The sequence below is a fragment of the Pseudomonas sessilinigenes genome (assembly GCF_003850565.1).
GTDB classification, from domain to species: Bacteria; Pseudomonadota; Gammaproteobacteria; order Pseudomonadales; family Pseudomonadaceae; genus Aquipseudomonas; species Aquipseudomonas sessilinigenes.
In genome coordinates this window covers 6,265,722-6,378,223 of sequence record NZ_CP027706.1, presented here as the reverse complement: position 1 = coordinate 6,378,223, position 112,502 = coordinate 6,265,722, and the positions used below count along the sequence as shown (strand labels likewise).

Annotated in this window: 103 protein-coding genes and 2 pseudogenes (2 of these 105 cut by a window edge); 46 read left to right on the top strand and 59 right to left on the bottom strand. The window is 62.6% G+C overall.

What is annotated here, in order from left to right:
- On the top strand, nt 1–2,025 hold the 3' portion of the coding sequence (locus tag C4K39_RS29150; protein WP_124348090.1) for a fimbria/pilus outer membrane usher protein. It extends 333 nt beyond the left edge of the window; only the last 2,025 of its 2,358 coding nucleotides appear in the window; its start codon lies off the left edge, out of view; it ends in the stop codon at nt 2,023–2,025.
- Between the two features lie 65 nt (nt 2,026–2,090).
- A complete protein-coding gene (locus C4K39_RS29145) occupies nt 2,091–3,059 on the top strand; it encodes a Csu type fimbrial protein (RefSeq protein WP_225926596.1) in 969 nt (322 codons plus the stop codon).
- Here C4K39_RS29145 and C4K39_RS29140 read toward each other — a convergent pair.
- Nucleotides 3,023–4,270 (bottom strand): MFS transporter, encoded by a 1,248-nt coding sequence (locus tag C4K39_RS29140; RefSeq protein WP_124348088.1) that lies wholly within the window; start codon nt 4,268–4,270, stop codon nt 3,023–3,025. The genes C4K39_RS29145 and C4K39_RS29140 overlap by 37 nt on opposite strands.
- Nucleotides 4,271–4,369: 99 nt before the next feature.
- On the opposite strand from C4K39_RS29140, the gene C4K39_RS29135 reads away from it, so the two are divergent.
- The gene (locus tag C4K39_RS29135) at nt 4,370–4,816 is read left to right on the top strand and encodes a winged helix-turn-helix transcriptional regulator (protein ID WP_068582566.1); all 447 of its coding nucleotides are present in this window, start codon (nt 4,370–4,372) and stop codon (nt 4,814–4,816) included.
- A gap of 45 nt (nt 4,817–4,861) precedes the next feature.
- Here C4K39_RS29135 and C4K39_RS29130 read toward each other — a convergent pair whose 3' ends face one another.
- Entirely contained in the window at nt 4,862–6,016 is a 1,155-nt protein-coding gene (locus tag C4K39_RS29130) for a M14 family metallopeptidase (protein WP_124348087.1), read from the bottom strand.
- Between the two features lie 492 nt (nt 6,017–6,508).
- On the bottom strand, nt 6,509–6,847 hold the full coding sequence (locus C4K39_RS29125; protein ID WP_068582572.1) for a DUF6124 family protein: 339 nt from the start codon (nt 6,845–6,847) through the stop codon (nt 6,509–6,511).
- 133 nt (nt 6,848–6,980) lie between these two features.
- On the opposite strand from C4K39_RS29125, the gene C4K39_RS29120 reads away from it, so the two are divergent.
- Nucleotides 6,981–7,646, top strand: coding sequence for a LexA family protein (locus C4K39_RS29120; protein WP_068582575.1), 666 nt, complete (start codon nt 6,981–6,983; stop codon nt 7,644–7,646).
- Nucleotides 7,647–7,733: 87 nt separating this feature from the next.
- On the opposite strand, the gene C4K39_RS29115 is transcribed toward C4K39_RS29120, so the two are convergent.
- Nucleotides 7,734–8,918 (bottom strand): MFS transporter, encoded by a 1,185-nt coding sequence (locus tag C4K39_RS29115; RefSeq protein WP_217884151.1) that lies wholly within the window; start codon nt 8,916–8,918, stop codon nt 7,734–7,736.
- A gap of 148 nt (nt 8,919–9,066) precedes the next feature.
- Here C4K39_RS29115 and C4K39_RS29110 point away from each other — a divergent pair, with 148 nt between their 5' ends.
- Nucleotides 9,067–9,954: a LysR family transcriptional regulator gene (locus C4K39_RS29110; RefSeq protein ID WP_068582580.1), complete on the top strand. Its 888-nt coding sequence runs from the start codon at nt 9,067–9,069 to the stop codon at nt 9,952–9,954.
- 102 nt (nt 9,955–10,056) lie between these two features.
- Here C4K39_RS29110 and C4K39_RS29105 read toward each other — a convergent pair whose 3' ends face one another.
- The 4 genes from C4K39_RS29105 to C4K39_RS29090 form a co-directional block, all read right to left on the bottom strand.
- Nucleotides 10,057–12,012, bottom strand: a complete 1,956-nt coding sequence (locus tag C4K39_RS29105) for an acetyl/propionyl/methylcrotonyl-CoA carboxylase subunit alpha (protein ID WP_124348086.1) — start codon at nt 12,010–12,012, stop codon at nt 10,057–10,059.
- Nucleotides 12,012–12,827, bottom strand: coding sequence for a gamma-carboxygeranoyl-CoA hydratase (locus C4K39_RS29100; protein ID WP_068582585.1), 816 nt, complete (start codon nt 12,825–12,827; stop codon nt 12,012–12,014). The genes C4K39_RS29105 and C4K39_RS29100 overlap by 1 nt, the downstream gene beginning before the upstream one ends.
- A gap of 17 nt (nt 12,828–12,844) precedes the next feature.
- Nucleotides 12,845–14,452: a carboxyl transferase domain-containing protein gene (locus C4K39_RS29095; protein WP_068582589.1), complete on the bottom strand. Its 1,608-nt coding sequence runs from the start codon at nt 14,450–14,452 to the stop codon at nt 12,845–12,847.
- Between the two features lie 116 nt (nt 14,453–14,568).
- A complete protein-coding gene (locus C4K39_RS29090) occupies nt 14,569–15,732 on the bottom strand; it encodes an isovaleryl-CoA dehydrogenase (RefSeq protein WP_124348085.1) in 1,164 nt (387 codons plus the stop codon).
- Nucleotides 15,733–15,960: 228 nt separating this feature from the next.
- Here C4K39_RS29090 and C4K39_RS29085 point away from each other — a divergent pair, with 228 nt between their 5' ends.
- The gene (locus C4K39_RS29085) at nt 15,961–17,664 is read left to right on the top strand and encodes an AMP-binding protein (protein ID WP_124348084.1); all 1,704 of its coding nucleotides are present in this window, start codon (nt 15,961–15,963) and stop codon (nt 17,662–17,664) included.
- 623 nt (nt 17,665–18,287) lie between these two features.
- Here C4K39_RS29085 and C4K39_RS29080 read toward each other — a convergent pair.
- From C4K39_RS29080 to C4K39_RS29070, 3 genes are all read right to left on the bottom strand, one after another.
- On the bottom strand, nt 18,288–19,187 hold the full coding sequence (locus C4K39_RS29080) for a hydroxymethylglutaryl-CoA lyase (RefSeq protein WP_124348083.1): 900 nt from the start codon (nt 19,185–19,187) through the stop codon (nt 18,288–18,290).
- 58 nt (nt 19,188–19,245) lie between these two features.
- Nucleotides 19,246–19,650, bottom strand: coding sequence for a MerR family transcriptional regulator (locus C4K39_RS29075; RefSeq protein ID WP_068582526.1), 405 nt, complete (start codon nt 19,648–19,650; stop codon nt 19,246–19,248).
- A 139-nt stretch (nt 19,651–19,789) separates the two neighbouring features.
- A complete protein-coding gene (locus C4K39_RS29070) occupies nt 19,790–20,725 on the bottom strand; it encodes a LysR family transcriptional regulator (protein WP_068582529.1) in 936 nt (311 codons plus the stop codon).
- 202 nt (nt 20,726–20,927) lie between these two features.
- Here C4K39_RS29070 and C4K39_RS29065 point away from each other — a divergent pair, with 202 nt between their 5' ends.
- The gene (locus C4K39_RS29065; RefSeq protein WP_124348082.1) at nt 20,928–22,160 is read left to right on the top strand and encodes an acyl-CoA dehydrogenase; all 1,233 of its coding nucleotides are present in this window, start codon (nt 20,928–20,930) and stop codon (nt 22,158–22,160) included.
- Nucleotides 22,161–22,215: 55 nt separating this feature from the next.
- On the opposite strand, the gene C4K39_RS29060 is transcribed toward C4K39_RS29065, so the two are convergent.
- Nucleotides 22,216–23,598, bottom strand: a complete 1,383-nt coding sequence (locus C4K39_RS29060) for a substrate-binding domain-containing protein (RefSeq protein WP_124348081.1) — start codon at nt 23,596–23,598, stop codon at nt 22,216–22,218.
- 372 nt (nt 23,599–23,970) lie between these two features.
- On the opposite strand from C4K39_RS29060, the gene C4K39_RS29055 reads away from it, so the two are divergent.
- A complete protein-coding gene (locus C4K39_RS29055; RefSeq protein WP_225926507.1) occupies nt 23,971–24,225 on the top strand; it encodes a YegP family protein in 255 nt (84 codons plus the stop codon).
- Nucleotides 24,226–24,274: 49 nt separating this feature from the next.
- Here C4K39_RS29055 and xthA read toward each other — a convergent pair whose 3' ends face one another.
- Nucleotides 24,275–25,087, bottom strand: coding sequence for an exodeoxyribonuclease III (gene xthA / locus C4K39_RS29050; RefSeq protein WP_068582538.1), 813 nt, complete (start codon nt 25,085–25,087; stop codon nt 24,275–24,277).
- Between the two features lie 172 nt (nt 25,088–25,259).
- Here xthA and C4K39_RS29045 point away from each other — a divergent pair, with 172 nt between their 5' ends.
- The 7 genes from C4K39_RS29045 to C4K39_RS29015 all read left to right on the top strand — a co-directional run bounded on the left by C4K39_RS29045 (nt 25,260) and on the right by C4K39_RS29015 (nt 36,368).
- Nucleotides 25,260–25,910 (top strand): GNAT family N-acetyltransferase, encoded by a 651-nt coding sequence (locus C4K39_RS29045; protein WP_068582542.1) that lies wholly within the window; start codon nt 25,260–25,262, stop codon nt 25,908–25,910.
- Between the two features lie 64 nt (nt 25,911–25,974).
- Nucleotides 25,975–27,702, top strand: coding sequence for an autotransporter assembly complex protein TamA (locus C4K39_RS29040; RefSeq protein WP_068582545.1), 1,728 nt, complete (start codon nt 25,975–25,977; stop codon nt 27,700–27,702).
- Nucleotides 27,699–31,370 (top strand): translocation/assembly module TamB domain-containing protein, encoded by a 3,672-nt coding sequence (locus C4K39_RS29035; RefSeq protein WP_124348080.1) that lies wholly within the window; start codon nt 27,699–27,701, stop codon nt 31,368–31,370. The genes C4K39_RS29040 and C4K39_RS29035 overlap by 4 nt, the downstream gene beginning before the upstream one ends.
- A gap of 245 nt (nt 31,371–31,615) precedes the next feature.
- On the top strand, nt 31,616–32,089 hold the full coding sequence (locus C4K39_RS29030) for a MarR family winged helix-turn-helix transcriptional regulator (RefSeq protein WP_068582552.1): 474 nt from the start codon (nt 31,616–31,618) through the stop codon (nt 32,087–32,089).
- On the top strand, nt 32,086–33,555 hold the full coding sequence (locus C4K39_RS29025) for an efflux transporter outer membrane subunit (protein WP_124348079.1): 1,470 nt from the start codon (nt 32,086–32,088) through the stop codon (nt 33,553–33,555). Before C4K39_RS29030 ends, C4K39_RS29025 begins: the two co-directional genes overlap by 4 nt.
- A gap of 15 nt (nt 33,556–33,570) precedes the next feature.
- Nucleotides 33,571–34,770 (top strand): HlyD family secretion protein, encoded by a 1,200-nt coding sequence (locus tag C4K39_RS29020; RefSeq protein WP_068582558.1) that lies wholly within the window; start codon nt 33,571–33,573, stop codon nt 34,768–34,770.
- 68 nt (nt 34,771–34,838) lie between these two features.
- Nucleotides 34,839–36,368: a DHA2 family efflux MFS transporter permease subunit gene (locus C4K39_RS29015; protein ID WP_068595721.1), complete on the top strand. Its 1,530-nt coding sequence runs from the start codon at nt 34,839–34,841 to the stop codon at nt 36,366–36,368.
- Nucleotides 36,369–36,467: 99 nt separating this feature from the next.
- Here C4K39_RS29015 and lpxH read toward each other — a convergent pair whose 3' ends face one another.
- Nucleotides 36,468–37,220 (bottom strand): UDP-2,3-diacylglucosamine diphosphatase, encoded by a 753-nt coding sequence (lpxH, locus tag C4K39_RS29010; protein WP_124348078.1) that lies wholly within the window; start codon nt 37,218–37,220, stop codon nt 36,468–36,470.
- Complete coding sequence (locus C4K39_RS29005) at nt 37,217–37,720, bottom strand: peptidylprolyl isomerase (protein WP_068582517.1); 504 nt, start codon at nt 37,718–37,720, stop codon at nt 37,217–37,219. The genes lpxH and C4K39_RS29005 overlap by 4 nt, the downstream gene beginning before the upstream one ends.
- 269 nt (nt 37,721–37,989) lie before the next feature.
- On the opposite strand from C4K39_RS29005, the gene C4K39_RS29000 reads away from it, so the two are divergent.
- Both C4K39_RS29000 and cysS read left to right on the top strand, forming a co-directional pair.
- Nucleotides 37,990–39,687, top strand: a complete 1,698-nt coding sequence (locus tag C4K39_RS29000) for a glutamine--tRNA ligase/YqeY domain fusion protein (RefSeq protein WP_068582514.1) — start codon at nt 37,990–37,992, stop codon at nt 39,685–39,687.
- 18 nt (nt 39,688–39,705) lie between these two features.
- A complete protein-coding gene (gene cysS / locus C4K39_RS28995) occupies nt 39,706–41,088 on the top strand; it encodes a cysteine--tRNA ligase (RefSeq protein WP_124348077.1) in 1,383 nt (460 codons plus the stop codon).
- Between the two features lie 93 nt (nt 41,089–41,181).
- Here cysS and C4K39_RS28990 read toward each other — a convergent pair.
- The 23 genes and pseudogenes from C4K39_RS28990 to C4K39_RS28880 form a co-directional block, all read right to left on the bottom strand.
- A pseudogene (locus C4K39_RS28990) lies at nt 41,182–41,370 on the bottom strand (helix-turn-helix domain-containing protein); the annotation flags it as partial.
- Nucleotides 41,371–41,445: 75 nt separating this feature from the next.
- Nucleotides 41,446–42,909 (bottom strand): NADH-quinone oxidoreductase subunit NuoN, encoded by a 1,464-nt coding sequence (gene nuoN / locus C4K39_RS28985; RefSeq protein WP_068582507.1) that lies wholly within the window; start codon nt 42,907–42,909, stop codon nt 41,446–41,448.
- Between the two features lie 7 nt (nt 42,910–42,916).
- Nucleotides 42,917–44,449 (bottom strand): NADH-quinone oxidoreductase subunit M, encoded by a 1,533-nt coding sequence (nuoM, locus tag C4K39_RS28980; protein WP_068582505.1) that lies wholly within the window; start codon nt 44,447–44,449, stop codon nt 42,917–42,919.
- Nucleotides 44,450–44,488: 39 nt separating this feature from the next.
- Complete coding sequence (nuoL, locus tag C4K39_RS28975) at nt 44,489–46,342, bottom strand: NADH-quinone oxidoreductase subunit L (protein WP_124348076.1); 1,854 nt, start codon at nt 46,340–46,342, stop codon at nt 44,489–44,491.
- Complete coding sequence (nuoK, locus tag C4K39_RS28970) at nt 46,339–46,647, bottom strand: NADH-quinone oxidoreductase subunit NuoK (RefSeq protein ID WP_022639653.1); 309 nt, start codon at nt 46,645–46,647, stop codon at nt 46,339–46,341. Before nuoK ends, nuoL begins: the two co-directional genes overlap by 4 nt.
- A gap of 4 nt (nt 46,648–46,651) precedes the next feature.
- On the bottom strand, nt 46,652–47,152 hold the full coding sequence (gene nuoJ / locus C4K39_RS28965; protein WP_068582499.1) for an NADH-quinone oxidoreductase subunit J: 501 nt from the start codon (nt 47,150–47,152) through the stop codon (nt 46,652–46,654).
- A 9-nt stretch (nt 47,153–47,161) separates the two neighbouring features.
- A complete protein-coding gene (gene nuoI / locus C4K39_RS28960) occupies nt 47,162–47,710 on the bottom strand; it encodes an NADH-quinone oxidoreductase subunit NuoI (RefSeq protein ID WP_022639651.1) in 549 nt (182 codons plus the stop codon).
- 11 nt (nt 47,711–47,721) lie between these two features.
- Nucleotides 47,722–48,729: an NADH-quinone oxidoreductase subunit NuoH gene (nuoH, locus tag C4K39_RS28955; protein WP_022639650.1), complete on the bottom strand. Its 1,008-nt coding sequence runs from the start codon at nt 48,727–48,729 to the stop codon at nt 47,722–47,724.
- Nucleotides 48,726–51,440, bottom strand: coding sequence for an NADH-quinone oxidoreductase subunit NuoG (nuoG, locus tag C4K39_RS28950; RefSeq protein ID WP_124348075.1), 2,715 nt, complete (start codon nt 51,438–51,440; stop codon nt 48,726–48,728). Before nuoG ends, nuoH begins: the two co-directional genes overlap by 4 nt.
- A gap of 132 nt (nt 51,441–51,572) precedes the next feature.
- Nucleotides 51,573–52,937 (bottom strand): NADH-quinone oxidoreductase subunit NuoF, encoded by a 1,365-nt coding sequence (nuoF, locus tag C4K39_RS28945; protein ID WP_068582249.1) that lies wholly within the window; start codon nt 52,935–52,937, stop codon nt 51,573–51,575.
- Nucleotides 52,934–53,431, bottom strand: a complete 498-nt coding sequence (gene nuoE, locus C4K39_RS28940) for an NADH-quinone oxidoreductase subunit NuoE (protein ID WP_012313767.1) — start codon at nt 53,429–53,431, stop codon at nt 52,934–52,936. The genes nuoF and nuoE overlap by 4 nt, the downstream gene beginning before the upstream one ends.
- 2 nt (nt 53,432–53,433) lie before the next feature.
- On the bottom strand, nt 53,434–55,215 hold the full coding sequence (gene nuoC, locus C4K39_RS28935; RefSeq protein ID WP_068582251.1) for an NADH-quinone oxidoreductase subunit C/D: 1,782 nt from the start codon (nt 55,213–55,215) through the stop codon (nt 53,434–53,436).
- A gap of 71 nt (nt 55,216–55,286) precedes the next feature.
- Nucleotides 55,287–55,961, bottom strand: a complete 675-nt coding sequence (locus C4K39_RS28930) for a NuoB/complex I 20 kDa subunit family protein (protein WP_022639646.1) — start codon at nt 55,959–55,961, stop codon at nt 55,287–55,289.
- A 10-nt stretch (nt 55,962–55,971) separates the two neighbouring features.
- On the bottom strand, nt 55,972–56,385 hold the full coding sequence (locus tag C4K39_RS28925) for an NADH-quinone oxidoreductase subunit A (RefSeq protein ID WP_022639645.1): 414 nt from the start codon (nt 56,383–56,385) through the stop codon (nt 55,972–55,974).
- 613 nt (nt 56,386–56,998) lie between these two features.
- Complete coding sequence (aceA, locus tag C4K39_RS28920) at nt 56,999–58,324, bottom strand: isocitrate lyase (protein ID WP_068582254.1); 1,326 nt, start codon at nt 58,322–58,324, stop codon at nt 56,999–57,001.
- 484 nt (nt 58,325–58,808) lie between these two features.
- Nucleotides 58,809–59,579 (bottom strand): secretin N-terminal domain-containing protein, encoded by a 771-nt coding sequence (locus C4K39_RS28915; protein ID WP_068582257.1) that lies wholly within the window; start codon nt 59,577–59,579, stop codon nt 58,809–58,811.
- A 169-nt stretch (nt 59,580–59,748) separates the two neighbouring features.
- Nucleotides 59,749–60,171, bottom strand: a complete 423-nt coding sequence (locus tag C4K39_RS28910; RefSeq protein WP_058434076.1) for a GNAT family N-acetyltransferase — start codon at nt 60,169–60,171, stop codon at nt 59,749–59,751.
- Complete coding sequence (locus C4K39_RS28905; protein ID WP_068582261.1) at nt 60,164–61,333, bottom strand: ribosomal protein uL16 3-hydroxylase; 1,170 nt, start codon at nt 61,331–61,333, stop codon at nt 60,164–60,166. Before C4K39_RS28905 ends, C4K39_RS28910 begins: the two co-directional genes overlap by 8 nt.
- An 83-nt stretch (nt 61,334–61,416) precedes the next feature.
- Nucleotides 61,417–62,787 carry an adenylosuccinate lyase gene (purB, locus tag C4K39_RS28900; protein ID WP_068582263.1) on the bottom strand — a complete coding sequence of 457 codons (1,371 nt, stop codon included), beginning with the start codon at nt 62,785–62,787 and terminating at the stop codon, nt 61,417–61,419.
- A gap of 127 nt (nt 62,788–62,914) precedes the next feature.
- Nucleotides 62,915–63,538, bottom strand: a complete 624-nt coding sequence (gene hflD, locus C4K39_RS28895) for a high frequency lysogenization protein HflD (RefSeq protein ID WP_011062179.1) — start codon at nt 63,536–63,538, stop codon at nt 62,915–62,917.
- A complete protein-coding gene (mnmA, locus tag C4K39_RS28890; RefSeq protein WP_124348074.1) occupies nt 63,535–64,668 on the bottom strand; it encodes a tRNA 2-thiouridine(34) synthase MnmA in 1,134 nt (377 codons plus the stop codon). The genes hflD and mnmA overlap by 4 nt, the downstream gene beginning before the upstream one ends.
- Before the next feature lie 71 nt (nt 64,669–64,739).
- Nucleotides 64,740–65,186, bottom strand: coding sequence for an NUDIX hydrolase (locus tag C4K39_RS28885; RefSeq protein ID WP_068582269.1), 447 nt, complete (start codon nt 65,184–65,186; stop codon nt 64,740–64,742).
- A gap of 201 nt (nt 65,187–65,387) precedes the next feature.
- Nucleotides 65,388–67,613 (bottom strand): NADP-dependent isocitrate dehydrogenase, encoded by a 2,226-nt coding sequence (locus C4K39_RS28880; protein WP_124348073.1) that lies wholly within the window; start codon nt 67,611–67,613, stop codon nt 65,388–65,390.
- Between the two features lie 506 nt (nt 67,614–68,119).
- On the opposite strand from C4K39_RS28880, the gene icd reads away from it, so the two are divergent.
- Nucleotides 68,120–69,376: an NADP-dependent isocitrate dehydrogenase gene (gene icd, locus C4K39_RS28870; protein ID WP_011062175.1), complete on the top strand. Its 1,257-nt coding sequence runs from the start codon at nt 68,120–68,122 to the stop codon at nt 69,374–69,376.
- Between the two features lie 78 nt (nt 69,377–69,454).
- On the opposite strand, the gene cspD is transcribed toward icd, so the two are convergent.
- A complete protein-coding gene (gene cspD, locus C4K39_RS28865; RefSeq protein WP_068582275.1) occupies nt 69,455–69,712 on the bottom strand; it encodes a cold shock domain-containing protein CspD in 258 nt (85 codons plus the stop codon).
- Between the two features lie 224 nt (nt 69,713–69,936).
- Here cspD and clpS point away from each other — a divergent pair, with 224 nt between their 5' ends.
- A complete protein-coding gene (gene clpS, locus C4K39_RS28860) occupies nt 69,937–70,299 on the top strand; it encodes an ATP-dependent Clp protease adapter ClpS (RefSeq protein WP_011062173.1) in 363 nt (120 codons plus the stop codon).
- A 29-nt stretch (nt 70,300–70,328) separates the two neighbouring features.
- Nucleotides 70,329–72,599, top strand: coding sequence for an ATP-dependent Clp protease ATP-binding subunit ClpA (gene clpA / locus C4K39_RS28855; RefSeq protein ID WP_068582278.1), 2,271 nt, complete (start codon nt 70,329–70,331; stop codon nt 72,597–72,599).
- Between the two features lie 152 nt (nt 72,600–72,751).
- Here the strand turns inward: clpA and infA are convergent, their stop codons facing one another.
- From infA to trxB, 4 genes are all read right to left on the bottom strand, one after another.
- A complete protein-coding gene (gene infA, locus C4K39_RS28850) occupies nt 72,752–72,970 on the bottom strand; it encodes a translation initiation factor IF-1 (protein WP_002553999.1) in 219 nt (72 codons plus the stop codon).
- 100 nt (nt 72,971–73,070) lie between these two features.
- Nucleotides 73,071–73,778: an arginyltransferase gene (locus C4K39_RS28845; RefSeq protein ID WP_068582281.1), complete on the bottom strand. Its 708-nt coding sequence runs from the start codon at nt 73,776–73,778 to the stop codon at nt 73,071–73,073.
- Nucleotides 73,779–73,836: 58 nt separating this feature from the next.
- The gene (aat, locus tag C4K39_RS28840; RefSeq protein ID WP_068582284.1) at nt 73,837–74,517 is read right to left on the bottom strand and encodes a leucyl/phenylalanyl-tRNA--protein transferase; all 681 of its coding nucleotides are present in this window, start codon (nt 74,515–74,517) and stop codon (nt 73,837–73,839) included.
- A 72-nt stretch (nt 74,518–74,589) separates the two neighbouring features.
- A complete protein-coding gene (gene trxB / locus C4K39_RS28835; RefSeq protein ID WP_068582288.1) occupies nt 74,590–75,540 on the bottom strand; it encodes a thioredoxin-disulfide reductase in 951 nt (316 codons plus the stop codon).
- Nucleotides 75,541–75,836: 296 nt separating this feature from the next.
- Here trxB and C4K39_RS28830 point away from each other — a divergent pair, with 296 nt between their 5' ends.
- The 6 genes from C4K39_RS28830 (at nt 75,837) to cysG (ending at nt 83,356) form a co-directional block, all read left to right on the top strand.
- Complete coding sequence (locus C4K39_RS28830) at nt 75,837–78,245, top strand: DNA translocase FtsK (RefSeq protein WP_124348072.1); 2,409 nt, start codon at nt 75,837–75,839, stop codon at nt 78,243–78,245.
- A gap of 69 nt (nt 78,246–78,314) precedes the next feature.
- Entirely contained in the window at nt 78,315–78,938 is a 624-nt protein-coding gene (gene lolA, locus C4K39_RS28825) for an outer membrane lipoprotein periplasmic chaperone LolA (RefSeq protein ID WP_068582295.1), read from the top strand.
- 29 nt (nt 78,939–78,967) lie between these two features.
- The gene (locus C4K39_RS28820; RefSeq protein WP_068582298.1) at nt 78,968–80,293 is read left to right on the top strand and encodes a replication-associated recombination protein A; all 1,326 of its coding nucleotides are present in this window, start codon (nt 78,968–78,970) and stop codon (nt 80,291–80,293) included.
- Nucleotides 80,290–80,664 (top strand): fluoride efflux transporter CrcB, encoded by a 375-nt coding sequence (gene crcB, locus C4K39_RS28815; protein ID WP_068582300.1) that lies wholly within the window; start codon nt 80,290–80,292, stop codon nt 80,662–80,664. The genes C4K39_RS28820 and crcB overlap by 4 nt, the downstream gene beginning before the upstream one ends.
- 16 nt (nt 80,665–80,680) lie before the next feature.
- On the top strand, nt 80,681–81,961 hold the full coding sequence (gene serS / locus C4K39_RS28810; RefSeq protein WP_068582303.1) for a serine--tRNA ligase: 1,281 nt from the start codon (nt 80,681–80,683) through the stop codon (nt 81,959–81,961).
- Nucleotides 81,962–83,356 carry a siroheme synthase CysG gene (gene cysG, locus C4K39_RS28805; protein ID WP_124348071.1) on the top strand — a complete coding sequence of 465 codons (1,395 nt, stop codon included), beginning with the start codon at nt 81,962–81,964 and terminating at the stop codon, nt 83,354–83,356.
- Nucleotides 83,357–83,402: 46 nt separating this feature from the next.
- Here the strand turns inward: cysG and C4K39_RS28800 are convergent, their stop codons facing one another.
- From C4K39_RS28800 to tusD, 6 genes are all read right to left on the bottom strand, one after another.
- Nucleotides 83,403–84,404 carry a glutathione S-transferase family protein gene (locus C4K39_RS28800; RefSeq protein WP_124348070.1) on the bottom strand — a complete coding sequence of 334 codons (1,002 nt, stop codon included), beginning with the start codon at nt 84,402–84,404 and terminating at the stop codon, nt 83,403–83,405.
- An 88-nt stretch (nt 84,405–84,492) separates the two neighbouring features.
- Nucleotides 84,493–85,494 carry a glycosyl transferase family protein gene (locus C4K39_RS28795; protein WP_124348069.1) on the bottom strand — a complete coding sequence of 334 codons (1,002 nt, stop codon included), beginning with the start codon at nt 85,492–85,494 and terminating at the stop codon, nt 84,493–84,495.
- A complete protein-coding gene (locus C4K39_RS28790; RefSeq protein WP_068582314.1) occupies nt 85,491–85,826 on the bottom strand; it encodes a TusE/DsrC/DsvC family sulfur relay protein in 336 nt (111 codons plus the stop codon). The genes C4K39_RS28795 and C4K39_RS28790 overlap by 4 nt, the downstream gene beginning before the upstream one ends.
- The gene (gene tusB, locus C4K39_RS28785) at nt 85,823–86,119 is read right to left on the bottom strand and encodes a sulfurtransferase complex subunit TusB (RefSeq protein ID WP_068582317.1); all 297 of its coding nucleotides are present in this window, start codon (nt 86,117–86,119) and stop codon (nt 85,823–85,825) included. The genes C4K39_RS28790 and tusB overlap by 4 nt, the downstream gene beginning before the upstream one ends.
- Nucleotides 86,119–86,481 carry a sulfurtransferase complex subunit TusC gene (tusC, locus tag C4K39_RS28780; RefSeq protein ID WP_068582320.1) on the bottom strand — a complete coding sequence of 121 codons (363 nt, stop codon included), beginning with the start codon at nt 86,479–86,481 and terminating at the stop codon, nt 86,119–86,121. The genes tusB and tusC overlap by 1 nt, the downstream gene beginning before the upstream one ends.
- Nucleotide 86,482: 1 nt before the next feature.
- Nucleotides 86,483–86,875 carry a sulfurtransferase complex subunit TusD gene (tusD, locus tag C4K39_RS28775; protein WP_068582491.1) on the bottom strand — a complete coding sequence of 131 codons (393 nt, stop codon included), beginning with the start codon at nt 86,873–86,875 and terminating at the stop codon, nt 86,483–86,485.
- 178 nt (nt 86,876–87,053) lie between these two features.
- Between tusD and C4K39_RS28770 the strand changes: the two genes are divergently transcribed.
- The gene (locus C4K39_RS28770; RefSeq protein ID WP_068582322.1) at nt 87,054–87,800 is read left to right on the top strand and encodes an SDR family oxidoreductase; all 747 of its coding nucleotides are present in this window, start codon (nt 87,054–87,056) and stop codon (nt 87,798–87,800) included.
- A gap of 12 nt (nt 87,801–87,812) precedes the next feature.
- Here C4K39_RS28770 and C4K39_RS28765 read toward each other — a convergent pair whose 3' ends face one another.
- The 3 genes from C4K39_RS28765 to C4K39_RS28755 form a co-directional block, all read right to left on the bottom strand.
- Nucleotides 87,813–88,517 carry a YoaK family protein gene (locus C4K39_RS28765; RefSeq protein WP_124348068.1) on the bottom strand — a complete coding sequence of 235 codons (705 nt, stop codon included), beginning with the start codon at nt 88,515–88,517 and terminating at the stop codon, nt 87,813–87,815.
- 40 nt (nt 88,518–88,557) lie between these two features.
- A complete protein-coding gene (locus C4K39_RS28760; RefSeq protein WP_124348067.1) occupies nt 88,558–88,893 on the bottom strand; it encodes a DUF6388 family protein in 336 nt (111 codons plus the stop codon).
- 61 nt (nt 88,894–88,954) lie between these two features.
- On the bottom strand, nt 88,955–89,410 hold the full coding sequence (locus C4K39_RS28755; protein WP_068582330.1) for an RDD family protein: 456 nt from the start codon (nt 89,408–89,410) through the stop codon (nt 88,955–88,957).
- Between the two features lie 368 nt (nt 89,411–89,778).
- On the opposite strand from C4K39_RS28755, the gene C4K39_RS28750 reads away from it, so the two are divergent.
- The gene (locus tag C4K39_RS28750) at nt 89,779–90,531 is read left to right on the top strand and encodes an outer membrane beta-barrel protein (protein WP_068582333.1); all 753 of its coding nucleotides are present in this window, start codon (nt 89,779–89,781) and stop codon (nt 90,529–90,531) included.
- Between the two features lie 65 nt (nt 90,532–90,596).
- Here C4K39_RS28750 and C4K39_RS28745 read toward each other — a convergent pair whose 3' ends face one another.
- Entirely contained in the window at nt 90,597–91,502 is a 906-nt protein-coding gene (locus C4K39_RS28745) for a LysR family transcriptional regulator (protein WP_068582338.1), read from the bottom strand.
- A 123-nt stretch (nt 91,503–91,625) separates the two neighbouring features.
- Here C4K39_RS28745 and C4K39_RS28740 point away from each other — a divergent pair, with 123 nt between their 5' ends.
- The 8 genes from C4K39_RS28740 to C4K39_RS28705 all read left to right on the top strand — a co-directional run bounded on the left by C4K39_RS28740 (nt 91,626) and on the right by C4K39_RS28705 (nt 99,194).
- Nucleotides 91,626–92,774 carry a muconate cycloisomerase family protein gene (locus tag C4K39_RS28740; protein WP_164487373.1) on the top strand — a complete coding sequence of 383 codons (1,149 nt, stop codon included), beginning with the start codon at nt 91,626–91,628 and terminating at the stop codon, nt 92,772–92,774.
- A gap of 10 nt (nt 92,775–92,784) precedes the next feature.
- Complete coding sequence (gene catC / locus C4K39_RS28735; protein WP_068582344.1) at nt 92,785–93,075, top strand: muconolactone Delta-isomerase; 291 nt, start codon at nt 92,785–92,787, stop codon at nt 93,073–93,075.
- Between the two features lie 51 nt (nt 93,076–93,126).
- Nucleotides 93,127–94,056: a catechol 1,2-dioxygenase gene (gene catA / locus C4K39_RS28730; RefSeq protein ID WP_068582347.1), complete on the top strand. Its 930-nt coding sequence runs from the start codon at nt 93,127–93,129 to the stop codon at nt 94,054–94,056.
- A 135-nt stretch (nt 94,057–94,191) separates the two neighbouring features.
- Nucleotides 94,192–95,148: an AraC family transcriptional regulator gene (locus C4K39_RS28725; RefSeq protein ID WP_068582493.1), complete on the top strand. Its 957-nt coding sequence runs from the start codon at nt 94,192–94,194 to the stop codon at nt 95,146–95,148.
- 241 nt (nt 95,149–95,389) lie between these two features.
- Nucleotides 95,390–96,754, top strand: coding sequence for a benzoate 1,2-dioxygenase large subunit (benA, locus tag C4K39_RS28720; RefSeq protein ID WP_068582350.1), 1,365 nt, complete (start codon nt 95,390–95,392; stop codon nt 96,752–96,754).
- Entirely contained in the window at nt 96,751–97,239 is a 489-nt protein-coding gene (gene benB / locus C4K39_RS28715) for a benzoate 1,2-dioxygenase small subunit (protein WP_068582353.1), read from the top strand. The genes benA and benB overlap by 4 nt, the downstream gene beginning before the upstream one ends.
- 10 nt (nt 97,240–97,249) lie before the next feature.
- Entirely contained in the window at nt 97,250–98,263 is a 1,014-nt protein-coding gene (benC, locus tag C4K39_RS28710) for a benzoate 1,2-dioxygenase electron transfer component BenC (protein WP_124348066.1), read from the top strand.
- 157 nt (nt 98,264–98,420) lie between these two features.
- Entirely contained in the window at nt 98,421–99,194 is a 774-nt protein-coding gene (locus C4K39_RS28705) for a 1,6-dihydroxycyclohexa-2,4-diene-1-carboxylate dehydrogenase (protein WP_103325593.1), read from the top strand.
- A gap of 100 nt (nt 99,195–99,294) precedes the next feature.
- On the opposite strand, the gene C4K39_RS28700 is transcribed toward C4K39_RS28705, so the two are convergent.
- Entirely contained in the window at nt 99,295–100,326 is a 1,032-nt protein-coding gene (locus tag C4K39_RS28700) for a hypothetical protein (RefSeq protein ID WP_124348065.1), read from the bottom strand.
- A gap of 296 nt (nt 100,327–100,622) precedes the next feature.
- Here C4K39_RS28700 and C4K39_RS28695 point away from each other — a divergent pair, with 296 nt between their 5' ends.
- Nucleotides 100,623–100,943 carry an alanyl-tRNA editing protein gene (locus C4K39_RS28695; protein ID WP_124348064.1) on the top strand — a complete coding sequence of 107 codons (321 nt, stop codon included), beginning with the start codon at nt 100,623–100,625 and terminating at the stop codon, nt 100,941–100,943.
- A 51-nt stretch (nt 100,944–100,994) separates the two neighbouring features.
- Here C4K39_RS28695 and C4K39_RS28690 read toward each other — a convergent pair whose 3' ends face one another.
- From C4K39_RS28690 to C4K39_RS28680, 3 genes are read right to left on the bottom strand one after another with little or no spacing between them, the layout of a single operon-like run.
- Nucleotides 100,995–101,540, bottom strand: coding sequence for a hypothetical protein (locus tag C4K39_RS28690; RefSeq protein WP_124348063.1), 546 nt, complete (start codon nt 101,538–101,540; stop codon nt 100,995–100,997).
- Between the two features lie 60 nt (nt 101,541–101,600).
- Nucleotides 101,601–102,983, bottom strand: coding sequence for an ATP-binding protein (locus tag C4K39_RS28685; protein ID WP_124348062.1), 1,383 nt, complete (start codon nt 102,981–102,983; stop codon nt 101,601–101,603).
- Nucleotides 102,980–103,642: a response regulator gene (locus tag C4K39_RS28680; RefSeq protein ID WP_068582370.1), complete on the bottom strand. Its 663-nt coding sequence runs from the start codon at nt 103,640–103,642 to the stop codon at nt 102,980–102,982. Before C4K39_RS28680 ends, C4K39_RS28685 begins: the two co-directional genes overlap by 4 nt.
- A 181-nt stretch (nt 103,643–103,823) precedes the next feature.
- Here C4K39_RS28680 and C4K39_RS28675 point away from each other — a divergent pair, with 181 nt between their 5' ends.
- The 6 genes from C4K39_RS28675 to C4K39_RS28650 all read left to right on the top strand — a co-directional run bounded on the left by C4K39_RS28675 (nt 103,824) and on the right by C4K39_RS28650 (nt 109,597).
- The gene (locus C4K39_RS28675; protein ID WP_068582373.1) at nt 103,824–104,090 is read left to right on the top strand and encodes a PepSY domain-containing protein; all 267 of its coding nucleotides are present in this window, start codon (nt 103,824–103,826) and stop codon (nt 104,088–104,090) included.
- The gene (locus tag C4K39_RS28670) at nt 104,090–104,635 is read left to right on the top strand and encodes a cytochrome b/b6 domain-containing protein (RefSeq protein WP_124348061.1); all 546 of its coding nucleotides are present in this window, start codon (nt 104,090–104,092) and stop codon (nt 104,633–104,635) included. The genes C4K39_RS28675 and C4K39_RS28670 overlap by 1 nt, the downstream gene beginning before the upstream one ends.
- Nucleotides 104,636–104,678: 43 nt before the next feature.
- Nucleotides 104,679–105,971 (top strand): sialidase family protein, encoded by a 1,293-nt coding sequence (locus tag C4K39_RS28665; protein WP_068582378.1) that lies wholly within the window; start codon nt 104,679–104,681, stop codon nt 105,969–105,971.
- Nucleotides 105,971–106,582, top strand: a complete 612-nt coding sequence (locus tag C4K39_RS28660; RefSeq protein WP_124348060.1) for a hypothetical protein — start codon at nt 105,971–105,973, stop codon at nt 106,580–106,582. The genes C4K39_RS28665 and C4K39_RS28660 overlap by 1 nt, the downstream gene beginning before the upstream one ends.
- Nucleotides 106,583–106,631: 49 nt before the next feature.
- Nucleotides 106,632–108,665 carry an LTA synthase family protein gene (locus C4K39_RS28655; RefSeq protein ID WP_124348059.1) on the top strand — a complete coding sequence of 678 codons (2,034 nt, stop codon included), beginning with the start codon at nt 106,632–106,634 and terminating at the stop codon, nt 108,663–108,665.
- Nucleotides 108,666–108,931: 266 nt separating this feature from the next.
- On the top strand, nt 108,932–109,597 hold the full coding sequence (locus tag C4K39_RS28650; RefSeq protein WP_068582386.1) for an EcsC family protein: 666 nt from the start codon (nt 108,932–108,934) through the stop codon (nt 109,595–109,597).
- A 154-nt stretch (nt 109,598–109,751) separates the two neighbouring features.
- Here C4K39_RS28650 and C4K39_RS28645 read toward each other — a convergent pair.
- Nucleotides 109,752–110,135: pseudogene (locus C4K39_RS28645) on the bottom strand (hypothetical protein).
- Nucleotides 110,136–110,454: 319 nt separating this feature from the next.
- Between C4K39_RS28645 and C4K39_RS28640 the strand changes: the two are divergent.
- The 3 genes from C4K39_RS28640 (at nt 110,455) to C4K39_RS31625 (ending at nt 112,333) form a co-directional block, all read left to right on the top strand.
- The gene (locus tag C4K39_RS28640) at nt 110,455–111,423 is read left to right on the top strand and encodes a hypothetical protein (RefSeq protein WP_124348058.1); all 969 of its coding nucleotides are present in this window, start codon (nt 110,455–110,457) and stop codon (nt 111,421–111,423) included.
- A complete protein-coding gene (locus C4K39_RS28635) occupies nt 111,423–112,109 on the top strand; it encodes a hypothetical protein (RefSeq protein WP_124348057.1) in 687 nt (228 codons plus the stop codon). The genes C4K39_RS28640 and C4K39_RS28635 overlap by 1 nt, the downstream gene beginning before the upstream one ends.
- Before the next feature lie 74 nt (nt 112,110–112,183).
- Nucleotides 112,184–112,333, top strand: a complete 150-nt coding sequence (locus C4K39_RS31625; protein ID WP_164487258.1) for a hypothetical protein — start codon at nt 112,184–112,186, stop codon at nt 112,331–112,333.
- Nucleotides 112,334–112,465: 132 nt separating this feature from the next.
- Here the strand turns inward: C4K39_RS31625 and C4K39_RS28630 are convergent, their stop codons facing one another.
- A protein-coding gene (locus C4K39_RS28630) for an MFS transporter (RefSeq protein WP_124348056.1) crosses the window boundary here: on the bottom strand, nt 112,466–112,502 show its 3' portion. The gene runs 1,283 nt beyond the window's last position; 37 of the gene's 1,320 nt are visible here — the last part of the coding sequence; the start codon falls outside the window, past its right edge — the gene reads right to left on this strand; the stop codon is at nt 112,466–112,468.

Genomic DNA, 112,502 nt, shown 5'->3' with positions numbered 1-112,502 from the left:
CGCTTGTTGCTGGACGTGCCGCCGGATTGGCTGCCAGAGCAACTCATCGGCAGTCGCCAGGTTTATCCGCGGACCCCGGCGCTGAGCAGTTTCGGCGCAGTGCTCAACTATGACCTGTACCTGAACGACACCGACGATGGCGGGACCTACCTGGCAGCGGGCAACGAGGTGCGGTTGTTCGACTCCTGGGGAACCTTGTCCAATACCGGGCAGTACCGGCGGACCCTGTCCGGGGCTCGCGACCTGTCCTTGAACAACGGCTATCGGCGCTATGACACCACCTGGCGCTTTTCCGATGACGAGCGCTTGCTCACCTACGAGGCCGGCGACGTGGTCAGCGGCGCCTTGCCCTGGAGCAGTTCGGTGCGCCTGGGTGGGGTGCAGGTGTCCCGGGACTTCGGCGTGCGCCCGGACCTGGTGACCTATCCCTTGCCACAGTTCGCCGGGGAGGCTGCGATACCGTCCTCGGTGGACTTGTTCATCAACGGCTACAAGTCCAGCAGCACCGAACTGCAACCTGGCCCCTATACCTTGACCAACATCCCCTTCATCAATGGCGCCGGCGAGGCCGTGGTGGTCACCACCGACGCCCTGGGGCGGCAGGTCTCCACCACGGTGCCGTTCTATGTCACCAGCACCCTGTTGCAGAAGGGCCTGACGGATTTCTCGGTGGCTGCCGGGACCTTGCGCCAGGACTACACGCTGCGGGACTTCAGCTATGGCCCGGGGGTGACCTCCGCCAGCCTGCGCTATGGCTTGAGCGACAGCCTGACCCTGGAAAGCCATGCCGAGGGCTCGCAGTCCCTGGCCCTGGGCGGGCTTGGGGGCAACCTGCGGCTGGGGCAGTTCGGCGTGCTCAACACCGCGCTCAGCCAGAGCCGTTTCGACGGCAGCGGTGGCCAGCAATTGAGCTTCGGCTACCAATACAACAGCCAGCGCTACAGCCTGGCTTACCAGCGCATGCAGCGCCGCGACCGATACGCCGACCTGACGGTGGTCGACAGGCCCTACACCAGCCTCAGCCAGCGCAGCGAACAACTGACCCTGAGCCTCAACCTGGAGCGCTTCGGCAGCCTGGGGGCGGGGTATTTCGATGTGCGCGCCGCAGACGCGACCCGTACCCGCTTGCTGAACCTGACCTGGAGCAAGCCGCTATGGCACAACAGCAGTTTCTATCTGTCGGCCAACCGCGAAATCGGCAATAGCCAATGGGCCATGCAGGCGCAATTGGTGATCCCGTTCGACCTGCACGGCAGCTTGAGCCTGAGTAACGAGCGCAGCAAGAACGGGGAGAATCGCCAGCGGGTCAATTTCAGCCGCTCGGTGCCGCTGGAGGGCGGCGTGGGCTACAACCTCGGTTATGCCACCGGCGATGGCCCGGACTACCGCCAGGCCGATGTCACCTGGCGCTTGCAGTCGGTGCGCCTGCAGGCCGGGGTCTATGGCACGCGTGAAGCCGAGACGCGCTGGGCCGATGCCAGTGGCTCACTGGTGTGGATGGACCGCCAGGTGTTCGCCGCGAACCGTATCGACGACGCGTTCGTGGTGGTCAGCACCGGTGGCTATAAGGACATCCCGGTGCGCTATGAGAACCAACTGGTGGGCCAGACCGACCAGAACGGCCATCTGCTGGTGCCCTGGAGCAGCGCCTACTACCGCGGCAAGTACGAGATCGATCCGTTGAACCTGCCGAGCAATGTGCAGAGCCCGAATGTCGAGCAACGGGTCACGGTACGCCGTGGTAGCGGCTATTTGCTGGAGTTTCCGCTGACCCGGGTGATCGCCGCCAGCATCGTCCTGGTGGATGCCCACCAGCAGGAACTGCCCCTGGGCAGTACCGTCACTCACCAGCCGAGTGGGGCGCGGGCGGTGGTGGGCTGGGATGGCCTGGTGTACCTGGAGAACCTCTCGGCGCATAACACCCTGGAGGTGGGCCTGGCGGACGGCAAGGGCTGCCAGGTGCAGTTCGATATCGATATGCAACAGCAGCAGGTGCCATTGATCGGCCCGCTGGTCTGTCAATGACTGTCGCCACACGACGCGAAGGAGTACGCAAGGTGGATCTCAAGGGAGTAGGGAGCAAAGCGGGGGTGCAAGGACTGCTGGGGCTGGTGGCGAGCCTGCTGGCAACATCGGCCCAGGCCTTGTGCAGTACGGTCAGTACGGTCCCGGCGAGCTTCGGTACGGTGAGCTCGATCCTGGTGCGCACCACTTCCCAGCCGGCCTCCACCACCAATGCGGGCCTGAGCTGCACCGGCGCGCTGTTGTCGCTGTTGGCCACCACCGACCACTTCTACGCCACCATCACCTCCAGCACCAGCGGCATGGTCGGGCCCACCGGCGATGTCATCAACTACACCCTGTATGCCAACAACAGCACCAGCTATCCCATTACCCGGGGCACTGCGTTCGACTTCGCACGCAATTCGATCATCGACCTGCTGGGCCTGCTGGGCAGCCCCACGGTGGCCAAGACGGTGCCGATCTACCTGGGTACCGTCACCGGCAGCAATGTCGCGGCGGGGGTCTATACCGAGAACCTGAGCATCTTCTGGAGCTGGAACTATTGCTCGGGAATCGGCCTGCTGGGCGTTTGCCTGGGGCGGGATATCGGCAGTGGTACCCAGAGCCTCACGGTGAACATGACGGTGTCCAACGATTGCGTGATCACCGCACCCAACATCAGCTTCGGCAGCGCACCGGTGGTCAGTGCCTTCGCCACGGTCAGCGGCCAGACCATCAACCTGGCCTGTACCAAGGGCAGTGCCTATACCGTGGGTTTGAGCGACGGCCAGAACCCGATCAGCGTTGGCGGTCGGCGGCGCATGGTCTCCAGTGGCAATTACCTGGCCTATGACATCTTCAAGAGTGCCGGGACCACCCGCTGGGGCAGCGTCGGCAGTGCCCGGCGCTCCAGTACCGATGCCGAGGTCAATCCCGGCAACGGCCTGGGTACCGGTAGCCAGGTGTTCAACTACAACGCCAGGATCTATACCGACCAGAACACGCCGCCGGCCGGCACCTACCTGGACAACGTGGTGCTGGACGTGGGGTTCTGAGGTGGCTCTGCGCAGGTGCGTTCGCGAGCCTGCTGCGGGCTCAGGCTCCACAGCCAGTAGCCCAGGGCCACGGCGGTGATACCGGCGCCCAGCAGGCAGACGCCGATCCAGCCACTCCAGGCGTAGGTGGTGGTGGCGGCAATGGAGCCACTGGCACTGCCGATGGAATAGAACAGCATGTAGCCGGCAGCCAGGCGACTCTGGGCCTCGGGACGCACGCTGTAGATCAGGCTCTGGCTGGTGACGTGGATGGCCTGTAGGCCGAGGTCGAGGCCGATCACTCCCAGCAACAGGGCCCAGAGGGACGATTGGGTGAAGGCGATGGGCAGCCAGGACAGCAGCATCAGGCCCAGGGCCAGGCCACTGGTCCATTGGGCCAGGCCACGATCGGCCAGGTGTCCGGCTCGCGCCGCGCCCAGGGCGCCCGCCGCGCCGACCAGGCCGAACAGGCCGATCTCGGTGTGGCTGAGCGACAGCGGTGCGGCACTGAGCGGCAGTACCAGCGGAGTCCATAGGGTGGTGGCCGCGGCAAAGGTCAACATCGCCAGGACCGCCCGGTCGCGCAGGACCTTTTCTTCCTTGAACAACTGCAGCATTGAGCCCAGCAGCTTCGCGTAGCCCTGGACGGCAGGCGCTTGCTCGGTGGTCGGCAGGACGCGCCAGAGCGCCAGGGCCACCAGCAGGGTCAGCCCGGCAGACAGCAGGTAGACCGAGCGCCAGCCTGCCAGGTCGGCCATGGTGCCGGCCACGGTGCGTGCCAGCAGGATGCCCAGTACCACGCCGCTGGTGACCATGCCGACCACGTGCCCACGTTGTTGCGGTTGGGCCAGGGTCGCGGCGTAGGCCACCAGCACCTGGGTCACCACGGCGAGCAAGCCGATGCCGGCCATGCCCAGTAGCAACCACGCGCTATTGGGGGCCAGGGCCACGGCCAGCAGGGCCACGACCGAGAGCAGTGTCTGGCTGACGATCAGCCGGCGCCGGTTGACCAGGTCCCCCAGGGGGACCAGCAACAGCAGGCCCACACCGTAGCCCACCTGGGTCAGGCTGATGACGATGCCCACCGTGGCAGGTGCCAGGCCGAAGGAGCGGGCCATGGCATCGAGCAATGGCTGGGCGTAGTAGACGTTGCCCACGGCCAGGCCGCAGGCCGTGGCGAACAGCAGGACGATTTTGGGCGAGAGCAGGGGCGTTGCTGGTGGATGTGACATGACGCACTCTGTATGGGTTTCATTATGAAACCAGTTGTACGGTAGTGATCATGGTTTTATATTGCAACCACTTTCCAGCGCAATCGGAGCACCTGCACCATGGTTAAACGCACCCGCCTGCCAGACGCCGAATGTCCGGTGGCCCGTTCCCTGGATGCCATTGGCGACTGGTGGTCCTTGCTGATCGTGCGTGATGCCTTTGACGGCATTCGTCGTTTTGGCGAATTCCAGCGCAACCTCGGCATGGCCAAGAACATCCTCTCCGCGCGTTTGCGGACCCTGGTGGAGCATGGCGTGCTGGAGGTGATACCAGCCTCCGATGGCAGCGCCTACCAGGAGTACGTGCTGACGGACAAGGGCAGGGGGCTGTTCCCGCTGATCATTGGCTTGCGCCAATGGGGCGAGGCATTCTTCTACGAGGAGGGGGAGGCGCATTCGCGCCTGGTCGATCGCCAGACCCGGCAACCGCTGCGAGCCCTGGAGTTGCGCTCCGCCGATGGTCGGCTGCTGGGGCCGGACGACTGTTTGCGCATACCGGTGGCTTGAGATTGGCACGACTGCGCGAAGGGATCGCGCAGTCGTCGTCCCGCATCAGCGCAGGCTATCGGCCAGGTCGGCCAGGGTACTCAGGACGTCCTTGCCCAGTTGCATGGAGCGCTTGCCCGACCAGCCCGTGAGCGGATTGGGAGCATCGTCGTGGTCCTTGAACGGCATCTCCAGGGTCAGTGCCAGGCAGCCGTACTTCTCTCCCACGGCATTGCAGGCCAGGGTCATGTTGGCTTGGCCGGGATTGTCGCGGGTGTAGCCGTGAGTGGTCTGGAAATCCCGGGTCTGGCGCTTGAGATGACTGCGGAAGTGTTCTTCCAGCTTGGCCTGGTGCGGGGTATAGCCTGGGTTGCCCTCGCAGCCAGCGGTGAACACGTGGGGGATCTCCTCGTCGCCGTGAACATCGAGGAATAGGTCGACACCGTACTGTTCCATCTGTTGCTGGACGAACAGGACTTCCGGGCTGAGTTCCTGGCTGGCGTTCTGCCAGGCGCGGTTGAGGTCCTGGCCCTTGGCATTGGTACGCAGGTTGCCGTGGAAGGCGCCGTCCGGGTTCATGTTCGGCACCAGGTACAGGTCGGCCTTGGCCAGCAGGGCATTGAGTTCCTGGTCATCGTGACGCTGCAGGCGCTCGATCACGCCTTCCATGAACCATTCGGCCATGTGCTCGCCGGGATGCTGCTGGGCAATGATCCAGATCTTGCGCTGACCAGGGGCGCCCGTGCCCTTGCGCAGCAATTGGATGTCCCGGCCTTCGACGCTCTTGCCCACCGCCAGCAGCTCGGTGCCGGCCTTGTTCATCGCTTGTTCGATCAGCCAGTCGTGGCGACCACGGCTGTAGGGCTCGAAGTAGGCGAACCAGGCATGGGTCTGGGTGGCCTCGAGATTGAAGCGCAGGGCGTCACCTTCGAAGATCGTGGGGATGCGAAACCAGTTCACGTGGTCATAGGAGGCAACGGCCTGATAGCCGGTCCAGGCTTTGCCATAGGACGACTGGCTGGCATTGGTCAGGCGAAACCAGTGCTCTTGGCCGACATGCAGGCCGCTGGCCTTGAAGTGAAACCACTGGAAATGCGGGCTCTGGGTATCCGGGCGGATGGCCAGTTGCACCTGCAGTGGGTTGCTGGTGTCCAGTACGTCGATGTTGCCGCTGTCGAAATCAGCGCTGATATGGAAAGAAGAGTGATTGCCCACGGTCATGGTTGGTTCCTGTACAGGATTGTTGTGACCGTTACTCTACACATCGGAGGGGGTAAAAGAAGGGGGCGTCGTCCTTGACGCTCGTGAAGCTTAGTGTGTATGCGATTGATTCTCAAGCGCTACATTGAGATTCCAGAGCGGTTTACGACAGGCGTTCTCTTGCAAAAGGACATTCTTTTGCTATCATCGCCGCCATTATTTTTAGCAGTACCCAGTCTTCATTAGCCTGAAGCCAAGCCAGAAAAACTGGCCAAAAAAAAGACCCGGCAAAAAGCCGGGTCAAAAACCGTGATTAGCCTGATGAGGAGATAATCCAAAGGTCCGACCTAAGGTCCTTTGGGCTATCGACCGATCTCGCGATCAGTTGCTTGCAATAATAATCATTATCATTTGCAAGTCAAATGTTTTTCCCTGCCTGTTGGAAATTTTTTTCCCATTCCTGATTTCCCCGTTCCTGGCGCTTGCCAGCTGGGGCATGTACGTCAATTCGACTCACGACCGCTGGCCTTCCAGGGACTTGTCCACCAGGGCCTTGGCCAGGTCGATCATATGCACCACCGAGAACGCCAGGTCACGATTGGGGCCGCGCAGGCCGCTGGCTGCGTCATAGGCGGTAGCGGCCGCGCAACGTAGCAGGTCGGATGCATGGATCATGGCTTCCTCGCTGCTGAGGTTGCTCCTGATCTCGAAGAATTTTTCCTCCTTTTCCCCTTCGCCTGGGGTTGGGTTGAGGTAGTAGTCCATCGCTCGCCGCGCCGCGTGGCTGCCCTTGAGCGAACTTAATGTGGCCTCTGTCTCGAGTTCCGGCACGTCCTTGCTGCTTGTGTTCATGAATTCTGCCTTGTCTGGATGAAAGGAAAGAGGGGGGCAGGGGATAGGTTAATACGTATTGTAATTGTGACGCCATTTCAAATACTACAACTTGTGTGTTGAGGCGGGAAATACACAACGTATTGTTCCGCCCATGGATAAATGGATCGAGTTGGTCAAGGCCAACATGAAAGGCCGCAAGGTCACGCAGGAAAAGCTCGCCGAGCGCCTGGGCATGTCCCAAGGCGGCATCGGCCATTGGCTGAGCAAGCGGCGCCAGCCCAAGATCGAGGACATGAACCGGGTGCTGGAAGAGATCGGCATGGGGTTCCTGGAAGTGGTGCTGGTGGTTCGTGAGAAACCCATGGTCGGCGACGATGGCGAGCCCCTGGAGGACCAGCCTTCGCTGTTGCACAAGTACAACCCGTACTTCCGTTATCCCGTCAGCGATTGGCGCAATGCCGGTGAAGTCCGCGAGGATGGCCAGCCGTCCTATGTGCCGGAGCGTTACGAGTTGACCGATTACCAGTCCCAGGGCGCGGCGTTCTGGCTGGTGGTGGTCGGTGACGCGATGATCGCCCCCAGTGGCCTGAGCATCAGCCAGGATATGTTGATCCTGGTCGATCCGGCCATTGCGGCCGAGCCGGGCAAACTGGTGGTCGTGCAGTGCCCCGGCAGTTGCGAGGCGATCTTTCGCAAGCTGGTGCAGGAAGGTAGCCAGCGTTACCTGGTGCCTTTGAATCCCACTTACCCGAAGATGCTCTACAGCGACGAATGCCGGGTCATTGGCGTCGTCGTACAAGCGACCGCGAAGTTCTGAAGACGCAGTCGCCATCAATCGGCAAAGCCCCTTCCTGGTTTCAGGCAGGGGCTTTTTGCATTCCGGGCTAGGCCGCTGGAGGACCTTCTATCGACCCTGGCGTGCCAAGGCCCTGTTCATGGCCAGGACCGTGCCCAGTAAAGAAGTGACCAGGATGCCAATCGTCACCCAGGCGAAGGACGCGGGGCCCGTGCGATCCAGCAAGAGGCCGCCGACGATCCCGCCCGTGGCTACTGCGATGTTCCAGCCGGTCGTGTACATGGACTGGGCCACGTCCACCGAATTGCCGGCAAAGCGTGACAATGCGGTTTGCGTGATCGTCGCGAAGCCACCGACGGCGCTTCCCCACAGCACAACGGACAGATAGACCATGGCCGGGCTGTCGCCCCACAGGCCGAGTATCAGGGCAGCCACGGCAAACAGGCTGATGCTGGCGATGGACAGGCGTGCCAGCCGGCGGTCGACCATGACCCCGACGATCCACAGGCCGACGATGGAGCCCGAGCCGAAGACAAACAAGATGACGTCCACCTTCGCGGACAAGCCCGAAGATTGCAGGAGCGGCTCGATATAGATGTACAGAATGTTGTGGGCCACCACGAAGCTGAGCACCACGAACAGCACCGAACGGATACCGGTCTTCATGAAGACGCCAGCCAGGGACTGGCGCTGTGGGTGATCCTGTCCCGGGAAGTCCGGCACGGCGGCCAGTACCCAGGCGATGAGGAGCACGGCCAACCCGCTCATCAGGCCGAAGGCACCCTGCCAACCGATGGCCCGGCCCAGCAGTGCGCCCAATGGCACGCCCAATACCAGTGCAAGGGTTGCGCCGGCCCCCGAAATCGCGATCGCCCGGCCGCTGAAGCGTGCCGGTGACATGCGCACGGCATAACCGGCCAGCAACGACCAGACGATGCCGCCGAACACCCCCGCGATAAAGCGTGCCACCAGTGAAATGCCGTAGTGGCCGGACAGCGCCGTCACCAGGTTGACCAGGGCGAAGCCACCGATCGCCACCAACAGCAAAGGCCGCCGTCGCATGCCCTGGGTCAGGTAGGTGATCGGAATAGCCGCCACCAGGGCCCCCACGGCGTAGGCCGTGATGAACTGGCCGGCCAGGCCTTCGGATACTGCCAGCCCTTGTGCGATAGAAGACAGCAAGCCGGCCGGCATGATTTCGGTCAACAGGGTAATGAAGGCTGCCATTGCCAAGGCCAGCAGTCCCCCCATCGGCAGCCGCTCGCTGCCCTCGTGCAATGCAGATGCAGTCATCTGATTCATCCATCCGTTCCTGAATTCAAAGTAGGTACGGCTCTTCATCGAGCACGCCAGCCCTATGCTGCAAGCCTAGGAATAAAAGAAAAATAAGATAAAGTTAAAAACATTTGTGATGTTTGAGTCATCAATAAGGCGGTGCAATATGGAGAACCTGGGTTCTCTCGATATGTTCGTCCGGGTCAGCGTATCCCGTAGCTTTACGGCCGCGGGGCGGCAGTTGGGCATCTCGGCCTCGGCGGTCAGCAAGGCCATTGCCCGACTGGAGGAGCGGCTCGGGGTGCGGTTGTTCCACCGATCCACCCGTACGGTCAGCCTGACGCCGGAGGGCACGCTATTCCTGGAGCGCTGTCGCCGTATCCTGGCCGAGGTGGAATCTGCCGAAGCCGAGTTGATGCAGACCCGCGAAGCGCCTCGCGGCAGGCTGCGCATCAGCCTGCCCTCGGTCGGGACGCTGTTCATGCCCAAGCTTGCGCAGTTCAAGCGGTGCTATCCGGATATCGAGCTGGACATCGACTGCTCGGATCGGCTGGTGGATGTCATCGAGGAAGGCTTCGATGCCGTCATCCGTACGGGTACACCCAGTGACTCGCGCTTGATTGCCCGGCGCCTGGGAGCCTGTCGCAGGGTCGTCGTGGGGGCGCCAGGGTATTTCCAGCAGGCGGGTATTCCACTCGAGCCCCAAGACCTGATGCACCATGCCTGCCTGCTCTATCGGTTCCCCAGTACCGGCAAGCTGGATGCCTGGCCCCTGGGTCGTCCGGCCCATATGCCCGCTCTCGAGCTGCCAGCCAGCATGGTGAGCAACAGCCTGGATCCGCAGTTGTGTTTTGCCGAGCAGGGCCTGGGGCTGGCCTGCGTGCCTGAAATCGCCGTGCGGGCGCAGTTGCAGCAAGGCCGCCTGGTCACGGTGCTGGAGGGTCATATCCAGGAAGAAATGGTGTTCCATGTACTGTGGCCGTCCAGCCGCCACCTGTCACCGAAGATCCGGGTGTTCGTGGACTTTATCGTGGACAACCTGTTTCCACTCTGACGGCCGCGATGCGCCCCCTGGCTGATCGCCAGCCAAGGGTGCATCGATCGATCATGTTGCGTGCGCTAAGGCCACAACCCGCCTGGCGGCGGGTGTTTGTCATCAGGCTGGCTGTTCCAGCTCCACCAGCGCACTGCCTTCGCTGACCATCTCGCCTTCCTGGCAATACAGCGCCTTGACGATCCCGGCATGGGGCGCGCGGATGCTGTGTTCCATCTTCATGGCCTCGAGTACCACCAGTTGCGCGCCGGTTTCGACCTGTTGTCCGGCCTCCACCAGGATCCGGACGATGCTGCCGTTCATGGGGGCGGTGAGGCCACCGTGCTGGCTGTGGCTGGCATCGACCGCAGCGATCGGGTCATAGGCGGTAACACTGTGCATGTCGCCCTGCCAGTGCAGGTAAAGGGTGTCGCCACGACGGATGGCCCGGTGCTCACGGCGTACGCCTTGTTGCTCCACCAGCAGGCGTTCGCCCTGCAACTTGTAGTTGCTGCCAGGGGCGCCCAGGCTGATGGCCCGGTCCTGTCCATCGGCACTCAAGTGCAGGACAATCTGTGCCGGCAGGCCGCTGCGCCAGCCATCGAGCGCCGCCCAGGGCGAGTGCGGATCGTCCTGGCGCTCGCGCTGCGAAAGGCCCTGGCTGAAGGCTTGCGCCGCCGCTTGCCAGAAGTCCTCGCCCAGCTCACGGGCTGCCGGCAGCAGGTGTTCCTGGTGACGCGGGATGAAGCCGGTGTCCAGTTGGGCCTCGGCGAAGGCCGGGTGGGCGATGATCCGGCGCAGGAACGCCAGGTTGGTCTTCAGGCCGCCGATGGCGAACTCGTCGAGCATGCTCAGCAGGCGCAGGCGGGCCTGTTCACGGTCCTCGCCCCAGGCGATCAGCTTGCCCAGCATGGGATCGTAGAACGGCGATACGCTGTCGCCTTCCTCGACGCCGCTGTCCACGCGCCGGCCAGGGCCGCTGGCGGACTCGCGATAGAGCTCCAGGCGGCCGGTGGCCGGCAGGAAGTCGTTGCCCGGGTCCTCGGCGTACAGGCGTACTTCGATGGCATGGCCCAGCAACGGCACTTGTTCCTGGGTCATGGGCAGGGCTTCGCCACGGGCCACACGGATCTGCCAGGCCACCAGGTCCAGGCCGGTGATGGCTTCGGTGACCGGGTGCTCCACCTGCAGGCGGGTGTTCATTTCCATGAAGAAGAATTCGCCACGGGCGTCGAGCAGGAATTCCACGGTACCGGCCCCGACATAGCCGATGGCCTGGGCCGCGCGTACCGCAGCTTCGCCCATGGCCTTGCGCAGTTCAGCGCTCAAGCCTGGGGCCGGTGCTTCTTCCACCACTTTCTGGTGGCGACGCTGGATCGAGCAGTCGCGCTCGTTGAGGTACAGGCAGTTGCCGTGCTGGTCGGCAAAGACCTGGATCTCCACATGGCGGGGCTTGAGCAGGTATTTCTCCACCAGCATCCGCGAATCGCCGAACGACGACTGTGCTTCACGCTGGGCCGAGGCCAGGGCTTCGGCCAGTTGGCTGACGTCTTCCACCACCTTCATGCCCTTGCCACCGCCACCGGCGGTGGCCTTGAGCAACACCGGATAACCAATGCGCTCGGCGGCGTTGCGGAAGGTCTCCAGGTCTTGGGCCTCGCCGTGGTAGCCCGGCACCAACGGTACGCCGGCGGTTTCCATCAGGGCCTTGGCCGCCGACTTGCTGCCCATGGCGTCGATGGCCGAAGCCGGTGGGCCGAGGAAGATCAGCCCGGCGGCCTCGATGGCCCGGGCGAAACCGGCGTTCTCGGAAAGAAAGCCATAACCGGGGTGGATGGCCTGGGCGCCGCTGGCCTTGGCGGCGGCGATCAGCTTGTCGATCTGCAGGTAGCTTTCGCTGGCCTTGCTGCCGCCCAGGTCCACGCGGATATCCGCTTCACGGCTGTGCCGGGCATCGCGGTCGGTGGCGCTGTGCACGGCCACGGTGGTCAGGCCCAGGGCCTTGGCGGTGCGCATCACGCGGCAGGCGATCTCGCCACGGTTGGCCACCAGCAGGGTATCTAGGATCGGCGCGCTCATCAGCGGGACTCCTTGGTCGTGGTCTCGGCCTGCCAGCTGGGCGGGCGTTTTTCCAGGAATGCCCGCAGGCCTTCCTGCCCTTCGGGGCTGACGCGGATCCGCGCGATGGCGTTCTCGCAGTAGCGGCGCAGGGCGGTGGTCAGGGCGCCGTTGCCCACTTCACGCAACAGGTCCTTGCTGGCACGCATGGCCTGGGGGCTGTTGAGCAGCAGGTTGTCGATCCAGCGGGTGACGTGCTGTTCCAGCTCTGCCGCCGGGTAGCTCTCGGCCAGCAGGCCGATGTCCCGCGCACGCGGGCCGTCGAAGCGCTCGGCGGTCAAGGCATAGCGCCGGGCGGCGCGTTCGCCGATGGCCTGGACCACGAACGGGCTGATCACCGCCGGGGCCAGGCCGATGCGCACTTCCGACAAACAGAATTGTGCGTCGTCACTGGCAATGGCCATGTCGCAGCAGCTGATCAGGCCCAGGGCGCCGCCGAAGGCCGCGCCTTGTACCACGGCCAGGGTCGGGATCTTCAGCTTGGCCAGGTTGTACATCAACTCCGCCAGTTCCCGGGCGTCGTCGAGGTTGGTGTTGTAGTCCAGTTCGGCCGACTGCTGCATCCAGGCCAGGTCGGCGCCGGCGCTGAAATGCCGGCCACGGCCGCGCAGCAGCAGGAAGCGCAGGTTGGGATCGCCTTGCACCTGGTCCAGGGCCAGGATCAGTTCGCGGATCATCTCGGCGTTGAAGGCGTTGTTCTTTTCTTCACGGCTGAGCCACAAGGTGGCGAAGCCACGAGGGTCGCGCAGCAGTTCCAGGGTATTGAAGTCGCTCATGATCTTCTCGCGCAGGATTACATGCGGAACACGCCGAAACGGCTCTGTTCGATAGGGGCGTTGAGGGACGCGGACAACGCCAGGGCCAGCACCTCGCGGGTCTGCGCCGGGTCGATGACGCCGTCGTCCCACAGCCGGGCGCTGGAGTAGTAGGGGTGCCCCTGGTGCTCGTACTGGTCGAGGATCGGTTGCTTGATCTGGGCTTCCTGGGTCGCGTCGAACCCCTGTCCGCTACGTTCTGCCTGCTCGCGCTTGACCTGGACCAGCACGCCGGCGGCCTGCTCGGCGCCCATCACGCCGATCCGCGCGTTGGGCCACATCCACAAGAAGCGTGGATCGTAGGCGCGGCCGCACATGCCGTAGTTACCGGCACCGAAGCTGCCACCGATGATCACGGTGAATTTCGGCACCTGGGCGCAAGCCACCGCCGTCACCAGCTTGGCACCGTGCTTGGCGATGCCGCCGGCTTCGTACTTCTGGCCCACCATGAAGCCGGTGATGTTCTGCAGGAACAGCAACGGGATGCCGCGCTGGCACGCCAGCTCGATGAAATGCGCGCCTTTTTGCGCCGCCTCGGCGAACAGGATGCCGTTGTTGGCCAGGATCGCCACCGGGTAGCCGTGCAGATGGGCAAAGCCACACACCAGGGTGGTGCCGAACAGCGCCTTGAATTCATCGAACAGCGAACCGTCCACCAGGCGCGCGATGACTTCGCGCACATCGAACGGCTGCTTGGGATCGGCCGGTACCACGCCATACAGCTCATCGCGCTCATACAGCGGGGCGATCGGCGTGCGTTGCTGCAACTGGCCCTGCTTGTGCCAATTGAGGTTGGCCACGCTGCGCCGAGCCAGGGCCAGGGCGTGCTCATCGCTCTCGGCATAGTGGTCGGCCACGCCGGAAACCTTGCAGTGCACATCGGCCCCGCCCAGGTCCTCGGCGCTCACCACCTCGCCGGTGGCGGCCTTCACCAGTGGTGGGCCGGCGAGGAAGATGGTGGCCTGCTCGCGGACCATGATCGCTTCGTCGGCCATGGCCGGCACGTAGGCGCCGCCGGCGGTGCAGGAGCCCATGACCACGGCGATTTGCGGGATGCCCTGGGCGCTCATGTTGGCCTGGTTGAAGAAGATCCGCCCGAAGTGCTCGCGATCCGGGAACACTTCGTCCTGGCGCGGCAGGTTGGCGCCGCCGGAGTCCACCAGGTAGATGCAGGGCAGGCGATTCTGCAGGGCGATGGTTTGCGCGCGCAGGTGTTTTTTTACGGTCAGCGGGTAGTAGGAGCCGCCTTTGACCGTGGCGTCGTTGGCCACGATCATGCATTCCACGCCTTCCACCCGGCCGATGCCGGCGATCACTCCGGCGGCGGGTACGTCCTCGCCATAGACCTCATAGGCTGCCAGTGGGCTGACCTCGAGGAACGGCGAACCGGGATCGAGCAAGCGATTGATCCGCTCGCGGGGCAGCAGCTTGCCCCTGGAGGTATGGCGCTCCTGGGCCTTGGTGCCGCCGCCTTGCTGGACCTGGGCCAGCAGGGTATGCAGGGCATCGACCTGGGCCGCCATGGCGCTCCAGTTCTGCACGAACTCTGGTGATTTAGTGTTCAACTGTGACTTCAGGATCATCATGACTCCTCGCGCAGAATCAAGCCTCAAGCTTCAAGCTGCAAGAATGTTCAGTGTTGTGGCTGCAAGCGCGCATCGCTGTTTGTCTTGCTGCTTGTAGCTTTCTGCTTGAAGCTGCTTCAGCGGGTTTCGTTGAACAGTTCGCGACCGATCAACATGCGGCGGATCTCGCTGGTGCCGGCGCCGATCTCGTAGAGCTTGGCGTCGCGCAGCAGGCGTCCGGCCGGGAATTCATTGATGTAGCCATTGCCGCCGAGGATCTGGATCGCATCCAGGGCCATCTGGGTAGCGCGTTCGGCGGAGTAGAGGATCACCCCGGCGGCGTCCTTGCGGGTGGTCTCGCCACGCTCGCAGGCTTGGGCCACCGCGTACAGGTAGGCACGGCTGGCGTTGAGCTGGGTGTACATGTCGGCGATCTTGCCCTGGATCAGCTGGAACTCGCCGATGCTCTGGCCGAATTGCTTGCGGTCGTGGATGTAGGGCACCACCAGGTCCATGCAGGCCTGCATGATCCCGGTCGGGCCGCCGGAGAGCACCACGCGCTCGTAGTCCAGGCCGCTCATCAGTACCTTCACGCCACCATTGAGCACGCCAAGAATGTTCTCTTCCGGCACCTCGACGTCATCGAAGAACAGCTCGCAGGTGTTGGAGCCGCGCATGCCCAGCTTGTCGAACTTGTTGCTGCGGCTGAAGCCTTTCCAGTCGCGCTCGACGATGAACGCGGTGATGCCGTGGGGGCCCTTTTCCAGGTCGGTCTTGGCGTAGATCACGTAGGTGTTGGCGTCGGGGCCGTTGGTGATCCAGGTCTTGCTGCCGTTGAGTACGAAGCGGTCGCCGCGCTTGTCGGCGCGCAGCTTCATCGACACCACGTCGGAGCCGGCGTTGGGTTCGCTCATGGCCAGGGCGCCGATGTGCTCGCCGCTGATCAGCTTGGGCAGGTACTTGCTCTTTTGCTCATGGTTGCCGTTACGGTTGATCTGGTTGACGCACAGGTTGGAGTGGGCGCCGTAGGACAGGGCCACCGAGGCCGAGCCGCGGCTGATTTCTTCCATGGCCACCACATGGGCCAGGTAACCCAGGCCGGCACCGCCGTATTCTTCCGGCACGGTGATGCCCAGCAGGCCCATGTTGCCGAACTTGCGCCACATGTCGGCGGGGAACAGGTTGTCGGCGTCGATCTGTGCCGCCCTTGGCGCCAGCTCCGCCTTGACGAAGGCCTGGACCTGTTGGCGCAGCATGTCGATGGTTTCACCGAGGGCGAAGTTCAGGGTCGGGTAACTCATGGCGGGGCACCTTCAAAATTTGTTTTTATCGAGGAACGAGACGCGGAGAGCGGCGCTGCCTGGCTCTCACCTTTACGTTAACGTAAACCTGCGCCGGATGGCTGTCAATCGCCCTTTACGTAAACGTCAACTTGCGCCAGAGTAACCAGGCTTTCGCTTGGAGTCCGGCTTGCCTGCACCATCGGCCAGGCTCCTGAACACCCACTAATAAAGACAATAGGGGTCGTCATGGAACACTCGGGTTCCCAGCCGGATCGCAGCTACACCCGTGGTACGCAAGACCGCGCCTTGCTGGCGCTGACCATCGGCCAGGCCTTCGACAACACCGTCGCCGCCCATCCCCAGGGCGAGGCGCTGGTGGTCCGCCACCAGCAGTTGCGCTACACCTGGCAGCAACTGCGCGAGACGGTCGATCTGCATGCCAGGGCCATGCTGGCCCTGGGGCTCAAGACCGGTGACCGCCTGGGGATCTGGGCTCCCAACTGTGCCCAGTGGTGCATTGCCCAGTTCGCCAGCGCCAAGATCGGCGTGATCCTGGTGAACATCAACCCGGCCTATCGCGCTGCCGAACTGGAATACGTGCTCAAGCAGTCCGGCTGCCAGTGGCTGGTCTGTGCCGGGGCCTTCAAGACGTCCGATTACCACGGCATGCTCCAGGGGTTGCTGCCGGAACTGGCTGAACAGTCCATTGGCCAATTGCACAGCCAACTGTTGCCAGAGCTGCGTGGGGTCATCAGCCTGGATGCCCAGCCACCGTCGGGGTTCCTGCCGTGGTCGCAACTGAGTGCATTGGCTGCCGGCGCCAGCGCCGAGCAGTTGCAGGCTCGCCAGGACAGCCTGGATTTCGACCAGCCGGTGAACATCCAGTACACCTCGGGCACCACCGGCTTTCCCAAGGGCGCGACCCTGAGCCACTACAACATTCTCAACAACGGCTACATGGTCGGGGAGAGCCTGGGGCTCACCGCTACCGATCGCTTGGTGATTCCGGTGCCGCTGTACCACTGCTTCGGCATGGTCATGGGCAACCTGGGCTGTGTCACCCATGGCACCACCATGATCTACCCCAACGATGCCTTCGATGCGCTGCTGACCCTTGAAGCGGTGGCCCAGGAGCGGGCCACCGCGCTGTACGGCGTACCGACCATGTTCATCGCCATGCTCGACCAGCTCCGCCGGGCTGAGTTCGACCTGTCGAGCCTGCGCACCGGGATCATGGCTGGCGCCACCTGCCCGATCGAAGTAATGCGCCGGGTGATCGGCGAGATGCACATGAGTGAAGTGCAGATCGCCTATGGCATGACCGAGACCAGCCCGGTATCGCTGCAGACTGGCCCTGCCGACGAACTGGAACTGCGGGTGACCACCGTGGGGCGCACTCAGCCGCACCTGGAAAGCAAGATCATCGATGAGGCCGGCAATGTGTTGCCACGTGGCGCCATCGGCGAGCTCTGTACCCGGGGCTACAGCGTGATGCTCGGCTACTGGAACAACCCCGAAAGCACCCGCGAATCCATCGACCCGGCCGGCTGGATGCACACCGGCGACCTGGCGACGATGGACGAGCAGGGGTACGTGCGTATTGCCGGGCGCAACAAGGACATGATCATTCGCGGTGGCGAGAACATCTATCCGCGGGAGCTGGAGGAATTCTTCTTCACCCACCCGGCGGTGGCCGATGTGCAGGTGGTGGGGGTGCCTTGCACTCGATATGGCGAGGAGATCGTGGCCTGGATCAAGTTCCACCCCGGGCGTTCGGCCGATGAGCTGGAGTTGCAGAGCTGGTGCAAGGAGCGCATCGCACACTTCAAGACGCCGCGTTACTTCAAGTTCGTCGAGGAGTTCCCGATGACTGTGACCGGCAAGATCCAGAAGTTCCGCATGCGGGAAATCAGCACCGAGGAGTTGCGCGAGCACCTGGGCAAGGGATGATCGCCTCAGGGGCAGGCATCGCTCCCGGTGCCCGCCCCTGATGCGGGCCGGGCGGGAAAACACGAAAGGCAGGAAGCACAAAGGGGAGCCGAAGCTCCCCTTTAATTTGTCGTTGCGTGCTCTTTTTTTATTATTGAGGGGCGGCCTGTTGTTGTTTTTGTCGACCGTGGCCCTTTACCGCTGTTTTTGGCGATCCCCATCCGGGATCAAGAGCAAACGTATTTTTTTGAGCGCTGATTCAATGTGTCGCCAGGGCGATCCAACCGGTTCGGGAGCTACCTCAGGGGTAGTTTTATTGTTCTCTGACCGATTGCGGATGACTCTTGCAAGCCGTCCCGCACAGTGCACCTTCTCCAAAAAAATCTGTTAGCTGCGTCTCTGCCGTGTTGTTTTTGTTATGTCAGAGTCGTTACGTCTTATTTTTATTAGGTTTGCAGCTTTTTATTCTTGTTATGCCATAGAGATAGCAGAAGCCGTGCCAACTTTTTAAAGTCCTTTAAAATCAATAATTTGATGATTTTGTAGGACAATCTGTATCGTAAGAAAATCAACAAACTGTTTCCGTGTTACTCGTTACTGCCCCATTCCAGAGCGGCCGGTAACACACCGGCCGCACATCGCTTCTATTGGGCGCTACGTGCCTTGGCCACGCGTGAGCCGGTGGGGCGTCCCACTACCTGGCTGATGCGATTCCCGGCTTGGATCAACTGCTCCAGGTCGACACCGGTATGGATACCCAGGCCATTGAGCAGGTACAGCACATCCTCGGTAGCGACGTTACCGCTGGCGCCCTTGGCGTAGGGGCAACCGCCCAGGCCGGCGACGGAACTGTCGAATACCGCGATGCCTTCCTGCAGGCTGGCGTAGATATTGGCCAGGGCCTGGCCGTAGGTATCGTGGAAGTGCCCGGCGAGCTTGTCTCGGGGGACCTGGGCACCCACGACCTCGAACATCCGGCGAGTCGCGCCGGCAGTACCGGTGCCGATGGTGTCGCCCAGGGAGACTTCGTAGCAGCCCATGGCGTAGAGCTCGCGGGCAACCGCGGCCACTTGCTCTGCAGCCACCTCGCCTTCATAGGGGCAGCCCAGTACACAGGACACATAGCCGCGCACGCTGATGCCGTGCTGTCGTGCGGCGTCCATGATCGGCACGAAGCGCGCCAGGCTTTCACTGATGGAGCAATTGATGTTGCGCTGGGAGAAGGCTTGCGAGGCCGCGGCGAACACCGCGACTTCCTTGACCCCGGCCGCCAGGGCATCCTCGAAACCGCGCAGGTTGGGCGCCAGGGCGCCATAGACCACTCCCGGCTTGCGCTGGATACGGGCGAAAACCTCGGCCGAGCCGGCCATCTGCGGCACCCACTTGGGCGAGACGAAGCTACCGACTTCTATATAGCCAAGGCCTGCGGCACTCAGGGCGTCCACCAGTTGGACCTTGTCGTCGACGCTGATGGGCTGGGCTTCGTTTTGCAGGCCGTCGCGCGGGCCGACTTCGACCAGGCGTACGTGACTGGGGAGGGACATGGGGTTCACCTTCTCTGAATGATGGCGGATGCCGGTACGAACCGTTTGCTCGCGCAGGTTATTGGGCAGTGCTGTTCTGGTTCTGGATGGTTTGCTGCAGGGCCTGGGTGCAACGCTCCTCGGCGGTGTCGAGTTCCAGCTTCATCTGTTCGATGTCCAGCAGTTGCTGTTCGAGTTGTTCGCGGCGCTCGGCGATCTTCGCCAACATGCTGTGCAGTTGCTTGAGGTTGCCGCTGGAGGGGTCGTAGAGCTCGATCAGTTCGCGGCACTCGGCCAGGGAGAAGCCGATGCGCTTGCCCCGCAGGATCAGCTTCAGGCTGACCTTGTCCCGCGGCGAATAGATGCGTTCCTGGCCTCGGCGCTCGGGGGCCAGCAGGCCCTGCTCCTCATAGAAGCGGATGGCCCGGGTGGTGATGTCGAGCTCGCGGGCGAGGTCGGAAATGCTGTAGGTCTGGCTGCTCATGGAGGCGCTCAAGATAGGACTTGGCGTTAAGCTAAAGGCAGGTTGACGTATACGTCAAGCAATCCCCCGCGCAGCGCCTGCGCGGGCACCCCCGGTTCCTGCGGGCATTGGCAGGAGCGGGGTTGGCGAACATCGAGGCTCAAAGTGCCTGTTGGTCGAGTTTCTTCTCCTGGACGGCGACGTGCTGGCACAGCTCGATCATCTGCTCGCGCATCCAGCGGTTGGCCGGGTCCTGGTCGGTGCTTTCGTGCCAGTAGAGATGGGTTTCCACCGCCGGTACATCGTTGACCGGCAGGTTGAAAGCCTGCAGGTCGTGGCGCCGGGCAAAGCGCGCGGGAACGGTCATGACCATGTCGGTCTGCTGCAGGACCAGCGAGGCCATCAGGTAATGCTGGGAGCGCAGGGCGATCTTGCGCTGGATGCCCATCTTGCCCAGGGCCAGGTCGACATGGCCGAGGCCGCTGCGTCGGCTGGAGATATGGATATGGGCCAGCGACAGGTAGTCGTCGAGGGTGAACTTCTCCTTGCCCGCCAGAGGGTGGCCCTTGCGCATGGCGCAGACATAGCGGTCTTCCATGAGCTTGACGTGCCGCACCTGGGGGTCGGTGTTGAGCGGCGCATCCACGGCGAAATCCAGCCGGCCGGCCGCCAGTTCCTTGGTGGTTTCCCGGCGCTTGGAGAGGAAGCTCTCGATCGCCACGGTCGGTGCCAGGCGCCGCAAGCGCTGGAACAGCGGTGGCAGGATCACGGCCTCGGTCAGGTCGGTCATGCTGATGCGGTAGGTCTTCACCGCCTGCAAGGGGTTGAAGATCCGGCTCTCCTGGACCGAGACCCGCAGCAACGACAGGGCGTTGCGCACCGGGCCGATGATGTTCTGCGCCATGGGGGTCGGCACCATGCCTTGGGCGGTCCTGACGAACAGCGGGTCATTGAAGGTTTCGCGCAGGCGGGCCAGGGCGTTGGACACCGCTGGCTGGGTGATGCCGACGATCTGGCCGGCGCGGGTCAGGTTGGCTTCGGTGTAGATCGCGTCGAAAACGATGAAGAGGTTGAGGTCGACCTTGCTCAGATTCATGGCGCTGCACTCTTATTGTTGGCCTCGGCGAGGGGCCGTTACGGGCACGTGAGGGGGCGGCTTGGGAGCCTGCAGAATCAGCCGATCATATATCGGTGATGAATGTTAATACACGCCGAGAATAGGCTAGGTAAATTTTCGTAGCTGAACTAGCATCGATTTCAGTCCCTCCACACCCGTTTGCCTAGAGGTAGAGCTGCCCATGGAATTCGCCTATTCCCCCAAGGTCCAGGAACTGCGTGAGCGCGTCACCGCGTTCATGGATGCCTATGTTTATCCGGCTGAAGTGGTCTTCGAGCGCCAGGTTGCCGAAGGCGACCGCTGGCAGCCGACCGCCATCATGGAAGAGCTCAAGCTCAAGGCCCAGGCCGAAGGGTTGTGGAACCTGTTCCTGCCCGAGTCCGAGCTGGGGGCCGGGCTGACCAACCTGGAATACGCACCTCTGGCGGAAATCATGGGGCGCTCGATGCTTGGTCCGGAACCCTTCAACTGCTCGGCCCCCGACACCGGCAACATGGAAGTGCTGGTGCGGTATGCCAACGAGGAGCAGAAGCAGCGCTGGTTGCAACCGTTGCTGCGTGGCGAGATCCGCTCCGCCTTCGCCATGACCGAACCGGACGTGGCCTCGTCCGATGCCACTAATATGGCGGCCCGGGCGGTACGCGATGGTGATGAATGGGTCATCAATGGCAAGAAGTGGTGGACCTCGGGCGCTTGCGATCCACGTTGCAAGATCCTGATCTTCATGGGCCTGAGCAATCCGGATGCGCCGCGCCACCAGCAGCACTCGATGATCCTGGTGCCCGTGGATACCCCCGGGGTGAAGATCGTCCGTCCGCTGCCGGTCTTTGGCTACGACGACGCGCCCCATGGTCATGCCGAGGTGATCTTCGACAATGTCCGCGTGCCCTATGAAAACGTACTGCTGGGCGAGGGGCGTGGTTTCGAGATCGCCCAGGGGCGCCTTGGCCCGGGGCGCATCCACCACTGCATGCGTTCGATCGGCATGGCCGAGCGTGCGCTGGAGCTGATGTGCAAACGTTCAGTGAACCGCACCGCGTTCGGCAAACCCTTGGCCCGGCTGGGGGGCAATATCGACAAGATCGCCGATTCGCGGATGGAGATCGACATGGCGCGCCTGCTGACCCTCAAGGCGGCCTACATGATGGACACCGTCGGTAACAAGGTGGCCAAGAGCGAGATTGCCCAGATCAAGGTGGTGGCGCCGAACGTGGCCCTGCGGGTGATCGACCGGGCGATCCAGATCCATGGCGGGGCGGGTGTTTCCAATGACTTCCCGTTGGCCTACATGTATGCGATGCAGCGTACCCTGCGCCTGGCCGATGGTCCGGATGAAGTGCACCGTGCGGCGATCGGCAAGTACGAGATCGGCAAGTACGTGCCCCGTGAATTGATGCGCAGCGGCGGGCACTGACCGGGCGGCTGCGCTACCTGTCGGTGCAACTTGCCGACAGGTAGCGGGCGTTGTTTCAGTAGACCCAGACCTCCACCCGCCGGTTCTTGATTCGCCCCTCGTCGGCGGTGTTGGCCGCGACCGGCAGTTGCGCACCGAAGCCGCGAATTTCGCGGAACACCACACCACTCTTCACCAGCTCCCGGCGCACCGCCATGGCCCGCAACTTGGACAGCAGCGCGGCCCGGCTCGGGTCGCTCTTGTCATCGCCGAATCCGGCCAGGGTCACTTGGCGAGTCATCTTGCCGTGCTGGCGCAGGTAGTCCAGGACGCGGTTCAGGTCCTGGCGGGCCTTGTTGTCCAGGTTGGCGCTGCCTTCCTCGAAGCGAAAGTTCACGCTCAGGCGCTGGGCCTCCCGGGTCAGGGCCTGGTAGGCCTCGGGCATCTGCGAGCTGGGCGTCACGCTCATGGCTCGTACGGTCTGGGCGACGAAGCCGTTGGCGGCCACGATGGCCTGTCCCTTGGCGCTTTGGGCAAAGTTGACCAGTGCCTCGGCCCAGGGGTTTTGGCTGGTGGGTGGCAGGTACAGGTATAACCGGCGCGACAGCGGATAGTCCTCGGTGGCGATCAGGCTGTTGAGTGGCAGCATGGGCTGCGAGTCACCGTCGGCGATGGCCACCGCCTTGGCCTGGCGCACGTAGGGCAGGCCGATGAAACCGATGCCTTGAGGGTCCTGGCTGACTGCATCGGATAGCTGTTCGCTGGACTCGAAGCGTTTTGCTGTGGCGCTCAGGCTTTTGCCGCGTCGGCCCAGCACCAGTTCCTTGAAGGTGTCGTAGGTGCCGGACTGATCATCCCGGGCATAGAGATGAACCGGGCCACCGATCCCCCCCAATTCTTCCCAGGTCTTGGCTTCACCGCTGAACAGGCGCGCCAGTTGCTCGGTGCTCAGGCGGGTCAGGGGATTGTGTGGATGCAGGATGATCGCCAAGCCATCGATGGCGATGACCTGCTCGGCGCCAGGACTTTTCAGGTCGCCGAGGCTTTCCAGCTCCACCAGCTCGCTGTCCCTGATCGGGCGCGATGAGGCCGCCAGGTCGGCCCGGGTGTTCTTCAGGGCGGCAAAGCCGGTGCTCGAGCCATGGGCGGCCACGTCTATCCGGACCTGGCGGCCTTGGGGCGTCAGGCCGACGATCTGCTGCTCATTGTCCTTGCTGTTTGCCTGGATCTTGATGTCGCGCAGGCCCTGCTGCTCCATCAAGCCCTTGGCCAGTGCCGGGCCGAGCCGTGCCCCAATGGTGTTGGAGCCCTGGATTCGCAGGACCGCCGCGTTATCCGCAACCAGGGGCAGGGCAGCGAATGCCGACCAGGGCAGGGCATAACAAATGAAGCCGATCAGGAACAGGCTGATGGTCCTGCACCAGATATCTCGTTCACTGGCGGAAGCAACGCGGGGCATGGTGGCACTGGCCTTCTATATAGAGGAAGAGGTACGTGCCGGCGAGATTAAGTCAGGGAGGTGACAGGGATGTGACGAAGGGCGCTGGCCTTCAATAAATGGCGAAAGTCCTACGCTATAAATAGCTGTTTTCTCTAGATTTTTTGAGATTTTTCCTAAAGACCAGCCTTTGGGGCATACGTAGAGTGGACAACTTTGTCTGTAGGGGATTGGGGCGACTGCCAACGCGTCATCCCCGCAGATGCCCCGGCAGCGTGGAGCTGCCAGTTCTCGTGACTTTCAAAGGAGTTGCAAATGAGTGCCTGGTTTGAACTGAAGCAGTATGGCAGTGGTGCGTGCAGATTCTTGCTCAAGACAAAGGAGGCGCAGACCATGCTTCAAAGCGACCGCTACCCCTGCCGGGACAGTGCCGAGGCAGCCCTCGGCCTGTTCCGCGCACACTGCTCCTTCGCCGAGCGCTACGTCAAGAAAATTTCGGCGGGCGGCAAGCCTTATTTCAAGCTCAAGTCCGGCAATGAGGTGATCCTCACCAGTCACCTGTACGATTCGGAAGAGTCCCTGGAGAGGGCCATCGGCGAGATTGCCAGCGCCGGTACCACTGACCGAGTCCAGCGCGTCCAGCTGTAAACTGGTAGAAAAAAGCCCATCGTCAGATGGGCTTTTTTGTGCCTGGCAATCAGCTCAGCTCGAGCCAGATCGGCGCATGGTCAGAAGGTTTCTCCATGCCTCGCAGGTCATAGTCGACTCCGGCATCCTTGATCCGTGGCAACAATCCCCGGGAGGCCATGATCAGGTCGATGCGCAGGCCGCGCTTGGGTTCCACCTCGAAGCCGCGGCTGCGATAGTCGAACCAGCTGAAGCGGTCGTCCACCTCAGGGTTCAGGTGGCGGAAACTGTCCACCAGGCCCCAGTTCTTCAAGCGTGCCATCCACTCGCGCTCTTCCGGCAGGAAGCTGCACTTGCCGGTCTTGAGCCAGCGTTTGGCGTTGTCGGCGCCAATGCCGATATCGCAATCTTCCGGGGAAATGTTCACATCGCCCATGACCACCAGGGGCTGCTCATTGTTGAAGCGACTTTCCAGCAACTGTTGCAGGTCGCTGTAGAAGCGCTCCTTGGCGGGGAACTTGGTGGGGTGGTCACGGCTTTCGCCCTGGGGGAAGTAGCCGTTCATGATGGTCACCGGGGTGCCATCGGCATCGGCGAAGGTACCCCAGATGAAACGACGCTGGGCGTCTTCTTCGTCGTTCTCGAAGCCCTTGTGCAGTGCCAGTGGTGCCTGGCGCGAGAGCAGTGCGACACCGTAGTGACCCTTCTGCCCATGGTAGTGCACGTGATAACCCAGCTCCTGGATCTCGGCCAGGGGGAACTGGTCGTCGGCGACCTTGGTTTCCTGCAGGCCGATGACATCGGGCTGGTGTTTGTCGATCAGCGCCGCCAGCTGATGGGGGCGGGCGCGCAGCCCGTTGATATTGAACGAGACGATCTTCATGGTCGGCGGTCCTGGCAAAACAACGATGCTAGCTGACAACGTCCGGATCGACCAGCGTGGCGGCGTCGCCGATGCACTGCTAATGTCCTTGGGCGCGGGAACGATCAGCGGCGCGCAAGGCTCGTAATACAAGTACACGGCCATTTGCGCCGGACCCAAGGGAGTGACCGTCATGCCTGATGCCAGCAATGTCATTGCCGATGTCCATATGCTCGACAGCGGCTATTCCCGTGAAGCGCGGTCGCTGCTCTACCATGCGTATCGCCATGAACCGACGTTCGGCTTCATCTTCGAGTCCGAGCGGGCCGGTTATGAACAGCGGGTGCGGGCCACGGTACGCGAGCTGGTCAAGCAGCACTTCATGCAGGACCTGCCGGCCATTGGCCTGCTGGTCAACGACCGGCTGATCGGCATCGCCCTCATCGCTCCACCACAACGTCGATTGGGGATCACCGAAAGCTGGGCCTGGAGAATGCGCATGGTGCTCAGCACCGGCTTGCGATGCACCCGGCGCTACCTGGACTATCACGATGCCGTCCGGGCCTGCCTGCCTAGCGATGCATTGCATGTTCTGCCGCTGCTGGGAGTGCACCCGCAGTTCCAGGGGCAGCATTTTGGCGAGCAACTGTTGGAGGCCGTGCACAATTGGTGTGCCGTGGACGAGCATTCTCGGGGAGTGGTGCTGGATACCGGCAATCCCCGCTACCTGGCGTTCTACCAGCGCCAGGGTTATCAGGAGATCGGTGAGGTGGCGGTGGGGCCGGTGCGCGAGCATGTGTTTTTCCACCCCAGTCCGCAGCACTTGCAAAGAGCAATGGGCTGAATCGAACTTTCCTTGTCCCTGAGCGCTCTATCGCCCTCCCAAGCTCGTGATAGCATCCGCGCCTATGAAGTTTTCCGGAAGATTTACCAGCGGCTTTTTGCTGTTGTTCACAAGCTGTGCGGCGCTGGCGCAGAGCGAATTGGCTGTCAGGGTAAAACCTGCCAACGATGAGCTTAAGGCCAATATCGAAGGTTATATCGGCGATCTTGGTGATCGAGATGAAGAAGCCCTGCTGAGGTTCAGCCGGGGTGCTGAGGAGCAAGCCAAGAAAGCCGCCCAGGCCCTGGGCTACTACCAGCCATTGATCTCCAGCGAAGTGCGGGGCGGCGACAAGCCGCGCCTGCTGTTGCGCATCGACCCTGGCGAGCCGGTGCACCTGCGGGATGTGACCATTCGTGTCGAAGGCCCGGCAGCCTCCTTCAAGTCCTTTCGTACGCCCGACAGCGAGCAGCTCAAGCCTGGCTCGGTGCTCAACCATGGGCGCTATGAAGATGCCAAGCGCCTGATCCAGAACCAGGCTTCGCGCTATGGCTTTTTCAGTGGGCGCTTTACTCGCCAGCAACTGCGGGTGGACCCCCAGGCCGGTGTGGCGGATATCGAGCTGGTCTACGACAGCGGGCCGCGCTACGCCCTGGGCAAGGTGAGCTTCAGCGGGGATTCGCTGTTCGATGAAGACCTGCTGCGGCGCATGGTGCCGTTCAAATCCGGAACGCCCTATGACTCCGAGCTGATCGCCGATCTCAACCGCGCCCTGCAATCCAGTGGTTATTTCGAGGGGGTGAGGGTAGACGCCGCGCCCACCGCCGCCGAGCACGAGGTGATCCCGGTGGCCGTCCAGCTCGAAACCCGCAAGCCAAGGACCATGGGCCTGGGCCTGGGCTACTCCACCGACGTCGGGCCCCGGGTCAAGGCCAACTGGACCCGGCACTGGGTCAACCCGCAAGGCCACAGCTACGGTTGGGAAGCCGAGGTTTCCCAGCCGCGGCAGAACGTCGGCCTGTGGTACGACATTCCGCTGGACCCACCATTGACCGACAAGCTGCGCTTTGCCGGCGGGTACCAGAACGAAGAAATTTCCGGTACCGACACCCTGAGCAAGCTGGTGACCCTGGGGCCTGAATGGCACAGCAAGTTGCCCAGTGGCTGGCAGCGAGTGGTATCGCTCAAGTACCAACGGGAAGAGTACCGGTTGGGCGACGACTCGGGCTTGAGCAACCTGCTGATGCCGGGCCTCACCTATTCGTACCTGCGCAGTGACAACCGCATCGACCCCCACAATGGCTACCGCATCCAGTTCGATACCAAGCTGGCCAAGGAAGGCTTGGGCTCCGATACCAACCTGTTGTACGGCACGGTCCTGCTCAAGGGCCTGACCACCGTCTGGGACGATCACCGTTTGCTCGGGCGGATCCAGTTCGGCGGCAGTGCCACCAACGGTTACAAGTCGATACCGCCATCCCTGCGCTTCTTCGCCGGTGGCGACCAGAGCGTGCGAGGCTACGACTACCAGAGCCTGTCACCGAAAAACTCCCGGGGCGACCGTATCGGTGGCCGCTACATGATGGCCGGCAGCGTCGAGTATCAGTACTCCGTTGCTGAAAAATGGCGGATCGCGACGTTCATCGACCAGGGCAACTCCTTCGACAAACTGGAGCTGCCGAGCTTGAAGACCGGGGTCGGGGTCGGTGTGCGCTGGGTGTCGCCGGTCGGTCCGATCCGTGTCGACCTGGCTCACGCCATGAATGACGACGGCGGCATACGTTTGCACTTTTCCATGGGGCCAGAGCTTTGACGCGTGGTTTGAAAATAACGTTGCTGGCGATCCTTGCGCTGGTGATCCTGAGCATCCTGGTACTGGCCTCCATTCTCGGGACCCAGGCCGGCAGTCGCTGGGCCCTGGGCCAGGTGCCGGGGCTGAGCGTGGATCGTTTCGAGGGGCGCCTGGGTGGCCAATGGCACGCCGAGCGCCTGCTGTGGGAACTGGATGGCAACCGGGTCGAGATCAATACGGTGCAGTTCGCCTGGTCCCCCGCCTGCCTGTTGCGCATGGCCCTGTGCATCGAACGCCTGGAGGCCGAGCAGGTCAGCCTGCAGTTCGCTCCCGGTAGCGACGACAGCTCCGGGCCCATCAGCCTGCCGGAGTTGCGTCTGCCGCTGGCCATCGAGCTGGGCCAGGTCCGGGTCGGCAGCCTGTTGCTCGATGGCAGCGAGCAACTCAAGGGGCTGCAATTGTCGGCGCATTGGACGGGCGAGGGCATGCGCATCGACACGTTGCATTTGCAGCGTGACGACCTGAGCCTGGAGCTGTCCGGCCTGCTGCAACCCAGTGGCGGCTGGCCCCTGGCGGCCGAGGGCAGGCTGGGCCTGCCAGCCCCTGGCAAAGACCCCTGGAACCTGGCCTTGAAGGTCGACGGCGAGCTGCTCAAGACCCTCACGCTGCACGCCGACAGTAGCGGTTACCTGCAAGGACGGCTGACGGGCGAGCTGCAACCCCTGGTGCAGAACCTGCCGGCCCAGGTGCGGATCACTGCCGATGGCTTCAAGGCCAGTGCCGACTTGCCGGACACGTTGCAACTGAACCAGCTGGAACTCACCGGCAAGGGCGACCTGCACAATGGCTACCTGCTTGAAGGCAAGGCCAGCCTGCCAGCTGAGCAGGGGCCCGTGGCCTTGTCGTTGCAAGGCAAGGTCGACGCCAAGGGCGCGCAGATCTCGACGCTGGAGCTGGTGGCCAACGACAAGCAAAGCCTCAGGCTCGACGGGCAGTTGGATTGGACCGAAGGGTTCGCTGCCGAGGCCCGGCTGGCCTGGCTGGATTTCCCCTGGCATCGCCTTTATCCGTCGATCGACGAACCGGCCGTGGCGTTGCGCAAGTTCAACGCCGAGGTGGCATATCGCGATGGCAATTACCTGGGCAACTTCAAGGGCGACCTGGATGGTCCGGCGGGGGCTTTCAGCCTGGCCAGCCCCTTCAGTGGCGACCTGGGCAAGCTCTACCTGCCGCAATTGCAACTCATTGCCGGCCAGGGCAAGGCCGAAGGGCACCTGAACCTGCAATTTGCCGACGGTGTGGCCTGGGATACGGCCCTGGAACTATCGGCGATCAACCCTGCCTACTGGCTGGCCGAGCTGCCCGGTACCCTGGCCGGCCCGTTGCGCAGCCAGGGCGAACTGAAGAACCAGCAACTCAAGCTCAATGCCGACCTGGACCTCAAGGGACGCCTGCGCGGCCAGCCTGCGGTGCTGCTGGCCAAGGCCGATGGGGCAGGGGAGCAATGGCAACTGGGCAACCTGGACATTCGCCTCGGGGACAACCGGGTCAATGGCTCGGCGAGCCTGCAGCAGAAAATCAGTGGCCAGCTGGATATCAAGATGCCGCGCCTGGGCCAGCTCTGGCCGCAGTTGCGTGGCCAGCTCAACGGTCGACTCGACCTGGCAGGAACCCTCAAGGCCCCGCAGGGCAAGGTGGATCTTTCCGGGCAGCAACTGGCCTTTGCCGATAACCATCTGCAGAGCCTCAAGCTCGATGCCAGCCTCGATGCCGGGCAGAAGGCCCAGCTCGATCTCAAGGGTGGCGGGATCCAGGTCGCAGAGACTTCCCTGGGCACCCTGACCCTGTCGGGCCAGGGCGATATCAAGAAGCAGAAGCTGCAACTGGACCTGCAAGGTCCGCTATTGAAACTGGCCCTGGGCCTGGACGGCGCCCTGGACCAGGGGAACTGGCGTGGGCGCCTGGCCAGCGGCGAAGTGCACAGCGGTGGCCAGGACTGGGCCTTGCAAAGCCCGGCCAAGCTGGAGCGCTTGGCCAGCGGCACGCTCAACTTTGGTGCCCATTGCTGGATCAGCGGTGACGCCAGCCTGTGTGGCGAAGACCAGCGGCTGATGCCCGACCCGAAACTGCGCTATCACCTCAAGCGCTTCCCCATCGACAGCCTGGCCCAGTGGTTGCCCAAGGACTTTGCCTGGAAGGGCCTGCTCAACGCCGATGTGCAGTTGGACTTGCCGGCCAGCGGCCCGAAGGGGCAGATCCTGCTGGATGCCAGTGGCGGTACCTTGCGGGTCAAGGACAAGGACCAATGGCTGGACTTTCCCTATCAGGCCCTCAAGCTCGACGCCCGCCTGGCTCCACGGCGCATCGACACCCAGTTGCAGTTCGTCGGTGGCAAGCTCGGGGAGCTGATGGTCCAGGCCCAGATCAATCCATTACCCAAGAACAAGCCGCTATCGGGTGACTTTCGCCTCAGCGGGTTGGACCTGTCCGTGGCGCGGCCCTTCGTGCCCATGGTGGAGAAGCTCAGCGGCAGCTTGAATGGCAGTGGCCGTTTGTCCGGCAGCCTCCTGGCTCCGCAGGTCAATGGCAATTTGCAGCTGACTGGAGGCCAGGTCTCCGGTTCCGAGCTGCCCACCAGCCTCGAGGATTTGCAGCTTACGGCGCAGATCATGGGGGAGAGCGTACGCCTGGATGGCGGCTGGAAAGGCGGCAAGAACGGGCAGGGCAGCCTGAACGGCAATATCGCCTGGGGCCGCGAACTGCTGGTGGACCTGAATCTCAAGGGGACCCAACTGCCGGTGACGGTCGAGCCCTATGCCGCGCTGGAAGTGGCGCCCGACCTGAAAATCTCGTTGCAGGACAACAAGCTGGCGGTCGTCGGCAAGGTCCTGATCCCCAAGGGACAGATCACCGTGCGTGAACTGCCGCCATCGACGGTCAAGGTTTCCGATGACACGGTGATCGTTGGCCAGCAGGCCGTCGAGGGCAAGGCGCCCATGGCCATGGCGATGAACATCGATGTGGAGGTCGGCCAGGACAAGCTGGCGTTTTCCGGTTTCGGCCTGACCGCCAACCTGCAAGGTCATGTGCATATTGGCGACAACCTGGATACCCGCGGCGAGCTGTGGCTCAACGATGGACGTTATCGCGCCTACGGCCAGCGCCTGACCGTGCGGCGGGCGCGGCTATTGTTCGCCGGGCCGATCGACCAGCCGTACCTGGATATCGAGGCGGTGCGCCAGACCGACAATGTGATTGCCGGGATTCGCTTGAGCGGGAGCGCCGAACAGCCGACGACCCAGATCTTCTCCGAACCGGCCATGGGCCAGGAGCAGGCCCTGTCTTATCTGGTACTGGGGCGGCCACTGAGCTCCAACGGCGAAGACAACAACATGCTGGCCCAGGCCGCCCTTGGCCTGGGTTTGATGGGGAGTGCGGAGCTGACCGGCGGTATCGCCAAGAACCTGGGGATCCAGGACTTCCAACTGGACACCCAGGGCTCTGGTAACGCGACGAGCGTGGTGGCCAGTGGCAGCATCTCCGAGAAGCTCAGCCTGCGCTACGGTGTGGGCGTCTTCGAGCCAGCCAGCACCATTGCCCTGCGCTACAAGTTGAGCAAGAAGGTCTACCTGGAGGCCGCGAGCGGCTTCGCCAGCTCCCTGGACATCTTCTACAAACGCGACTTCTAGCCTCGCGCTCCCTGTCGCCGCCGCATGCGCCAAGGTCCACAGGACCTGTATCGATCCGCAGTGCGGCGGCCCCAGGGCTCTTTCTCGATTGCATTTCCCTGAGGGCTCGCGCAGTGGTTCCTGGCCACTGTGAGCTTGCGTTCATCCTGAAAATAAAGAGCATGCTAATTATTACGTTGACATTCGCTGCCTAGGCAGTAACATCTCGACACATTATCCCTGCCTAGGCAGCTAACGGTGGTCAGATGAAGCATTTCCAGCCGGACAACTTTCACAATTGCCATCTCGGGTTGCTGCTGGGACGTGCGGCCTTGCTCAAGGACCGGATCATCGACACCCACATGGAACCCCATGGCATCACGGCCGCGCAGTTCAAGGTGCTGATCATCATGGCGCAGTTCGATGTCGATACCCCGGCCGAGCTGTGCCGTCACCTGTCGCTGGACAGCGGCTCGATGACCCGCATGCTCGACCGCCTGGAACAAAAGGATTTTCTTGCCCGCAAACGCTCGGAAGGCGATCGGCGCCAGGTGCAACTGTTACTCACGGAAGAAGGACGCAAGCTGGCGGATCGGTTGCCGCACATCGGTGCCGAAGCGATGAACCAGTTGGTGGGGGCGATCACGCCCGAGGAGCTGGGCACGCTAGAGCAGATCCTGAAGAAAATTTTGCTGGCAGCGGGTGACCCGATCACCATCCAGCGGGTAGGTGCTAAATGAGCAGTAAAGTCTTGCGCACGCGTGTCAGCCTGGTGCTCTTGGCCATGAGCCTGGCCGGTTGCGCCAACTACAGCGGCCTGGATACCGAGGGTGTGAGCCTGTCGGCGCAAAGCCTGGCCACCGGCAAGGCCCTGAATGGTGTGTCGCTGTCGCCAGCGGCCTGGCCCCGCGGCGACTGGTGGAAGAGCCTGGGCGACAGCCAGCTCGACGGCCTGATCCAGGAAGCCCTGCGGGACAGCCCGGATATGCAGATCGCCAGTGCCCGGGCCCACCAGGCCAGCGCTGCCGCCTACGCTGCCGATGCTGAAAGAATGCCGACCCTGGATGCCAAGGCCGGTGCCAGCCGTTCGCGCCTGGCTCGTGACCAGGACCCGCGTGGCCAGGGTGGTGCCTACTCCACGGTGCGTAACATCAGCGCCAGCTTCAACTACAACTTCGATCTCTGGGGTGGCCAGCGTGCCGCTTGGGAAGCCGCATTGGGCCAGGCCCGGGCCGCCGAGGTCGATCGCCAGGCCGCCAGCCTGACCCTGGCCGCCGATGTCGCCCGCGCCTACAGCGACCTGGGGCATGCCCATATTGTCCATGACCTGGCCGCCGAGGATCTCAAGCGTACCCGGCAGATGTTGGAACTCAGCCAGCGGCGCCTGAGTGCCGGGATCGACAGTCAATACCAGTATCAACAGACCGAGAGTCTGGAGGCTGGTGCCCAGGCCAGCCTGATCGATGCTGAAAAACAACTGCAGAGCGCGAAGATCGCCCTGGCCGTGCTGCTGGGCAAAGGCCCGGGCCGGGCTGACGAGATCAGCCGGCCGAAAGTCCTGCAAGCCAGTGCCGTGGCCTTGCCATCGACCCTGCCCGCCGAGTTGTTGGGCCGTCGTCCCGACCTGGTGGCGGCCCGTTGGCGTGTGGAGGCAGCGAGCAAGGACATCGATGCCAGCAAGACCCGCTTCTATCCCAACCTCAACCTGAGCGCCAGCGCCGGTGCCGAGTCGTTGCTGGGAGACGCGATGTTCGGCTCGGCCAGCCGGTTCTTCACTATCGCCCCGACGGTCTCGCTGCCGATTTTCGATGGCGGTCGCCTGCGGGCCAGTCTCGACGCCCGGGATGCCGACTATGACCTGGCGGTAGCCCAATACAACAAGACCCTGGTGACGGCCCTGGGGGATGTCAGCGACAGCGTTGCCCAGTTGCGCGACATCGGGCGGCAGATCGGTGCCCAGCAACATGCGACCGATATTGCCCAGGACTCCTACGACACCGTGGTCCAGCGCTACGGCTCCGGCATTGGCAACTATCTGGATGTGCTGAGCATCGAGCAGCAACTGCTGCAGGCCCAGCGCCAGTTGGCCACGCTCAATGCCCAGCAGATCGATCTGTCGATCCAGTTGATGCAAGCCCTGGGGGGCGGCTTCGATGCCCAGAACCTGGCTTCGGCCAGCCCGACCGCCGTCCTGCAGACTCCATAATTCGAGGTATTTGTCATGGCTAACGCCGACACTCAAAACACTGCAAGCACTCCGGACAACGCCAATCCGCGCAAGCGCAAGATGATGCTCCTGGGGTTGACCGCTATCGTCATCCTGGGCGGATTGGGCGTATTCGCCTGGCATGAACTCTATGGCCGCTGGAACGAGAACACCGACGATGCCTATGTGAATGGCAACGTGGTGGAGATCACTCCGCTGGTCACCGGTACCGTGGTCAGCATTGGTGCCGATGATGGCGACCTGGTGCACGAAGGCCAGGTGCTGATCAACTTCGACCCTAACGATGCCCAGGTCGGCCTGCAGAGCGCCGAGGCCAACCTGGCCCGTACCGTGCGCCAGGTGCGCGGCCTGTACAGCAATGTCGATGGCATGCGGGCCCAGGTGGCGGCGCAGAAGGCCGAGGTGCAAAAAGCCCAGGACAACTTCAGCCGCCGCAAGAACCTGGCGGCCAGCGGAGCGATTTCCCAGGAGGAGCTGTCCCATGCCCGGGATGACCTGACCACTGCGCAAAATGCCCTGGCCAATGCCCAGCAGCAACTTGCCACCACCAACGCCCTGGTGGACGACACCGTGGTTTCCAACCATCCGGATGTACAGTCGGCCGCTGCGCAACTGCGCCAGGCCTACCTGAACAATGCCCGCAGCACCCTGATCGCGCCTGTTACCGGTTATGTGGCCAAGCGTACCGTGCAGTTGGGCCAGCGGGTCCAGCCGGGTACGGCCCTGATGGCGGTGATTCCCCTGGACCAGCTGTGGATCGACGCCAACTTCAAGGAAACCCAATTGCGCGACATGCGCATCGGCCAGCCGGTGGACATCGAGGCGGATATCTATGGCAGCGATGTGAAGTACAGCGGTACGGTCGACAGTCTCGGTGCCGGTACTGGCAGTGCCTTCTCCCTGCTACCGGCGCAAAACGCTACCGGTAACTGGATCAAGATCGTGCAACGGGTGCCGGTGCGCATTCATATCAATGCCGAGGAGCTGGCCAAGAACCCGCTGCGGGTTGGCCTGTCGACGGTGGTCAACGTCAACCTGCGGGACCAGAGCGGTCCGGTCCTGGCCCAGCAGCCACCGCAGCAGGCTTCCTTCAGCACCAACGTCTACGACCGTCAGTTGGGCGAAGCCGATGCCTTGATTGCGCGCCTGATCCACGACAACAGCGCGACCCTCGGCAAGACCGCCAAGCGCTGATTCGCCAATCCGCCAGTCTCGGTTGCGCCTAGCGACCGAGGCGCCTGTCCAGTTCCAAGGGATTCGCGATGAGCAATAATGCCTCTTTCACGCCCCCCAGCCTCCTGCTGAGTACCATCGGCCTGTCGCTGGCAACCTTCATGCAAGTGCTCGACACCACTATCGCCAACGTGGCGTTGCCGACCATTTCCGGCAACCTGGGCGTGAGCTCGGAGCAGGGCACCTGGGTGATTACCTCGTTCGCCGTGAGCAACGCTATCGCCTTGCCGTTGACCGGCTGGCTGAGCCGACGTTTCGGTGAAGTGAAGCTGTTCATCTGGGCCACGCTGCTGTTCGTGCTGGCCTCGTTCCTGTGTGGTATTTCCACCTCGATGCCCGAGCTGGTGGGCTTTCGGGTATTGCAGGGAGTGGTGGCCGGTCCTCTTTATCCAATGACCCAGACCCTGCTGATTGCCGTGTACCCTCCGGCGAAACGGGGGATGGCCCTGGCATTGCTGGCGATGGTCACGGTGGTGGCACCGATCGCCGGGCCGATCCTGGGGGGCTGGATCACCGACAGCTACAGTTGGCCCTGGATCTTCTTCATCAACATCCCCATCGGGTTGTTCGCCGCCTGGGTGGTGATGCAGCAGCTCAAGGCGCGGCCGGTGGTCACCAGTCGCCAGCCGATGGACTACATCGGCCTGCTCAGCCTGATCGTCGGGGTCGGGGCGTTGCAGATCGTGCTCGACAAGGGCAACGACCTGGATTGGTTCGAGTCCAGCTTCATCATTATCGGCACGCTGGTCTCGGTGATCGCCCTGGCGGTCTTCGTGATCTGGGAAATGACCGATCGACACCCGGTGGTCAACCTGCGGCTGTTTGCCCACCGCAACTTCCGGATCGGCACCATCGTGCTGGTAGGGGGGTATGCCGGGTTCTTCGGGATCAACCTGATCCTGCCGCAATGGTTGCAGACCCAGATGGGCTACACCGCCACCTGGGCCGGGTTGGCCGTTGCGCCGATCGGGATCCTGCCGGTCGTGATGTCGCCCTTCGTCGGCAAGTACGCCCACCGGTTCGACCTGCGCCTGCTCGCCGGCCTGGCGTTCCTGGCCATTGGCCTGAGCTGCTTCATGCGCGCCGGCTTCACCAACGAGGTGGACTTCCAGCACATCGCCCTGGTGCAGTTGTTCATGGGTATTGGCGTGGCGCTGTTCTTCATGCCGACCCTGAGCATCCTGATGTCGGACCTGCCGCCCCACGAAATTGCCGATGGCGCCGGCCTGGCGACGTTCCTGCGGACCCTGGGCGGGAGCTTCGCGGCATCGCTGACCACCTGGATCTGGATTCGCCGGGCGGACCAGCACCATGCCTATCTGAGCGAGCACATCAGCACCTTCGATCCGGCCACCCGGGATGCCTTGAGCAGCCTGGGCGGGGCGAGCACCAAGGCCTATGCACAACTTGACCAGATCCTCACCAGCCAGGCCTACATGCTGTCCACGGTGGATTACTTCACGTTGCTGGGCTGGAGTTTCATGGGGCTGATCCTGCTGGTGTGGCTGGCCAAGCCGCCGTTCGCCGCCAAGGCGGGGCCGGCATCGGCCGGGCACTGAGGCCTGGCCAAGGCCGGGTGCCAGCCAAGAGCTCGTTGAGTCCGTCACCGGTTCAACCGGCTCTTGGCCAGTCGGCTCCATCACCCGGGCAGCAAGTGCCTAGGGTGAGTCGGGCAGGGCCGGTACGCAGGGCATGAAGTCGAAGGCCGCCAGGTGGAAGCCTTGTTCATCCACTTGCAACGCCCAACCCTGTCGATCCCAGTCGCCCAGTACGATGCGCTTGGCCGCTTGCTCGCCGATTTGCAGCTTGTGGATCGCCGGACGATGGGTATGGCCATGCACCAGGGTGCGTACACCGTGCTGTTGCATCACCCTCGGTACTTCGTCGGGGGTCACATCGACAATATCGTTGGCCTTCATGCGGGTCTGCGCCCGGCTTTCGTTGCGCAGCTTGCGTGCCAGCTTGTGCCGGGTGCGCAGTGGCAGGTTTCGCAAGATCCACAGGCTCAGCGGGTTGCGCAGGTAACGGCGCATGCGCTGGTAAGCCTCGTCCCGAGTGCACAGGCTGTCACCGTGCATCAGCAGCACCGGTTCGCCGTAGAACTCGACGACGCTGGGGTCCTTGAGCAGGGTGGCGCCGGCGGCCTTGCAGAAGGCCTTGCCGAGCAGGAAGTCGCGATTGCCATGCATCAGGAAGACTTGCGTACCGCTGTCGCTCAGTTCCCGCAATGCCTGGCAGATAGAAAGCTGGTAGGGGGTCATGGCATCGTCGCCGATCCATACCTCGAAGAAGTCGCCGAGGATGTACAGCGCCTCGGCGCCGCGGGCGCGGCCACCGAGTAAATCCAGAAACGCCCGGGTGATGTCCGGGCGTTGCTCTTCCAGATGCAGGTCTGAAATCAGCAGTATCACTCAATGATCTCGGCTTTCTCGATGATCACGTCTTCTGCGGGTACGTCCTGGTGGCCGGCCTTCATGGTGGTGGCCACGCCCTTGATCTTGTCGACCACTTCGGTACCGGCGATCACCTTGCCGAATACTGCGTAGCCCCAGCCCTGCACGGTCTTGCCGCTGTGGTTGAGGAAGCTGTTGTCGGTGACGTTGATGAAGAACTGCGCGGAGGCCGAATGCGGCTCCATGGTGCGGGCCATGGCGATGGTGTACTTGTCGTTGGAAAGGCCGTTGTCCGCTTCGTTCTGGATGCTTGGACGCTTGTCTTTCTTCTCTTTCATGCCAGGTTCGAAACCACCGCCCTGGATCATGAAGTTACCGATGACGCGGTGGAAGACGGTGTTTTCATAGTGACCGGCTTTCACGTATTCGACGAAGTTGGCCACGGTCAACGGGGCTTTCTCGGCGTTCAGTTCCAGCACGATCTCGCCGTGGTTGGTGGTCAGTTTGACTTGGGTCATGGTCGGTACTCTTTATAAGGAAAGCGTTTTCAAGAAATCTTCGGGGCCGGGACAGGCAAGCGGTCCGGACCGATCTGGCGCATCCTGCGGCCAAGGAGCGCAGTTTAGCCTGAGAGCCGCGAATTTCGAGGTGGTTTTTTAACTTGCCTGCTATTAATAGCCGCAGTTTTAAAGCTGCGCTCTGTCAGGCACTTGACAGCATCGGCTATGATATCCGTTTTGATTTATCAGGCCGCATCCGGCCGCGCACTTGTACGTTCAAGGATCCTATGAGCAAGCCCACTGTCGACCCTACCTCCAATTCCAAGACTGGACCGGCCGTACCGGTCAACTTCCTGCGCCCGATCATCCAGGCGGACCTGGATTCGGGTAAACACTCTCAGATCGTGACCCGCTTCCCGCCGGAGCCCAACGGCTACCTGCACATCGGTCATGCCAAGTCGATCTGCGTGAACTTCGGCCTGGCCCAGGAATTCGGCGGCGTCACCCACCTGCGTTTCGACGATACCAACCCGGCCAAGGAAGACCAGGAGTACATCGACGCCATCGAGCGCGACGTCAAGTGGCTGGGCTTCGAGTGGGCCGGTGAAGTGCGCTATGCCTCGCAATATTTCGACCAGTTGCACGATTGGGCGGTGGAGCTGATCAAGGCGGGCAAGGCCTATGTCGACGACCTGACTCCCGAGCAGGCCAAGGAATACCGTGGCACCCTCACCGAGCCGGGCAAGAACAGCCCGTTCCGCGAGCGCTCGGTGGAAGAGAACCTGGACTGGTTCGCCCGCATGAAGGCCGGCGAGTTCAAGGATGGTGAACGCGTACTGCGGGCCAAGATCGACATGGCCTCGCCGAACATGAACCTGCGCGACCCGATCCTCTACCGCATTCGCCATGCCCATCACCACCAGACCGGTGACAAGTGGTGCATCTACCCGATCTACGACTTCACCCACGGTCAGTCGGACGCCATCGAAGGCATCACCCATTCGATCTGCACCCTGGAGTTCGAAAGCCATCGTCCGCTGTACGAGTGGTTCCTGGACAACCTGCCGGTGCCGTGCAAACCGCGCCAGTACGAGTTCAGCCGCCTGAACCTGAACTACACCATCACCAGCAAGCGCAAGCTCAAGCAACTGGTGGACGAGCAGCACGTCAACGGCTGGGACGACCCGCGCATGTCGACCCTGTCGGGCTTCCGCCGTCGTGGCTACACCCCCAAGTCGATCCGTAACTTCTGCGAGATGATCGGCACCAACCGTTCCGACGGCGTGGTGGATTTCGGCATGCTGGAGTTCAGCATCCGTGACGACCTCGACCAGAGCGCCCCGCGTGCCATGTGCGTGCTGCGCCCGTTGAAGGTGGTGATCACCAACTACCCGGAAGGCCAGGTCGAGAACCTCGAGCTGCCGCGTCACCCGAAAGAAGACATGGGCGTGCGCGTGCTGCCATTCGCCCGTGAAATCTACATCGATCGCGACGACTTCATGGAAGAGCCGCCAAAAGGCTACAAGCGCCTGGAGCCGGCCGGTGAAGTGCGCCTGCGTGGCAGCTACGTGATCCGCGCCGACGAGGCGATCAAGGATGCCGACGGCAACATCGTCGAACTGCGCTGCTCCTACGATCCGGACACCCTGGGCAAGAACCCGGAGGGCCGCAAGGTCAAGGGCGTGATCCACTGGGTGCCGGCCGCCGCCAGCGTCGAGTGCGAAGTACGCCTGTACGATCGCCTGTTCCGTTCCTCGAACCCGGAGAAGGCCGAGGACGGCGCCAGTTTCCTGGACAACATCAACCCTGACTCCCTGCAAGTGCTCACTGGTTGTCGTGCCGAACCCTCGTTGGGCAACGCACAGCCGGAGGACCGTTTCCAGTTCGAGCGCGAAGGCTACTTCTGCGCGGATATCAAGGACTCGAAACCAGGTGCCCCGGTATTCAACCGTACCGTGACCCTGCGCGACTCCTGGGGTCAGTGATTCAGTCAAGGAACTAACGTGCTAACGATCTACAACACGCTCACCAAGAGCAAAGAAGTCTTCAAGCCCCTGGATGGCAACAATGTGCGCATGTACGTGTGCGGGATGACCGTGTACGACTACTGCCACATCGGCCACGGCCGCAGCATGGTCGCCTTCGACCTGGTGACCCGCTGGTTGCGTTTCAGCGGCTACAACTTGACCTACGTGCGCAACATCACCGATATCGAAGACAAGATCATCAATCGGGCACGGGAGAACGGCGAGCCGTACAACGCGTTGACCGAGCGCATGATCACGGCCATGCACGAGGACGAGGCCCGGCTGAACATCAAGAAGCCGGACCTGGAGCCACGGGCCACGGATCATATCCCTGGCATGCTGAGCATGATCCAGACCTTGATCGACAAGGGTTATGCCTACGCGCCTGGCAATGGTGACGTGTACTACCGCGTCGCCAAGTTCATGGGCTACGGCAAGCTGTCGCGCAAGAAGATCGAGGACCTGCGCATCGGTGCGCGGATCGAGGTCGACGAAGCCAAGCAGGACCCGCTGGACTTCGTCCTGTGGAAGGCCACCAAGCCGGGCGAGCCGAGCTGGGAGTCGCCGTGGGGCGCCGGGCGTCCGGGCTGGCATATCGAGTGCTCGGTGATGTCCACCTGCTGCCTGGGCGAGACCTTCGACATCCATGGCGGTGGCAGCGATCTGGAGTTCCCGCACCACGAGAACGAGATCGCCCAGAGCGAGGCAGCCACCGGCAAGACCTACGCCAATGCCTGGATGCACTGCGGCATGATTCGCATCAACGGCGAGAAGATGTCCAAGTCCTTGAACAACTTCTTCACCATTCGCGACGTGCTCGACAAGTACCATCCGGAGGTGGTGCGCTACCTGCTGGTGTCCAGCCACTACCGCAGCGCGATCAACTACTCGGAAGACAACCTCAAGGACGCCAAGGGCGCCCTGGAGCGGTTCTACCACGCGCTCAAGGGCCTGCCGAAAGTGGCCCCTGCCGGCGGCGAGGCCTTCGTCGAGCGTTTCACCCAGGTGATGAACGACGACTTCGGTACCCCGGAAGCCTGTGCCGTGCTGTTCGAGATGGTGCGCGAGATCAACCGCCTGCGTGAGAGCGACCTCGATGCGGCGGCTGGCCTGGCGGCCCGCTTGCGGCAACTGGCCGATGTGCTGGGCGTATTGCAGCTGGAGGCCGAGGACTTCCTGCAGGCCGGTGCTGGTGATCGGGTCGATGCAGAGCAGGTCGAGGCGCTTATCCAGGCTCGCCTGGCGGCTCGTGCCAACAAGGACTGGGCCGAATCCGACCGAATCCGCGACCAGATCACCGCCATGGGCGTGATCCTGGAAGATGGCAAGGGCGGCACTACCTGGCGCCTGGCTGACTGAGCCGACGTTCGCTACAACAAGAAACCCGCCTGGCGCGGGTTTTTTGTTGCCTGTTGAATGCTGCCTGCTGGCTCAGGCCAGCGAAGCGAGGCGTTACACCGTGTCGGGATAGCGCTCCACCAGGCGTATCAGGGTAGTGGCCTGGGCATTGGGGGTAGCGCGGCCCTGTTCCCAGTTCTCCAGGGTACGGGTGTTGGTGCGCAGGGACATGGCGAATACCGAGCGCGAGAGGTTGAGTTGCTGGCGGATATTCATCACCTCGGCGGCGGTGCTTGGGAAGAGGGGAGGGCGGGGCGCCGGAAATGCAAAACGGCACCCGAAGGTGCCGTTCTGTGTGGAGCGTTGTCGCTTGGGCGATCAGCCCGCCAGGCCGGAATGCTGGACCAGGGTCAGCAGTGGCTGCGGGTACACGCCGAGGAAGAACGCCAGCACCGCGATGGCCAGCAGCATGACGCCACCGGCTTTCTGTTCCCAGTGCAGCTGGGCATCGACGCGACGCAGGTTCGGCTCGATCAGGTACAGGGTGACCATCACGCGCAGGTAGTAGAACACGCCGATGGCGCTACCCAGGATCAGCGAGCCTACCAGCCACCATTGGTGCGCTTCGACACCGGTGGCGATGATGTAGAACTTGCCGATGAAGCCCGCGGTCAGCGGGATACCGGCCAGGGACAGCATCATCACGGTGAGCACGGCGGTCAGGTACGGACGGCGCCAGAACAGGCCGCGGTACTCGTACAGGGCGTCGGCGTCGCGACCTTTGTAGGGCGAGGACATCAGGGTGATCACGCCGAAGGCGCCGAGGCTGGTGATCACGTAGGTGACCAGGTACACGCCGATGGCTTCCATCGCCAGGCCCTTGCTCGCCACCAGGGCGATCAGCAGGTAACCGAAGTGGGCGATGGACGAGTAACCCAGCAGGCGCTTGAGGTTGCTCTGGGTCAGTGCCAGCAGGTTACCCACCAGGATCGAGGCAATGGCGATCACGGTCAGGACGTTGCTCAGGACGCCGCTGCTGGCCACTGGCGACAGCTGGAACAAGCGCACCAGCACGGCGAACACCGCGACCTTGCTGGCGGTGGCCAGGAAGGCCGCCACCGGAGCCGGGGCTCCTTCGTAGACGTCCGGGGTCCACAGGTGGAAGGGCACCAGCGACAGCTTGAACGCCAGGCCGATCAGCATCATGCCCAGGCCCAGTTGCGCCAGCGGGCTTGGCAGGCCGGTGGCCGCCAGGGCATGGCCGATGCCACTGAAGCTCAGGCTGCCGGCTTCTGCGTAGAGCAGGGCCATGCCGAACAACAGGAAGCCCGAGCCGGCGGCCGACAGCACCATGTACTTGATGCCGGCTTCCAGGGAGCGCTTGTTGAAGAAGGCATAGGCCACCAGGCCGTAGACCGGTACCGACAGCAGTTCCAGGCCGATGAACAGGCCGGCCAGGTTCTGCGCGCTGACCAGCACCAGGCCACCGGCGGCGGCCAGGAGGATCAGCAGGTACAGCTCTTCGCGGTTGCCCGGGTAACCGCTGCCACCATCGCCCAGGTAGGCGTGGGCCAGGGTGACGCAGGCCAGGGTGGCCACCAGGATCAGGGCCATGTACAGGCAGGCGAACTGGTCGATCTGCAACAGCGGCGTGACCGCCAAGGGTGCCACTTTCAGCACCGGGAAGATCGACAGCAATGCCAGGTTCAGACCCGCCACCGAGAGGAGGAAGGTCTGGGAGTGGTTGCGACGCCAGGCGATCGCCAACATCACCACCACAAGGGTGGCGCTGGTGATCAACAGCGGCGCCAGGGCGATAAAGTGTTGAATCGTAAAGTCCATAGCGCTCTTACCGGGCCGAAGCGAGTTGAGTGAAGGCGGTGCTGAGCCATTGCTGCACGCCATGCATGGTGGCGGCAGAGGTATCGAGGAACGGTTGCGGGTACACGCCGATGTAGATCAGCAGTACCGCCAGTCCCAGCACCATGATCAGTTCGCGAGCATCCATGCCGTGCAGCACCGCATCCGACTTGGACGGGCCGAAGTAGGCACGGTGGATCATGATCAGCGAGTAGACCGAGCCGAACACCAGGCCAGAGGTGGCGATCGCGGTGATCCATGGCGCGCTGACGAAGGTACCGATCAGGATCAGGAACTCGCCGACGAAGTTGCCGGTGCCCGGCAGGCCCAGGGAGGCGGCTGCGAAGAACAGGCTGATGGCCGGCAGGTAGGCGATACGCGACCACAGGCCGCCCATTTCACGCATGTCGCGAGTATGGGTGCGCTCGTACAGCTGGCCGCTGAGGATAAACAGCGCGGCTGCCGAAACACCGTGGGCCAGCATCTGGATCACCGCGCCTTGCAGGGCTTGCTGGCTGCCGGAGTAGATGCCGATCAGCACGAAGCCCATGTGGGACACGCTGGAGAAGGCGATCAGGCGCTTGATGTCGGTCTGGGCGAAGGCCAGGAAGGCACCGTAGAAGATGCCGATCAGGCCCAGGGTCATGGCGATCGGTGCGAACTCCGCCGAAGCGTTGGGGAACAACGGCAGGGCGAAGCGCAGCAGGCCATAGGCCGCGGTCTTGAGCAGGATACCGGCCAGGTCCACGGAACCGGCGGTCGGTGCCTGGGCGTGAGCGTCAGGCAGCCAGGAGTGGAACGGCACCACCGGCAGCTTCACCGCGAAGGCGATGAAGAAGCCGAGCATCAGGATGTACTCGGTGGCGGTGGACATCTTGGTCTTCAGCAACTGGGCGTAATCGAAGGTGATCACCCCGGTGTTGTTGAAGTTGACCAGCACCAGGCCCAGGATCGCCACCAACATGATCAGGCCGGAAGCCTGGGTGAAGATGAAGAACTTGGTCGCCGCGTAGATCCGGGTCTTCTTGCCATCGGCCGAGCTATGACCCCAGAGCGCGATGAGGAAGTACATCGGCACCAGCATCATTTCCCAGAAGAAGAAGAACATGAACAGGTCCAGCGCCAGGAACACGCCGACAACGCCGCCCAGGATCCACATCAGGTTCAGGTGGAAGAAGCCCACGTGACGCTCGATTTCTTTCCAGGAGCAGAGTACCGAGAGGATACCCAGCAGGCCGGTCAGCAGGATCATCAACAGCGACAGGCCGTCCAGGGCCAGGTGCACGTTGATGCCGAAGCGCTGGATCCACTGGTGCTTGAACTCGATGGCCCAAGTTGGATCGGCGCCAGGCGCCGGAGCAAATGAATAGTTACCGTGGGCCCACAGCCAGAGGCCGAGGGCGAGTTCCAGGGTCATGGTCAACAGCGCAATCCAGCGGGGGAGGGTGGCGCCGAAGCGCTCACCCAGCCAGCACAGCAGGCCGCCGATGAAGGGGATCAGGATTAGCCAAGGCAGAATCATGACGGGCTCAATTCCTTTCGCAAGTTCGCAAGGTTCATATCAGACCGCTACCAGCACAATGGCACCGATGACCAGCACGGCACCGGCGGCCATCGAAGCGGCGTACCAACGCAGTTGACCGGTTTCGGTACGGCTCAGGGAGTTGTGGCCCCCCTTGGCCATACGCGGGATCAAACCGATGGTCTGATCGAGCGGGTCCTTGCGCAGTACATGGCTGATCGCCAGGTATGGCTTGACGAACAGTTTGTCGTAGATCCAGTCGAAGCCCCAGGCGGCGAACCACCAGGCCGAGAGCAGACGCCCGATGCCGCTGTTGGCGATGGCGGTTACCACGCGACGCTTGCCAAGGAACAACAGGGCAGCCAGCAGGATACCGGCCAGGGCGATGGCGCCCGAGGCGATTTCCAGGCTGTGCTTGGCTTCGCCGCCAGCATGGCCGGCGCTCAGAGGCAGCACGTCGTGCAGGGGCGGAGTGATCATCGCGCCGATACCGGTGGACAGCACGATCAGCACCACCAGCGGCAGCCAGTGGGAAATGCCGTGGCCGGCGTGGGCTTCGGTCTTGGCTTCACCGTGGAAGGCGATGAAGATCAGGCGGAAGGTGTACAGCGAGGTCATGAACGCACCCACCAGGCCGGCATACAGCAGGCCTTGGTTGCCGCTGGCGAAGGCTTCCCAGAGGATCTCGTCCTTGGAGTAGAAGCCGGCGGTCACCAGAGGCAGGGCCGCCAGGGCCGCACCACCGACGATGAAGCTGGCGTAGGCCAGGGGCAGTTTCTTCCACAGGCCGCCCATCTTGAAGATGTTCTGCTCGTGGTGGCAGGCCACGATCACCGCACCGGAGGCCAGGAACAGCAGGGCCTTGAAGAAGGCGTGGGTCATCAGGTGGAAGATCGCGCCATCCCAGGCACCCACGCCCAGGGCCAGGAACATGTAGCCGATCTGGCTCATGGTCGAGTAGGCGAGGATGCGCTTGATGTCGGTCTGTACCAGCGCGGCGAAGCCGGCCAGTACCAGGGTCACGCCGCCGACCAGGCCCACCAGGTGCAGGATTTCCGGCGCCAGGGTGAACAGGCCGTGGGTACGGGCGATCAGGTAGACACCCGCGGTCACCATGGTCGCGGCGTGGATCAGTGCCGAAACCGGGGTCGGGCCTGCCATCGCGTCCGCCAACCAGGTCTGCAGCGGCAGCTGGGCCGATTTACCGACCGCGCCGCCGAGCAGCATCAGGGTCGCCAGGGTGATCCAGAAGTCACCTGCCTGGAACTTCTGCGGCGCTGCCACCAGCAGTTCCTGGACGTTCAGGGTGCCCAGTTGCTGGAACAGGATGAACAGGCCGATGGCCATGAACACGTCGCCGATACGGGTGACGATGAAGGCCTTGAGTGCGGCGTTACCGTTGTTGCGGTTGCTGTAGTAGAAACCGATCAACAGGTACGAGCACAGGCCCACGCCTTCCCAACCGAAGTAGATGAACAGCAGGTTATCGCCGAGGATCAGGAACAGCATGCTGGCGATGAACAGGTTGGTGTAGGAGAAGAACCGCGAGTAGCCGGCTTCGCCACGCATGTACCAGGACGCGAAGAGGTGGATCAGGAAGCCGACGCCGGTGACCACGCCGAGCATGGTCACCGACAGGCCATCCAGGTACAGGGTGAAGTTCGGCGCGAAGCCGTCCACCGACATCCACTGCCATAGCAGCTGGCTGTACGCGCCGCCTGCTGGCGGGGCGACATTGAACTGCCAGATCACGTAGGCGGCGGTGGCGGCCGAGAGGCCTACCGAGCCTACGCCGATCAGCGCGGACAGGTTCTCCGAGAACCGCCCGCGGGAGAACGACAGCAGCAGGAAGCCGATCAGGGGGAAGACGAAAGTCAGGAAGAGAAGGTTCATCCGCGCATCTCACTGGCAGCATCGATGTCGAGAGTGTGGAAGCGGCGATACAGCTGCAGCAGGATCGCCAGGCCAATACTGGCCTCGGCGGCTGCCAGGCTGATCACCAGGATGAACATCACTTGTCCATCCGGCTGCGCCCAGCGGGCGCCAGCGACGATGAAGGCCAGTGCCGAGGCGTTCATCATCACTTCCAGGCTCATCAACACGAAGAGGATGTTACGGCGGACCATCAGGCCGACCAGACCGAGGCAGAACAGGATGCCGGCAACCGCCAGCCCATGCTCGAGAGGGATAGTAGGCATCGTATTACTCCTTCGCCTCGTTGCGGCCCAAGTGGAACGCCGTGACGGCTGCGGCGAGCAGCAACATCGAGGCGAGTTCGACCACCAGCAGGTAAGGACCGAACAGGCTGATGCCCACGGCCTTGGCGCCTACGGTGGTTTGACCGATACCGGCACCGCTCTGGTGGCTGAACAGGACGTACAGCAGTTCGGCCAGCAGCAGGGCAGCGAGGATCACCGGCCCGATCCAGATGCCCGGCTTGAGCCAGATACGCTCTTGCTGGACGGCAGCCGGACCGAGGTTGAGCATCATCACCACGAATACGAACAGCACCATGATGGCGCCGGCGTAGGCGATCACTTCCAGGGCTCCGGCGAACGGCGCGCCGAGGCTGAAGAAGGTCATCGCCACGGCAATCAGCGAAATGATCAGGTAGAGCAGGGCGTGCACAGGGTTGGTATTGGTCACCACACGAAGCGTGGAGACCACCGCAACACCTGACGCGAAATAGAAAGCGAATTCCATCGTTCTTCCTTAAGGCAGCAAGCTCTTCACGTTGATCGGCTCGGCTTCGTTCTGCGCGGTGCCTTTGGGCTTACCGGCAATGGCCATACCTGCAACACGATAGAAGTTGTAATCAGGGTTCTTTCCGGGACCGGAGATCAGCAGATCTTCCTTCTCGTAAACCAGGTCCTGACGTTTGAACTCGGCCATCTCGAAATCCGGTGTCAGCTGGATCGCGGTGGTCGGACAGGCTTCCTCGCAGAGACCACAGAAAATGCAGCGCGAGAAGTTGATGCGGAAGAAGTCCGGGTACCAGCGACCGTCTTCGGTTTCAGCTTTTTGCAGCGAGATGCAGCCCACCGGGCAGGCCACCGCGCACAGGTTGCAGGCTACGCAGCGCTCTTCGCCGTCGGGATCGCGGGTCAGTACGATGCGACCACGGTAGCGGGGCGGCAGGTACACCGGCTCTTCCGGGTATTGCAGGGTGTCGCGCTTGCGAAAGCCATGGCCGAAGACCATGACCAGGCTGCGCAACTGGGTACCAGTACCCTTCACGATGTCGCCAATATATTTGAACATGGGTCAAATCCTCACTGGGCCGCAACGGCTGGCGCGTTGTAGAGCACGAGCGCAGCGGTCACCAGCAAATTGATCAGGGTCAGCGGCAGGCAGAACTTCCAGCTGAAGTCCATCACCTGGTCATAGCGTGGGCGCGGGATCGAGGCGCGCAGCAGGATGAACAGCATGATGAAGAACGCGGTTTTCAAAGCGAACCAGACGAAGGACAGTTGCGGCAGGATGCCGAACGGACCGTGCCAGCCACCGAAGAACAGGGTGACCAGCAGTGCCGAGATCAAGATGATGCCGATGTATTCGCCAACGAAGAACATGCCCCACTTCATGCCGGCATATTCAATGTGGTAACCGTCGGCCAGTTCCTGTTCCGCTTCGGGCTGGTCGAAGGGGTGACGGTGAGTCACGGCCACGCCTGCGATGAAGAAGGTACAGAAGCCGAAGAACTGCGGAATGATGAACCACAGGTTCTGCGCCTGGTACTCGACGATGTCGCGCATGTTGAACGAACCGACCTGGGCCACGATGCCCATCAGCGCCAGGCCCATGAACACTTCGTAGGACACGGTCTGGGCCGAGGCACGCAAGCTGCCCAGCAGGGCGAACTTGTTGTTGCTCGACCAGCCGGCGAACAGCACCGCGTAGACCGACAGGCCAGCCATGGCGAAGAAGAACAGCAGGCCGATGTTCAGGTCCGCGACACCCCAGGTCGGGGTGATCGGGATGATCGCGAAGGCGATCAACAGGGCGCTCATGGCCACCACCGGTGCCAGGGTGAAGATCACCTTGTCGGCGAACGGCGGGGTCCAGTCTTCCTTGAAGAACATCTTCAGCATGTCGGCAGCGATCTGGAACATGCCGAACGGGCCAACGCGGTTCGGACCGTAGCGGTCCTGCCACCAGCCCAGCAGGCGACGTTCGACGAAGCTCAGCAGCGCACCGGCGATCACCACCGCCAGCAGGATGACGATCGCCTTGACGACCGTGAGGATCACGTCGATCACTTCAGGGGTAAACCAACTCATTGCGCCGCCTCCTGCAGACCGTCAACGGAAAAGCCTGCGAACGCCGGAGGAATCCCGGCCAGACCGACTGGCAAGGCCACCAGGCCAGCACCCAGCTCTTCGTTGATCCGCAGTGGCAGGCGCAGGGTCTGGCCAGCCAGGTTCAACGCGAGCATGGCGCCATCGTTGACACCCAGGCGGTCGGCCTCGGACTTGGCCAGGGCCACGTAGGCGGCTGGAATGCGTTCTTGTACCGGAGCGGCCTTCGAGGAGTTCTCCTCGCTGCCGAACAGGTGGTAGAACGGCACGGCCTGCCAGGTGCCCTGGGCCGGGGAGAAGGCCTTCGGTGCGCTGGCGAACCAGCTCAGGCGATCGCCCTGGCTTTCGATCAGGCGGGTACCCGGATCACCGGCGCGCAGGTGGCCGCCGACTTCGTCCTGGAACTTGTTCCAGGCTTGCGGCGAGTTCCAGCCCGGCGACCAGGCGAATGGCACTTGCGAACGCGGCTCGGCGGAGCCCGAGTAACCTTCCATGGAGTAGGCGAAGGCGGTATCCGGGTCTTGCGGAGTACGCGGTTCGTGCACGCTCTGGTTGGCGCGCATGGCGGTCCGGCCGCTGTAGCGCAGCGGTTCGCGGGCCAGCTTCATGCCCTTGATGCGGAACGCAGCGGACGGCGCGGCATCGACGATGCTGGCCAGTTGCGTGTTGCTCGCGGCGCAGGCAGCGGTTACCTGGTCCAGCTGGGTCCAGTCCACCGGCTTGTTCAGCAGGGTGCTGCGAAGGGCGTGCAGCCAGCGCCAGCCTTCGTGGACCATGATGCTGGCGTCCAGGTAGGTCGGGTCGAAGACCTGGAAGAAGCGCTGGGCGCGGCCTTCCTGGCTGACCAGGGTGCCATCGCCTTCGGCGAAGCTCGCTGCGGACAGCACCAGGTGCGCGCGTTCCACGGTAGCGGTCTGCTGGTGGTCGGCCACGATCACCACCTTGGCGGCGCTCAATGCGGCATCCACCTTGGCGGCGTCGGTGCGGGTGTACAGGTCGTTTTCCAGGACCACGATGGCGTCGGCACGGCCGTCGATCACCGCTTGCAGGGCCGCGTCCACCGATTCGCCACCAAGCATGGCCAGGCCGAGGCTGTTGGCCTCTGGCACCACCAGGCTGATGGAGCCGGCCTTGTCGCGCAGCTTCAGGGCCTTGGCGATGTTGGCCGCGGCCTCGATCAGTGCCTTGGAGCCCAGGGAGGTACCGGACACGATCAGCGGGCGCTTGGCTGCCAGCAGGGCATCGGCGATGCGCTGGGCCAGTTCCTGGGCTTCGCGGTCCAGGCCTTCCACTGCCGGCGCGCTGGCGTCTATGGCGTGGGCCACGGCGAAGCCGATGCGGGCCAGGTCGTCGGGAGCGGCGTGCACACACTCTTCAGCGACGTCGTCGAGGCGGGTTGCAGCCAGGCTGGCGATGAACAGCGGGTTCAGCGCGTGCTGGCCGATGTTCTTCACCGCGGCGTCGAGCCATGGCTGGACGCGCATGGCGTCGGCCATTTCCTCGGCCTTGCCCTTGACCGACTGGCGCAGGGCCAGTGCCATGCGGGCGGCGGTCTGGGTCAGGTCCTCGCCGAGGACGAACACCGCGTCGTGGTCTTCGACTTCACGCAGGTTGGGAATCGGCAGCGGGCTGTCCTTGAGCACTTGCATCGCCAGGCGGATGCGCTCCAGCTCGCTGGCTTCGATGCCAGAGTAGAAGTGCTCGGCGCCGACCAGTTCCAGCAACGCATAGTTGCTTTCCAGGCTGGCGCGTGGCGAGCCGATACCGACGATGTTGCGTCCGCGCAGCAGGTCGGCAGCCTGGTCCAGGGCCTGGTCCAGGTTCAGCTGGGTGCCGTCGGCCAGGCGTGGCTGGCGAGGGCGGTCCTTGCGATTGACGTAGCCATAACCGAAGCGGCCACGGTCGCAGAGGAAGTACTGGTTGACCGAACCGTTGAAGCGGTTCTCGATGCGTCGCAGTTCACCGTAGCGCTCGCCGGGGCTGATGTTGCAGCCGCTGGAGCAGCCATGGCAGATGCTCGGCGAGAACTGCATGTCCCACTTGCGGTTGTAGCGCTCGGAGTGGGTCTTGTCGGTGAACACACCGGTCGGGCAGACCTCGGTGAGGTTGCCGGAGAATTCGCTTTCCAGCACGCCATCTTCGACGCGACCGAAGTACACGTTGTCGTGGGCGCCGTAGACACCCAGGTCGGTGCCGCCAGCGTAATCCTTGTAGTAGCGCACGCAGCGATAGCAGGCGATGCAGCGGTTCATCTCGTGGGCGATGAACGGGCCGAGCTCCTGGTTCTGGTGGGTACGCTTGGTGAAACGGTAGCGGCGCTCGTTGTGGCCGGTCATTACCGTCATGTCCTGCAGGTGGCAGTGACCGCCTTCCTCGCACACTGGGCAGTCGTGCGGGTGGTTGGTCATCAGCCATTCGACGACGCTGGCGCGAAACGCCTTGGACTCCTCGTCTTCGATGGAGATCCAGGTGCCGTCGGAGGCAGGGGTCATGCAGGACATGACGATACGACCGCGGGTGTCGTTCTCGTCGGTGTACTGCTTGACCGCACACTGCCGGCAGGCGCCGACGCTACCGAGCGCCGGGTGCCAGCAGAAATAGGGGATGTCGAGGCCGAGTGACAGACAAGCCTGTAGCAGGTTGTCCGCACCGTTGACTTCGAGCGCTTTGCCGTCTACGTGGATAGTGGCCATGGTTCAAAGTTCTTCGTTGGCCCGCGTGAGCGGGCGTGGCTAATGGAAATCGGTGGGCCTGCGGCCCGCACCGAACGAGTCGGGCGGGCCGCGAGGCCGGCGGATGGCACGGACCATCCGCGATTCATCTTGTTATGCGCCGACCACGATCGGCTTGGCCAGGTTCGGGCGCAGGGCGTCGCCAGCACTTGCTGGAGCGACACCGGCCTCGAACTCGGACCGGAAATACTTGATGGCACTGCCCAATGGCTCGACGGCACCCGGTGCGTGAGCACAGAAGGTACGGCCTGGGCCGAGGAAGTTGACCAGGCCCAGCAGGGTCTCGATGTCTTCGGCGCGGCCTTGGCCTTTTTCCAGGGCGCGCAGCATCTTCACGCTCCATGGCAGGCCGTCGCGGCACGGGGTGCACCAGCCGCACGACTCGCGGGCGAAGAACTCTTCCATGTTGCGCAGCAAGGACACCATGTTGACGCTGTCGTCCACCGCCATGGCCAGGCCGGTACCCATACGGGTGCCCACCTTGGCAATGCCGCCGGCGTACATTTGCGCATCCAGGTGCTCGGGCAGCAGGAAGCCGGTACCGGCGCCGCCTGGCTGCCAGCACTTGAGCTTGAAGCCATCGCGCATGCCGCCGGCGTAGTCTTCGAACAGCTCGCGGGCGGTAACGCCGAACGGCAGTTCCCACAGGCCCGGGTTCTTCACCTTGCCGGAGAAGCCCATCAGCTTGGTGCCATGGTCTTCGCTGCCTTCGCGGGCCAGCGACTTGTACCAGTCGTTGCCGTTGGCGACGATGGCCGGCACGTTGCACAGGGTCTCGACGTTGTTCACGCACGTCGGCTTGCCCCACACGCCGACGGCGGCAGGGAAGGGCGGCTTGGAGCGCGGGTTGGCGCGACGGCCTTCCAGGGAGTTGATCAGCGCGGTTTCTTCACCGCAGATGTAGCGACCGGCACCGGTATGCACGAACAGCTCGAAGTCGAAGCCGCTGCCGAGGATGTTCTTGCCCAGAAGGCCTGCGGCCTTGGCTTCCTCGATGGCACGGTTCAGGTGCTTGGCCGCGGTGGTGTACTCGCCACGCAGGAAGATGTAGCCGCGGTAGGCCTTCAGCGCACGGGCGCTGATCAGCATGCCTTCGACCAGCAGATGGGGCTGTTGCTCCATCAGCATGCGGTCCTTCCAGGTGTTGGGTTCCATTTCGTCCGCGTTGCACAGCAGGTAGCGGATGTTCATGGATTCGTCTTTGGGCATCAGGCCCCACTTCACGCCAGTGGGGAAGCCTGCACCACCACGCCCCTTGAGGCCGGAGTCCTTGACGGCCTGGACGATATCGTCCTGGGACATCTGCGCCAGTGCCTTGCGGGCAGCGGCATAGCCGTTCTTGGACTCGTACTCGGCCAGCCAGACCGGCTCGCCGTCGTCACGCAGGCGCCAGGTCAGCGGGTGGGTTTCGGCCGTGCGCGCGATGCGGTTGGCCGGGCCGAAGGAAGTAATGGTCATACGTAACCCTCCAGCAGCTTGGAGACGCCGGCAGGTTGCACGTCGCCAAAGGTATCGTCGTCGATCATCAGCGCCGGGGCCTTGTCGCAGTTGCCCAGGCAGCACACCGGCAGCAGGGTGAAGCGACCGTCGGCGGTGGTCTGGCCGAGGCCGATGCCCAGCTCGCTCTGGATCTGGCTGACTACCGACTCATGGCCACCGATGTAGCAAACCATGCTGTCGCACACGCGAATGATGTGGCGGCCTACTGGCTGGCGGAAGATCTGGCTATAGAAGGTGGCCACGCCCTCGACGTCGCTGGCGGGGATGCCCAGCACTTCGCCGATGGCATAGATGGCGCCGTCCGGCACCCAGCCACGTTCCTTCTGGACGATCTTCAGGGCCTCGATGGACGCCGCGCGCGGGTCCTCGTAGTGATGCATCTCGTGCTCGATGGCCGAGCGCTCGGTTTCGCTCAGGGCGAAACGGTCTGTCTGGATAAGCGTGCTGTTCATGCTTAGCGGTCCACGTCAGCCATAACGAAGTCGATACTGCCCAGGTACGCGATCAAGTCCGCGACCATGCTGCCGCGGATCACCGAAGGGATCTGCTGCAGGTGCGCGTAGCTTGGGGTGCGGATCCGGGTGCGGTAGCTCATGGTGCCGCCGTCGCTCGTCAGGTAGTAACTGTTGATGCCCTTGGTGGCCTCGATCATCTGGAAGGACTCGTTGGCCGGCATCACCGGGCCCCACGAAACTTGCAGGAAGTGCGTGATCAGGGTCTCGATGTGCTGCAGGGTGCGCTCTTTCGGCGGCGGCGTGGTCAGCGGATGATCCGCCTTGTACGGGCCTTCCGGCATGTTGCGCATGCACTGGTCGATGATGCGGATACTCTGGCGCATCTCCTCGACGCGGACCATGCAGCGATCGTAGGCATCGCCGTTGTGGGCCAGCGGGACTTCGAACTCGAAGTTCTCGTAACCCGAGTACGGACGGGCCTTGCGCAGGTCGAAGTCGCAACCGGTGGAACGCAGGCCGGCACCGGTGGTGCCCCACTCCAGGGCTTCCTTGGTGTTGTAGGCGGCGACACCGATGGTCCGGCCCTTGAGGATGCTGTTCTGCAGGGCAGCCTTGGTGTATTCGTCGAGGCGCTTGGGCAGCCAATCGACGAACTCCTTGACCAGCTTGTCCCAGCCGCGCGGCAGGTCGTGGGCCACGCCGCCGATGCGATACCAGGCCGGGTGCAGGCGGAAGCCGGTGATGGCCTCGATGACCTTGTAGGCGCGCTGACGGTCGGTGAAGGTGAAGAACACCGGAGTCATGGCGCCCACGTCCTGGATATAGGTACCCAGGAACAGCAGGTGGCTGGTGATCCGGAAGAACTCGGCCAGCATGATGCGGATGGTGTCGACCTTCTCCGGCACCTTGATGCCGGCCAGCTTCTCGACCGAGAGCACGTACGGCAGGTTGTTCATCACCCCGCCGAGGTAGTCGATACGGTCGGTGTAGGGAATGAAGCTGTGCCAGGACTGGCGCTCGGCCATCTTCTCGGCACCACGGTGGTGGTAGCCGATGTCCGGTACGCAGTCGACGATCTCTTCACCGTCCAGCTGCAGGATGATGCGGAAGGCACCGTGGGCCGAAGGGTGGTTCGGTCCCAGGTTGAGGAACATGTAGTCCTCGTTGGCCCCGGAACGCTTCATGCCCCAGTCTTCAGGGCGGAAGCGGGCGGCTTCTTCTTCCAACTGCTGCTTGGCCAGGTTCAGGCTGAACGGGTCGAATTCGGTGGCGCGGGCCGGGAAGTCCTTGCGCAGCGGGTGACCTTCCCAGGTCGGCGGCATCATGATTCGCGAGAGGTGAGGGTGGCCGGCGAAATCGATGCCGAACATGTCCCAGACTTCGCGTTCATACCAGTTGGCGTTGGGCCAGATGCTGGTGACGGAGGGCAGGTTCAGGTCGCCCTCGGACAGGGCCACCTTGATCATCACGTCGCTGTTTCGTTCGATCGACAACAGGTGGTAGAAGACGCTGAAGTCAGCATCCGGCAGGCCCTGGCGCTTGGTGCGCAGGCGCTCGTCCACGCCGTGCAGGTCATAGAGCATGACGTATGGCTTGGGCAGGTTGCGCAGGAAGGTCAGGACTTCGACGAGCTTGGAGCGGGTAACCCAAAGCACCGGCATGCCGGTGCGGGTGGCTTGGGCGGTGAACGCCTCGGCGCCAAAACGGTTATTGAGTTCGACGACCACATCCTGGTCGTCAGCCTTATAAGGCGGGATGTACAGAGCACTGCCTGTAGTCATGGTTTTTTATCGCTTTCGGTCAACGTAAAGAGTGAAGCCAGTGTCGTTTCTTGGTTAAGAACAGATCTGGATCAGACTTCGTCAGGGCTGCGCAGGTTGGTGACCTGAATACGCTGTTCGCGGCGCTGTTCCTTCTGCGACGGCATTTCAGCGCGATACACGCCTTGGTCGCCGACGACCCAGGAAAGTGGGCGACGCTCCTGGCCAATGGATTCTTGCAAGAGCATCAAGCCCTGCAGGAATGCCTCGGGACGGGGCGGGCAGCCAGGTACGTAGACGTCCACGGGCAGGAACTTGTCCACCCCCTGAACTACGGAGTAGATGTCGTACATGCCACCGGAGTTGGCGCACGAACCCATGGAGATGACCCACTTGGGCTCGAGCATTTGCTCGTAGAGACGCTGGATGATCGGTGCCATCTTGATGAAGCAGGTACCGGCAATGACCATGAAGTCCGCCTGGCGTGGCGATGCCCGGATAACCTCGGCGCCAAAGCGCGCGATGTCGTGGGGCGCCGTGAAGGCGGTGGTCATTTCCACGTAGCAGCAGGAGAGACCGAAGTTGTACGGCCACAGGGAGTTCTTGCGACCCCAGTTGACCGCGCCACTCAGCACGTCTTCCAGCTTGCCCATGAAGATGTTTTTGTGGACCTGATCCTCTAACGGATCGGCAACGGTTTCCCGTTGGCCGATTGGATACTGGTCGTTAGGAGCATCAGGGTCGATCCTGGTGAGATTGTATTGCATCGCCAAAGCCTCATTGTTTTAGCTTCGCCTGCCGCTTACGACGACCTTCCGGAGCCCAGTCAAGAGCCCCCACTCGCCAAAGGTAGACAAGACCTGCCAACAGAATTGCTATGAAAACGAGAGCTTCGACGAATCCGGTCCAGCCGCTTTCGCGGACGGACACAGACCAGGCAAAGAGAAATAGGGCTTCGATATCGAAGATCACGAAGAGCATCGCGACCAGATAGAATTTGGCTGAGAGCCGCAAGCGGGCGCCACCGGTAGGTAGCATGCCGGACTCGAACGGTTCGTTTTTACTGCGGCCCCAGGCTTTTGACCCGAGCAGGCTGGAGAGGCCGAGCATGAAGGCGCAGAGGCCGACAACACCCAGAAGGAAAATGGCAAAGCCCCAGTTGTGGGCCATGAGTCCTGTCGCTTCGGGCATGCTGGTAATCCTTAACAGAGAGCAAGAGTCTCTGAGCTTGAAAAAGAGATAAAACAGTGACGATATGTCGCAGTGCAATCAATCGCGCTGATTTTATGGCTAAACACCGGGCAAGTAAAATTTCTGAAGCGAAATTGTTTATCGTAATAAGGACATAGCTCACCTCAGCAGCCCCGCAAGCCGCAGCCTGCGGGCATTAGCGGAGATTTCGTTAATTATGTTTTGTTGCTGCTGTAACGAAGAATGCAATATCTAAATGATAATCAATATTGTTTAGAGGCTATTTAAAAGTGCTTCCCTTCGATGAGCGGGAAAGTTGCTTGTTATATCCCTGTTACTGCAAGTAGCAGGGGCGCACCTTTTAACCCGTTTTACCGGCGGCGATACCGCCCTGGGTCAATGTTTCGATGATTTTTTATGACGCAGTGGTCCTGTGTCGGGATCCTGCGCCCGGCAGATCGATGTCCAGTGTCCCGCAAGTGCGTTGCGTGGAGTGATCGGGGAAGCCGCGGGCAAAAAAACGCCCCGAACCAGTCGGGGCGTCAGATTTACAGCAATGCAGTTGTTCTTACCGGGTCTGCATTGGCCGCTTGATCAGGGCGTGATGCCTGGATCAGTGGAACTGCTCTTCTTCGGTGGAGCCGGTCAGGGCGGTTACCGAGGACTTGCCACCCTGGATCACGGTGGTCATGTCGTCGAAGTAGCCAGTGCCTACTTCCTGCTGGTGTGCCACGAAGGTGTAGCCTTTGGAGGCGTCGGCGAATTCCTGCTCCTGCAGCTTCACGTAGGCGGTCATGTCGTTGCGGGCGTAGTCGTGCGCCAGGTTGAACATGCCGTGCCACATGTTGTGGATGCCGGCCAGGGTGATGAACTGGTGCTTGTAGCCCATTGCCGACAGTTCGCGCTGGAACTTGGCGATGGTGGCGTCGTCCAGGTTCTTCTTCCAGTTGAAGGAAGGCGAGCAGTTGTACGACAGGATCTGGTCCGGGTACTCCTTCTTGATCGCCTCGGCGAAGCGACGGGCCTCGTCCAGGTCCGGCTTGGCGGTTTCGCACCAGATCAGGTCGGCGTATGGCGCGTAGGCCAGGCCGCGGGCGATAGCCTGGTCGAGGCCGGCGCGTACTTTGTAGAAACCTTCCTGGGTGCGCTCGCCGACCACGAATGGCTGGTCGTATGGATCGCAGTCGCTGGTCAGCAGGTCAGCGGCGTTGGCGTCGGTACGGGCCAGGATGATGGTCGGTACGCCGGCAACGTCGGCCGCCAGGCGGGCAGCGGTCAGCTTCTGTACGGCTTCCTGGGTTGGAACCAGTACCTTGCCGCCCATGTGGCCGCACTTCTTCACGGAAGCCAGCTGGTCTTCGAAGTGAACGCCGGCGGCGCCTGCCTCGATCATGTTCTTCATCAGCTCGTAGGCGTTCAGGACGCCGCCGAAACCGGCTTCGGCGTCAGCCACGATCGGTGCGAAGTAGTCGACGTAGCCTTCGTCACCTGGGTTCTTGCCGGCTTTCCACTGGATCTGGTCGGCACGACGGAACGAGTTGTTGATGCGCTTGACCACGGTTGGAACCGAGTCCACCGGGTACAGCGACTGGTCTGGGTACATGGATTCGGCCGAGTTGTTGTCGGCAGCCACTTGCCAGCCGGACAGGTAGATGGCCTGGATGCCAGCCTTGACCTGTTGCACGGCCTGGCCGCCGGTCAGGGCGCCCATGCAGTTGACGAAGTCTTTTTCCGGGCGGAAGGATGGGTGGGCACCCTTGGTCACCAGGTTCCACAGTTTTTCCGCACCCATGCGGGCCAGGGTGTGCTCTGGCTGGACGGAACCACGCAGGCGAACGACATCGGCGGCGGAGTAGGTACGGGTCACGCCTTTCCAGCGCGGGTTTTCGGCCCAGTCTTTTTCGAGGGCTGCAATTTGCTGTTCGCGTGTCAGTGCCATGGAGATAAACCTCGTCGCATAGGTCTTGGTGGAAAATTCCTGCTCCGCCGATTACGCAGGTCCTGAAAAAGTGCGTAGAAGGCTGCTCGCTGACCAGAGGCTGGATGCTCAAGTCGAGTCTGGTGGGAGTGCGACGGTCGAACGATGGGCTCGAGGGGAAAGTGAGCAGGTGGAGGCGAGCTGCGGGCGCATTCGGGCGTCGTGGGCCTTGGTGCGTTCCTTCAGTGTGTTGCCGATCTACCTAATTACGCTTCCGTCCCTCGGGACAACTTCGTTCCAGTCGCAATCTCGTCAAACACACCTTGTGGGCGGTACAGACACGAATCGGCTCAGGTGGGTGGGTTAGAGCAACGATCCGAAGGCCCTTGCCAGGGCCCCTGATTAGCGGGAGCGAGGCCATCATGCCCGCGGTTTTTTGCCTCGTCAAATGTTTTGTAGTGCTTTTTTCAAGGCACTACATCTTTGGTCTAAGACGACTAATCAGTCAGTTTTCGGTGCTTTGGTCCAGAGCATCGACCTTGACTCGCAACGTCATGTCATCCCGGCCTTGGGTCGAGTAACTGCGGCCCAGGCCCTGTTTGTCGGCCTGGGTCTGGCGATTGACGCCGGCCAGGGTGATCCACTCGCCCAGCCGGCCGCTGACCGTTGTGTCGGTGCTTTGCACGTTCACTACATCGGGGCGCTCCTGGCTCATGCGGTCGCGATTGGTGCTGATGGCCAGGTGCACGGTTTGCCCGGTCACGCTGGCCGTGACATAGAACCCCTGGGTGACATTGCGGTACTGGGTCTGATTGAGGAGGCGGCCATAGGAGTCGGTCTGGGTGCTGGTCAGGGGCACGCTCTGGCCGACCTGGATCAGCGCCGGTACGCCTTCGCTGGCCTGGACCTGCTGGATTCCGCCGTCGCGGCTCTCGGTACTGCGGTTGATGATGCGGGCCTGCGGTGCGCCGTTGACGGTGTAGCCCTGGTTGTCCTGGAAGTTGTTCTCGTTGGTGTCGACGGTGATCAGCAGGCGCCTGGCGGGGGTGTCGAGTTGGGCGAGAAAGGCGCGCAGTTCAGCGATACGGCCCGGCTCGGCGTTGACGATCAACTGGTTGCCATAGGTGCTGACCTTGCCATCCTTGCCGAGAAAATTCTGTGCCACCGGCAGCAGGTCGGCACTGGTGCGATTGTTCAGGGGCACGATTTCGGTGGCCGCCATGACTGAGCAACTGAAGGTCAGCAGCAGTGTCGTGAGCAGGGTGCGTAGGGACATATCCGTTATCTCCGCGAATAGCTGGCGTAAGGCTTTGAGTTTGACACTTTGTCGGCCTGGGGTGGGGCAAGTTGAATCCTGGACGGCAAAACGCCCCGCCATCCTGGTCCTGGCCTCGAGGGCGCAGGGGATGGCGGGGCGTCTGTTGCACGCGTGGGCGAGTGGGCTATCAGGCGCCGCGCACCATGTCGACGTGGGGGATGCCTGCTTCGAGGAATTCCTCGCTGACGATGGAGAAGCCCAGGCGCTCGTAGAACGGCGTGGCCTGGACCTGGGCGCTGAGCATCTGCTGCTTCAGGCCGCGCTTCTCGGCTTCGTCGATCACTGCGCGCATCAGCGCATCGCCGACCTTCAGGCCGCGCCAGTCCTTGAGCACCGAGACCCGGCCGACGTGACCGTCGGGTAGCAGGCGTGCGGTGCCGATGGCGAAATCGCCTTCGAAAGCCAGGAAATGCACGGCGCCATTGTCGTCGGAATCCCACTCCAGCTCGGGTGGAACCGATTGTTCGGCAATGAATACCGCTTCACGAATGCGCCGGATCTCGGCGTTATCCCTTTGCCAGTCTGCGACACGTACGTGAATCTTATTCATCGGCAAATCCCAGGCTCCCTTGCTTGATCAGTTCGCACAGCAGGCCGCGTCCATCGTCATCTGCCAGCCAGGGGCCAAGATTGTCGACATGCAGGGCATCAGCGGCGCAAATCATTTTCAACAGTTCGCGCAGTTTACCGGGAAGCAGGCGGCTTTGGCCGCTGGCAAACAGTAACAAGTCTTCATCCACCTCGGACCAGGCCAGGCGTGCGCTTGGATTACGGATCAGCACGGCACCCTGTTCCAGGCTGTCGAGCAGGTCCTCTTCCTCCAGCGCCTCCGGGCCTGCTACCAGTTCTGGATAGCGAGGTTCGGTCATGAACTGGCCGAACCAGGTCAGCAGCAAGCGTTCGTCGCTCATGTGTTCGGCCAGCAGGCTCTTGAGGCGATCGAGGGCATCGCGCTGGATCTGGTGCGGATCGATGGCCGGTTGTGCGTCGGCGTCGGTGTAGCGCTCTTCGTCCGGCAGGAACTGGCTGAGGAAGTCGGTGAAGTGGGTCAGCACTTCGGCGGCGCTTGGTGCGCGAAAGCCTACCGAGTAGGTCATGCAGTCGTTCACGGCAATGCCGTAGTGGGCCAGGCGTGGCGGCAGGTACAGCATGTCGCCCGGCTCCAGTACCCAGCTTTCGGTTTCTTCGAATTCGGCGAGGATGCGCAGGTCCGCATGTTGCATCAACGGGCTGTCGGAGTCGCACATCTGGCCAACTTTCCAGTTGCGCTTGCCCTGGCCCTGCAGCAGGAACACATCGTAGTTGTCGAAGTGCGGGCCGACGTTACCGCCCGGGGCCGCGAAGCTGATCATCACATCGTCGATGCGCCAGCTGGGCAGGAAACGGAACTGTTCCAGCAACTCGGCGACTTCTGGGACGAACTGGTCGACGGCCTGGACCAGCAGGGTCCAGTCGCGCTCCGGCAGTTTGCTGAACTCGTCTTCGGCAAAGGGGCCGCGACGCAGTTCCCAGGGGCGTTCGCCGTTCTCGATCACCAGGCGTGATTCGACTTCCTCTTCCAGGGCGAGGCCGGCGAGCTCGTCGGCGTCGATCGGGCTTTGGAAGTCAGGTATTGCCTGGCGGACCAGCAGCGGTTTCTTCTGCCAGTAGTCACGCAGGAATTCCCGTGCGGTGAGGCCGCCCAGAAGTTGCAGAGGAGTATCAGGATTCATGTGTAACCTATTGAAAAAATGTATTTTTCTAGCAGGAATAAAAACGCCCGGCGCGGCCGGGCGTCGAAAAATCAAGCGCTACGTCAGATGCGCTTAGCCTGGGCCACGGCGTTGCCGATGTAGTTGGCCGGGGTGAGCTGCTTGAGCTCGGCCTTGGCCGCGGCTGGCATGTCCAGGCCGTCGATGAAAGTCTGCAGTGCCTCGGGGCTGATGCCTTTGCCGCGAGTCAGCTCCTTGAGCTTTTCGTACGGGTTTTCGATGTTGTAGCGACGCATTACAGTCTGGATCGGCTCGGCCAGTACTTCCCAGCAGGCGTCCAGGTCCTCGGCGATTTTCTGTGCATTGAGCTCCAGCTTGCTGATGCCCTTCAGGCTGGCCTCGTAGGCAATCACGCTGTGGGCAAAACCGACGCCCAGGTTGCGCAGCACGGTGGAGTCGGTCAGGTCGCGCTGCCAGCGGGAGATTGGCAGTTTGCTGGCCAGGTGCTGGAACAGCGCATTGGCGATGCCCAGGTTGCCTTCGGAGTTCTCGAAATCGATCGGGTTGACCTTGTGCGGCATGGTCGAAGAGCCGATTTCGCCAGCGATGGTCTTCTGCTTGAAATACCCCAGGGAGATGTAGCCCCAGACATCGCGGTCGAAGTCGATCAGGATGGTATTGAAGCGGGCGATGGCGTCGAACAGCTCGGCGATGTAGTCGTGCGGTTCGATCTGCGTGGTGTAGGGGTTGAAGGCCAGGCCCAGCTCGTCTTCGATGAAGGCGCGGGCGTTGGCTTCCCAGTCGATGTCCGGATAGGCCGACAGGTGGGCGTTGTAGTTGCCTACGGCGCCGTTGATCTTGCCCAGCAGCGGTACGGCAGCGACCTGAGCGATCTGGCGCTCCAGGCGGTACACCACGTTGGCCAATTCCTTGCCCAGGGTAGTCGGCGAAGCCGGCTGGCCATGGGTGCGCGAGAGCATCGGCACTTCTGCGAAGCGGATCGCCAGTTCGCGGATGGCGTTGGCGGTCTGGCGCATCAGCGGCAGCATCACTTCGTCGCGGCCTTCGCGCAGCATCAGGGCGTGGGACAGGTTGTTGATGTCTTCACTGGTGCAGGCAAAGTGGATGAACTCACTGACTTTGGCCAGCTCGGGCAGCTTGGCAGCTTGCTCCTTGAGCAGGTACTCGATGGCCTTGACGTCGTGGTTGGTGGTGCGCTCGATTTCCTTGACTCGCTCGGCGTGCTCAAGGGTGAAGTTTTCTGCCAGCGCGTTGAGTACGGCGTTGGCTTCGGCGGAGAAGGCCGGTACTTCGCTGATGGCGTTGTGGGCAGCCAGGCGCTGGAGCCAGCGTACTTCAACGAGGGCGCGAGCACGGATCAGGCCGTATTCGCTGAAAATAGGCCGCAGGGCCTGGGTTTTGCCGGCGTAGCGGCCGTCAACAGGGGAAACCGCAGTGAGCGAAGAGAGCTGCATGGGGTGTTCTCGGACAGTCGGGCAACGAAATGGGGCGCGTATCATACATGAAAATATCCGCCGGTCCGTTGCCAACTGACCAGCGTCTTACGCGCAGCTCTTGAAAAGCGGGTAGGGCGAGCGCAGCTCAGCTGCTGCGCATCAATGGATACAACTCTTTGAGCAACTTGCGCCGGCTGATCACCAATTGCCAGCGATGGCCGCCCAGTTGGCGCCACAGGCGTGCCGAGCGGATACCGGCCAGCAGCAGTGCGCGGATCTTCGAGGCATTGCTCGGCTGCTGCAGGTTGCGCATGTCGCCGTGGACCTGGATGCGTTGGCGCAGGGTGCTCAGGGTGTCCTGGTACAGGCCGCCACAGGCGGCGATGACGTTCTCGTGGGCCGGGCCGAAGTGCTCCACCTGGGACTGGATCTGGGGCAGACGCTTGCCGATGGTCTCTAGCAGGTCGTCGCGCTTGGCCAGTTGGCGCTCCAGGCCCAGCATCGACAGGGCATAGCGCAAGGGTTCGCGCTGTAGCGTGCTGGGGTCGCGCTCGAGGGCGCCGATCAGTGCGCGATAGCCTTCGCGAAGGTTGATATCGTCGCCGCCATAGACTTCCAGGGTGTCCTTCGGGTCGCGGATCAGCAGGCTGCCGAGCATGCAGCTCAGGGCGGCCTCGCTGACTTGTCCGGTCTTGGCGATCCGGTCCACCAGGACCGCGGCGAGGAATACCCCGCCCAGTGCCGTCAATTGCTCCTGGATCGGGCTCATGGACGCTGGTCCTTACTGGTCCAGGGCTCGGCCACTTCGATGACGCCGCCGCCGAGGCAGACTTCACCGTCGTAGAACACCACGGACTGGCCCGGAGTCACCGCGCGTTGCGGGTCGTCGAAGGTGGCGCGGTAGCCGTTGGCGGTCTTTTCCAGGGTGCAGGGCTGGTCGCCCTGGCGGTAGCGCACCTTGGCAGTCAGGCGCCGAGGCTGGCTGAGGTCGACGGGGTTGACCCAATAGATCTCGGAAGCCAGCAGAGCGCGGGAGAACAGCCAAGGGTGGTCATTGCCCTGGCCGACGATCAGCTCGTTGTGCTCCAGGTCCTTGACCAGCACGTACCACGGCTCGTCACCGGCGTCCTTGAGGCCGCCGATACCCAGGCCCTGGCGCTGGCCGATGGTGTGGTACATCAGGCCGTGGTGGCGGCCGATGACTTCACCCTCGGTGGTCCTGATCTCGCCGGGCTGGGCCGGCAGGTATTGCTTGAGGAAGTCGCTGAAGCGTCGTTCACCGATAAAGCAGATGCCGGTGGAGTCTTTCTTCTTTGCTGTGGCCAGATCGTGTTTCTCGGCAATCGCGCGCACTTCGGGTTTTTCCAGTTCGCCCACCGGGAACAGGGTCTTGGCGATCTGCTCGCCGCCCACGGCATGCAGGAAGTAGCTCTGGTCCTTGTTCGGGTCCAGGCCCTTGAGCAGCTCGGTGCGACCGTCGATATCACGGCGGCGCACGTAGTGGCCGGTGGCGATCAGGTCGGCGCCGAGCATCATGGCGTAGTCCAGGAACGCCTTGAACTTGATTTCCCGGTTGCACAGGATGTCCGGGTTCGGCGTGCGGCCGGCCTTGTACTCCTCCAGGAAGTGCTCGAACACGTTGTCCCAGTACTCGGCGGCGAAGTTGGCGGTGTGCAGCTTGATGCCCAGCTTGTCGCAGACGGCCTGGGCGTCGGCCAAGTCGTCCATGGCGGTGCAGTATTCGGTTCCGTCGTCTTCCTCCCAGTTCTTCATGAACAGGCCTTCCACCTGGTAACCCTGCTCCATCAGCAGGAGGGCGGAAACGGAAGAATCCACGCCGCCGGACATGCCGACAATGACGCGCTTCTTTTGGGTGTCAGAAGGGGCTGGATCACGCATAGGAATTCAACGGGTGTCTGGAAAAAGGACGGGATTCTAACAGGCTGACGCCTGCAAGGGGGAAACTGCGATCAAAGCGACGGACGGATCAGCGCCAGGCTGTGCAGGTGACCGGCCAGGTAATCGTCCAGGCACTGCAGGATCAGCTCGCTGCGCCAGTGGGCGCGCTGCTCCAGTAATTGCTCTGGAGTCAGCCAGCGTGGGCCGATGATGCCGTCGTCCAGTGGGTAGTCGGGGTGGTGGCGCAACGGCCTGGCGGCGAAGCACACGCGCTGGTAGGTCACGCCGTTGCTGGGGGCGGTGTAGAGGTAGATGCCCACTACGCCGGTCAACTCTACGTCCCAGCCGGTTTCTTCAAGGGTTTCGCGCACGGCTGCCTGCAGCAGGCTTTCATTCGCGTCCAGGTGTCCGGCGGGCTGGTTGAGGACCGCCTGGTCGCCCTGGAACTCCTCGACGAACAGGAAGCGTCCCTGGTCCTCGACGATGGTGGCGACGGTGATATGGGGTTGCCATTCCATAGGTAGGGCTCTGTTTGAGTGGGCGATCATCATAAAACGAACACCCGTGCCTGTAGGAGCGAAGCTTGCTCGCGATGAAGGTAACGCGTTTCGCCTGACCCATCGCGGCCCCTTTTCGCGAGCAAGCTTCTGCAGGCATGGGGTTGTCCAGAAAGCACAAACCCCGGCGCGGGGCCGGGGTTTGCGTTACAGCGGTATGGCTTAAGCCAGTGCAGCGATAGCCGCGTTGAGCGTGGCGCTCGGGCGCATGGCCTTGCTCACCAGCTCAGGGTTGGCTGCGTAGTAGCCGCCGATGTCCACTGGCTTGCCTTGTACGCCGTTGAGTTCGGCGACGATGGTCGCTTCGTTCTCGGTCAGGGCCTTGGCCAGAGGAGCGAACTGCGCTTGCAGTGCTGCGTCCTCGGTCTGGGCTGCCAGGGCCTGGGCCCAGTACAGTGCCAGGTAGAAGTGGCTGCCGCGGTTGTCGATGTTGCCGACTTTGCGCGATGGCGACTTGTTGTTGTCCAGGAACTGGCCAGTCGCCTGGTCCAGGGTCTTGGCCAGGACCAGGGCCTTGGCGTTGTCGTAGGTGTTGCCCAGGTGCTCCAGGGAGGCGGCCAGGGCCAGGAACTCGCCCAGGGAGTCCCAGCGCAGGAAGTTTTCTTCCAGCAGCTGTTGCACGTGCTTCGGAGCGGAGCCGCCGGCGCCGGTTTCGAACAGGCCACCGCCGTTCATCAATGGCACGATGGACAGCATCTTGGCGCTGGTGCCCAGTTCCATGATCGGGAACAGGTCGGTCAGGTAGTCACGCAGTACGTTACCGGTCACCGAGATGGTGTCCTTGCCGTCGCGGGTGCGGGCCAGGGTGAATTTCATGGCTTCGACCGGCGACATGATGCGGATGTCCAGGTCGCTGGTGTCGTGGTCCTTCAGGTAGGCCTGGACCTTCTCGATCATCACGCCGTCGTGGGCGCGCATCGGGTCGAGCCAGAAGATCGCCGGGGTGCTGCTGGCGCGGGCGCGGTTGACGGCCAGCTTGACCCAGTCCTGGATCGGCGCGTCCTTGGTCTGGCACATGCGGAAGATGTCGCCAGCTTCGACTTTCTGCTCCAGCAGCAGGCCGCCCTTGCTGTCGGTGACGCGTACCACGCCGTCGGCCTTGATCTGGAAGGTCTTGTCGTGGGAGCCGTACTCTTCGGCTTTTTTCGCCATCAGGCCGACGTTCGGCACGCTGCCCATGGTGGTCGGGTCGAAGGCGCCATTGGCCTTGCAGTCTTCGATCACTGCCTGGTAGATGGTGGCGTAGCAGCGATCCGGGATCACCGCCTTGGTGTCGTGCAGCTGGCCGTCGGTGCCCCACATCTTGCCGGAGTCACGGATCATGGCCGGCATCGAGGCGTCGACGATGACGTCGCTCGGCACGTGCAGGTTGGTGATGCCCTTGTCGGAGTTGACCATGGCCAGGGCAGGGCGGGCGGCGTAGACGGCCTGGATGTCAGCCTCGATCGCAGCTTGCTGCTCGGCTGGCAGGGCCTTGATGCGGGCGTACAGGTCGCCGATGCCGTTGTTCAGGTTGAAGCCGATTTCCTGCAGCACTTGGGCGTGCTTGGCCAGGGCGTCCTGGTAGAACTCGGCGACGATCTGGCCGAACATGATCGGGTCGGAGACCTTCATCATGGTGGCTTTGAGGTGGACCGACAGCAGTACGCCCTTTGCCTTGGCATCTTCGATTTCGGCGGCGATGAAGGCGCGCAGGGCCTTCTTGCTCATCACGGCGCAGTCGAGGATCTCACCGGCTTGTACGCTGGTTTTTTCCTTCAGGACAGTGGCGGTACCGTCCTGGGCGATCAACTCGATCTTGACGCTGTCGGCGGCTTCGATCAGCGCGGCCTTTTCGCTGCCGTAGAAGTCGCCGTTGCTCATGTGGGCAACGTGGGACTTGGAGTCCTGGGTCCAGGCGCCCATCTTGTGCGGGTGCTTGCGGGCGTAGTTTTTCACCGACAGCGGGGCGCGGCGGTCGGAGTTGCCTTCACGCAGGACCGGGTTCACGGCGCTGCCCTTGACCTTGTCGTAGCGTGCCTTGGCGTCTTTCTCGGCGTCGGTGCTGGCGTTTTCCGGGTAGTCCGGCAGGGCATAGCCCTGGGCCTGCAGCTCCTTGATGGCCGCTTGCAGTTGCGGGACCGAGGCGCTGATGTTCGGCAGCTTGATGATGTTGGCTTCTGGAGTGACTGCCAGCTCGCCCAGTTCGGCGAGGTGGTCCGGCACGGCCTTGGTGCCCAACTGCTCGGGGAAGCTGGCGAGGATGCGGCCTGCCAGGGAGATGTCGCGGGTTTCCACGGCGATATCAGCCGAAGCGGTGAAGGCTTCTACGATAGGCAGCAGGGAATAGGTGGCGAGGGCGGGTGCTTCGTCGGTGAAGGTGTAGATGATCTTCGAGCGGGTGGGCATATTCGGATTAACTCTCTTCTTTGCTAAAGCGTGCGCAGAAACTCGAGGTGCGCCGGGTAAGCGCTTTCGTTCAAAGGTCATCCATGAGCCGAATGTCGAGGTTTCTTCGCGGTGATGTTGGGTGCATCAGTCGAGCGTCAAGCGGGTGGGCTGCGGTAACAACCCGGCTTTGGGCGGCCAGTCTCGGCTAGTCTTTTTCCGGTTGCAGAGCGTTCGGCCGTCGTGACTCTGTGGTCAGCGGCGGCATTATACATAGGTAGCTAGCAAAACGCCGTCGCTTCATAGGCATGGGCGCTCGTCCATTGGTCTAAAGGTCGCAGGCAAGGGGGCGGAGTAGAGTCGTCTGCAGTGCTCGAATTTGGCAGTTTTCCCTTTGCTTTCAGGCTTGTAGGCCGCGCGCTGCGCAGCTTTCGCGGCATATGGGTGGAACATGAGGTTCCCGTCCAGATGCAACTGGGTTACGCTCGAACGCAGCCAGATGTTCAATCCACACAACGGAGTTCAGCATGGGATACAAGAAGATTCAGGTTCCAGCAGTCGGCGACAAAATCACCGTCAACGCAGACCATTCTCTCAATGTTCCTAACAACCCGATTATTCCTTTCATCGAAGGCGACGGTATTGGTGTCGATATCAGCCCGGTCATGATCAAGGTTGTCGATGCTGCAGTTAAGAAGGCCTACGGCGGCGAACGCAAGATTTCCTGGATGGAAGTCTATGCCGGGGAAAAAGCGACTCAAGTGTACGACCAGGACACCTGGCTTCCCCAGGAAACCCTGGACGCGGTGAAGGACTACGTGGTTTCCATCAAGGGCCCGCTGACCACCCCGGTCGGTGGTGGTATTCGCTCGCTGAACGTGGCGCTGCGCCAGCAACTGGACCTGTATGTGTGCCTGCGTCCGGTGCGCTGGTTCGAAGGCGTGCCCAGCCCGGTGAAGAAGCCTGGCGATGTAGACATGACCATCTTCCGTGAGAACTCCGAAGACATCTACGCCGGTATCGAGTGGAAGGCCGGTTCGGCCGAGGCCACCAAGGTGATCAAGTTCCTTAAAGAGGAAATGGGCGTCACCAAGATCCGTTTCGACGAGAATTGCGGCATCGGCGTCAAGCCGGTATCCCTGCAGGGCACCAAGCGCCTGGCGCGCAAGGCGCTGCAGTATGTGGTGGACAACGATCGCGACTCGCTGACCATCGTGCACAAGGGCAACATCATGAAGTTCACCGAAGGTGCCTTCAAGGAATGGGCCTATGAAGTGGCGGCCGAGGAGTTTGGTGCGACCTTGCTCGATGGCGGTCCATGGATGCAGTTCAAGAACCCGAAAACCGGCAAGAACGTCATCGTCAAGGATGCCATCGCCGATGCCATGCTCCAGCAGATCCTGCTGCGTCCGGCTGAATACGATGTGATCGCTACCCTCAACCTGAACGGTGACTACCTGTCCGACGCCCTGGCAGCGGAAGTTGGTGGTATCGGTATCGCCCCGGGCGCCAACCTGTCCGACACCGTGGCCATGTTCGAGGCGACCCACGGTACCGCGCCCAAGTATGCCGGCAAGGACCAGGTCAACCCGGGCTCGCTGATCCTCTCCGCCGAGATGATGCTGCGCCATATGGGCTGGACCGAGGCGGCGGATCTGATCATCAAGGGCACCAATGGTGCTATCTCGGCCAAGACCGTGACCTACGACTTCGAACGCCTGATGGACGGTGCCACCCTGTTGTCGTCCTCGGCCTTCGGTGATGCGCTGATCTCGCACATGTAAGCTGAGCTGCGGGCAAAACGAACCGGCCGATTCAATCCCTTGAATCGGCCGGTTTTTTATGACTGGATGTTGGGTGAATCAGCTCAAGGCGCTCTCATGGAGGACTTCGGTGGCGACAGTTTCGCCGGGTGCCTTCAAGGAGTTTATTTTGACCGCATGCAGTCCCTTGGGCCCTTGGATGATCTCGAAGCTCACGGCCTGTCCGGCTTTCAAGGTCTTGTAGCCATCCATTTCGATGGCCGAGTAATGGGCAAACAAGTCATCGCTCTTGCCCTCCTCATTAATAAAGCCGTAACCCTTGGCATTGTTGAACCACTTGACCTTACCGCTAGCCATACTCATATCCCTCTGCAACAGACTCCATCACTGGAGTATCATCCAGTTCATCCGCCGCCAAACTTGGTAAAAAGATTGACGCCGCGGACGTTTATTACCCAATGTGGGCCCTATTGGTTGTAACACCGTTTTGCCGATAGTCAAGGTGACCCGGCGGTCGGAGTTGAATTCCTCAAAGAGCGCCCCCACCACTGTATTTGCACAACTGACGAACCTTTCTTTCCATGCATGCAATCAGCCAGATTCGACTAACATTCAATCAGGATCGCCCGGACTTGCACGACGACGATTCCGCTGGCTTGGCGGTACAGGAGGCCAAGCCCGCATTGCAGGCGCCGCCAATGTACAAGGTGGTTTTGTTCAACGATGACTACACACCGATGGATTTCGTCGTCGAAGTGCTCGAGATGTTTTTTAACCTGAATCGCGAGCTGGCGACCAAGGTCATGCTGGCCGTCCATACCGAAGGGCGGGCAGTGTGTGGATTGTTTACCCGCGACATCGCCGAGACCAAGGCCATGCAGGTCAACCAGTACGCCAGGGAAAGCCAGCATCCGCTACTCTGTGAAATCGAGAAGGACGGTTAACTCCGACCACTTGGGTATGAGGTGAAGCTATGTTAAACCGCGAGCTCGAAGTCACCCTCAATCTCGCCTTCAAGGAAGCTCGTTCGAAGCGTCATGAGTTCATGACTGTCGAGCATCTTTTGTTGGCGCTTCTGGATAATGAGGCCGCCGCAACTGTTCTCCGTGCCTGCGGAGCAAACCTCGACAAGCTCAAGCATGACCTGCAGGAGTTCATCGACTCCACCACGCCATTGATTCCTGTGCACGATGAAGATCGCGAGACCCAGCCAACCCTGGGCTTCCAGCGCGTATTGCAGCGCGCGGTGTTCCATGTGCAGAGCTCGGGCAAGCGTGAAGTAACCGGTGCCAATGTGCTGGTAGCGATCTTCAGCGAGCAGGAAAGCCAGGCCGTGTTCCTGCTCAAGCAGCAGAGCGTTGCCCGTATCGACGTGGTCAACTATATCGCCCATGGCATTTCCAAGGTGCCGGGGCATGGCGATCATTCCGAAGGTGAGCAGGAAATGCAGGACGAGGAGGGTGGCGAACCTTCCTCCTCTGGCAATCCGCTGGATGCCTATGCCAGCAATCTCAACGAACTGGCCCGCCAGGGGCGAATCGATCCATTGGTGGGTCGAGAGCATGAAGTCGAGCGCGTGGCGCAGATCCTGGCTCGCCGGCGCAAGAACAATCCATTGCTGGTGGGTGAGGCAGGCGTGGGCAAGACCGCCATCGCCGAAGGCCTGGCCAAGCGCATTGTCGATAACCAGGTGCCTGACCTGCTGAGCAATAGCGTGGTCTATTCCCTGGATCTTGGCGCCTTGCTCGCTGGTACCAAGTACCGGGGCGACTTCGAGAAGCGCTTCAAGGCATTGCTGGGTGAGTTGAAGAAGCGCCCGCAAGCGATCCTGTTCATCGATGAAATCCATACCATCATCGGGGCCGGCGCCGCGTCCGGCGGCGTGATGGATGCGTCGAACCTGCTAAAGCCGCTGCTGTCCTCGGGTGATATCCGTTGCATCGGTTCGACCACGTTCCAGGAATTTCGCGGGATTTTCGAGAAGGATCGGGCCTTGGCTCGGCGCTTCCAGAAAGTTGATGTCACCGAGCCCTCGGTCGAGGACACGATTGGCATCTTGCGCGGACTCAAGGCGCGCTTCGAGCAGCACCACAGTATCGAGTACAGCGATGAAGCCCTGCGCGCAGCGGCGGAGTTGGCCTCGCGCTACATCAACGACCGTCATATGCCGGACAAGGCCATCGACGTCATCGACGAGGCGGGCGCCTTCCAGCGCCTGCAGCCGGCCGAGAAGCGCGTGAAGCGCATCGAAGTGGCGCAGGTCGAAGATATCGTGGCGAAAATTGCCCGTATTCCACCGAAACATGTCACCAGTTCCGATAAGGAGCTGCTGCGCAACCTCGAGCGCGACCTCAAGTTGACGGTGTTCGGCCAGGATGCGGCGATCGATTCGTTGGCCACCGCGATCAAGCTGTCCCGTGCGGGCCTGAAATCGCCGGACAAACCGGTCGGTTCGTTCCTGTTCGCCGGCCCTACAGGTGTCGGCAAGACCGAAGCGGCGCGGCAATTGGCCAAGGCCATGGGGATCGAGCTGGTACGTTTCGACATGTCCGAGTACATGGAGCGGCATACCGTGTCGCGCCTGATCGGTGCGCCCCCCGGTTATGTCGGTTTCGACCAGGGCGGGCTGCTGACCGAGGCCATCACCAAGCAACCGCACTGCGTGCTGCTGCTTGACGAGATCGAGAAGGCCCATCCGGAAGTCTTCAACCTGCTCCTGCAGGTCATGGATCACGGAACCCTGACCGATAACAACGGGCGCAAGGCGGACTTCCGCAACGTGATCATCATCATGACCACCAACGCCGGTGCCGAAACCGCGGCGCGAGCCTCTATCGGTTTCACTCATCAGGATCACTCTTCCGATGCCATGGAAGTGATCAAGAAGAGCTTCACGCCGGAGTTCCGCAACCGCCTGGATACCATTATCCAGTTTGGTCGCCTGAGTCATGAAGTGATCAAGAGCGTGGTGGACAAGTTCCTTACCGAGCTCCAGGCGCAGTTGGAAGACAAGCGCGTGCAGCTGGAAGTGACCGATGCTGCTCGCAGCTGGCTGGCCGCCGGTGGCTACGATGTGGCCATGGGTGCGCGTCCGATGGCGCGCCTGATTCAGGACAAGATCAAGCGTCCATTGGCCGAGGAAATCCTGTTTGGCGAGTTGTCCGACCATGGCGGTGTAGTGCACATCGACATCAAGGATGGCGAGCTGGTCTTCGATTTCGAGACCACTGCGGAAATGGCCTGATACTCGTACAGGTCATCCAGAAACGCCAAAGGCACCGAAAGGTGCCTTTGTGCTGTCTGGGATTTGATGGCCAGGATTCATGACGAGACCCTGGCGGTTGTTTCGACGCCAACAAAAACGCCCGGCATCGCCGGGCGTCTTGTATTAATCGCTTAGCGGGCGCGGTAAGTGATGCGCCCTTTGCTCAAGTCATAGGGCGTCAGCTCGACGCGCACCTTGTCACCGGTAAGAATACGAATGTAGTTCTTGCGCATCTTGCCGGAGATATGCGCGGTTACGACGTGCCCATTTTCCAACTCCACGCGAAACATGGTGTTGGGCAGGGTGTCGACGACAGTGCCTTCCATTTCGAAGCTGTCTTCTTTCGACATGCAGTAAAGCCCTCGGTGTCCAGTTAATGGCCCGGTGCAACTGCGCCAGGCAAAAGCGGCGTGCATTGTGCCCGAAAAGTGGGGTTCAAGCCAAGACCTTCTAGTTCAGGATCACCCATCTCTGGTTGATCAGCAGCTCGATGGGGCGATATTGGGTCTTGTAGTTCATTTTTTTGCAGTTCTTGATCCAGTAGCCAAGATAGACCGCATCCAGCCCCTGGCGCAGGGTCTCGCCGATCTGCCAGAGGATCGCGTAGCGTCCGAGGCTGCGACGCTCTTCGTCGGGTTCATAGAAGGTGTACACCGCCGATAGGCCGTTGGGCAGCAGGTCGGTGACGGCCACGGCCAGCAGTCGTCCCTCCAGGCGGAACTCATAGAAGCGAGAAAAGGGCAGGTCGCGCACCAGGAATGTGGCGAATTGGTCGCGGCTGGGGGGGAACATGTCGCCATCGGCATGACGTTGCTCGATATAGCGGCGATACAGGTCGAAGTACTCTTCGCTGAAGCTGGGCTTGGTCGCCAGGACGCTCAGGTCGCTGTTGCGCTTGAGGATGCGCTTTTGCTGGCGGTTGGGCAGGAACTGTGCAGCCGGAATGCGTGCAGGTACGCAGGCGTTGCAGTTTTGGCAATGGGGGCGATACAGATGATCGCCGCTGCGCCGAAACCCCATTTCCGAAAGGTCCGCGTAGACGTGCACGTCCATGGGCTGGCTGGGATCGAGGAACAAGGTGGTGGCCTGTTCGCCGGGCAGGTAGCTGCAAGAATGGGGTTGAGTGGCATAAAACTTCAGGCGCGCCAACTCGGTCATGAGTCAACCCTCGGGATAAGCTTTGGAATTAAGTGTAAGCCACCGCCGCCAAGCCCGCCTAGGAAAGCCATGTGGCGCTGCTCGGTTGATCCAGGTGGTGCCTCAGGTAGCCGGCGAACTCCAGGCGGGTAATGGCGCGGGCTCCCAGGCTATGCAAGTGTTCAGTGGGCATCTGGCAGTCGATCAGTACGAAACCCCACGCCTTCAGTCGCTCCACCAGGGTGGCGAAGCCGAACTTCGAGGCATTGTCGGCACGGCTGAACATCGATTCACCAAAGAACAGTTGGCCCATTGCCAGTCCATACAGGCCGCCCACCAGGGTGCCCTGGTCCCAGACTTCCACCGAGTGGGCGTGGCCTTGCTGGTGCAAGCGCAAGTAGGCCTGTTGCATTGCCTGGCTGATCCAGGTGCTGTCGGCATAGGCTCGGGGTTCGGCGCAGGCACTGATTACCCCCGCGAAATCCTGGTCGAAGGTGACCTGGTAGCGTTGTTTACGCAGTAGTTTGCCCAGGCTGCGGGAAACATGCAGTTCATCTGGAAACAGCACTGTACGCGGGTCGGGCGACCACCAGAGGATCGGCTGGCCTTCGGAAAACCATGGGAAGCAGCCGTGGCGATAGGCTTGGACCAGGCGTTCGGCGGACAGATCGCCACCGGCGGCCAACAGCCCGTTGGGCTCGCGCATGGCTTTTTCCAGGGGGGGGAAGACAAGGTTGTTGCGTTGTAGCCAGGTCAGCATGGTATTCAGGCTTGCGGTAGGGGAGGGCGGTGGCGAGCCTGTGATGGCCCGCCACAAGCGTAGGGCGAGGACTCAGTTGTCGTCGAGGAATTTTTCCGCATCCAGGGCCGCCATGCAGCCAGCGCCGGCAGAGGTGATGGCCTGGCGGTAGACATGGTCGGCCACATCGCCAGCGGCGAATACGCCTTCGATGCCCGTGGCCGTGGCGTTGCCTTCGCTGCCACCCTTGATCAGCAGGTAGCCATCGCGCATCTGTAGTTGATCCTTGAACAGGTCGGTATTGGGCTTGTGGCCGATGGCGATGAAGACCCCCGACAGCGCCAGGTCCGTGGTCGCGCCGCTTTGGCTGTCCTTGAGCCGGGCTCCGGTGACACCGCTGGCGTCTCCCAGGACCTCATCCAGGTGCTGGTTCCAATGCAGGCGGATATTGCCGTTAGCGGCCTTGTCGAACAGTTTGTCTTGCAGGATCTTCTCCGCCCGCAGCTTGTCGCGACGGTGTACCAGGTGCACTTCCCGGGCGATATTCGACAGGTAGAGGGCTTCTTCCACGGCCGTATTGCCGCCGCCAACCACCGCGACGACCTGATTGCGATAGAAAAAGCCGTCGCAGGTGGCGCAGGCTGAAACCCCTTTGCCGGCAAAGGCCTCCTCCGAGGGCAGGCCCAGGTACTGCGCCGAGGCTCCGGTGGCGATGATCAGGGCGTCGCAGCTATAGGTGCCGCTGTCGCCAATGAGGATGAACGGGCGTTTTTGCAACTGGGCGGTATGAATGTGGTCATAGACGATCTGGGTGTCGAAGCGCTCGGCATGTTTTTGCATGCGCTCCATCAAAACCGGGCCGGTCAGGCCCTCGACATCGCCGGGCCAGTTGTCCACTTCAGTGGTGGTGGTCAGTTGCCCGCCAGCTTGCAGGCCGGTGATGACGGTCGGTTTGAGGTTGGCGCGAGCGGCATAGACGGCGGCGCTGTAACCGGCAGGGCCGGAGCCCAGAATGATCAGGCGTGAATGCTTCGCTTCGTTCATAAAAAACACCTCATAAGCCTTTGTCACAAAAGAGAATGCATGCTCCAATTGAACAGTACGTGACAGGCCGCTGGCCATGCCGGGAAGAGCGTCCTAGCGTGGCATGGCTTGAACAAACCCGTACAATGCGACGATGTAACAGGCTTATTCAGAATTGCACTGTTTCAGAAGCAAGGGGCAGAGTGTTAAAAGTAGCCCCAGTTACGCCGGTCAACTTTATTTACCTGCTCGGATTGAGCAGTATCTTGTAGTCAATCACCCGTTGGACGCGCCCTTGGCGCAGGAAAAGACGCGTTTTGAAGAAATCCACCGCAGCACCCAAACCTGTAGTTCCGCTCTGGCGACAACAATTGCACTACCGACTCAAGGAAGGTGCGTTGATCGCCATTGGAGCCCTGTGCCTGTTCTTGATGATGGCGCTTTTGACCTACGGTAAGGACGACCCGGGTTGGAGCCATAACAGCAAGATCGAGGATGTGCAGAACTTCGGTGGTCCTGCCGGTTCCTACAGCGCCGACATGCTGTTCATGGTGCTGGGGTATTTCGCTTATATCTTCCCGCTGCTGCTGGCGGTCAAGACTTACCAGATTTTCCGCCAGCGCCATGAGCCCTGGCAGTGGAGCGGCTGGCTGTTTTCCTGGCGACTGATCGGCCTGGTGTTCCTGGTCCTGTCCGGGGCCGCGCTGGCGCATATCCATTTCCATGCCGCCACGGGCTTGCCGGCCGGTGCTGGCGGCGCCTTGGGCGAGAGCCTGGGCGACCTGGCCAAGAATGCCCTGAACGTGCAGGGCAGCACCCTGATGTTCATCGCCCTGTTCCTGTTTGGCTTGACGGTGTTCACCGACCTTTCCTGGTTCAAGGTCATGGATGTCACCGGCAAAATCACCCTCGACCTGTTCGAGTTGTTCCATGGCGCCGCCAATCGCTGGTGGGACGCACGCATGGAGCGCAAGCAACTGGTGGCGCAACTGCGCGAGGTGGATGCCCGGGTCGACGAAGTCGTGACCCCGAACGTTGCCGACAAGCGCGAGCAGGCCAAGGTCAAGGAGCGCCTGATCGAGCGCGAGCAGGCCCTGAGCAAGCACATGTCCGAGCGCGAGAAGCAGGTGCCACCGGTGATCACCCCGGTAGTCACCAAGGCGCCGGAGCCGAGCAAGCGGGTGCAGAAGGAAAAGCAGGTACCGCTGTTCATCGACAGCGCGGTGGAAGGCACCTTGCCGCCGATCTCGATCCTCGACCCTGCGGAAAAGAAACAGCTCAACTACTCCCCCGAGTCCCTGGCGGCCGTCGGCCACTTGCTGGAGATCAAGCTCAAGGAGTTCGGGGTCGAGGTCGCGGTGGACTCCATCCACCCAGGGCCGGTGATTACCCGCTACGAGATCCAGCCAGCGGCCGGGGTCAAGGTCAGCCGCATTGCCAACCTGGCCAAGGACTTGGCCCGTTCCCTGGCCGTGACCAGCGTGCGGGTGGTGGAAGTGATTCCCGGCAAGACCACCGTGGGCATCGAGATTCCCAACGAAGACCGGCAGATCGTGCGGTTCTCCGAAGTACTCTCCACTCCGGAATACGACAACTTCAAGTCCCCGGTCACCCTGGCCCTGGGCCACGACATCGGCGGCAAGCCGATCATCACCGACCTGGCGAAGATGCCGCACCTGCTGGTGGCCGGTACCACCGGTTCCGGTAAGTCGGTGGGGGTCAACGCGATGATCCTGTCGATCCTGTTCAAGTCCGGGCCGGAAGACGCCAAGCTGATCATGATCGACCCGAAGATGCTCGAACTGTCGATCTACGAAGGCATCCCGCACCTGCTGTGCCCGGTGGTCACCGACATGAAGGACGCGGCCAACGCCCTGCGCTGGAGCGTGGCGGAGATGGAGCGGCGCTACAAGCTCATGGCCAAGATGGGGGTGCGTAACCTCTCGGGCTTCAATGCCAAGGTCAAGGAAGCTATCGATGCCGGCACGCCGCTGTCCGACCCGCTGTACAACCGCGAGAGCATCCACGACGAAGCGCCGTTGCTGAGCAAGCTGCCCACCATCGTGGTGGTGGTGGACGAGTTCGCCGACATGATGATGATCGTCGGCAAGAAGGTCGAAGAGCTGATCGCCCGTATCGCCCAGAAGGCCCGGGCCGCCGGTATCCACCTGATCCTGGCGACCCAGCGGCCGTCGGTGGATGTGATCACCGGCCTGATCAAGGCCAACATCCCGACCCGCATGGCGTTCCAGGTGTCGAGCAAGATCGACTCGCGGACCATCATCGACCAGGGTGGCGCCGAGCAGCTGCTGGGCCACGGTGACATGCTCTACATGCCGCCCGGTACCAGCCTGCCGATCCGGGTCCATGGCGCCTTCGTATCCGACGATGAAGTGCATCGTGTAGTCGAGGCCTGGAAACTGCGTGGCGCTCCGGAATACAACGACGACATTCTCAATGGCGTCGAAGAGGCCGGCAGTGGCTTCGAAGGTAGCAGCGGCGGTGGTGATGGCGATGATCCGGAAGCCGACGCGCTCTACGACGAAGCGGTACAGTTCGTGCTGGAGAGCCGCCGGGCCTCCATTTCCGCGGTCCAGCGCAAGCTCAAGATCGGCTACAACCGCGCCGCCCGGATGATCGAGGCCATGGAAATGGCCGGCGTGGTGACGGCGATGAACACCAACGGCTCCCGAGAAGTGCTGGCCCCCGGCCCTTCGCGCGACTGATCCCGGTTCTGATATCAGCGGCGTGGGACCACGCCGCTTGTACACCCATCCATCTTAATGAGGAATCCCATGCGCCTGATCCGCATGTTGCTGCTGCCGGTACTGGCCGTGACCACCTTGTCGGCCCATGCCGACCCGAAAGACGTGGCCCGCCTGACCCAGTTGCTGGAAAAATCCCAGACCCTGAGTGCGCGTTTCTCGCAACTGACCCTCGACGGCAGCGGCACCCAGTTGCAGGAAACCGCGGGCGAGATGTCCCTGCAGCGTCCTGGCCTGTTCTACTGGCACACCGATGCTCCCCAGGAGCAGTTGATGGTTTCCGATGGCCAGAAGGTTTCGCTCTGGGACCCTGACCTGGAGCAGGTGACCATCAAGAAGCTCGACCAGCGCCTGACCCAGACCCCGGCCCTGCTGCTCTCCGGCGATGTGTCGAAGATCAGCGAAAGCTTCGACATCACTTCCAAGGAAGCCGGTGGCGTGATGGACTTCGTCCTCAAGCCCAAGACCCGCGATACGCTGTTCGACAGCCTGCGCCTGTCGTTTCGCAACGGTATGATCAATGACATGCAGTTGATCGACAGTGTCGGCCAGCGCACCAATATCCTGTTCACCGGGGTCAAGGCCAACGAATCGATCCCGGCCTCCAAGTTCAAGTTCGACATCCCCAAGGGTGCCGACGTGATCCAAGAATAAGGCTTTGCCCGCAGGCTTGAAGGTAACCCATGGACCTGTTTCGTAGTGCCCCGATCGCCCAGCCCCTGGCCGCCCGCTTGCGTGCGACCAACCTGGATGAGTATGTCGGCCAGCAGCACCTGCTGGCCCGGGGCAAGCCGCTGCGCGAGGCCTTGGAGCAGGGCGCCCTGCACTCGATGATCTTCTGGGGGCCGCCAGGCGTGGGCAAGACCACCCTGGCACGACTCCTGGCGGAGGTGTCCGACGCGCATTTCGAAACGGTTTCCGCGGTGCTGGCTGGGGTCAAGGAGATTCGCCAGGCGGTGGACATCGCCAAGCAGCAGGCCGGGCAATACGGTCGGCGGACCATCCTCTTCGTCGATGAAGTGCATCGTTTCAACAAGTCCCAGCAAGATGCCTTCCTGCCCTATGTGGAAGACGGCACCCTGATCTTCATCGGTGCCACCACCGAGAATCCTTCCTTCGAACTCAATAACGCGCTGCTCTCCCGGGCCCGGGTCTATGTACTCAAGAGCCTGGATGAAGCGGCCCTGGGTAGCCTGGTGCAGCGTGCCCTGAGCGAGGAAAAGGGCTTGGGCAAGCGCCAGCTGAGCCTCAGTGACGAAGGCTTGCAGATGCTGCTGTCGGCCGCCGACGGCGATGGCCGGCGCATGCTCAACCTCTTGGAAAATGCTTCGGACCTGGCCGAAGACGGTGGCGAGATTGGAACCGAGCTGTTGCAGAGCCTGCTGGGGGATACCCGCCGGCGCTTCGACAAGGGAGGGGAGGCCTTCTACGACCAGATCTCCGCGTTGCACAAGTCGGTGCGCGGTTCCAACCCCGATGGTGCCCTGTACTGGTTCGCCCGCATGCTCGACGGCGGCTGCGACCCGCTGTACCTGGCCCGGCGCGTGGTGCGCATGGCCAGCGAGGATATTGGCAACGCCGACCCCCGGGCCCTGAGCCTGTGCCTGGCGGCCTGGGATGTGCAAGAGCGCCTGGGCAGTCCCGAGGGCGAGTTGGCCGTGGCCCAGGCTATTACCTACCTGGCCTGCGCACCGAAGAGCAACGCCGTATACATGGGGTTCAAGGCGGCCATGCGGGCCGCTGCCGAGCACGGTTCGCTGGAAGTGCCGATCCACCTGCGCAATGCCCCGACCAAGCTGATGAAGCAGCTCGGTTATGGCGACGAATATCGCTACGCCCACGATGAGCCGGATGCCTACGCTGCCGGCGAGGACTATTTCCCCGAGGAACTCGAACCCCTGGCCCTCTACCAGCCGGTGCCCCGTGGCCTGGAACTGAAGATCGGCGAGAAGCTCAAGCACCTGGCTGCGCTCGACCGGGCCAGCCCCCTGCAGCGGAGAAAACCTTGATCCCGTTGATCCTCGCGGTTTGTGCCGGCGGTGTGGCCGGCACCCTGTTGCGTTTCGCCACTGGCAACTGGATCAGCGCCAATTGGCCGCGGCACTTCTATACCGCGACGCTGGCCGTTAATATCGTGGGCTGCCTGCTGATCGGCGTGCTATACGGACTGTTCCTGATCCGTCCGGAAGTGCCGATCGAAGTGCGTGCCGGATTGATCGTCGGTTTCCTCGGCGGCCTGACGACTTTTTCATCCTTTTCACTGGATACCGTGCGTCTGCTGGAAAGCGGACAAGTGGCGCTGGCCCTGGGCTACGCGGCGCTGAGTGTATTCGGCGGGCTGCTCGCCACCTGGGCTGGCCTGTCCCTGACCAAACTTTGATAAACGAGAGAACGACATGCTCGATTCCAAACTGTTACGTAGCAACCTTCAGGACGTAGCGGATCGCCTGGCATCCCGCGGCTTCGCCCTGGATGTGGCACGCATCGAGGCGCTGGAAGAACAGCGCAAGACCGTGCAGACCCGCACCGAGCAACTGCAGGCCGAACGTAACGCGCGCTCCAAGTCCATCGGTCAGGCCAAGCAGCGCGGCGAAGACATCGCCCCGCTGATGGCCGACGTCGAGCGCATGGGGAACGAGCTGACCTCCGGCAAGGCCGAGCTGGAAAGCATCCAGGGCGAACTGGATTCGATCCTGTTCGGCATTCCCAACCTGCCTCACGAGTCGGTGCCGCTAGGCGAAGATGAAGACGGCAACGTCGAAGTGCGCCGCTGGGGCACCCCGGCCAGCTTCGACTTCCCGATCAAGGACCACGTGGCCCTGGGCGAAACCCATGGCTGGCTGGATTTTGAAACCGCCGCCAAGCTCTCGGGCGCGCGTTTCGCCCTGCTGCGCGGCCCCATCGCCCGCCTGCATCGCGCCCTGGCGCAGTTCATGATCAACCTGCACACCGGCGAGCACGGCTACGAAGAGGCCTATACCCCGTACCTGGTGCAAGCCCCGGCCCTGGTAGGCACCAGCCAGTTGCCGAAATTCGAGGAAGACCTGTTCAAGATCACTCGCGAAGGCGAGGCCGATCTGTACCTGATTCCGACCGCCGAAGTGTCCCTGACCAACATCGTCGCTGGCGAGATCCTCGATCCCAAGCAGCTGCCGTTGAAGTTCGTCGCCCATACCCCATGCTTCCGCAGTGAAGCTGGCGCATCGGGCCGCGACACCCGCGGCATGATCCGCCAGCACCAGTTCGACAAGGTCGAGATGGTCCAGGTGGTGGAGCCATCCACCTCCATGGATGCCCTGGAAGGCCTGACCGCCAACGCCGAGAAGGTCCTGCAGCTGCTGCAACTGCCGTACCGTGTACTGGCCTTGTGCACCGGCGACATGGGCTTCAGCGCGCTCAAGACCTACGACCTGGAAGTCTGGGTTCCGAGCCAGGACAAGTACCGCGAGATCTCCTCGTGCTCCAACTGTGGCGACTTCCAGGCCCGCCGCATGCAGGCGCGCTTCCGCAACCCGGAAACCGGCAAGCCGGAGCTGGTGCACACCCTCAACGGTTCCGGCCTGGCCGTAGGCCGGACCCTGGTAGCCGTGCTGGAGAACTATCAGCAGGCCGACGGTTCGATCCGCGTGCCGGATGTACTCAAGCCTTACATGGGTGGTGTCGAGGTCATCGGCTAAATGGAATTTCTGCCGCTGTTTCACAAGCTTCGCGGCAGTCGTGTGTTGGTGGTCGGTGGAGGGGAGATTGCCTTGCGCAAGTCCCGTCTGCTGGCCGATGCCGGTGCGCAGCTGCGGGTGGTCGCACCTGAAATAGAAGCGCAATTGCAGGAGTTGATCGTCGCCAGCGGCGGTGAATCGCTGTTGCGTGGCTACGCCGAGGCGGATCTCGACGGCTGCGCCCTGATCATCGCCGCCACCGACGACCAGTCCCTCAATGCCCAGGTGTCCGCCGATGCCCATCGGCGTTGCCTGCCGGTCAACGTGGTGGATGCGCCAGCCCTGTGCAGCGTGATTTTCCCGGCCATTGTCGATCGCTCACCCTTGGTCATCGCGGTCTCCAGTGGCGGCGATGCGCCGGTGCTGGCGAGGTTGATCCGGGCCAAGCTGGAAACCTGGATCCCGTCTACCTACGGCCAGCTGGCCGGCCTGGCCGCGCGTTTTCGAACCCAGGTCAAGAACCTGTTCCCGGATGTGCAGCAGCGCCGGGCGTTCTGGGAAGAGGTATTCCAGGGGCCTGTCGCCGACCGCCAACTGGCCGGGCAAGGGGCCGAGGCCGAGCGCTTGCTGCAAGCGCGGATCGCCGGTCAGGCACCCAGTGCCCAGGGCGAGGTGTACTTGGTGGGAGCCGGCCCGGGTGATCCGGACCTGCTGACCTTCCGTGCCCTGCGCCTGATGCAGCAGGCTGATGTGGTGCTCTACGATCGCCTGGTGGCCCCGGCCATCCTCGAGTTGTGCCGGCGCGACGCCGAGCGCATCTATGTGGGCAAGCGTCGTGCCGACCATGCGGTGCCCCAGGACCAGATCAACCAGCAACTGGTGGACCTGGCCCGGCAGGGCAAGCGTGTGGTACGGCTCAAGGGCGGTGATCCGTTCATCTTCGGCCGTGGTGGCGAGGAGATCGAGGAACTGGCGGCCCAGGGTATCGCCTTCCAGGTGGTGCCGGGGATTACCGCGGCCAGTGGTTGCTCGGCCTACGCCGGGATTCCACTGACCCACCGCGACTATGCGCAATCGGTACGTTTCGTCACCGGTCACCTCAAGGATGGCACCACCAACCTGCCGTGGGTCGACCTGGTGGCGCCGGCCCAGACCCTAGTGTTCTACATGGGCCTGGTGGGACTGCCGGTCATCTGCGAGCAGTTGGTCAAGCACGGTCGTGCTGCCAGCACCCCGGCGGCGCTGATCCAGCAGGGCACCACCAGCAACCAGCGAGTCTTCACCGGAACCCTGGCGGACCTGCCGGCCCTGGTGGCGGAGCACGAGGTCCATGCTCCAACCCTGGTGATCGTTGGCGAAGTGGTGCAACTGCGCGACAAGCTGGCCTGGTTCGAAGGCGCCCAGCCTCAAGCCTGAAACGTTTCGCCGTCACGGTGTTCCTGCATCGTGGCGGCGAGTGCGTTCAATCTCTGCGCCATATCCCGCGTCCGCTCAAGCGCTGTCGATCATGGCTGCCCTCGAAATCCTGCAATGGCCCCTTGGGCACGATGCCGGTCGGGTTGATGCTGGCGTGGCTGGCGTAGTAGTGCCCCTTGATATGGGTAAAGTCCACGGTTGCGGCAATTCCCGGCCATTGGTACAGCTCGCGAAGCCAGTTGGACAGGTTCGGGTAGTCGGCGATACGTCGCAGGTTGCATTTGAAATGGCCGTGGTACACCGCGTCGAATCGAACCAGCGTGGTGAACAGGCGTACATCCGCCTCGGTCAGGTACTGGCCGGCGAGGTAGCGTTGGTCATCGAGCAAGGCTTCCAGGGCGTCCAGCTCGGCAAACACCTCATCGAAGGCCGCCTCGTAGGCCTGTTGCGAAGTGGCGAAGCCGGCGCGGTACACGCCATTGTTCAGGGCCGGATAGATGCGCCCGTTGAGTTCGTCGATACGGGCTCGCAATGGCTGCGGATAGAGGTCCAGGGGATTGCCGGTCAACCCATCGAAAGCGCTGTTGAACATGCGGATGATCTCCGCCGACTCATTGCTGACGATGCGCCGCTGCTGCTTGTCCCACAGCAAGGGCACGGTGACGCGACCGGTATAGTCCGGGGTGTCGGCGGTATAGCGCTGGTGCAGGAAATCCAGGCCGTCCAGGTGATCGCCGCTGGAGCCTTGGGACGGGTCGAAGGTCCAGCCATGCTCGCGCATCAACCAGCTCACCACCGACACCTCCACCAGGCTCTCCAGGCCCTTGAGCTGGCGCACGATCAAGGTGCGATGGGCCCAGGGGCAGGCCAGCGAAACATAAAGGTGGTAACGCCCGGCTTCGGCCGCGAAGCCGCCTTCGCCGCTGGGCCCGGGGCGGCCATCGGCGGTGACCCAGTGGCGCCGCTGGGCCTGTTCTCGTTGGAAAGACCCGTCCTTGCCGCTGGCGTACCACTGGTCATGCCAGCGTCCTTCGATCAGCAAACCCATGGAATGCTCCTCAGCTGTTATGCGTAGGAGTGCAGTCTATGCCTGGGCGCTCGAACAAAAAGCGCAAAACCTGGGTGATCAGGATCGATCAGATCGATCTATCGCGGGCATCCCAATACTGCTGGGCCAGCTCGAAGGCCTGCTCCCGGGGCGTGCCCAGGCCGCGCAGGGCCAGGGCCATGGTCGCCAGCAGCGCCAGTTGCGGGTAGCTGTCTTCAACCTCGCCGCGCCATAGCGCCTTGAGATGCTCGGGTTCCAGGCTGGCCGGTTTCACATGGCGTTGCGCCGACAGCGCGGGCCATTCCTCGTCCCAGGCGATGCCATCGCGGGTGCCGTACAAGTGGCTGATGGCGTCCGGATTGATTTCGATCTCGCCACCATCGCCCTTGATCACTATGACGTTGTCGCCCAAAAGGCTGGCGGCCTCGCGGTGCACCGCCTGGTAGCCGGGGTGGAAGATGCTCTGCAGCCCGCAACGGGCGCCCAGGGGGTTGAGCTGGCGGGCCAGGGAGTGGATTGGCGAGCGCAGGCCGAGGACGTTGCGCAGGTCGATCATCCGCTGCAGTTGTGGCGCCCAGTCCACCAGGGGGATGAACGCCAGGTTGCCCTGGTCCAGGGCCGTAGCCACCGCCTGCCAATCACGGCACAAGGGAATGCCCAGCGGTTCCAGCAATTGTTCGGTGTACAGGCGCCCGGCGGTGTGGGCGCCAGCGCCGTGGAGCAGGATGCGCACGCCGTTCTGGGCCAGGCACTTGGCTGCCAGCAGGTACCACGGCAGGTGGCGCTTCTTGCCGGCATAGGTCGGCCAGTCCAGGTCCAGGCGGATGGCCGGGACATCCAGGCGCTCGCGCAGGGCCTGGGTGAAGCCGGCCAGTTCCTCCGGGCTTTCCTCCTTGTGCCGCAGCAGCATGAGGAAGGCGCCGAGCTGGGTGTCCTCGACCTTGCCGTCCAGCAGCATGCCCATGGCTTCCCGGGCTTCTGCCTGGGTCAGGCCACGGGCGCCGCGCTTGCCCTTGCCAAGAATTCGTACGAACTGGGCGAAGGGATGCTCGTCCGGGGTTTGCGTGAGCAGGGGGGCGAAATCGTTCATAGGCAATTGGTCGGCTTCGGCAGGCCTGCCAGCTTGGCGGCCAGTTTGGCAGGAGTGCCCTTGAACAGGCGGTTCAGGTGCAGGCTGTTGCCCTTGTCCGGGCCCAGCTTGAGGGCGGTGTACTTGATCAGGGGGCGGGTGGCGGGCGACAGCTGGAACTCCCGGTAGAAAGCCTGGAGCAGCTCGATGATTTCCCAATGCTCGGGGCCCAGCTCCAGTTCCTCGGTGGCCGCCAGGGCCTGGGCCACTTCGGCGGACCAGTCGGTGAGGTCGGCCAGGTAGCCGTCCTTGTCCAGTTCGATGGCGCGCGCGCCCACGGTGAGGGTGTTCATAGCCAGGTGTTGACCTTGTCATGCTGGATCGACAGTTCGACGAAGCCGGGATAGTCCACGGCCTCGGCCCAGGCGGGCAGGGCCAGGCCCCGGGCGCGCAGGTCCTCTTCCAGCACGTAGAGTTTCAGGCCGTCGCGTGCTTCCAGCTCGTTGCAGGGCGCGGTACCGGGTTGCAGGGCATAGGCCGCGTCGCCGCACAGCAGCAACGCATCGGCGCTCCCCAGCAGGCGCAGGCAACTGGCCAGGCGGTCGTCGGTGAAGGGTGAGTGGGACAACACATGCAAGGTCGACATCAGAGGGTAATCACCTGGTCATAACGGTCGATGATCCCGGCCAGCTCCGGGGCGCTGAGCAATTGGACGGTATCGAGGCCCAGGCTGTTCGGGTCCAGGCCCCGGGCGTCGAGGCTGGTGCGGCAGGCGAACAGCTCGTCCACACCGAACAGCGACAATGCCTGAAGGTTGGCGGCCAGGTCCTTCTGGCGCAGGGCCTTGGCCTGTTGGCCGGGCATCAGTTGCAGCACGCCATCGTCGAGAAACAGCAGGCCGATGGGCAGGTCGAAGGCGCCACCGGCCAGGACGATATCCAGGGCTTCGCGGGCGGCCGGACCGGACCAGGGGGCCTGGCGGCTGATCAGCAGCAGGGACTTGGCCATCTCAGGCTCCTCCAAAACAGATCAGGCGGTCGGCGCTCTGCACCGCGTCATGCAACTGCCCGAGCCCGGAAAGCTCCCAGGGCGCCTCGATGTTCACCGCCGTGCGCTGGTAGCGCTGGGCCTCGTCGGCATTGAGCGTACCCCGGCGCAGGGCCGCGGCGATGCATACCACGGCATCCAGTTGGTGCTGATGGACGAACTCGCGCCATTCCCGGGGCAAGTCCTGCTCGTCCTGGGGTGTGACGATGCTGTTGGCAGCGTTGTACACACCGTCCTGGTAGAAAAACAGCCGGACGATCTCGTGTCCGCCGGCCAGCGCCGCCTGGGCGAACAGCAGGGCGCGGCGCGAGGAGGGCGCATGGGCGGCGGAAAACAGGGCGATGGCGAACTTCATGACGGCCTCGATGGATAACTCGGCGGCCATGATAAAGCTTTCTCCGGGGATCGGCTAAACCCGTTTGGCCCGGGCTCCAGCTGCAGGACATATCGAGTAAAGCTTTGTCCGGGTCGCCGGCAGTCAAGGCGGCTAGACTCGCGCCTTCAATTCAGCCTGGGACAAGGAGCGAGGGAAGATGAATCTGGATTCGGCGGTGGTCGTGGTAACGGGGGCAGGGCGTGGACTGGGGGCGGCGCTGGCCATTGCCCTGGCGGACCTGGGATGCCAGTTGATCCTCTGTGGGCGCAACCCGCAAGCGCTGGCCGAGGTCAGCGGCGCCATCGAGCAACGCACCGGTCGTGCTGCCGGGCAGGTGGTGGTGGACCTGGCCAACAGCGACAGCGTCAAGGCGGCCCTGGCCGAGATCCACGTGCGCTATCCCCAGGTGGACATCCTGATCAACAACGGTGCCATGTGGCTGGAGGCGAGCGAGCAACCCCACAGTGTTGCCGAAGTCACCGGGGTGATCGACGCGGCCCTCAGTGGCACGTTCCTCTTGACCCAGGGCCTGCTGCCGGCACTCAAGGCCTCCAGCCGCCCGGACATCGTCACCATCGGCTCCATCAGCGGCTTGCCCAATGCACCCCTGCACAGCGTGTCGCTGCCGTTCTATGCCGCCAAGCACGGGCAGCTGGCGCTGGCCGACGGCTTGCGGCAGGTGCTCAACGGCACACCGGTGCGTTCGCTTTGCGTGCATCCGCCCTATCTGGAAGACATCTCGCCGCTGGACCCGGCCTGGCAGCAGGTCCCGGCGCGGCAGAAGGGTGAGCAGGGTACCAACCGCGATGTCGTCGAGGCCGTGGTCTTCGCCTTGACTCGACCCCGTCACATCAGCTTGTCGTCCATCGTCATCGATACCGACAGCGGAGGTCTGTTCAGCTGATCGCAACAGCTCTCAGCGACTCTTGTAGCCCAGCTGCCAGCGGCGTGGAATCTTCAACGAGACCACGCCCAGCAGCGCTGCGAACACGCCACTGGCGTACAGTGCCTTCAGCCCCAGGTGCTGCTCCAGCAACGCCCCCAGTACCGCCCCGGCGAACATCCCGCTCCAGGGAATCAACTGCACCCGCCAGCCGTTGCGGCGCTCCCCCAGGGCCCAGCGCCCCAGGCCCCGGCCAAAGCGCGATAACGCCCCGGTGACATAGGTCAGGCCGATGGGCAGGCCGTTCACTTCCTCCACCGCCGCGTTGAGCATGCCCATGGCGGTGATCGCCGCCAGCAGGGCCGGCAGTTGCTGCTCGAAAGGCCAGGCCGCCGACGCACACAACAGGGCGGCGATGCCCAGTAGCAAGGGCAGGGTGCGATGTCCAGCCAGGCGGCTGACGATCACCCCCAGTGCATTGCCGACGATGAACGTCGCCACCAGCATCAGCAGGCGCAGTACCAGACCTGGCTCGCCATCGCTGATGGCCACTGCCATGCGCGTGGTGTTGCCGCTCATGAAGGACACGAAATCCCCGGTGGCCATGAAGCCTATGGCGTCGGTCATCCCGGCCAGTACCGAGAGACACGCCACTAGCCCGAGGCCGATCCGCCCGCGCCATTTCTGCGTGTGCTGCAAGGCGGCACTGGCGGAGTGAGTGGAAGTCGAAGGCAACATCGGCGGTTCTCCTGTACCGGGACAGCGGGGGCGATGCGGTTCAAGGCCGTGGGTCGAGGTGATGCAGGGCGCAATATTCGTCCCATGGCATCCCGGCCATTTGCGCCACCTCCTTGTGTACTTCAAGGCGCTGGGCCTGGAATTCCTCCGGGCTGGCGGCGGTCAGTTGCAGGCTCAGTTCCCAGGCGAACAACCCCAGGCGCTCGGCTTCGGCCTCGAAGGCTTCGTGCAGGCGCTCGGCGCGGTACTGCGCCGGGGTTTCGCCCCGGGCCCGGGCTTCCAGCGGGTTGAGGTTGTCCAGTTGTTCGCGCAACTCGGGGCGCTGCTCGAGGAACTTGCCCAAGGCCTGTTCATGCGGGTATTGATCGATTGCCATGAATACTCCCGGAAAGAGCGCCACGCCAAGGCGCGCGATTGAGTTCGTTACGGCCAGATGCTCAGGGCAGGCCCGTCTGGGCGGCGATCAAGCCACGGAGCCGCACCAGGTCCTTGCGCGGGATGACATAGGTCCGCGCCAGCCGGTCGCCGATGCGCTGGCCGCGGCTGGACTCGCAGCAAATCAGCAGGGTCGCGGGACTGATGGCGGCTTCGAACGGTCGGGTCGCTGAGCGGATCAGCACCTGCAACAGCGAGGGCGGCTGGCCGATGCCATTGATCACTTGCAGGCCGCAAAGGACCTTGCCGGCGGTGTAGCCACGCAACAGATATTCGCTGAGGGGAAAATACAGGCACCAGGTGGCCAACAGACACCAGGTGGAGAATTGCTCCAGATCCGGGTATTGGAGGTGTTCGGCCAGTCGGCACAGGGCGAACCACAGCAGCAGTACCAGCATGCCGTCGGCGAGGTAGGCCAGAATGCGCCGGATGATCAGGCCGGCTCTCGATACTTCCATGCATTGCCCCAAGACTACGCTCTGTATTGAACGGCCTATTGTACGACCTAAAGTCTCCCCAGGTAGCGTAATGCTGTTCACTTAAGCGAGGGAGCCTCCTGTAGGAGCAGCCGGTCGACGCTCGATTGCTCGCGATGCTCGTTAACGCTAGCGCATGTTTACGGGATAAACCCAGCGTTCTGAAGTCCATCGCGGGCAAGCCTCGCTCCTGCCATTTCCTTGACTGATCGGCATTACTCCAGGGAGTGAGGCGCTAGCTATAGCGATGTGAAAAAAGCGTGAAAAATAAATAGAACCTTTTGCTTTGGGTTTCCCTCGAAAAGGCTCCTGCAGCATTTGCCTTTATCAAACAGGGAGATTCACACACGATGTCTAAGGTATTCGCAACCCTTCTGGCCAGCACTTCTGCCGCCACCTTGCTGGCACTTTCCAGCAATGCCATGGCCGCACCAGACACCGGGCCGATCTCCACCCTGGGGATTCTCGGCAGCTACAACGACTTCAAGCTCGAAGGCGGTAGCAAGAGCGATAAGGAACACTTGGGCGAGGGTGGCGTGTTCTACAACTTCGGCAACAAGATGACCGCTGAGTCGGGCCTGATCTACCAGGCCGGGATCGAAGCCAAGTTCGGCAAGAAAAACGACAACAAGCTCAAGGAAGGCCAGGCCGACCTGGACCTGGGCTGGCGCGCCGCCCTGGACGCGCGCAACTTCGTCGATGTGCTGGTGGGCGGTGGCTACACCTGGACCCGCTACGAGCCGGACACCGGCGACTACGACATGAAACTCACCAACAAGTCACCCTTCGCCAAGGCGGCCCTGGGCTATAACCACCAGTTCGACGACGTGACCATGCGCGTGGAGTTGGGGGCCCGTCATACCATCAATGGCCGGGCACGCTTGAAGGTGGATGATGTCGGCAGCGACACCGTGGACCTGAAGAACCGCACCAACCCCTATGCCGAAGTCAATTTCCTGATGAACCAGAACGGTTCGTTGCCGGTAATGGCCGGGGTCTACTACACCCACACCGAGTACAAGCTGGACGAGGATACCCCTGTGGCCGACAACACCAAGCTCAAGCGCGACGAGTACGGCTTCAAGGTCGGCCTGGCGTTCTAGGGCGCTGCCAACCATAGGCACAGAACTGACCGCCGGCCCTGTCGAACGATAGGGCCGGCGTTTTTTCAGGTGTCGACGGCAGGCCGGTCGAGCTCGGCGCGCAGCTGGGCGATCAGGTGCAGGCAGTGGGTGAGCCCTGGCGACGGCTCACCGATCCGGCGGCTGAGGATGATCGGCGAGGTGGCCTCGGTTTCCAGCAGCGGGCAAAAACCGATGTCGTCGCGATGCAGCACCTGTACCGAGGCCGGCACCAGGGTGATGCCGATGCCGGCGCCCACCAGGCCGATGGCGGTCTGCAATTCGTTGGTCCACTGGGCGATCTTCAAGTTCAGGCCCCGGGCATTGAACAGCGCGATCACATGGTCGGCGTAGCTCGGCCGCGGGTTGGCCGGGTACAGCACGAAGGGCTCCTGCGCCAATTGTGCAAGGCTCACGGTTTGCCCCAGCAGTGGATGCCCGGCGGGCAGGGCGGCGACCAAGGGGTCTTCGGTCAATACCTTCTGCATGATGGCCGGGTCGTCGATCGGGATGCGCCCGAAGCCGATATCGATGCGCCCGGCTTTCAAGGCTTCCACTTGCTGCAAGGTGGTCATCTCCGAGAGTCCCAGCTCCAGCTCCAGGGTCTCGTTGTTGCGCAGGCGGCGGATCAGTTGCGGCAGTACGCCGTACAGGGTCGAGGGGGCAAAACCGATGCCCAGCCAGGTCTTGTGCCCCAGGCCGATGCGCCGGGTGTTGTCGCAGACCTTGCCCAACTGCTCCAGTACCCGGTTGGAGTGCTCGTAGAAGAAACGTCCGGCGGCGGTCAGGCGCAGCGGTCGGCCACGCTCCAGCAACAGCACCCCCAACTCGTCTTCCAGCTGCTGGATCTGCCGGCTCAGGGGCGGCTGGGCGATGTGCAGGCGTTCGGCGGCACGGGTGAAATTGAGGGTTTCCCCCAGTACCTGGAAATAGCGCAGATGACGCAGTTCCATGATTCCTCCTTGGTGGCTTTGCATACCTTTTAGGTATCAAGCCAGACCAATTCTATATTGGAACCCCAGAAAAAGCCGGGACAGAATCGCTGGCAGAACTTCAAGAACCTGACGGGTATGGACATGCACGCTTCTGCCATTGAATCGATCGAAACGATCATCGTCGATCTGCCGACCATTCGCCCCCACAAGCTGGCCATGCACACCATGCAGAACCAGACCCTGGTGCTGATCCGCCTGCGTTGTGCCGATGGCATCGAAGGCCTGGGGGAATCCACCACCATCGGTGGCCTGGCCTATGGCAACGAAAGCCCGGACAGCATCAAGACCAATATCGACCGCTTCTTCGCACCGCTGCTGATCGGCCAGGATGCCAGCAACATCAACGCTGCCATGCTGCGCCTGGAGCAGAGCATCCGCGGCAACACCTTCGCCAAGTCGGGTATCGAGACCGCGCTGCTCGACGCCCAGGGCAAGCGTCTCGGCCTGCCGGTCAGCGAGTTGCTGGGCGGCCGGGTGCGCGATGCCCTGCCGGTGGCCTGGACCCTGGCCAGTGGCGACACCGCCAGGGACATTGCCGAAGCCGAGAAAATGCTCGACCTGCGCCGTCACCGCATCTTCAAGCTGAAGATCGGCGCCGGTGAAGTGGACCGCGACCTGGCCCACGTGATCGCCATCAAGAAGGCCCTGGGTGAGCGCGCCAGCGTACGGGTCGATGTCAACCAGGCCTGGGACGAAGCGGTGGCGTTGCGCGCCTGTCGCATCCTGGGCGACAACGGTATCGACCTGATCGAGCAGCCCATCTCGCGCAACAACCGCGCCGGCATGGTGCGCCTGAATGCCAGCAGCCCGGCGCCGATCATGGCCGATGAGTCCATTGAATGCGTGGAAGACGCCTTCAACCTGGCCCGCGAAGGGGCCGCCTCGGTATTTGCCTTGAAGATCGCCAAGAACGGTGGCCCCCGGGCCGTCCTGCGTACCGCCGCCATCGCAGAAGCTGCGGGTATCGGCCTCTACGGCGGGACCATGCTTGAAGGCGGCATCGGCACCCTGGCCTCCGCCCATGCCTTCCTGACCTTGAACAAGCTGAGCTGGGATACCGAACTGTTCGGGCCGTTGCTGTTGACCGAGGACATCCTCGTCGAACCACCGCAATACCGTGACTTCCACTTGCACCTGTCGACGGCGCCGGGCCTCGGCCTGAGCCTGGACGAACAGCGGCTGGCGTTCTTCCGCCGCGACAAGACCACCCCCGTGCTGCATCACGCCTGAGGAGGGCCCCATGCTATTCCACGTCAAGATGACCGTGAACCTGCCGCTGGACATGAATCCCGAGCGCGCCGCGCAGCTGAAGGCCGACGAGAAAGCCCTGGCCCAGCGCCTGCAGGCCGCGGGCAAGTGGCGCCACTTGTGGCGCATCGCCGGGCTGTACGCCAACTACAGCGTGTTCGATGTCGACAGCGTGCAGGAACTGCACGACACCCTGATGCAACTACCGCTGTATCCGTACATGGCCATCGAAGTCGACGCCATGTGCAGGCATCCTTCTTCCATTCATGAGGATGACCGCTGAGTCCGTGCCAGCCCGTTCACCACTCTAATAAGTACAAGATGAGGATCGATCATGAACGTCAGGATTTCCCACACCGCCAGCGCCCAGAAGTTCCTTGAGGAAGCCAGCGGCCAGTTCACCGAAGGCGGCAACCCACGGGCCAAGGCCCTCATGCACCGCATCCTGCGGGACACGGTGAACATCATCGAAGACCTGCAAGTGACTCCAGAGGAGTTCTGGAAGGCCGTCAACTACCTCAATGTCCTGGGTGCCCGCCAGGAAGCCGGCCTGCTGGCTGCTGGCCTGGGCCTGGAGCATTACCTGGACTTGCTGATGGATGCCGCCGATGAGCAGGCCGGCAAGACCGGTGGTACCCCGCGCACCATCGAGGGCCCGTTGTACGTGGCCGGTGCACCCCTGAGCCAGGGCGAAGCACGCCTGGACGACGGGCTCGATCCGGGGGTCGTGCTGTTCATGCAAGGCCAGGTCACCAACACCGCAGGGCAACCCCTGGCCGGCGCCATCGTCGATGTCTGGCACGCCAACACCGGCGGCACCTATTCCTACTTCGACGGCAGCCAGTCGGAATTCAACCTGCGCCGGCGCATCGTCACCGACGCCGAAGGCCGCTATCGCTTTCGCAGCATCGTACCGTCGGGCTACGGCTGCCCGCCGGATGGCCCGACCCAGCAACTGCTGGACCAACTGGGGCGCCATGGCCAGCGCCCGGCGCACATCCACTTCTTCATCAGCGCAGACGATCATCGCCACCTGACCACCCAGATCAACCTGGACGGCGACCAGTACCTGCACGACGATTTCGCCTATGCCACCCGTGACGAGTTGATCGCCCAGATCACCTTCAGCGAAGACCAGGCCCGGGCCAGGGAACTGGGCGTCAGCGGGCGCTTCGCCGAGATCCACTTCGACTTCACCCTGCAGTCTTCGGCCCAACCTGATGAACAGCAGCGTCACGAGCGAGTCCGCGCTCTGGAGGATTGAGCCGCCGACCACGCCTGGCCCGGCCACGGAGCACCGACCCAGGTGCCCGTGGCCTTTGCCGTTATGCCGGGCCTGACGAGCCTGGATTGCGAGCCTGAACGCCGATCCGAGAAGAACCATCAGAGTGAGCCGATCATGCAGATGCCTCTGTTGAGCCAGCGCAGCAGCGTGTTTGTTCAAGCCGATCCTTATGCCGTATCCGGTTACGTCAACCAGCACGTGGGCAGCCATTGCATTCGCCTGCCCCGGGCCGGCCACCCCCAGGCCAGCCTCCAGCACCGGACCCTGGCCAGCCTGGATCTGTGCAGCATCAGCTACGGCGGCAGTGTGCGCGTCACTTCGCCGGCCCTGGAAAGCGTCTACCACCTGCAAGTGCTGCTTCATGGCCAATGCCTGTGGCGCGGTCCAGGCCAGGAGCACTGTTTCGCCCCGGGGGAACTGCTGCTGATCAACCCCGATGATCCGGTGGACCTGACCTATTCCGCCGACTGCGAAAAATTCATCATCAAGATTCCTACCCGCCTGCTGGAGAGCGCCTGCCAGGAGCAGCGTTGGCAGTACCCAAGGCAGGGCGTGCGCTTTCTCCAGCCGCGTTATCGACTGCAGGACCTGGAAGGCTTCGTGCCCTTGCTGAGCCTGTTGTGCCAGGAGGCCGAAGCCCGGCAAACCCTGCCCAAGGTCCAGGCGCATTACGCGCAGATCCTGGCGGGCAAACTGCTGGGGCTGATGCAGACCAACGTGCAGCGTGATGCCCTGGGCGCCTCGGCGGCGACCTTCGAACGGATTGCCGACTATATCGAGCGCAACCTCAAGCACGACATCGGCTGCGAGGAACTGGCGCAACAGGCGCGCATGAGCCTGCGCTCGCTGTACGGCCTGTTCGAGCGTAACGCCCGCACCACGCCGAAGAGCTACATCCGCCAGCAGAAGCTGCAACGGATACACGCCTGCCTCAGCGACCCGCAAAGCCCGGTGCGCAACGTCACCGAGCTGGCCCTGGATTTCGGCTTCCTGCACCTGGGGCGTTTTGCCCAAAGCTACCGCCAGCAATACGGCGAATTGCCCTCCGATACCCTCAAACGTCGCCACTGAGCCTTTGATGGACCCACCTCTCGGCCCGGCGGCTGTAGCCGCTGCCGAGCCCGCGAGGCTGCGCAAAGGTCCGCAGGACCTTGCCTGGCGATCTTCAGCCGAACCTGCACCAGCCTCAAGGTCGTAGCGGCTCCAGGGCCTTTGCAGAAAACGGATACAGGTCTGCAGGCAGTGGATATTGCCCACGGCAACCGCGTCCTAGCATGACCCTGCCTGAATAAAAACAATGGAGGCGGCTGCCATGTCCCTGCGACCCGAATACCTGCATTCCCTGCTTGAAGAGGACCCCGACCAGGGCGTCTACCGCTGCAAGCGGGAGATGTTCACCGACCCCCGGCTGTTCGACCTGGAGATGCAGCACATCTTCGAAGGCAACTGGCTGTACCTGGCCCACGAGAGCCAGGTCCCCAACCCCAACGACTACTACAGCACCACCATGGGCCGGCAACCGGTGTTCATCGCCCGCAACAAGCACGGCGAGCTCAATGCCTTCCTCAATGCCTGCAGTCATCGCGGCGCCATGCTCTGCCGGCACAAGACCGGCAACAAGGCGTCCTTCACCTGTCCGTTCCACGGCTGGACGTTCAACAACTCCGGCAAGTTGCTCAAGGTCAAGGACCCGGCCGCCGCGGGTTACCCGGCCAGCTTCAACTGCGAAGGCTCCCACGACCTGACCCAGGTCGCGCGCTTCGAGTCCTATCGCGGCTTCCTGTTCGCCAGCCTCAACCCCGACGTGCTGCCCCTGGTCGAACACCTGGGGGAGTCGGCGAAGATCATCGACATGATCGTCGACCAGTCCGCCGATGGCCTGGAAGTGCTGCGCGGCTCCTCCAGCTATATCTATGAAGGCAACTGGAAGCTCACCGCCGAGAACGGCGCCGACGGCTACCACGTCAGCTCGGTGCACTGGAACTACGCCGCCACCCAGAACCAGCGCAAGCAGCGCGAGGCCGGGGAAGATATCCGCACCATGAGTGCCGGCACCTGGGCCAAGCAGGGCGGCGGTTTCTACTCCTTCGACAAAGGCCACATGCTGCTCTGGACCCGCTGGTCCAACCCCGAGGATCGTCCGTTGTACGAGCGCCGCGATGAGCTGGCCCGGGATTTCGGCCAGGCCCGGGCCGACTGGATGATCGAGAACTCGCGCAACCTGTGCCTGTACCCCAACGTCTACCTGATGGACCAGTTCAGCTCGCAGATCCGCATTGCCCGGCCGATCTGCGTGGACCGTACCGAAATCACCATCTACTGCATTGCCCCCAGGGGCGAGAGCGACGAAGCCCGGGCCCGGCGCATCCGCCAGTACGAGGACTTCTTCAATGTCAGCGGCATGGCCACCCCGGACGATCTGGAGGAATTCCGCTCCTGCCAACAGGGCTACCAGGGCAGCACCACGGCCTGGAACGACATGTCTCGCGGCGCCGAGCATTGGGTCCGGGGCGCGGACGACGCAGCCAAAGAAATCGACCTGCAACCGATTCTCAGCGGCGTGCGCACCGAGGACGAAGGGCTGTTCGTGATGCAGCACAAGTACTGGCAGCAGACCCTGCTGGCGGTCCTTGAGCGTGAGGCGTCGCGGCAGATCGACGTGGAGGTGGTGCAATGACTATTTCCTACGAGGCCGTGCGCGATTTCCTGTACCGCGAAGCCCGCTACCTGGACGACAAGGACTGGGACCGCTGGCTGGAGCTCTACGCCCCGGACGCCACCTTCTGGATGCCGTCCTGGGACGACAGCGACCAGTTGACCGAAGACCCGCAGCGGGAAATCTCGCTGATCTGGTACGGCAACCGCAGCGGCCTGGAAGACCGGGTGTTCCGCATCAAGACCGAGCGCTCCAGCGCCAGTATTCCCGACACCCGCACCTCCCATAACCTGAGCAATATCGAGCTGCTGGAGCAGGGCGCCGGCCAGTGCCAGCTGCGCTTTAACTGGCACACCCTGAGCTTTCGCTACAAGACCGTGGACAGCTACTTCGGCAGCAGCTTCTACACCCTCGACCTGCGAGGGGAGAACCCGCTTATCCAGGCCAAGAAAGTCATCCTGAAGAACGACTACGTTCGCCAGGTCGTCGATATCTACCACCTCTGAGGCGACTGCCATGAGCCATCAAATCGCACTCAATTTCGAAGACGGCGTGACCCGTTTTATCACTGCCCATGCCGGTGAGACCGTGGCCGATGCCGCCTACCGCCAGGGCATCAACATTCCCCTGGACTGCCGCGACGGTGCCTGCGGCACCTGCAAGTGCCTGGCCGAAGCCGGGTGCTACGAGCTGGGGGAGGACTACATCGAAGACGCCCTGAGCGCCGATGAGGTCGAGCAGGGTTTCGTCCTCACCTGCCAGATGCGCGCCCTGGGCGACTGCGTGGTGCGGGTGCCGGCCTCGTCCCAGGTCTGTCGCGCCGCGCAGGCCACCTTCCAGGCCCGCATCAGTGCGGTTCGCCAGCTGTCCGACAGCACCATCGCCCTGTCGATCAAGGGCGAGTCCTTGAGCCAGCTGGCGTTCCTGCCGGGGCAGTACGTCAACCTCGGGGTGCCCGGAAGCCAGCAGACCCGGGCCTACTCCTTCAGCTCCCTGCAGCGCGATGGCGAGGTCAGCTTCCTGATCCGCAATGTGCCCGGTGGCCTGATGAGCAGCTTCCTCACCGGTCTCGCCAAAGCCGGCGACAACATGACCCTGGCCGGGCCCCTGGGCAGCTTCTACCTGCGGGACATCCGCCGGCCCTTGCTGTTGCTGGCCGGTGGCACCGGGCTGGCGCCGTTCACCGCGATGCTGGAGAAGATCGCCGAGCAGGGCAGTGAGCACCCTTTGCACCTGATTTATGGGGTGACCCATGATTTCGACCTGGTGGCGCTGGATCGCCTGGAGGACTTTGCCAGGCGCATCCCCCAGTTCAGCTTCAGCACCTGTGTGGCCAATCCCGAGAGCCAGTACCCGCACAAGGGCTACGTGACCCAGCATATCCAGCCGGCGCACCTGAACCAGGGGGATGTGGACGTGTACCTGTGCGGGCCGCCGCCGATGGTCGAGGCGGTGAGCCAGTTCATTCGCGAACAGGGCATTGTCCCGGCGAATTTCTATTATGAGAAATTCGCCGCTAGTGCCGCCTGAAGGGCATTCCGCCGTTGCAGGCGCTGGCCTGCCAGCGAGGGCGTCCACAAGAGTGCCGCAAGGTGCAAGGGCTTCTTCGCCGGCAGCCGGCTCCTACGGATGAAGCGCGTTGCCCAAGCATTGTCCTTGCCATCTTTTCCCCACCCCCGAGGTCTTTATGAACCGCTTCCACAACCAAGTTGCCCTGGTCACCGGCGCCGCCCAGGGCATCGGTCGTCGTGTCGCCGAACGCCTGGCCGAGGAGGGCGCCCGCGTGGTTCTGGTGGATCGCTCGGAGCTGGTCTTCGAACTGGCCGCCGAGCTCAGCCCTCGCTACCCGGTCCTGGCCCTGACCGCCGATCTGGAGCAATACGCCGAATGCAGCCGGATCATGGCCGCCGCCATCGCCCACTTCGGTCGCCTCGATGTGCTGGTCAACAACGTCGGCGGCACGATCTGGGCCAAGCCCTTCGAGCACTACCAGCCGCAGGAGATCGAGGCTGAGGTGCGTCGTTCATTGTTCCCGACCCTGTGGTGCTGCCACGCTGCCTTGCCGCAGATGCTGGAACAGGGGCGTGGCGCCATCGTCAACGTTTCGTCCATCGCCACCCGTAGCCTCAACCGCGTGCCCTACGGCGCGGCCAAGGGCGGGATCAACGCACTCACCGCCTGCCTGGCCTTCGAAACCGCCGGCCGTGGCGTGCGGGTCAACGCCACCGCGCCGGGGGGCACCGAGGCGCCGCCACGACGTATCCCGCGCAATAGCGCCGAGCCGAGCCCCGAGGAGCAGGCCTGGTACCAGCAGATCGTCGAGCAGACCCTCGACAGCAGCCTGATGCACCGCTACGGCAGCGTCGATGAACAGGCAGCGGCGATCCTGTTCCTGGCCAGCGACGAAGCCTCCTACATCACTGGCACGGTGCTGCCGGTGGGCGGTGGCGACCTGGGCTGAGTCGGCTGGCTGAACCGCGGGTGTGGTGGCCAGGCTTGACCCGGAGAGCGGCAAGGCCGCCCGGCTGTTGGAGACTGTTCACACCTGGCGGTGAGCGCTACTAAGGCAAGCGCAAACTCGGCAGTGCCGCCTTGCCCTGGGCCGACAGCACCGGTGCCAACTGGTCCCAGGTGAAGCTCAGCTCATTGTCGCAACCGTCACCGTAGGCGGGCGTCGAGAGCTGCAAGCCCTGGGTGTTGAAGCTCAGGTCGTAGGTCGAGTAGCTGCTGACGGCCGGGCAGCCTTCGTCCACGGTGGTCTGTTTCTCCAGCCAGGCGGCGAACCCCGGCGCCAGCTTCACCTGGCCGGAGTAGGGGTCGTGCCACTGCTGGCGCCCGCCTACCCAGGTCCAGGGGTCGACGCGTTCGCCCGTCTTCAGGTTCCAGCTGTGCAGGCCCCAACTGATGCCGTTGCGCCCCATGCCGGCGGACCAGCGATAAAACCTGACGGTGATCCATTGCGACGACCAGTACTGGGGCTCGACGGTGATTTCGCTGGTGTAGCCGGAGCCATTGCGCCCCAGGTACTCGCGGCGCTCGCTGAAGAACTCCTCCTGGCCTTCGGGGCTGATGGCCAGACGTTCCAGCTGTTGATTGATCTTCTTCAGCGCCGGGGCATCGCCCTCCAGCCTGAGGCTGACCTGGGCGCCCTGGGTCCTGAGCTGATAGCGGTGTCCAGCGAATTCTTTTCTCTGCACCTTGACCGGCAGCGGCGCGGCCTCCAGCGGCGCGTTATAGGCATCGCTGCCACAGCCTTCGGTGCTGGTGCGGGTAAGTAGCAGAGGCAATGGCGTGTCGCTCGGGGCCTTGCTCCAGGTGCCGCTCAGGCGATCGCCCTGGGGCGCGTCGAGCTGCCAATACCCGGTCTGGCCGTCTTCGATCCAGGGCTCGCTTGCCTGTGCCTGGGTCAGCTGGATCGGCGTGGCGAAGCGCTGGTAGTAGTAGCTGGCGTTGCTGTTGGGGGCAGCGTTGAAGCAGGCGGTGATCGCGGATTTTCCCAGGGTGCCCGTCCACACCCCGGCGAGGTCGCTGGGCGTGGCAGCGGCGTAAGCTGAAGCGCCGGTCAGGGCCAGGACGGCCAGGGGTTTGAGCATGGGGACGGACTTCCAGTTGTCGGACAGGGGGGCATCATAACGGATGGGCGGGTACTGATTGTTTTGCTGTCATATCAACCGTTTGGTTCGGCGGCGCAGCATTGGCCGGGAGCGATTCCTGTCGCCTGCTTGATTGATCTTATGAAAGAAAAATAACGCTATTTGTTGGATTGGCGGGTGGTGGGTGGCACAAAATCCACCGCATCAAAGGCCGAGGCTCCCCCCTGGGCGGTAGGCGAGAGCGGGTTGCCAATGCAACCCAATGAACGGATAACCCCCAGGCACTCGAGGCCAACATGGACGAAACGCTTCCCCTGTTCCACCACGAACCCTATCTCAAGCACGTGGAGTGTCGTGTCGGGCGGCTTGAGCGCGACGATTCGGGTCAGCCTTTTGCGCTGCTCGACGCAACGGTTTTCTATCCCCAGGGCGCTGGGCAACTGGGCGATCGAGGGGCGCTGCACATCGTCGGCCAGGAGGCAGGTGATGCCCGGCAGGTGCTGGAGGTGATCACCACCCGAAAGAAGGATCGGCAGATCCGCCATTACCTGGGCATCGACGACCAGGCGTTCGAGCGCCTGCAGCAATGCCTGAGCGGAGCAGGGGCCGCTAGGTAGCCCGGGCCGGGACCCGGCCAGTGGCTTGGCAGGAGAACACCCAGGGCGGCGTCAGGCCCCGTCCTGGGTAATGGCATAGGGCAGGTCGATCGGCGGGGCATCCGGCAGTTGGCGCGAGGATTTCACCATCAGGTAACCGACGATCTGCGCCGAGCTCAGCTCGATATGCAGCATCCCTTCATCCCCAAACCACTCGTTGGGCCAGAAGATCAGGTCCGAGGCATTGGCCTCGGGGAAGTTGGTTTCCAAGAGGCCCAGGGCGTAGTCCGTATCAGACTCCGTGCCTTCGCACTGGCAGATGAAGTCCGTCACGGCACAGGCCTCATCGAAGCTCAAGTCACCTATGTATTTTTCCTGGTGAAAGGCCGTACGCAGGAAGTTCGCCTCGCTGGTATGGCTTTGCATATCGCGGAACTCGTGAAACTCGAAAGCCCGGCCGGCATAGCCGTTCCATTGCTGGATCAATGCACTGATCTCGGCGTTTTCCCGTTCCTGGTTGTCCCAGATCCTGTCGAGGATCTGCTTGAGCAAATCCTTCATCAGCGCGCGCATCTTTGGCGTCGCTGGTAATGGTTTGAGCCGGTCCGGCATGGCCATGTCTTGCTCCTGTTCGGCATGTTCGCCACCCGCTGCGGGTGGCGCCGCAGGATAGCCGCTTCAGGCGGATGGCTGAAGCGCTGGCGTGAATTGCAACAATGCGCACAGCCCGCCTTCGGGGCGGTTATGCAGTTGCAGGCGACAGCCGATCTTGCCGGCGATCATCTGCACGATAGCCAGTCCCAGCCCGGCCCCCTGGGCGTTGCCCTGGCTGTAGAAGCGCTCCAGCAATCGTTCGCGATGTTGTTCGTCGATGCCGGGGCCGGCGTCCTCGACACTCAGGTGGACACTGCCATCGGCCTGGGGGCGCACGCCGACCCGTACCTCGCTGCCTACGGGGGAGAAGTTCAAGGCGTTGGTCAAAAGGTTCTGCAAGGCTATGGACAGGGCCGCCGGGTCGGTGTCGAGCTGGCAGTCCTCGGTGCCTTCGAGCACCAGCTCGACCTCTTTCTCCAGGGCCAGGGGCGCCAGTTCCGCGAGTTCTTCGCGGACCAGCGCGCAGAGGTCGATGCGGCACATGCGTGGGCTGTGCAGGTGGGGCTCGATGCGGGCCATGGTGAGCAGCTGGCTGGCGATGCGGGTGGCTCGATCCACGCCGCTGACGAGGAAGTCCAGGGCCTCGCGTTGCTGTTGCGGGCTGGCGGCCTGCTGGGCGTTTTGCGCATGGATCCGCAGGATCGCCAGGGGCGTGCGCAACTCATGGGCGGCGTCGGCGATAAAGCGTCGCTCGCGTTCCAGCAGGCTATCGATCTGTGCCAGTAGCTGGTTGAGGGCGGTCTGCATCGGTTCCAAATCCTGGGGCAGGGGGTTGAGCGCCAGGGGCTGGAGGGTCTCGGCGTTGCGCCCGCGAATGGCCTGGGCCATGGCCCGCAGTGGCGCCAGGCCCCAGCCGATGGCCAGCCAGCTCAGCAGGGCCAGCAGCGGCAGGCCGACCAGGGTTGGCCGCAGGGTGTGACGGACGATGCGCTGGATCAGGTCCTGGCGGACATCGTCGCGTTCGCCGACCCAGATCAGCAGGCCCTGCTGTGGGTCGGCCAGGAGAAAGGCGCACCAGTCCCTGCCGTTCTCCAGGAGATCATGGCCCCCCAGGGTGGTGGGCGGAGCGGCCAGTACCGGTGCTTCGGCAGAGCGCACCAGCAACTGGCCATCGTCACGCCAGACCTGGAAGGTCAGGCGGGTTTCATAGGGGTGGGCGGCACCGTCCACGCCGACCCGGCTCATGGCCTGGTCGAAGGCCTGGTACAGGCGTTCCCAATCGGCGTTGCCCGGCTCTTGCGAGCGCAGGACTCCTTGCAGCAAGCGCGCGCTCTGGGCCAGCTGGGCGTCGTAGACCTCTTCGATTTCATGGTGACTGTCACGCAGTACCAGCCAACTGATCAGTACATCCCCCAGCAGCACCAGCACCAGCAGCGGCAGCAGGATTCGCGTGCGCACCGAGTTCATGGCTTGAGCTCCAGCACGTAGCCGATGCCACGCACGGTGCGGATCAGTTCGGCGCACAACTTTTTGCGCAGGTTGTGGATCAGCACCTCCAGGGTGTTGCTCTCGACCCGGTCCTGCCAGCCATACAGCGCCCGGGACAGGCGCTCGCGGGTCACCACCTTGCCCGGGCGGGCCATCAATTGGTGCAGCAGTTGGTACTCCATGGGCGTCAGCACGATCTCCGTTGCCTGGTAGTGCACCTGCTGGGTCGCCGGGTCCAGGCGAATGCCGGCATGTTCCAGCAGGGGCTGGGCACGACCTTGGCTGCGACGCAGCAGGGCGCGGACCCGGGCCTTCAATTCGTCGACGTCGAAGGGCTTGACCAGGTAGTCGTCGGCGCCCGCGTCCAGCCCGGCGATACGCTCGGCCGTGCCGTCGCGTGCAGTGAGGATCAGCACCGGCAGGTCCTGTTGCGCGGCGCGCAGTTGCTGCAACAATTCCAGGCCATCCAGGCGCGGCAGGCCCAGGTCCAGCAGCAACAGGTCGAAGCTCTCGGTGCGCAGGGCGTGCAGGGCGCTGATGCCATCCTGCAGCCAGTCCAGGGTGTAGCCTTCGGCGCCCAGGGCGGTGCGGATGCCCTGGCCGAGGGCGCGATCATCTTCGACAAGCAGCAGGCGCATGGGCGGTCCTCGGTGAGTTGGCGGGGTTGGGCGGCGGGGTGCAAGTGGCGGCATGATGACGCCCGCCGCGAGGCTGCGTCAGGGCTTTTACCGGGGGAAATGTTACGGCGCGTTGCGGCCTAAGCTTTCATTAAGCTTGGTTTTGCACAGTGGCCACTCCCTGATCCCGGAGCGGTTTTCCATGCGCAAAATCCTGCTGTTGTCCCTGGTTCTCGCCAGCCCGCTGGCCATCGCCGGCCCGCAATGCACCACCGCCGAACGCTCGCAATGGCAAGACCAGAAAGCCTTCCAGGAGCAGCTCAAGGCCCAGGGCTACCAGATCAGCAAGTTCAAGGTCACCGACGGCAACTGCTACGAGATCTATGGCTTCGACAAGGACAAGCGCAAGGTCGAGATCTATCACGATCCGGTCACCGGCAAGGCGGTGAAGACCGAGATCAAGGGCTGATGCCCGCCGCCTCCCAGCGGCTATGGGACCCGTTGGTGCGACTGTTTCACCTGTCCATCGCCGGGGTCTTTGTCGGTAACTACTTCTTCAATGAAGCCGGTGACGACTGGCATGTCTGGCTCGGCTACTACGCCATGGCCTGGCTGCTGTTGCGCACGCTGTGGGGCTTTGTCGGGCCGCGCAGTGCGCGCTGGTCCGACTTCTGGCCGACTCGGGCGCGGCTGGCGGGGCATTTGCGCTCGCTGCTGGCCGGGCGTCCCGAGCATCGCCTGGGGCACTCGCCCCTGGGGGCTTTGGTGATGTTGCTGATGCTGCTGGCCCTGGTGCTGATCGGCATCAGCGGTTTCTTGATGCAGGAAGTCGATGCCTTGTGGGGCGCCGATTGGCCCTTGCTGATACACCAGACCAGCGCCGACGTGCTGCTGGGGCTGGTGCTGCTGCACGTGTGTGCGGCGATTTTTGAAAGCTTCCAGGTGCGCGACAACCTGCCGTTGTCGATGCTCACCGGCCGCCGTCGACCCTTGCCGAAACCGACACGGCATTGACGATTTCCCTGGTTTTCAACCTGTCTCTGCAACGGACTCCTGAATGCGTGCGCTGTCCCCTGGCTTGATCTTCATCTGCAGCAGTTTGCTGCTGGCGGCGGTTTTCATCGCCGCGTGGCGCAGCCATCCGCCCCATCAATTGGCGCCGTTCGCCCAGGTCGCCGTGGCCAACCAGGCCGGCGGCAAAGAACTCCCTCGGTACCAGAGCCGTTTCGTCTCCTCGGAACTGGATGACTTCGTGCATTCTTCGTCGGTCACCGCCTTGCCGGGTGGCGACCTGATGGCCGTGTGGTTCGCCGGCTCCCGGGAAGGCGCGGCCGATGTCCAGGTGCGCAGCGCACGCTTTGACGCCAAGAGCGGCGAATGGGGTGCCGAGCAGGTGCTGGCCACCCGCGAATCGACTCGTGCCGGCACCGGGCGCTACATCCGCAAGCTGGGCAATCCGGTGATCGCCCTGGCCCCGGACCAGCGCCTGTGGATGTTCTACGTCTCGGTGTCGGTAGGCGGCTGGGCCACCAGTGCGATCAACGCCATGGTGTCCGATGACCTGGGGCGCAACTGGTCGACGCCGCAACAGTTGATCACCTCGCCATTCTTCAATATCAGCACCCTGGTCCGCGCCGCGCCGGTGTTCCATGCCGATGGCGCCATCGGCCTGCCGGTGTACCACGAGTTCATGGGCAAGTTCGCCGAGTACCTGTACCTGAGCCCCGATGGTGCGGTGATCGACAAGTTCCGCATCAGCCGTGGCAAGCACTCCCTGCAACCGACCATCGTGCCCCTGGACGAGCAACGTGCCGTAGCGATGTTGCGCTACGCCGGCGACACCCACCACAAGGTCCTGGCCAGTCGTACCGAAGACGCCGGGCAGACCTGGAGCGAGCCCTATCCGCTGCAACCGTCCAACCCCAACTCTTCCCTGGCGGCGATAGGCACCGATGACCAGGGCCTGTTGGTCGCCCTCAACGATTTGCAGGATGGGCGCTTCAGACTCAGCCTGTACGGTACCGACGCCGGTCTCAGTCAGTGGCGGTCCCTGGTGGAACTGGACCAGTCCCCCGATCCCCTGGGCCAGCCGTTTACCCATGAGGCCTACAAGGCAATCATCGGCGAAGGCTTTCGCATTTCCAGCGGTGCCCAGCGCCTGCCTCTGAAACAGCGCTTCTTGAGCAGCCTCGACTACCGGGTGTGCAAGCCCCAGGGCTGCGACTTCGAGTACGAATACCCCTACTTCAGCCGCGGGGCGGATGGCATGTACCACCTGGTCTATTCCTGGAACAACACCTTTATCAAGCACGTCAGCTTCAATGCGGCGTGGCTGGCGGAGCGCCTGTGATGATGTCCCTGTGGCAAGCCCACCTGAGTTTTATCCTCCTGGGCTTCGTGCTGCTCGGTAGCCTGCGCCTGACCGCGTCCTGGCGGCCCTGGCTGCTGCCTCTGCTGGCCCTGGCCAGTGTTATTCCGCTGAACCAGCTACCGCTGGCGGCCTATGTGCGCAGCTTCACCGATGACCTGGCCATCAGCACCCTGGTGCTGCTGGGCTGGGTCAGCCTGCAACGCCTGGGGCTGATGGCGCCCTTGCAAGCCAAGCACCGGGTGCAGGTCCTGCTGCTGTTTATCGGCCTGACCCTGAGCCTGTACCCCGCGACCCTGGGCCTGACCTACCTCGACCCGTACCGTTGGGGCTACAACCCACGGCCGATGATTGTGCTGATGGGCCTGGCGGCGCTGGTGCTGCTGTGGCAGCGCAATGCGCTGGGGGTGCTGATGCTGGCGGTGGGGACCCTGGCTTTCGCCCTGCGTCTGAAGCCCTCGGAAAACTACTGGGACTACCTGATGGACCCTTTGCTGGCAGGCTACTGCCTGATCGCCGGCAGCGGCGGGTTGCTGCTGTGGCTGTGGCGCCGCTTCGCCCATCGCCACCGCGGGCAGTCCCTTGCCGGATAAACCCACAGGCCGCGCCGCGGCCTTCGACAACACCACACAGAGGTCAATGATGGGCGGGTTGCAATCACGCCGCCTGCGCTACGGCGTGGGCGCAATCGGGCTGGTATTCGGCTTGCTGGTACTGCTGCGGCTGCTGTTCGCGGTGGGGTTTTCCGGGGTGGACCTGAGTGCCGCCAACGAGCGCCAGGCCATCCTCCAGACCCTCGGCATCGGCCTGCGCTTCGACCTGCGCCTGACCCTCTTGATCCTGCTGCCCCTGGCCGTGCTGGCCTGGCTGCCGCGCTGGAACCTGCTGCGCCTGCCGGCTTTGCGCTGGCTGGCCCGGGCCTACCTGCTGCTGGTGCTGGGCGGGGTAGGGCTGCTGTACATCATCGACTTCGGCCACTACGCCTACCTGGGCGTACGCATCAACGCCACGGTGCTGCGCTACCTGGACGATGCACAGATCTCCCGGCAAATGCTCTGGGAAAGCTACCCGGTGCTGTGGATCGTCCTCGCCTGGGGCATTGCCCTGGCCCTGTGGTGCTACGCCTTGCTGCGCCTGGAACGCCTGACCCTCGACCGTCCGGCCCAAGCCCTTGGCCGGCTGTCCCTGGCCGGCGTCAGCGCCCTGGGCATCGCCGCCGTGTTCCTCGCCCTGCTCGGGCGGGTGGACAACCTCAACCTGGAAAACCCCGTGCCCCTGCGCTGGAGCGATGCCTACTTCTCCGGCAACAGCCAGATCGCCGCCCTGGGCCTGAACCCCGTGCTGTTCTTCTACGACACCCTCAAGGCCGGCCAGGCCCAGTACGACGAAGCCCAAGTGCGCCAACACTACCCGGCCCTGGCCCGCTACCTCGGCGTCGACAATCCGGACCCGCAAAGCCTGAGCTTCACCCGCCAACAAGGCATTCAGCCGTACCGCATCGATCGTCCACGGCAGCCCAACGTCATCTTCGTCATGCTCGAATCCCTCGGCACCAGCGCCGTGGGCGCCTACGGCAACCCGCTCAACCCCACCCCCAACCTCGACCGCCTGGCCAGCCAGAGCTGGTTTTTCAGGCACTTCTACGTCCCGGTCACCGGCACCGCCAAGACCGTGTGGGCGAGCATCACCGGCGTGCCCGACGTCACTCGCCAGGAGACCGCCACCCGCCAGCCCCTGATCACCCGCCAACACAGCCTGATCAACGCCTTCAGCGACTACCATAAGCTCTACCTGATCGGTGGCAACGCCGGTTGGGCCAACATCAACGGCTTGATCCGCCAGAGCATCGACAACGTGCGCCTGTACGACGAAAGCCACTGGCAATCGCCCCTGGTGGACGTCTGGGGCATCTCCGATCTCGACCTGTTCAAGGAAGGCGACCGCCTGCTGCGCGCCATCCCCCAAGACCAGCCGTTCTTCGCCTACCTGCAAACCTCCGGCAACCACCGCCCGTTCACCATCCCCAAGGACAACGACGGCTTCCAAACTCAGGACCTGCCCCTGGAACAGGTCCAGGCCGCGGGTTCGCGCAGCCTTGCGCAATACAACGCCGTGCGCCTCTTGGACTTCAACATCGGCCGCCTGATGGAGATCGCCAAGGCGGGGGGCTACTACGACAACACGATTTTCGTGTTCTTCGGCGACCACAACACCCGCATCAGCCAGATCCCCCACATGGCCCCAGCGTTTGAACAACTGGGGCTGGAGAGCAACAACGTACCGCTGCTGATCCATGCCCCGGGGATGTTGCAACCCAAGGTGATCGAAGAAGCCGTCGGCCTCGCCGACCTGCTACCCACCGTGGCCGGCATGGCCGGGATGCCGTTTACCAATGGCGCCATGGGGCGAGACATTCAACAGCCCGCGCCGGAAGGCGAGCGCGTGGTGCCGTTGGTATTGAGGGAAGGGACCTTTCCGATCATTGGCGGCGTGACCCAGGATTTTCTGCTGCAGATGCAGCACGACGGCAGTGAGGCTACGTTGCATGATTTGGCTTCACCCACCCCACGCGACGATGTGGCGAAAGAGCATCCGCAGGAGTTTGAACGGTTGCTGGAATTGACGCGGGGGATGCATGAGGGGGCGCGGTTGATGTTGTATCGCAATGTTCGGTGACACCACACAGCCATCGGTTGACGCCGGTCCGTGTAGGAGCCTGGCTTGCCAGCGAAGGCGGCCGCAAGAGCACTACGGCCTAGAAGCCAAATACCGCCGACATGCTTGAAAAGATAGGGTCCCAGCTGTTTTGCTTGCTCGCACGTCCACCTGGTGCGGCGTTTGTATTTGACTAAAGGCGCACTAGTCAGAATGATGGCTCTCGGCCATTATTTGTGGTCGGGATTAGCCCACACAACAATCATCAACAAGGACGCCGGTTCGCAATGAGCAAGGAATTAACGGAAAGCAAGCTCCAGCAAGCACTGGAATGGGCCTACGAAAAGGCAATGGACGGTATCCCAGGCACAGGCACAGCGAAAGAATTCGCAGATGAATACCTGAGCAACAACGACAACGCGCTAGACGCAACCAACTCCCTTATTCGCTGGCAGAACACCAAAGCCGCGACCTCCGGTTTCCTGACAGGCCTAGGTGGTGTTATCACCTTGCCGGTGACCATCCCGGCCAACATCGCCAGCGTCATGTACGTGCAGTTACGCATGATCACTGCCATTGCCTATATCGGTGGCCACGACCCTCGTGATGATCGGGTCAAAACGCTGGTCTACACCTGTCTGGCCGGTAACGCCGCCAAGGACATCCTCAAGGATGTAGGCATCTCCTTCGCCAATAAACTGGCCATCAGTTCCATTCAGAAAATCAGTGGAGCCACCCTCACCAAAATCAATCAAGCCGTAGGCTTTCGCTTGTTGACCAAATTTGGCAGCACTGGCGTGGTCAATCTAGGCAAAGCCGTTCCTCTGCTGGGTGGACTAGTAGGTGCGACGTTTGACTCTGTGACTACAAACACGGTGGGCAATGTGGCTCGTGACGTGTTTGTGGGGGATGGCAGTAAAGCCAAGGTTGAGGTAGGAGTGAATGCTGAATAACCTGCGTCAGCGCCAGGCCTGAGTCGGTGCCCGTTGAGGTTGAAGCTGCCGCACACTCGAGCGTGACAAACGTCGTCAGATCATCAGGTGCTTAACGGGGTACATCAGTGGTGACCCCGTTTTCTGCTTTTTGGACTTTCGAGCGTTTAGTCGATTACCGAGCTTTCGGTGGTTTATTGGCATCCAGCAACGAATCCACCACTGCTCTAGCCATCTCCACCGAATGGATCATCGACCAAATCAACCCACGCTCCACACCGCTGGCGCGCTCGGTGATTTCATCGCTGACCTGTACCGTACAGTCCAGCAGCAACGACACATGCACCAACGCTTCTTAAGCATTGATGCCGGGACGGACACTAAACATGGATTGATGACCTACGGATGTAGGTACGGTGTTTTTCAGACTATTGAGGATCGATGTTTCAGTGCTATGCGCTGCCAAGGCCAAGCGAATGCGCTGGGTGTCGATACCGTGTTCGGGGGTTCTGAATTGTCCAGGTAAGGACAGGGGCGGATCAGCAACGAGCTTTTTCATGGTGCATCTCCAATGTCAGTGGGTGCCCCAATGTGCTATTTCGAGCTGCTAAACCCGATCACTGATATGCAGTGATGAACCGAGCCTAGACAGCCAAAGTATTAGGCGCAAGCGGTTGGGATTTGCTAGTAAAAGTCGCTCAATAGAAAGGGACTAGCCTTACACCGGGTTGTGAATTAGACGATGAATAGGGGATGAAATCTTTAGGAGTAGCTGCTTTCTTTAAGGAGTTCATATTCGCTACACAAACAGCGATTGCATTGGCAACACAAACGGCTGCTATTCTGCGCCCCTTTTCCCCACCGCAAGGAGCGCAGGTATGACCCAGCCCACTGGCAGCAGTACGCAAACAAGGGCTGGCAAACGGCGTCACTTGCAACACTTCCTTTTGCGCCTGGCCCCAGTATTCTTGCTTGGCTTCGGGCTCTTCACCGCAACCGCCCAAGCCAACCCCACCACCACCTACCGCGGCACCCTCGGCGACACCCCGGTTGAACTGGCGCTCACCTACGACTCGCAATACGGCGGCGGTATGTCCGGCTATTGGTTTTCCGAGTCTGAGCGCCTGCCCATGGCGTTGGAATCCACGCCTTTCCACCCCGGCTCTGCGCTGTTGATCAACATCATGGACAACCCGACCCTGCCGGCGACGGCGGTGTCGTTACAGCCGTTCGCCGAGGGTGCTGATTCGTTGCAGGGCAGTCTGGTGGATTTGCGCACGGGCACGCAGCAGCCGTTGCAGTTGCAGCGGGTGACGCGCTTTGGCGGCAGCCAGCGGGAAGCGTTTGAGGGGGAGTTGCTGCAGCCGGTGTTCGATCGGGACTTCTATTTCAGTGTGCATGCCGCGCGCAAGGCCGGGGAGGAGGTGGCGCTGGTGGACAGTATTCGGGTGATCAGTCGTAACACCGGAAAGCAAGTGCAGGACATTCGCGGGCAGTGGTGCCTGTCGCCGGTGGGCACCCAAACCCTGACCTTTGGCCATTTCCAGGCCGAGGCGCGGATGGATTTCCGGGCCCAAAGCTATCGCCTGACGGAGGCGGATGGCCGGCAGTGGTGCGCGCCCACTCAGTACTACCTGTTTTACCGCGAGAGCCGGGGATATCTGCGCCACCCGCAGATGGAGCAGTTCGCGGCGGACGGCGATCTGCGCTTTTCTCCCAGTGGCCAGATGGAGTTCAGCAAGCAGGACTTTATCGATTACGACAAGCGCACTCGGCGTTGGGATTTTTACCGGGTGATCAGCCCTGAGCGTTTGCAATACCTGTCGTCTGGCGAGGAGCGTTTCTGATGCGCGGATTGGATTTTTTCCGGGGCCTGGCTGCTGTGTTGTTGGCGCTGTGGCTGCTGCCGGCCCAGGCGTCCCATGGGGTGTACGAGGGCACGGTGGGCAAGCAGGCGATTGTCTTGACCCTGGGCAACCAGAATGCGGTCTACCAGGGCACCTATGCCTATCAGCGCTATCGCACGCCGATCCGTCTCAAGCCGACCTTCAGCTACAGCAACAAGGTGCTGGCCATGGATGAGCTGGACGAGCAGGGCCTGCCGGTGGCGCGCCTGCAGTTCAATGACCTGATGAACTCCCGCCAGCAGGAACAGGTGCGCGGCACCTGGACCAGTTATCGCACGGGCAAGTCCTTGCCCATTGCCCTGAAACTGGTGGGCCTGGTGGATTCGGATCGTTCCTGGCCACAGCCGGTCACCACGCTGTTGCAGCGTGCTTCTACCAAACGCTGGTATTTCCAGGTGCCGATGCAGGGCAGTGATCGGCGGATCACGACGGTGGAGGTGATGGACAAGAGCACTGGCAAACTGCTCGTGAGCCTGGCGATCGCGGCACCGGGCTGTCCGAATCAAGGGGTGGATACCTTGCAGTTGCAGGGTGAGGGTGAGCAACTGCAGGTTGTTTTCAAGGGCTGCAAGTTCCCGGGGTTTCGCTGGAACGAGGGCGGTGGCAGCTTTGCGCCGTTGCCTTGAGGCCCGTTCGCTTGCGCCCTTTGGGGACGTGGTGGCCAGTGGGTTAGATGAGCCTGGAAGCTGTGGAGCCTCGTATGGATGACAAGCAATCCCCTGTGCTGATTCAGGCGGACAGGGTTGATGATTTTCGCGAGAAAACCGAGATCGTGTGGTACTACGCCAATATCCATCAGAGCCTCGATGACGATGCGGACGAGACGCTGTTGAACGGGTGGCTGGACTGATTCAAGTGGTCCGCGATGGTGTTGCTCTCGGGTGTGGTGGGGCAGCGTAGGTAGATAGTTTCGATATTTGTGCCAGCGAGGGCGGTCTTGAGGACGCCTTCGCCGGCAAGCCATCTCCTGCAGGGGGCGGCGTCAGGCCGTTTGTAGCCGTGCCGCCTTGCGCATGTGG

Coding starts and splice junctions, on each gene's coding strand:
- C4K39_RS29140 (WP_124348088.1), bottom strand. CDS start 4,270: ATGTCACATCCACCAGCAACGCCCCTGCTCTCGCCCAAAATCGTCCTG.
- C4K39_RS29135 (WP_068582566.1), top strand. CDS start 4,370: ATGGTTAAACGCACCCGCCTGCCAGACGCCGAATGTCCGGTGGCCCGT.
- C4K39_RS29130 (WP_124348087.1), bottom strand. CDS start 6,016: ATGACCGTGGGCAATCACTCTTCTTTCCATATCAGCGCTGATTTCGAC.
- C4K39_RS29125 (WP_068582572.1), bottom strand. CDS start 6,847: ATGAACACAAGCAGCAAGGACGTGCCGGAACTCGAGACAGAGGCCACA.
- C4K39_RS29120 (WP_068582575.1), top strand. CDS start 6,981: ATGGATAAATGGATCGAGTTGGTCAAGGCCAACATGAAAGGCCGCAAG.
- C4K39_RS29115 (WP_217884151.1), bottom strand. CDS start 8,918: ATGACTGCATCTGCATTGCACGAGGGCAGCGAGCGGCTGCCGATGGGG.
- C4K39_RS29110 (WP_068582580.1), top strand. CDS start 9,067: ATGGAGAACCTGGGTTCTCTCGATATGTTCGTCCGGGTCAGCGTATCC.
- C4K39_RS29105 (WP_124348086.1), bottom strand. CDS start 12,012: ATGAGCGCGCCGATCCTAGATACCCTGCTGGTGGCCAACCGTGGCGAG.
- C4K39_RS29100 (WP_068582585.1), bottom strand. CDS start 12,827: ATGAGCGACTTCAATACCCTGGAACTGCTGCGCGACCCTCGTGGCTTC.
- C4K39_RS29095 (WP_068582589.1), bottom strand. CDS start 14,452: ATGATGATCCTGAAGTCACAGTTGAACACTAAATCACCAGAGTTCGTG.
- C4K39_RS29090 (WP_124348085.1), bottom strand. CDS start 15,732: ATGAGTTACCCGACCCTGAACTTCGCCCTCGGTGAAACCATCGACATG.
- C4K39_RS29085 (WP_124348084.1), top strand. CDS start 15,961: ATGGAACACTCGGGTTCCCAGCCGGATCGCAGCTACACCCGTGGTACG.
- C4K39_RS29080 (WP_124348083.1), bottom strand. CDS start 19,187: ATGTCCCTCCCCAGTCACGTACGCCTGGTCGAAGTCGGCCCGCGCGAC.
- C4K39_RS29075 (WP_068582526.1), bottom strand. CDS start 19,650: ATGAGCAGCCAGACCTACAGCATTTCCGACCTCGCCCGCGAGCTCGAC.
- C4K39_RS29070 (WP_068582529.1), bottom strand. CDS start 20,725: ATGAATCTGAGCAAGGTCGACCTCAACCTCTTCATCGTTTTCGACGCG.
- C4K39_RS29065 (WP_124348082.1), top strand. CDS start 20,928: ATGGAATTCGCCTATTCCCCCAAGGTCCAGGAACTGCGTGAGCGCGTC.
- C4K39_RS29060 (WP_124348081.1), bottom strand. CDS start 23,598: ATGCCCCGCGTTGCTTCCGCCAGTGAACGAGATATCTGGTGCAGGACC.
- C4K39_RS29055 (WP_225926507.1), top strand. CDS start 23,971: ATGCTTCAAAGCGACCGCTACCCCTGCCGGGACAGTGCCGAGGCAGCC.
- xthA (WP_068582538.1), bottom strand. CDS start 25,087: ATGAAGATCGTCTCGTTCAATATCAACGGGCTGCGCGCCCGCCCCCAT.
- C4K39_RS29045 (WP_068582542.1), top strand. CDS start 25,260: ATGCCTGATGCCAGCAATGTCATTGCCGATGTCCATATGCTCGACAGC.
- C4K39_RS29040 (WP_068582545.1), top strand. CDS start 25,975: ATGAAGTTTTCCGGAAGATTTACCAGCGGCTTTTTGCTGTTGTTCACA.
- C4K39_RS29030 (WP_068582552.1), top strand. CDS start 31,616: ATGAAGCATTTCCAGCCGGACAACTTTCACAATTGCCATCTCGGGTTG.
- C4K39_RS29025 (WP_124348079.1), top strand. CDS start 32,086: ATGAGCAGTAAAGTCTTGCGCACGCGTGTCAGCCTGGTGCTCTTGGCC.
- C4K39_RS29020 (WP_068582558.1), top strand. CDS start 33,571: ATGGCTAACGCCGACACTCAAAACACTGCAAGCACTCCGGACAACGCC.
- C4K39_RS29015 (WP_068595721.1), top strand. CDS start 34,839: ATGAGCAATAATGCCTCTTTCACGCCCCCCAGCCTCCTGCTGAGTACC.
- C4K39_RS29005 (WP_068582517.1), bottom strand. CDS start 37,720: ATGACCCAAGTCAAACTGACCACCAACCACGGCGAGATCGTGCTGGAA.
- C4K39_RS29000 (WP_068582514.1), top strand. CDS start 37,990: ATGAGCAAGCCCACTGTCGACCCTACCTCCAATTCCAAGACTGGACCG.
- nuoN (WP_068582507.1), bottom strand. CDS start 42,909: ATGGACTTTACGATTCAACACTTTATCGCCCTGGCGCCGCTGTTGATC.
- nuoM (WP_068582505.1), bottom strand. CDS start 44,449: ATGATTCTGCCTTGGCTAATCCTGATCCCCTTCATCGGCGGCCTGCTG.
- nuoL (WP_124348076.1), bottom strand. CDS start 46,342: ATGAACCTTCTCTTCCTGACTTTCGTCTTCCCCCTGATCGGCTTCCTG.
- nuoK (WP_022639653.1), bottom strand. CDS start 46,647: ATGCCTACTATCCCTCTCGAGCATGGGCTGGCGGTTGCCGGCATCCTG.
- nuoJ (WP_068582499.1), bottom strand. CDS start 47,152: ATGGAATTCGCTTTCTATTTCGCGTCAGGTGTTGCGGTGGTCTCCACG.
- nuoI (WP_022639651.1), bottom strand. CDS start 47,710: ATGTTCAAATATATTGGCGACATCGTGAAGGGTACTGGTACCCAGTTG.
- nuoH (WP_022639650.1), bottom strand. CDS start 48,729: ATGAGTTGGTTTACCCCTGAAGTGATCGACGTGATCCTCACGGTCGTC.
- nuoG (WP_124348075.1), bottom strand. CDS start 51,440: ATGGCCACTATCCACGTAGACGGCAAAGCGCTCGAAGTCAACGGTGCG.
- nuoF (WP_068582249.1), bottom strand. CDS start 52,937: ATGACCATTACTTCCTTCGGCCCGGCCAACCGCATCGCGCGCACGGCC.
- nuoE (WP_012313767.1), bottom strand. CDS start 53,431: ATGAACAGCACGCTTATCCAGACAGACCGTTTCGCCCTGAGCGAAACC.
- nuoC (WP_068582251.1), bottom strand. CDS start 55,215: ATGACTACAGGCAGTGCTCTGTACATCCCGCCTTATAAGGCTGACGAC.
- C4K39_RS28930 (WP_022639646.1), bottom strand. CDS start 55,961: ATGCAATACAATCTCACCAGGATCGACCCTGATGCTCCTAACGACCAG.
- C4K39_RS28925 (WP_022639645.1), bottom strand. CDS start 56,385: ATGCCCGAAGCGACAGGACTCATGGCCCACAACTGGGGCTTTGCCATT.
- aceA (WP_068582254.1), bottom strand. CDS start 58,324: ATGGCACTGACACGCGAACAGCAAATTGCAGCCCTCGAAAAAGACTGG.
- C4K39_RS28915 (WP_068582257.1), bottom strand. CDS start 59,579: ATGTCCCTACGCACCCTGCTCACGACACTGCTGCTGACCTTCAGTTGC.
- C4K39_RS28910 (WP_058434076.1), bottom strand. CDS start 60,171: ATGAATAAGATTCACGTACGTGTCGCAGACTGGCAAAGGGATAACGCC.
- C4K39_RS28905 (WP_068582261.1), bottom strand. CDS start 61,333: ATGAATCCTGATACTCCTCTGCAACTTCTGGGCGGCCTCACCGCACGG.
- purB (WP_068582263.1), bottom strand. CDS start 62,787: ATGCAGCTCTCTTCGCTCACTGCGGTTTCCCCTGTTGACGGCCGCTAC.
- hflD (WP_011062179.1), bottom strand. CDS start 63,538: ATGAGCCCGATCCAGGAGCAATTGACGGCACTGGGCGGGGTATTCCTC.
- mnmA (WP_124348074.1), bottom strand. CDS start 64,668: ATGCGTGATCCAGCCCCTTCTGACACCCAAAAGAAGCGCGTCATTGTC.
- C4K39_RS28885 (WP_068582269.1), bottom strand. CDS start 65,186: ATGGAATGGCAACCCCATATCACCGTCGCCACCATCGTCGAGGACCAG.
- C4K39_RS28880 (WP_124348073.1), bottom strand. CDS start 67,613: ATGCCCACCCGCTCGAAGATCATCTACACCTTCACCGACGAAGCACCC.
- icd (WP_011062175.1), top strand. CDS start 68,120: ATGGGATACAAGAAGATTCAGGTTCCAGCAGTCGGCGACAAAATCACC.
- cspD (WP_068582275.1), bottom strand. CDS start 69,712: ATGGCTAGCGGTAAGGTCAAGTGGTTCAACAATGCCAAGGGTTACGGC.
- clpS (WP_011062173.1), top strand. CDS start 69,937: ATGCATGCAATCAGCCAGATTCGACTAACATTCAATCAGGATCGCCCG.
- clpA (WP_068582278.1), top strand. CDS start 70,329: ATGTTAAACCGCGAGCTCGAAGTCACCCTCAATCTCGCCTTCAAGGAA.
- infA (WP_002553999.1), bottom strand. CDS start 72,970: ATGTCGAAAGAAGACAGCTTCGAAATGGAAGGCACTGTCGTCGACACC.
- C4K39_RS28845 (WP_068582281.1), bottom strand. CDS start 73,778: ATGACCGAGTTGGCGCGCCTGAAGTTTTATGCCACTCAACCCCATTCT.
- aat (WP_068582284.1), bottom strand. CDS start 74,517: ATGCTGACCTGGCTACAACGCAACAACCTTGTCTTCCCCCCCCTGGAA.
- trxB (WP_068582288.1), bottom strand. CDS start 75,540: ATGAACGAAGCGAAGCATTCACGCCTGATCATTCTGGGCTCCGGCCCT.
- lolA (WP_068582295.1), top strand. CDS start 78,315: ATGCGCCTGATCCGCATGTTGCTGCTGCCGGTACTGGCCGTGACCACC.
- C4K39_RS28820 (WP_068582298.1), top strand. CDS start 78,968: ATGGACCTGTTTCGTAGTGCCCCGATCGCCCAGCCCCTGGCCGCCCGC.
- serS (WP_068582303.1), top strand. CDS start 80,681: ATGCTCGATTCCAAACTGTTACGTAGCAACCTTCAGGACGTAGCGGAT.
- cysG (WP_124348071.1), top strand. CDS start 81,962: ATGGAATTTCTGCCGCTGTTTCACAAGCTTCGCGGCAGTCGTGTGTTG.
- C4K39_RS28800 (WP_124348070.1), bottom strand. CDS start 84,404: ATGGGTTTGCTGATCGAAGGACGCTGGCATGACCAGTGGTACGCCAGC.
- C4K39_RS28795 (WP_124348069.1), bottom strand. CDS start 85,494: ATGAACGATTTCGCCCCCCTGCTCACGCAAACCCCGGACGAGCATCCC.
- C4K39_RS28790 (WP_068582314.1), bottom strand. CDS start 85,826: ATGAACACCCTCACCGTGGGCGCGCGCGCCATCGAACTGGACAAGGAC.
- tusB (WP_068582317.1), bottom strand. CDS start 86,119: ATGTCGACCTTGCATGTGTTGTCCCACTCACCCTTCACCGACGACCGC.
- tusC (WP_068582320.1), bottom strand. CDS start 86,481: ATGGCCAAGTCCCTGCTGCTGATCAGCCGCCAGGCCCCCTGGTCCGGT.
- tusD (WP_068582491.1), bottom strand. CDS start 86,875: ATGAAGTTCGCCATCGCCCTGTTTTCCGCCGCCCATGCGCCCTCCTCG.
- C4K39_RS28770 (WP_068582322.1), top strand. CDS start 87,054: ATGAATCTGGATTCGGCGGTGGTCGTGGTAACGGGGGCAGGGCGTGGA.
- C4K39_RS28765 (WP_124348068.1), bottom strand. CDS start 88,517: ATGTTGCCTTCGACTTCCACTCACTCCGCCAGTGCCGCCTTGCAGCAC.
- C4K39_RS28760 (WP_124348067.1), bottom strand. CDS start 88,893: ATGGCAATCGATCAATACCCGCATGAACAGGCCTTGGGCAAGTTCCTC.
- C4K39_RS28755 (WP_068582330.1), bottom strand. CDS start 89,410: ATGGAAGTATCGAGAGCCGGCCTGATCATCCGGCGCATTCTGGCCTAC.
- C4K39_RS28750 (WP_068582333.1), top strand. CDS start 89,779: ATGTCTAAGGTATTCGCAACCCTTCTGGCCAGCACTTCTGCCGCCACC.
- C4K39_RS28745 (WP_068582338.1), bottom strand. CDS start 91,502: ATGGAACTGCGTCATCTGCGCTATTTCCAGGTACTGGGGGAAACCCTC.
- C4K39_RS28740 (WP_164487373.1), top strand. CDS start 91,626: ATGCACGCTTCTGCCATTGAATCGATCGAAACGATCATCGTCGATCTG.
- catC (WP_068582344.1), top strand. CDS start 92,785: ATGCTATTCCACGTCAAGATGACCGTGAACCTGCCGCTGGACATGAAT.
- catA (WP_068582347.1), top strand. CDS start 93,127: ATGAACGTCAGGATTTCCCACACCGCCAGCGCCCAGAAGTTCCTTGAG.
- C4K39_RS28725 (WP_068582493.1), top strand. CDS start 94,192: ATGCAGATGCCTCTGTTGAGCCAGCGCAGCAGCGTGTTTGTTCAAGCC.
- benA (WP_068582350.1), top strand. CDS start 95,390: ATGTCCCTGCGACCCGAATACCTGCATTCCCTGCTTGAAGAGGACCCC.
- benB (WP_068582353.1), top strand. CDS start 96,751: ATGACTATTTCCTACGAGGCCGTGCGCGATTTCCTGTACCGCGAAGCC.
- benC (WP_124348066.1), top strand. CDS start 97,250: ATGAGCCATCAAATCGCACTCAATTTCGAAGACGGCGTGACCCGTTTT.
- C4K39_RS28705 (WP_103325593.1), top strand. CDS start 98,421: ATGAACCGCTTCCACAACCAAGTTGCCCTGGTCACCGGCGCCGCCCAG.
- C4K39_RS28700 (WP_124348065.1), bottom strand. CDS start 100,326: ATGCTCAAACCCCTGGCCGTCCTGGCCCTGACCGGCGCTTCAGCTTAC.
- C4K39_RS28695 (WP_124348064.1), top strand. CDS start 100,623: ATGGACGAAACGCTTCCCCTGTTCCACCACGAACCCTATCTCAAGCAC.
- C4K39_RS28690 (WP_124348063.1), bottom strand. CDS start 101,540: ATGGCCATGCCGGACCGGCTCAAACCATTACCAGCGACGCCAAAGATG.
- C4K39_RS28685 (WP_124348062.1), bottom strand. CDS start 102,983: ATGAACTCGGTGCGCACGCGAATCCTGCTGCCGCTGCTGGTGCTGGTG.
- C4K39_RS28680 (WP_068582370.1), bottom strand. CDS start 103,642: ATGCGCCTGCTGCTTGTCGAAGATGATCGCGCCCTCGGCCAGGGCATC.
- C4K39_RS28675 (WP_068582373.1), top strand. CDS start 103,824: ATGCGCAAAATCCTGCTGTTGTCCCTGGTTCTCGCCAGCCCGCTGGCC.
- C4K39_RS28670 (WP_124348061.1), top strand. CDS start 104,090: ATGCCCGCCGCCTCCCAGCGGCTATGGGACCCGTTGGTGCGACTGTTT.
- C4K39_RS28665 (WP_068582378.1), top strand. CDS start 104,679: ATGCGTGCGCTGTCCCCTGGCTTGATCTTCATCTGCAGCAGTTTGCTG.
- C4K39_RS28660 (WP_124348060.1), top strand. CDS start 105,971: ATGATGTCCCTGTGGCAAGCCCACCTGAGTTTTATCCTCCTGGGCTTC.
- C4K39_RS28655 (WP_124348059.1), top strand. CDS start 106,632: ATGGGCGGGTTGCAATCACGCCGCCTGCGCTACGGCGTGGGCGCAATC.
- C4K39_RS28650 (WP_068582386.1), top strand. CDS start 108,932: ATGAGCAAGGAATTAACGGAAAGCAAGCTCCAGCAAGCACTGGAATGG.
- C4K39_RS28640 (WP_124348058.1), top strand. CDS start 110,455: ATGACCCAGCCCACTGGCAGCAGTACGCAAACAAGGGCTGGCAAACGG.
- C4K39_RS28635 (WP_124348057.1), top strand. CDS start 111,423: ATGCGCGGATTGGATTTTTTCCGGGGCCTGGCTGCTGTGTTGTTGGCG.
- C4K39_RS31625 (WP_164487258.1), top strand. CDS start 112,184: ATGGATGACAAGCAATCCCCTGTGCTGATTCAGGCGGACAGGGTTGAT.